The 114,677-nt window shown below is 69.5% G+C and carries 97 protein-coding genes and 10 pseudogenes (2 of these 107 cut by a window edge); 55 read left to right on the top strand and 52 right to left on the bottom strand.

Features of this window, described 5'->3' with window-relative positions; genetic code table 11:
- On the top strand, nt 1-712 hold the 3' portion of the coding sequence (locus tag ACQEV8_RS26115) for a transglycosylase SLT domain-containing protein (protein ID WP_432964667.1). The gene continues 23 nt to the left of window position 1, outside the view; 712 of the gene's 735 nt are visible here — the last part of the coding sequence; its start codon lies beyond the left edge, outside the window; its stop codon occupies nt 710-712.
- On the opposite strand, the gene ACQEV8_RS26110 is transcribed toward ACQEV8_RS26115, so the two are convergent.
- A complete protein-coding gene (locus tag ACQEV8_RS26110; protein WP_432964664.1) occupies nt 676-1,524 on the bottom strand; it encodes an HAD family hydrolase in 849 nt (282 codons plus the stop codon). The genes ACQEV8_RS26115 and ACQEV8_RS26110 overlap by 37 nt on opposite strands.
- A gap of 186 nt (nt 1,525-1,710) precedes the next feature.
- On the opposite strand from ACQEV8_RS26110, the gene ACQEV8_RS26105 reads away from it, so the two are divergent.
- The 3 genes from ACQEV8_RS26105 (at nt 1,711) to ACQEV8_RS26095 (ending at nt 5,032) form a co-directional block, all read left to right on the top strand.
- Nucleotides 1,711-2,781, top strand: a complete 1,071-nt coding sequence (locus tag ACQEV8_RS26105; RefSeq protein WP_432972995.1) for a GNAT family N-acetyltransferase — start codon at nt 1,711-1,713, stop codon at nt 2,779-2,781.
- A 41-nt stretch (nt 2,782-2,822) separates the two neighbouring features.
- Complete coding sequence (locus tag ACQEV8_RS26100; protein ID WP_432964661.1) at nt 2,823-4,193, top strand: glycosyltransferase; 1,371 nt, start codon at nt 2,823-2,825, stop codon at nt 4,191-4,193.
- 83 nt (nt 4,194-4,276) lie between these two features.
- Nucleotides 4,277-5,032, top strand: a complete 756-nt coding sequence (locus tag ACQEV8_RS26095; protein ID WP_432964658.1) for a polysaccharide deacetylase family protein — start codon at nt 4,277-4,279, stop codon at nt 5,030-5,032.
- Nucleotides 5,033-5,048: 16 nt separating this feature from the next.
- Here the strand turns inward: ACQEV8_RS26095 and ACQEV8_RS26090 are convergent, their stop codons facing one another.
- The 5 genes and pseudogenes from ACQEV8_RS26090 to ACQEV8_RS26070 form a co-directional block, all read right to left on the bottom strand.
- Complete coding sequence (locus ACQEV8_RS26090) at nt 5,049-5,915, bottom strand: glycosyl hydrolase (RefSeq protein WP_432964655.1); 867 nt, start codon at nt 5,913-5,915, stop codon at nt 5,049-5,051.
- A 341-nt stretch (nt 5,916-6,256) separates the two neighbouring features.
- Nucleotides 6,257-6,697 (bottom strand): hypothetical protein, encoded by a 441-nt coding sequence (locus ACQEV8_RS26085; protein WP_432964652.1) that lies wholly within the window; start codon nt 6,695-6,697, stop codon nt 6,257-6,259.
- The gene (locus tag ACQEV8_RS26080) at nt 6,694-8,508 is read right to left on the bottom strand and encodes a glycosyltransferase (protein ID WP_432964649.1); all 1,815 of its coding nucleotides are present in this window, start codon (nt 8,506-8,508) and stop codon (nt 6,694-6,696) included. Before ACQEV8_RS26080 ends, ACQEV8_RS26085 begins: the two co-directional genes overlap by 4 nt.
- Nucleotides 8,509-8,736: 228 nt before the next feature.
- On the bottom strand, nt 8,737-10,878 hold the full coding sequence (locus ACQEV8_RS26075; RefSeq protein ID WP_432972992.1) for a lipopolysaccharide biosynthesis protein: 2,142 nt from the start codon (nt 10,876-10,878) through the stop codon (nt 8,737-8,739).
- Between the two features lie 106 nt (nt 10,879-10,984).
- Nucleotides 10,985-12,174 (bottom strand): annotated as a pseudogene (locus tag ACQEV8_RS26070) (DegT/DnrJ/EryC1/StrS family aminotransferase).
- Between the two features lie 323 nt (nt 12,175-12,497).
- On the opposite strand from ACQEV8_RS26070, the gene fahA reads away from it, so the two are divergent.
- The 8 genes from fahA to ACQEV8_RS26030 all read left to right on the top strand — a co-directional run bounded on the left by fahA (nt 12,498) and on the right by ACQEV8_RS26030 (nt 22,132).
- Nucleotides 12,498-13,769: a fumarylacetoacetase gene (fahA, locus tag ACQEV8_RS26065; RefSeq protein ID WP_432964646.1), complete on the top strand. Its 1,272-nt coding sequence runs from the start codon at nt 12,498-12,500 to the stop codon at nt 13,767-13,769.
- 241 nt (nt 13,770-14,010) lie between these two features.
- Complete coding sequence (locus tag ACQEV8_RS26060) at nt 14,011-14,949, top strand: M56 family metallopeptidase (RefSeq protein WP_432972989.1); 939 nt, start codon at nt 14,011-14,013, stop codon at nt 14,947-14,949.
- Nucleotides 14,950-15,119: 170 nt separating this feature from the next.
- Complete coding sequence (locus tag ACQEV8_RS26055; protein ID WP_432964643.1) at nt 15,120-15,920, top strand: GntR family transcriptional regulator; 801 nt, start codon at nt 15,120-15,122, stop codon at nt 15,918-15,920.
- Nucleotides 15,921-15,953: 33 nt separating this feature from the next.
- Nucleotides 15,954-16,181 (top strand): 4Fe-4S dicluster domain-containing protein, encoded by a 228-nt coding sequence (locus ACQEV8_RS26050; RefSeq protein WP_432964640.1) that lies wholly within the window; start codon nt 15,954-15,956, stop codon nt 16,179-16,181.
- 15 nt (nt 16,182-16,196) lie between these two features.
- The gene (locus tag ACQEV8_RS26045; protein WP_432964637.1) at nt 16,197-17,573 is read left to right on the top strand and encodes an ABC transporter substrate-binding protein; all 1,377 of its coding nucleotides are present in this window, start codon (nt 16,197-16,199) and stop codon (nt 17,571-17,573) included.
- A complete protein-coding gene (locus tag ACQEV8_RS26040; protein WP_432964634.1) occupies nt 17,570-18,463 on the top strand; it encodes an ABC transporter permease in 894 nt (297 codons plus the stop codon). Before ACQEV8_RS26045 ends, ACQEV8_RS26040 begins: the two co-directional genes overlap by 4 nt.
- Nucleotides 18,447-19,289 (top strand): ABC transporter ATP-binding protein, encoded by an 843-nt coding sequence (locus tag ACQEV8_RS26035; protein ID WP_432964631.1) that lies wholly within the window; start codon nt 18,447-18,449, stop codon nt 19,287-19,289. Before ACQEV8_RS26040 ends, ACQEV8_RS26035 begins: the two co-directional genes overlap by 17 nt.
- Nucleotides 19,290-19,300: 11 nt before the next feature.
- Nucleotides 19,301-22,132, top strand: a complete 2,832-nt coding sequence (locus tag ACQEV8_RS26030) for a fumarate reductase/succinate dehydrogenase flavoprotein subunit (RefSeq protein ID WP_432964628.1) — start codon at nt 19,301-19,303, stop codon at nt 22,130-22,132.
- 44 nt (nt 22,133-22,176) lie between these two features.
- Here the strand turns inward: ACQEV8_RS26030 and recQ are convergent, their stop codons facing one another.
- The 15 genes and pseudogenes from recQ to ACQEV8_RS25955 all read right to left on the bottom strand — a co-directional run bounded on the left by recQ (nt 22,177) and on the right by ACQEV8_RS25955 (nt 40,350).
- A complete protein-coding gene (gene recQ / locus ACQEV8_RS26025; RefSeq protein WP_432964625.1) occupies nt 22,177-24,180 on the bottom strand; it encodes a DNA helicase RecQ in 2,004 nt (667 codons plus the stop codon).
- Nucleotides 24,181-24,360: 180 nt separating this feature from the next.
- Nucleotides 24,361-26,010 (bottom strand): NADH-quinone oxidoreductase subunit NuoN, encoded by a 1,650-nt coding sequence (nuoN, locus tag ACQEV8_RS26020; protein ID WP_432964622.1) that lies wholly within the window; start codon nt 26,008-26,010, stop codon nt 24,361-24,363.
- Nucleotides 26,007-27,578, bottom strand: a complete 1,572-nt coding sequence (locus ACQEV8_RS26015; RefSeq protein ID WP_432964619.1) for an NADH-quinone oxidoreductase subunit M — start codon at nt 27,576-27,578, stop codon at nt 26,007-26,009. Before ACQEV8_RS26015 ends, nuoN begins: the two co-directional genes overlap by 4 nt.
- A 5-nt stretch (nt 27,579-27,583) precedes the next feature.
- The gene (gene nuoL, locus ACQEV8_RS26010) at nt 27,584-29,497 is read right to left on the bottom strand and encodes an NADH-quinone oxidoreductase subunit L (RefSeq protein WP_432964616.1); all 1,914 of its coding nucleotides are present in this window, start codon (nt 29,495-29,497) and stop codon (nt 27,584-27,586) included.
- Between the two features lie 15 nt (nt 29,498-29,512).
- Nucleotides 29,513-29,812: an NADH-quinone oxidoreductase subunit NuoK gene (gene nuoK, locus ACQEV8_RS26005; protein WP_003992252.1), complete on the bottom strand. Its 300-nt coding sequence runs from the start codon at nt 29,810-29,812 to the stop codon at nt 29,513-29,515.
- The gene (locus tag ACQEV8_RS26000; protein WP_432964612.1) at nt 29,809-30,651 is read right to left on the bottom strand and encodes an NADH-quinone oxidoreductase subunit J; all 843 of its coding nucleotides are present in this window, start codon (nt 30,649-30,651) and stop codon (nt 29,809-29,811) included. The genes nuoK and ACQEV8_RS26000 overlap by 4 nt, the downstream gene beginning before the upstream one ends.
- Entirely contained in the window at nt 30,648-31,289 is a 642-nt protein-coding gene (nuoI, locus tag ACQEV8_RS25995) for an NADH-quinone oxidoreductase subunit NuoI (RefSeq protein WP_432964609.1), read from the bottom strand. Before nuoI ends, ACQEV8_RS26000 begins: the two co-directional genes overlap by 4 nt.
- Nucleotides 31,282-32,664 (bottom strand): NADH-quinone oxidoreductase subunit NuoH, encoded by a 1,383-nt coding sequence (gene nuoH / locus ACQEV8_RS25990; protein WP_432964606.1) that lies wholly within the window; start codon nt 32,662-32,664, stop codon nt 31,282-31,284. The genes nuoI and nuoH overlap by 8 nt, the downstream gene beginning before the upstream one ends.
- Nucleotides 32,661-35,165, bottom strand: a complete 2,505-nt coding sequence (locus ACQEV8_RS25985) for an NADH-quinone oxidoreductase subunit G (RefSeq protein WP_432964603.1) — start codon at nt 35,163-35,165, stop codon at nt 32,661-32,663. Before ACQEV8_RS25985 ends, nuoH begins: the two co-directional genes overlap by 4 nt.
- Nucleotides 35,162-36,507 (bottom strand): annotated as a pseudogene (gene nuoF, locus ACQEV8_RS25980) (NADH-quinone oxidoreductase subunit NuoF). The gene ACQEV8_RS25985 and the pseudogene nuoF overlap by 4 nt, the downstream one beginning before the upstream one ends.
- Nucleotides 36,507-37,367 (bottom strand): NADH-quinone oxidoreductase subunit NuoE, encoded by an 861-nt coding sequence (gene nuoE / locus ACQEV8_RS25975; protein WP_432964600.1) that lies wholly within the window; start codon nt 37,365-37,367, stop codon nt 36,507-36,509. The pseudogene nuoF and the gene nuoE overlap by 1 nt, the downstream one beginning before the upstream one ends.
- Complete coding sequence (locus tag ACQEV8_RS25970; protein WP_432964597.1) at nt 37,364-38,686, bottom strand: NADH-quinone oxidoreductase subunit D; 1,323 nt, start codon at nt 38,684-38,686, stop codon at nt 37,364-37,366. Before ACQEV8_RS25970 ends, nuoE begins: the two co-directional genes overlap by 4 nt.
- Nucleotides 38,683-39,426: an NADH-quinone oxidoreductase subunit C gene (locus tag ACQEV8_RS25965; RefSeq protein WP_432964594.1), complete on the bottom strand. Its 744-nt coding sequence runs from the start codon at nt 39,424-39,426 to the stop codon at nt 38,683-38,685. The genes ACQEV8_RS25970 and ACQEV8_RS25965 overlap by 4 nt, the downstream gene beginning before the upstream one ends.
- Complete coding sequence (locus ACQEV8_RS25960) at nt 39,423-39,977, bottom strand: NuoB/complex I 20 kDa subunit family protein (protein WP_432964591.1); 555 nt, start codon at nt 39,975-39,977, stop codon at nt 39,423-39,425. Before ACQEV8_RS25960 ends, ACQEV8_RS25965 begins: the two co-directional genes overlap by 4 nt.
- 13 nt (nt 39,978-39,990) lie before the next feature.
- Nucleotides 39,991-40,350, bottom strand: coding sequence for an NADH-quinone oxidoreductase subunit A (locus ACQEV8_RS25955; protein ID WP_003974383.1), 360 nt, complete (start codon nt 40,348-40,350; stop codon nt 39,991-39,993).
- A 724-nt stretch (nt 40,351-41,074) separates the two neighbouring features.
- Here ACQEV8_RS25955 and ACQEV8_RS25950 point away from each other — a divergent pair.
- Complete coding sequence (locus tag ACQEV8_RS25950; protein WP_432964588.1) at nt 41,075-41,914, top strand: C40 family peptidase; 840 nt, start codon at nt 41,075-41,077, stop codon at nt 41,912-41,914.
- A gap of 281 nt (nt 41,915-42,195) precedes the next feature.
- On the top strand, nt 42,196-42,822 hold the full coding sequence (def, locus tag ACQEV8_RS25945) for a peptide deformylase (protein WP_432964585.1): 627 nt from the start codon (nt 42,196-42,198) through the stop codon (nt 42,820-42,822).
- A 23-nt stretch (nt 42,823-42,845) separates the two neighbouring features.
- On the opposite strand, the pseudogene ACQEV8_RS25940 reads toward def, so the two are convergent.
- Nucleotides 42,846-44,140: pseudogene (locus ACQEV8_RS25940) on the bottom strand (geranylgeranyl reductase family protein).
- Between the two features lie 49 nt (nt 44,141-44,189).
- On the opposite strand from ACQEV8_RS25940, the pseudogene ACQEV8_RS25935 reads away from it, so the two are divergent.
- A pseudogene (locus ACQEV8_RS25935) lies at nt 44,190-44,549 on the top strand (GNAT family N-acetyltransferase); the annotation flags it as partial.
- 140 nt (nt 44,550-44,689) lie between these two features.
- Nucleotides 44,690-45,001 (top strand): PASTA domain-containing protein, encoded by a 312-nt coding sequence (locus ACQEV8_RS25930; RefSeq protein ID WP_189728562.1) that lies wholly within the window; start codon nt 44,690-44,692, stop codon nt 44,999-45,001.
- Between the two features lie 29 nt (nt 45,002-45,030).
- Here the strand turns inward: ACQEV8_RS25930 and ACQEV8_RS25925 are convergent, their stop codons facing one another.
- The 4 genes from ACQEV8_RS25925 to ACQEV8_RS25910 form a co-directional block, all read right to left on the bottom strand.
- Nucleotides 45,031-45,726 (bottom strand): demethylmenaquinone methyltransferase, encoded by a 696-nt coding sequence (locus tag ACQEV8_RS25925; protein WP_184591590.1) that lies wholly within the window; start codon nt 45,724-45,726, stop codon nt 45,031-45,033.
- Between the two features lie 63 nt (nt 45,727-45,789).
- Nucleotides 45,790-46,875: an acyltransferase family protein gene (locus tag ACQEV8_RS25920; protein WP_432964580.1), complete on the bottom strand. Its 1,086-nt coding sequence runs from the start codon at nt 46,873-46,875 to the stop codon at nt 45,790-45,792.
- Nucleotides 46,875-49,103: a bifunctional polysaccharide deacetylase/glycosyltransferase family 2 protein gene (locus ACQEV8_RS25915; protein WP_432964577.1), complete on the bottom strand. Its 2,229-nt coding sequence runs from the start codon at nt 49,101-49,103 to the stop codon at nt 46,875-46,877. The genes ACQEV8_RS25920 and ACQEV8_RS25915 overlap by 1 nt, the downstream gene beginning before the upstream one ends.
- A 60-nt stretch (nt 49,104-49,163) precedes the next feature.
- Nucleotides 49,164-49,589: a hypothetical protein gene (locus ACQEV8_RS25910; RefSeq protein WP_432964574.1), complete on the bottom strand. Its 426-nt coding sequence runs from the start codon at nt 49,587-49,589 to the stop codon at nt 49,164-49,166.
- A gap of 210 nt (nt 49,590-49,799) precedes the next feature.
- Here ACQEV8_RS25910 and ACQEV8_RS25905 point away from each other — a divergent pair, with 210 nt between their 5' ends.
- A complete protein-coding gene (locus tag ACQEV8_RS25905; protein ID WP_432964571.1) occupies nt 49,800-50,834 on the top strand; it encodes a chitinase in 1,035 nt (344 codons plus the stop codon).
- Between the two features lie 81 nt (nt 50,835-50,915).
- Here ACQEV8_RS25905 and ACQEV8_RS25900 read toward each other — a convergent pair whose 3' ends face one another.
- From ACQEV8_RS25900 to ACQEV8_RS25885, 4 genes are all read right to left on the bottom strand, one after another.
- Nucleotides 50,916-51,362 (bottom strand): hypothetical protein, encoded by a 447-nt coding sequence (locus tag ACQEV8_RS25900; RefSeq protein WP_432964568.1) that lies wholly within the window; start codon nt 51,360-51,362, stop codon nt 50,916-50,918.
- Nucleotides 51,363-51,379: 17 nt separating this feature from the next.
- A complete protein-coding gene (mqnC, locus tag ACQEV8_RS25895; RefSeq protein ID WP_382489173.1) occupies nt 51,380-52,579 on the bottom strand; it encodes a cyclic dehypoxanthinyl futalosine synthase in 1,200 nt (399 codons plus the stop codon).
- Nucleotides 52,580-52,649: 70 nt separating this feature from the next.
- Nucleotides 52,650-53,378: a prepilin peptidase gene (locus ACQEV8_RS25890; protein ID WP_432964563.1), complete on the bottom strand. Its 729-nt coding sequence runs from the start codon at nt 53,376-53,378 to the stop codon at nt 52,650-52,652.
- The gene (locus tag ACQEV8_RS25885; RefSeq protein ID WP_432964560.1) at nt 53,375-56,380 is read right to left on the bottom strand and encodes a BTAD domain-containing putative transcriptional regulator; all 3,006 of its coding nucleotides are present in this window, start codon (nt 56,378-56,380) and stop codon (nt 53,375-53,377) included. The genes ACQEV8_RS25890 and ACQEV8_RS25885 overlap by 4 nt, the downstream gene beginning before the upstream one ends.
- Nucleotides 56,381-56,698: 318 nt before the next feature.
- Between ACQEV8_RS25885 and ACQEV8_RS25880 the strand changes: the two genes are divergently transcribed.
- The 12 genes and pseudogenes from ACQEV8_RS25880 to ACQEV8_RS25825 all read left to right on the top strand — a co-directional run.
- A complete protein-coding gene (locus tag ACQEV8_RS25880) occupies nt 56,699-57,361 on the top strand; it encodes a hypothetical protein (RefSeq protein WP_432964557.1) in 663 nt (220 codons plus the stop codon).
- Nucleotides 57,358-58,428 (top strand): hypothetical protein, encoded by a 1,071-nt coding sequence (locus tag ACQEV8_RS25875; RefSeq protein ID WP_432964553.1) that lies wholly within the window; start codon nt 57,358-57,360, stop codon nt 58,426-58,428. The genes ACQEV8_RS25880 and ACQEV8_RS25875 overlap by 4 nt, the downstream gene beginning before the upstream one ends.
- A 145-nt stretch (nt 58,429-58,573) precedes the next feature.
- Nucleotides 58,574-59,224 carry a hypothetical protein gene (locus ACQEV8_RS25870; protein WP_432964550.1) on the top strand — a complete coding sequence of 217 codons (651 nt, stop codon included), beginning with the start codon at nt 58,574-58,576 and terminating at the stop codon, nt 59,222-59,224.
- Entirely contained in the window at nt 59,221-60,306 is a 1,086-nt protein-coding gene (locus ACQEV8_RS25865) for a hypothetical protein (RefSeq protein ID WP_432964547.1), read from the top strand. The genes ACQEV8_RS25870 and ACQEV8_RS25865 overlap by 4 nt, the downstream gene beginning before the upstream one ends.
- A 71-nt stretch (nt 60,307-60,377) precedes the next feature.
- Nucleotides 60,378-61,025 carry a hypothetical protein gene (locus ACQEV8_RS25860; RefSeq protein ID WP_432964544.1) on the top strand — a complete coding sequence of 216 codons (648 nt, stop codon included), beginning with the start codon at nt 60,378-60,380 and terminating at the stop codon, nt 61,023-61,025.
- A 166-nt stretch (nt 61,026-61,191) separates the two neighbouring features.
- The gene (locus ACQEV8_RS25855) at nt 61,192-61,854 is read left to right on the top strand and encodes a hypothetical protein (protein WP_432964541.1); all 663 of its coding nucleotides are present in this window, start codon (nt 61,192-61,194) and stop codon (nt 61,852-61,854) included.
- A 110-nt stretch (nt 61,855-61,964) separates the two neighbouring features.
- Complete coding sequence (locus tag ACQEV8_RS25850) at nt 61,965-62,627, top strand: hypothetical protein (RefSeq protein WP_432964538.1); 663 nt, start codon at nt 61,965-61,967, stop codon at nt 62,625-62,627.
- Nucleotides 62,628-62,706: 79 nt separating this feature from the next.
- Nucleotides 62,707-63,360 carry a hypothetical protein gene (locus tag ACQEV8_RS25845; RefSeq protein ID WP_432964535.1) on the top strand — a complete coding sequence of 218 codons (654 nt, stop codon included), beginning with the start codon at nt 62,707-62,709 and terminating at the stop codon, nt 63,358-63,360.
- Complete coding sequence (locus tag ACQEV8_RS25840) at nt 63,348-63,515, top strand: hypothetical protein (protein ID WP_432964532.1); 168 nt, start codon at nt 63,348-63,350, stop codon at nt 63,513-63,515. Before ACQEV8_RS25845 ends, ACQEV8_RS25840 begins: the two co-directional genes overlap by 13 nt.
- 26 nt (nt 63,516-63,541) lie before the next feature.
- On the top strand, nt 63,542-63,940 hold the full coding sequence (locus ACQEV8_RS25835; protein WP_432964529.1) for a hypothetical protein: 399 nt from the start codon (nt 63,542-63,544) through the stop codon (nt 63,938-63,940).
- 140 nt (nt 63,941-64,080) lie between these two features.
- Nucleotides 64,081-64,257 (top strand): hypothetical protein, encoded by a 177-nt coding sequence (locus tag ACQEV8_RS25830; protein WP_432964526.1) that lies wholly within the window; start codon nt 64,081-64,083, stop codon nt 64,255-64,257.
- Nucleotides 64,258-64,820, top strand: a pseudogene (locus tag ACQEV8_RS25825) (hypothetical protein); the annotation flags it as partial.
- A gap of 22 nt (nt 64,821-64,842) precedes the next feature.
- On the opposite strand, the gene ACQEV8_RS25820 reads toward ACQEV8_RS25825, so the two are convergent.
- On the bottom strand, nt 64,843-65,571 hold the full coding sequence (locus ACQEV8_RS25820; protein WP_432964523.1) for a hypothetical protein: 729 nt from the start codon (nt 65,569-65,571) through the stop codon (nt 64,843-64,845).
- A gap of 45 nt (nt 65,572-65,616) precedes the next feature.
- Nucleotides 65,617-70,271, bottom strand: a pseudogene (locus ACQEV8_RS25815) (RHS repeat-associated core domain-containing protein).
- A gap of 140 nt (nt 70,272-70,411) precedes the next feature.
- On the opposite strand from ACQEV8_RS25815, the gene ACQEV8_RS25810 reads away from it, so the two are divergent.
- Complete coding sequence (locus ACQEV8_RS25810) at nt 70,412-70,765, top strand: hypothetical protein (protein WP_432964520.1); 354 nt, start codon at nt 70,412-70,414, stop codon at nt 70,763-70,765.
- 65 nt (nt 70,766-70,830) lie between these two features.
- Here ACQEV8_RS25810 and ACQEV8_RS25805 read toward each other — a convergent pair whose 3' ends face one another.
- The 10 genes and pseudogenes from ACQEV8_RS25805 to ACQEV8_RS25760 form a co-directional block, all read right to left on the bottom strand.
- Nucleotides 70,831-71,058, bottom strand: coding sequence for a hypothetical protein (locus ACQEV8_RS25805; protein WP_432964517.1), 228 nt, complete (start codon nt 71,056-71,058; stop codon nt 70,831-70,833).
- A gap of 397 nt (nt 71,059-71,455) precedes the next feature.
- Nucleotides 71,456-71,923 (bottom strand): pilus assembly protein TadG-related protein, encoded by a 468-nt coding sequence (locus ACQEV8_RS25800; RefSeq protein ID WP_432964514.1) that lies wholly within the window; start codon nt 71,921-71,923, stop codon nt 71,456-71,458.
- A gap of 11 nt (nt 71,924-71,934) precedes the next feature.
- Nucleotides 71,935-72,378, bottom strand: a complete 444-nt coding sequence (locus tag ACQEV8_RS25795; protein WP_432964511.1) for a TadE/TadG family type IV pilus assembly protein — start codon at nt 72,376-72,378, stop codon at nt 71,935-71,937.
- The gene (locus ACQEV8_RS25790; RefSeq protein WP_432972987.1) at nt 72,379-72,759 is read right to left on the bottom strand and encodes a TadE family protein; all 381 of its coding nucleotides are present in this window, start codon (nt 72,757-72,759) and stop codon (nt 72,379-72,381) included. It lies immediately after the preceding gene.
- A gap of 119 nt (nt 72,760-72,878) precedes the next feature.
- Nucleotides 72,879-73,130 (bottom strand): hypothetical protein, encoded by a 252-nt coding sequence (locus tag ACQEV8_RS25785; protein WP_432964508.1) that lies wholly within the window; start codon nt 73,128-73,130, stop codon nt 72,879-72,881.
- A gap of 58 nt (nt 73,131-73,188) precedes the next feature.
- Complete coding sequence (locus ACQEV8_RS25780; RefSeq protein WP_432964505.1) at nt 73,189-74,112, bottom strand: type II secretion system F family protein; 924 nt, start codon at nt 74,110-74,112, stop codon at nt 73,189-73,191.
- Nucleotides 74,109-75,089, bottom strand: coding sequence for a type II secretion system F family protein (locus ACQEV8_RS25775; RefSeq protein ID WP_432964502.1), 981 nt, complete (start codon nt 75,087-75,089; stop codon nt 74,109-74,111). The genes ACQEV8_RS25780 and ACQEV8_RS25775 overlap by 4 nt, the downstream gene beginning before the upstream one ends.
- A gap of 5 nt (nt 75,090-75,094) precedes the next feature.
- Nucleotides 75,095-76,401 (bottom strand): annotated as a pseudogene (locus ACQEV8_RS25770) (CpaF family protein).
- A complete protein-coding gene (locus ACQEV8_RS25765; protein ID WP_432964499.1) occupies nt 76,398-77,285 on the bottom strand; it encodes a hypothetical protein in 888 nt (295 codons plus the stop codon). The pseudogene ACQEV8_RS25770 and the gene ACQEV8_RS25765 overlap by 4 nt, the downstream one beginning before the upstream one ends.
- A gap of 17 nt (nt 77,286-77,302) precedes the next feature.
- A complete protein-coding gene (locus tag ACQEV8_RS25760; RefSeq protein ID WP_432964497.1) occupies nt 77,303-78,046 on the bottom strand; it encodes a hypothetical protein in 744 nt (247 codons plus the stop codon).
- Between the two features lie 455 nt (nt 78,047-78,501).
- Here ACQEV8_RS25760 and ACQEV8_RS25755 point away from each other — a divergent pair, with 455 nt between their 5' ends.
- Entirely contained in the window at nt 78,502-79,221 is a 720-nt protein-coding gene (locus tag ACQEV8_RS25755; RefSeq protein WP_432964494.1) for a hypothetical protein, read from the top strand.
- Between the two features lie 14 nt (nt 79,222-79,235).
- Here ACQEV8_RS25755 and ACQEV8_RS25750 read toward each other — a convergent pair whose 3' ends face one another.
- Entirely contained in the window at nt 79,236-79,667 is a 432-nt protein-coding gene (locus ACQEV8_RS25750; protein WP_432964491.1) for an SMI1/KNR4 family protein, read from the bottom strand.
- Nucleotides 79,668-79,940: 273 nt separating this feature from the next.
- On the opposite strand from ACQEV8_RS25750, the gene ACQEV8_RS25745 reads away from it, so the two are divergent.
- Genes ACQEV8_RS25745 through ACQEV8_RS25735 form a run of 3 tightly spaced genes read left to right on the top strand, consistent with a single transcriptional unit; the run spans nt 79,941 to nt 84,415 of the window.
- Complete coding sequence (locus tag ACQEV8_RS25745; protein WP_432964488.1) at nt 79,941-81,935, top strand: hypothetical protein; 1,995 nt, start codon at nt 79,941-79,943, stop codon at nt 81,933-81,935.
- On the top strand, nt 81,925-83,187 hold the full coding sequence (locus tag ACQEV8_RS25740) for a hypothetical protein (protein ID WP_432964485.1): 1,263 nt from the start codon (nt 81,925-81,927) through the stop codon (nt 83,185-83,187). The genes ACQEV8_RS25745 and ACQEV8_RS25740 overlap by 11 nt, the downstream gene beginning before the upstream one ends.
- Before the next feature lie 31 nt (nt 83,188-83,218).
- Entirely contained in the window at nt 83,219-84,415 is a 1,197-nt protein-coding gene (locus ACQEV8_RS25735; RefSeq protein ID WP_432964482.1) for an acyl-CoA dehydrogenase family protein, read from the top strand.
- Here ACQEV8_RS25735 and ACQEV8_RS25730 read toward each other — a convergent pair.
- The 3 genes and pseudogenes from ACQEV8_RS25730 to ACQEV8_RS25720 all read right to left on the bottom strand — a co-directional run bounded on the left by ACQEV8_RS25730 (nt 84,412) and on the right by ACQEV8_RS25720 (nt 88,203).
- Nucleotides 84,412-85,638, bottom strand: a complete 1,227-nt coding sequence (locus ACQEV8_RS25730; RefSeq protein WP_432964479.1) for an LCP family protein — start codon at nt 85,636-85,638, stop codon at nt 84,412-84,414. The two genes, ACQEV8_RS25735 and ACQEV8_RS25730, sit on opposite strands and share 4 nt — an antisense overlap.
- A 42-nt stretch (nt 85,639-85,680) precedes the next feature.
- Nucleotides 85,681-87,770: pseudogene (locus ACQEV8_RS25725) on the bottom strand (glycosyltransferase).
- 157 nt (nt 87,771-87,927) lie between these two features.
- On the bottom strand, nt 87,928-88,203 hold the full coding sequence (locus ACQEV8_RS25720) for a GntR family transcriptional regulator (RefSeq protein WP_432964476.1): 276 nt from the start codon (nt 88,201-88,203) through the stop codon (nt 87,928-87,930).
- Between the two features lie 161 nt (nt 88,204-88,364).
- On the opposite strand from ACQEV8_RS25720, the gene ACQEV8_RS25715 reads away from it, so the two are divergent.
- From ACQEV8_RS25715 to ACQEV8_RS25695, 5 genes and pseudogenes are all read left to right on the top strand, one after another.
- Nucleotides 88,365-88,667 carry a hypothetical protein gene (locus ACQEV8_RS25715; RefSeq protein WP_432964473.1) on the top strand — a complete coding sequence of 101 codons (303 nt, stop codon included), beginning with the start codon at nt 88,365-88,367 and terminating at the stop codon, nt 88,665-88,667.
- Nucleotides 88,664-89,017, top strand: a complete 354-nt coding sequence (locus ACQEV8_RS25710) for a hypothetical protein (protein ID WP_432964470.1) — start codon at nt 88,664-88,666, stop codon at nt 89,015-89,017. The genes ACQEV8_RS25715 and ACQEV8_RS25710 overlap by 4 nt, the downstream gene beginning before the upstream one ends.
- Before the next feature lie 216 nt (nt 89,018-89,233).
- Nucleotides 89,234-89,904: pseudogene (locus tag ACQEV8_RS25705) on the top strand (hypothetical protein).
- Between the two features lie 59 nt (nt 89,905-89,963).
- Nucleotides 89,964-90,986: a hypothetical protein gene (locus ACQEV8_RS25700; protein WP_432964467.1), complete on the top strand. Its 1,023-nt coding sequence runs from the start codon at nt 89,964-89,966 to the stop codon at nt 90,984-90,986.
- 108 nt (nt 90,987-91,094) lie between these two features.
- Nucleotides 91,095-92,066: a hypothetical protein gene (locus ACQEV8_RS25695; protein ID WP_432964464.1), complete on the top strand. Its 972-nt coding sequence runs from the start codon at nt 91,095-91,097 to the stop codon at nt 92,064-92,066.
- Here the strand turns inward: ACQEV8_RS25695 and ACQEV8_RS25690 are convergent.
- Nucleotides 92,042-92,374 carry a hypothetical protein gene (locus tag ACQEV8_RS25690; protein WP_432964461.1) on the bottom strand — a complete coding sequence of 111 codons (333 nt, stop codon included), beginning with the start codon at nt 92,372-92,374 and terminating at the stop codon, nt 92,042-92,044. The genes ACQEV8_RS25695 and ACQEV8_RS25690 overlap by 25 nt on opposite strands.
- 1,086 nt (nt 92,375-93,460) lie before the next feature.
- On the opposite strand from ACQEV8_RS25690, the gene ACQEV8_RS25685 reads away from it, so the two are divergent.
- From ACQEV8_RS25685 to ACQEV8_RS25630, 12 genes are all read left to right on the top strand, one after another.
- A complete protein-coding gene (locus ACQEV8_RS25685; protein WP_391103271.1) occupies nt 93,461-93,760 on the top strand; it encodes a hypothetical protein in 300 nt (99 codons plus the stop codon).
- Nucleotides 93,761-93,818: 58 nt separating this feature from the next.
- Nucleotides 93,819-94,997 carry an enoyl-CoA hydratase/isomerase family protein gene (locus tag ACQEV8_RS25680; RefSeq protein WP_432964458.1) on the top strand — a complete coding sequence of 393 codons (1,179 nt, stop codon included), beginning with the start codon at nt 93,819-93,821 and terminating at the stop codon, nt 94,995-94,997.
- A gap of 131 nt (nt 94,998-95,128) precedes the next feature.
- Nucleotides 95,129-95,956 (top strand): hypothetical protein, encoded by an 828-nt coding sequence (locus ACQEV8_RS25675; RefSeq protein ID WP_432964455.1) that lies wholly within the window; start codon nt 95,129-95,131, stop codon nt 95,954-95,956.
- Between the two features lie 270 nt (nt 95,957-96,226).
- Nucleotides 96,227-96,733 carry a hypothetical protein gene (locus ACQEV8_RS25670; protein ID WP_432964452.1) on the top strand — a complete coding sequence of 169 codons (507 nt, stop codon included), beginning with the start codon at nt 96,227-96,229 and terminating at the stop codon, nt 96,731-96,733.
- A gap of 459 nt (nt 96,734-97,192) precedes the next feature.
- On the top strand, nt 97,193-97,864 hold the full coding sequence (locus ACQEV8_RS25665; RefSeq protein ID WP_432964449.1) for a hypothetical protein: 672 nt from the start codon (nt 97,193-97,195) through the stop codon (nt 97,862-97,864).
- Nucleotides 97,855-98,943 (top strand): hypothetical protein, encoded by a 1,089-nt coding sequence (locus ACQEV8_RS25660; RefSeq protein WP_432964446.1) that lies wholly within the window; start codon nt 97,855-97,857, stop codon nt 98,941-98,943. The genes ACQEV8_RS25665 and ACQEV8_RS25660 overlap by 10 nt, the downstream gene beginning before the upstream one ends.
- 414 nt (nt 98,944-99,357) lie before the next feature.
- Nucleotides 99,358-99,672 carry a hypothetical protein gene (locus ACQEV8_RS25655; protein WP_432964443.1) on the top strand — a complete coding sequence of 105 codons (315 nt, stop codon included), beginning with the start codon at nt 99,358-99,360 and terminating at the stop codon, nt 99,670-99,672.
- 3 nt (nt 99,673-99,675) lie between these two features.
- Nucleotides 99,676-100,977 carry a putative T7SS-secreted protein gene (locus tag ACQEV8_RS25650; protein WP_432964440.1) on the top strand — a complete coding sequence of 434 codons (1,302 nt, stop codon included), beginning with the start codon at nt 99,676-99,678 and terminating at the stop codon, nt 100,975-100,977.
- Nucleotides 100,955-101,443 (top strand): hypothetical protein, encoded by a 489-nt coding sequence (locus ACQEV8_RS25645; RefSeq protein WP_432964437.1) that lies wholly within the window; start codon nt 100,955-100,957, stop codon nt 101,441-101,443. The genes ACQEV8_RS25650 and ACQEV8_RS25645 overlap by 23 nt, the downstream gene beginning before the upstream one ends.
- Nucleotides 101,440-102,123 carry a hypothetical protein gene (locus tag ACQEV8_RS25640; protein WP_432964434.1) on the top strand — a complete coding sequence of 228 codons (684 nt, stop codon included), beginning with the start codon at nt 101,440-101,442 and terminating at the stop codon, nt 102,121-102,123. Before ACQEV8_RS25645 ends, ACQEV8_RS25640 begins: the two co-directional genes overlap by 4 nt.
- Entirely contained in the window at nt 102,120-102,473 is a 354-nt protein-coding gene (locus tag ACQEV8_RS25635) for a hypothetical protein (RefSeq protein WP_432964431.1), read from the top strand. Before ACQEV8_RS25640 ends, ACQEV8_RS25635 begins: the two co-directional genes overlap by 4 nt.
- On the top strand, nt 102,425-102,772 hold the full coding sequence (locus tag ACQEV8_RS25630; protein ID WP_432964428.1) for a hypothetical protein: 348 nt from the start codon (nt 102,425-102,427) through the stop codon (nt 102,770-102,772). Before ACQEV8_RS25635 ends, ACQEV8_RS25630 begins: the two co-directional genes overlap by 49 nt.
- 302 nt (nt 102,773-103,074) lie before the next feature.
- Here ACQEV8_RS25630 and ACQEV8_RS25625 read toward each other — a convergent pair whose 3' ends face one another.
- Nucleotides 103,075-103,548, bottom strand: coding sequence for a hypothetical protein (locus tag ACQEV8_RS25625; RefSeq protein WP_432964425.1), 474 nt, complete (start codon nt 103,546-103,548; stop codon nt 103,075-103,077).
- A 550-nt stretch (nt 103,549-104,098) separates the two neighbouring features.
- Nucleotides 104,099-104,398, bottom strand: a complete 300-nt coding sequence (locus ACQEV8_RS25620; RefSeq protein WP_432964422.1) for a WXG100 family type VII secretion target — start codon at nt 104,396-104,398, stop codon at nt 104,099-104,101.
- Nucleotides 104,399-104,772: 374 nt separating this feature from the next.
- Here ACQEV8_RS25620 and ACQEV8_RS25615 point away from each other — a divergent pair.
- Nucleotides 104,773-109,433, top strand: a pseudogene (locus tag ACQEV8_RS25615) (FtsK/SpoIIIE domain-containing protein).
- 76 nt (nt 109,434-109,509) lie between these two features.
- Here the strand turns inward: ACQEV8_RS25615 and ACQEV8_RS25610 are convergent.
- Nucleotides 109,510-111,276, bottom strand: a complete 1,767-nt coding sequence (locus ACQEV8_RS25610) for a serine/threonine-protein kinase (RefSeq protein ID WP_432964419.1) — start codon at nt 111,274-111,276, stop codon at nt 109,510-109,512.
- Between the two features lie 91 nt (nt 111,277-111,367).
- Nucleotides 111,368-112,216: a menaquinone biosynthetic enzyme MqnA/MqnD family protein gene (locus ACQEV8_RS25605; protein WP_432964416.1), complete on the bottom strand. Its 849-nt coding sequence runs from the start codon at nt 112,214-112,216 to the stop codon at nt 111,368-111,370.
- 319 nt (nt 112,217-112,535) lie between these two features.
- Here ACQEV8_RS25605 and ACQEV8_RS25600 point away from each other — a divergent pair, with 319 nt between their 5' ends.
- From ACQEV8_RS25600 to ACQEV8_RS25590, 3 genes are all read left to right on the top strand, one after another.
- Nucleotides 112,536-112,739 (top strand): cold-shock protein, encoded by a 204-nt coding sequence (locus ACQEV8_RS25600; protein WP_003992177.1) that lies wholly within the window; start codon nt 112,536-112,538, stop codon nt 112,737-112,739.
- A 106-nt stretch (nt 112,740-112,845) separates the two neighbouring features.
- Nucleotides 112,846-113,163, top strand: coding sequence for a hypothetical protein (locus ACQEV8_RS25595; protein ID WP_432964413.1), 318 nt, complete (start codon nt 112,846-112,848; stop codon nt 113,161-113,163).
- Nucleotides 113,164-113,202: 39 nt separating this feature from the next.
- Nucleotides 113,203-113,862: a methyltransferase domain-containing protein gene (locus ACQEV8_RS25590; protein WP_432964410.1), complete on the top strand. Its 660-nt coding sequence runs from the start codon at nt 113,203-113,205 to the stop codon at nt 113,860-113,862.
- A 5-nt stretch (nt 113,863-113,867) separates the two neighbouring features.
- Here ACQEV8_RS25590 and kstD read toward each other — a convergent pair whose 3' ends face one another.
- Nucleotides 113,868-114,677, bottom strand: partial view of a 3-oxosteroid 1-dehydrogenase gene (gene kstD / locus ACQEV8_RS25585; protein ID WP_432964407.1) — the 3' end only. It continues 987 nt past the right edge of the window; 810 of the gene's 1,797 nt are visible here — the last part of the coding sequence; the start codon falls outside the window, past its right edge — the gene reads right to left on this strand; the stop codon is at nt 113,868-113,870.

Genomic DNA, 114,677 nt, shown 5'->3' with positions numbered 1-114,677 from the left:
TCGCCCCAGAACCAACCCGCTCACCCGAGGTATCGCCATCGCCGGCACCGGCGGAGCGGCACTCACCCTCCCGCTCCTCGGCGCGACCCACGCGAGCGCCGTAGAGCCCCAGGCGGTCAAGCCCGCCAAGTCCCTCACGTACACCGTGACCAAGGGCGACTCGCTCTACCGCATCGCGGACAAGTACGACGTCTCGGGCGGCTGGAAGAAGCTCTACAAGGACAACCGCTCCGCCATCGGCGACAACCCGAAGCTGATCCACCCGGGCCTGAAGCTGAAGGTGTCGACGACCAAGGCGGCCGCCGCCCCGAAGAAGGCGACCAAGTCGTCCGCCCCGGCCAAGCCGGCCGGCGGCGTCGCCAAGGCCACCCAGGCCTCCGCGAAGACCTACGCGAACAACCTCGACGGGTGGATCCGCGAGGCGCTGGACGTCATGGCCCAGAAGGGCATTCCGGGGTCGTACGACGGCATCTACCGCAACGTCATGCGCGAGTCGTCCGGCAACCCGCAGGCGATCAACAACTGGGACTCGAACGCCGTCGCGGGCACCCCGTCCAAGGGCCTGCTCCAGACCATCGACCCGACCTTCCAGGCCTACCACGTGGACGGCACGTCGTGGGACCCGTACGACCCGGTCGCCAACATCACCGCGGCCTGCAACTACGCGGCCGACCGCTACGGCTCGATCGACAACGTCAACGGCCCGTACTGAGCCGTCCCGCCCAGGAGTCGCTCGAGGACGACGGCGATGCCGTCGTCCTCGTTCGACAGGGTGATCTCGTCGGCCACGGCCTTGAGTTCGGGATGGGCGTTCGCCATCGCGACGCCGTGGGCGGCCCAGTCGAACATCGGGATGTCGTTGGGCATGTCACCGAAGGCGATGGTGTCCGCCGGCCTCAGCCCCAGGTGCTCGGCGGCCAGCGCCAGGCCTGTCGCCTTGGTGACGCCGCACGGCTGGAGCTCGACCGTGCCGGGCCCCGACATCGTCACCGTCGCCAGTGAGCCGACCACCGAACGGGCCGTCGCCGCCAGCTCGTCGTCCGTCAGGCAGGGATGGCGCAGCAGCACCTTGCTGATCGGCTCGCCCCACAGGTCGTCGCGCCGCTCGACCCGTACGGCCGGCAGGGTCGGGTGCGGCATGAGATAGCCCGGCTCGATGAGCGTGAGCCCGTCGACCCCGTCCTGGTCGACCGCCGCGTACACCTGCCCCACCTCGGCCTCGATCTTGCCGAGCGCGGTCTCCGCCAGTTCCCGGTCCAGGGTGATGGACCACAGCAGCCGGTCCGCGCCGGCGTCGTACACCTGCGCGCCCTGCCCGCACACCGCGAGCCCCGTGCAGCGGAGGTCGTCGAGGAGCGGTCGCACACGCGGCGCCGGCCGGCCCGTCACCACGAGGTGCTGAGCACCGGTGTCCGCCACCCGCGCGAGTGCGGCGAGCGACCGGTCGGAGAGGGTGTCGTCGCCGCGCAGCAGCGTTCCGTCCAGGTCGGTGGCGATGAGTGAATATGCGATGGGTGCGGCCATGATCTGAGAATACGGACAGCGCGCCCCTTCGTTTCATCGCACAGTGGACACCGATTGCCCGGTTGAAGGCCTCTGCACCGGTTGGCAACAACATGGTCCGCTACCTACCGTCGAGGCCGTCTCGGGCGGTACCTTCCAAGTGTCCAGGGGGGACTTGATCGGGGGGTCAGGTTGAGCAGTGGGCGCATTCGCGTGGCTGGGCCCGGGGAGCTCGGCGAAGGGGAAAGGGAGCGCTGGCGCGCACTGCGCGCTGCCTCCGAGGCACCACGCAACCCCTTCATGGAACCGGAGTTCACCGAAGCCGTCGGTCTGGTGAGGCCGCGGGCACGGGTCGCGGTGGTGTACGAAGGGCGGGAGCCGGCCGGTTTCCTGCCGTACGAGCGAGGGCCGTTGGGGCAGGGCCGGGCGATCGGGCTCGGTGTCTCGGACGCGCAGGGGGCGATCCTCCTGCCGGGGCTGGACCTGGACACGGGCCGGCTCCTGAGGGCCTGCTCGATGTCGAGCTTCGCCTTCGACAACCTGGAGGCCGAGCAGCGGCTGTTCGTCCGGTACGCGGCCGAGGAGCACGCCACCTACGTCATCGACGTGGAGAAGGGCTACGACACCTACGAGTCGGTGCTGCGCGCCCAGTCGCCGAAGTTCCTGAAGACCACCCTGGCCAAGGAACGCAAGCTGGGCCGGCAGGCCGGCGAGACGCGGTTCGTGTTCGACGAACGCGACCCGGCCGCGCTGCGCACCCTCATGGAGTGGAAGTCGGCGCAGTACCGCAGGACGGGCCGGCAGGACCGCTTCGCACGGGAGTGGATCACCCGGCTCGTGGGACGGCTGGCCCGGACCCGGGCACCGGAGTGCGCCGGGACGCTGTCCGTGCTGTACGCCGGAGAGCGGCCCGTCGCCGCGCATTTCGGACTGCGCTCGGCATCCGTCCTGGCCTGCTGGTTCCCGGCCTACGACCCGGAGTTCGCGAAGTACTCGCCCGGTCTGGCGCTGCATCTGCGCATGGCCGAGGCGGCGGCCGCCGAGGGCATCGGCATGCTCGACCTCGGGCGGGGCGCGGCGGAGTACAAGGACGCGCTGAGAACGGGCGAACTGCCCGTGTACGAGGGCGCGGTGACGCGGCCGGGGGCGGGCGCGGCACTGCACTGGCTGAGCCGCGAGCCGGCGCGCCGCGCGCACAGTTTCGTCCGGGGCAGGCCGCGGCTGGCGGCGCTGGCCGCACGGACCCTGAAGGGCGCGGCTCGGCTGCGCCGTACCTGAGCACGAGTTCGTACCTGACACGAGTGGGGGGTGAGGGGCGCATGGCTCGTTCGGCGCGTGCGCGGGAGGAGATACGTCGGTTCCTGGACATCGGGGCGGTGCAGGTCGCCGAGTTGGACCTCGACGGACTCGACGGACTCGACGGACTCGACGGTGAGGAGGCGGTGCTCAGACCCGGTCCGGGGAGCCCGCCGGTGACGCACGGCGAGGTGTTCGTGCTGGTCCGCAGGGGTGGGCGGCCCGTGGGCACGCTGCTCGGGCGGGTGCCGGAGGGGGCGGACGCGCGGGTCGTGCTGGAGGAGCGGGCGCGGGCGGAGTGTGCGGCCGGGGACGTCCAGGATGCCGGGGAGCCCGGGGCCGCCGGGGAGCCCGGGGCCGCCGGGGCCGCCGGGGCCGCCGGGGAGCGTCCGTACGCCAGTGTCGTCGTCGCGACCCGGGAGCGGGCCGGGCAGCTGGCCCGGGCGCTGGACTCGCTGCTGGCGCAGGACCATCCACGGTTCGAGATCGTCGTCGTCGACAACGCGCCCGTGACGGACGAGACGCGGGAGCTGGTGGAGCGGAAGTACGCCGAGCGGGTGCGGTACGTGTGCGAGCGGGTGCCCGGCCTCGCGGTCGCGCACAACACGGGCCTCGCGGCCGTGCGGGGCGAGGTGGTCGCCTTCACCGACGACGACGTCGTCGCCGACCCCCGCTGGCTGACCGAACTGACCGCGCCCTTCGCCGCCGACCCCGGGCTCGGCTGCGCCACCGGGCTGATCCTGCCCGCGCGCCTGACGACCCCGGCCCAGGTGCTGCTGGAGAGCCACGGCGGCTTCGCGAAGGGCTTCACTCCAAGGACGTACGACCCGGCGCGTCCCCCGGGCGACGAACCGCTGTTCCCGTTCACGGCGGGGCGGTTCGGCTCCGGCGCCAACATGGCGTTCCGTACGGCGGTGCTGCGTTCCGTCGGCGGTTTCGACCCGGCCACCGGTGCCGGTACGGCCGCCCGGGGCGGTGACGACCTCTATGGCTTCGTCCGTGTCCTGGCCCAGGGCCACCGGCTGCGCTACACGCCGTCCGCACTGGTGTGGCACCACCACCGGGAGACCTGGCAGGACCTGGAGACCCAGGCGTACGGCTACGGCGCCGGGCTCACCGCCTATCTGACCGCGGTGCTGGTGAACCGTCCCGCGCTGCTGCCGGCGTTCCTCGCGCGGCTGCCCCGCGGCCTCGCCCACGCCCGCACGCTGACGGCCGTACGCGAGACGGACGGGGGCGGGGCTCCGGGTGACCACGACGTGCGGACGCATCCCTGGCCGCGACGGCTGTCGCGGTTGCAGCGCAGGGGCATGCTGTACGGGCCCGTCGGCTATGTGCGGGCGCGGCGGGCGCTGCGCGCCACGGTTCGCGCGACGGAGCGGGGGGCGAGATGAGGACGTCGGCACGTACGCGTGGAGAGGGGCCGGTATCGCCCTCGGGGGCCCCGGCCATCCCCGTCTTCCTGTATCACGCCGTGATGGACGACCCGCCCGACTGGATCGCCGAGTTCACGGTCACGCCACGGCAGTTCGCGGCCCACCTCGACGCCCTCGCCGACAGCGGCCGTACACCCGTCACGATCAGTACGATCGCCGACCATCTGGCCGGACGGGCGCCCTTGCCGCCCCGGCCCGTGCTGCTCACCTTCGACGACGGCTTCGCCGATCTGCCCGGCCCGACCGCCGAGACACTGGCCGGACGCGGGCTGCCCGCCACCGCCTATCTCACCACCGGCGCCATCGCTCCGGGCGGCCGCAGTCTGCTGCCGCCCGCCCCGATGATGACCCTGGACCGGGCGGCGGAGCTGGAACGTTCCGGCATGGAGATCGGCAGTCACACCGTCACCCACGCGCAGCTCGACACCCTGTCCGGCAAGGACCTGGCGTACGAACTGCGCACGTCGAAGGCCGTGCTGGAGGACGCCCTCGGGCACGAGGTCCGCCATCTCGCCTATCCGCACGGCTACAACAGCCCGCGGGTGCGGACCATGTCGGCCCGGGCCGGTTACGAGACGGCGACCGCCGTACGGCACGCGCTCAGCTCCGACCACGACGAGCGGTACCGCGTCGCCCGGCTCATCGTGCGGCGTACCCACACCGTCGCCGACGTCGAGGGCTGGCTGGCGGGGACGGGCGCGCGGGTCGCGCCGTACCGCGACGGGCCGAAGACGATCGGGTGGCGGTGGTACCGGCGGGCCCGTGCCATCGTGCGCGGGCCCGAGTTCGCGGGCTGACCGCCGCGTTCGTCCGTTACTTGAGCGGCTGGTTGAGGTACGGATCGGCGGCCGCCTCGCGCAGGCTGTCCCAGGCCGCGTCGTTCGCCAGTGCCAGGTCGCAGTGCGGTCCGGGGTCTCGGTAGTTCCACTGGAGGGCGGCCTTGACGCCCTTGAGGCCCTTCAGCACCCCGGGCACCTGGGCGTACCACTCGGCCTGCCGCTGCGGGCGGGCCGAGTCCTCGGCGGTGCCGAACTCGGAGAGCATCAGCGGCTTGTCGTCGGAGATGTTCTCGCGGATCCAGTCGTGTGCGGCGTCCTGGGTCTGCGCGAAGGTCATCCAGCCCGCCTTGTGGCAGCGGAAGTAGTTGTACTGGTTGTAGCCGATCCAGTCGACGTACTCGTCGCCGGGATACATCCGCTTCATCTCGTCGGCGTGGTCGAGATAGCCGGTGGTGATCCACGTCCACACCACGTTGTCGACGCCCAGCTCGCGGAACCGGTCGTGGATGTGCCGGTACGCCTTCACGTACTCGGCGGGCGTGCCGTTGTCCGGGGTACGGGTGTCCATCTCCAGGTCGAAGGAGAGGAAGACCTTCTTGCCGTAGTCCTTGATGCGCCGGGCCTGGACGTCGATGACCTTGTCGTCCAGCTCGCCGGCCGCGATCTGCTTCCAGGTCGGCTGCTGCTTCTTCGTGCCGCCCCACCACTTGCTCTCCCAGGACAGCAGCAGCAGGTGGTCCTCGCCGACGCGCCGTTCCTCCGGGGTGAGCAGCTGGCCCTCGCGGCGGGTGCCCTCGGGCAGGGACATGTCGTGGTACGTGTACACGATGTCCAGCTCGCGGCCCACGCGTTTCTCGTAGGCGCGCACCTTCTCCGGCAGGTCGCCGCGCTCGTGCGGCACGAACGCGCCGAACCAGGCGCCGCAGGGCGGTTCCAGGAGTGCGGTGGGCCGGCAATCCGCCCCGGAACCGGTGCCTTGGGAATCCGGTCCGGAGGCGTCCCGGAGGGCGAGTGCGCCGACCAGGACCGCGCTGACGATCGTGGCGGACGTGATCAGCAGTCGGCGCCGGCCCGATACGAACGGGCCGGCGACCGGCCGCTCCTCGGTCGCGTTCGAGTCGCGGCGAAAGGGACGGTGGGGCCAGTGGGAGCGACGAGAACCGTCGGATCGGTGGGGACCGTCGGATCGGTGGGAACGGTCGGATCGGTGGGAACGGTCGGATCGGTGGGGACGGTTGAACCTCACTGAGCGGAACCCTTCGGTGTACTCGGCGTCGTCCTCGGCCGCGGGGAGGCGCGCAGCGGCGGACAGAACGCGGCGAGCGTGGTCAGCAGGGTCAGCGTCAGCAGCACCCGCTGCGCGCTGAAGGTGTGCGTGGCGATCAGGACGGTCGCGACGAGCATCACGGCACCGATGCTCATGAACAGCACCAGCATCAGCCGCTCCAGCAGGTCGGAGTGGCGTGCGAAGTCCGGGTCCCGGCGCTCGACGGGCCCTTCGGCGGGCCGCGCCCCCAGTGCGGGGGCGCAGATTCTGACCATCGCCGCGCCCGGGCCCGCGGCCAGGAAGAGGACGACAGCGGCGCCCCGCAGCGGCGATCCGCCGGGCAGGGCGAGCGCGGCGAGCGCGAGCCAGCCGCCGAACGGCGGCAGCATCCGGACCACGAGTTCCTGCGGTGTCATCGCTCCGCTCCCTCGGACTGCTTCAGTACGTAGAGCCATCCGGCGCTGTTCTGCGCCACGAGCCGGAACCGCGGTGAGGCGGCGACGGACTTCCGGATGCGGTCCAGCTGCGCCTCGGTGAGCTGGCCGTTCATCTCGGAGTTGGCCAACTGCCCCTGGGTGAGCAGGAAGTAGGCCCGGGCCGGCCGCTCCACCCCGGCCATGTCACTGGCGAGGGTGGCCGCCGGCTTCTGGACGATCCGGTCGACGTGACTGCGGGCGTCGTCCAGGAACCAGTAGTGGTCGACGCTCCAGTAGGAGTCGTACGCGAGCGGGTAGTTGCGGTTGGCGGCGACGACGAGCGAGCCGTCGGGCGCCTGGTCGAACAGCTGCCGTACGAGGGCCACTTCCTGCGGCGGGAAGTAGTTGATCCGGTCCTTGCCGGAGTAGGCCGGGACGAACGCCAGGGTTCCGCCGAGCAGCGCGGCCAGCGGCAGCCAGACGCCGAGCCACCGTCGCCCGCGCTCGGCGGGGGCGGCCTGCTTGCTGACGACTTCCCGCGCCGCGGCGTCGGCGGCCAGCGTGCGGACCTTGGGCAGCAGCGCGGCGGCGGCGAAGAACGCGGCGCCGGGCAGCATGAAGAGCAGCACCCGGAAAATCATCTCGCTGCCGTAGCTGCTGGCCGCGAACATCGGCAGCGGGGCAGCCGCGATCAGCAGCAGCGGCCGGGCCCGGTGCCGCAGCACCCGTTGGCGCAGCACTCCGAGGGCCGCGAGCAGCAGGACGGAGCCGGACAGCAGCCGGGCCGCCCAGGAGGTCGCGATCGCTCCGGTGCCGGTCGGGGTGGCGCCGTACCCCGTCTCGACGTTGGCACCCACATCGCCGATGGAGCGGATCATGTCCGGCATCGCGGCGGACAGGAAGGGCAGCGCCGCCGTGAGGCACCAGGCCAGGAAGATCACGACGGTCGTGACCACCGGGACCCAGTCGCGGTAGCGGCGGCTGAGGCACAGAGCGAGCAGGCAGACGACGAGCATGCCCGGGGTGAGCTGGTGGGAGATGACGATCGCCACGAGCAGGACGGTGATCACCACCGTCCACACGGCCTGCCGGGGCTGCCCGCGCCGCACGGCGGACCGGCCGAAGCGGCGCAGGACCACGGCCAGGACGCCGACGTGCAGCGCGTAGGCCACGGACTGGGGCGAGAAGTAGTCCTGCCCGACCCAGTTGGCGACGTAGAAGAGCCAGACGGCGGTCCAGATCAGCCGCCGGTCCTCGGTGAAGGTGCGGTAGATCAGCAGCAGCGGGAGCAGCAGCATCAGACTGGAGGCCAGGGGCCACCAGGCCATGAACATCGCGGCCGAGTCCACGCCCAGCAGCCGCACCAGGGCGGCCTGCGCCGCGAAGAAGCCCGGCCACTGGTCGTACACCGCCATGTCGCCGACCTGGTCGGCCGTTTGCAGACCGCCGGCCGTCAGCAGATGGTCGATGACCGCCTCGTGCTTCCACGCCCAGGCGTACAGCGGGGTCGGATAGACCACGGCCTGGGTCGCCCGCTCCATCACCAGCAGCCCGAGGACGTACGCCGCTGCCCAGCCGCCCCGCCGGCGCGGATCGCGGACGGTGAACCAGAAGCCGGTGGTGAGCACCGCGAGACCGGCCCAGAAGGTGGGGTGCAGCGCGGTGACCAGGCCGTAGTCGTCGAGCCGCGAGACATCGGTGTGCCGCACGGCGTACACCCAGAGGGCGAGCGCGGCGAACAGCGGAACGCCGGGCCAGGCGAGGGCGCGGCGCCCAGGCCAGACGGGAGGCAGATCGGACAGGTCCGTCACAGGCTCATGGGCGGGGCTCGACGACTCCGAGGAAGAGGGGCTGGAGGACTGGCTGGAGGTCTCGGGGTGAGGAGCCGACGAGTCCGCTTCGTCCCGGGCGGGTGTGGGTTCTGGCGTGGATCTCTCCCGTGGAGTTGCTGGCGGACGCACGGTGGTTCCCCCCTGGCGAATCGGCTCTGTTCGACTCTGTTCGGCGCCGGATCGTGTCGGTTCGGCACTGGATCGTGATCAGTCGCTGGGCCGGCGGCGGCTCGGTGGTCCGTCGGCCGGTCGGTTGGCTATGGAGCGGGAGCGCGTCCACGCCGACGCGGCGCGGCGGAGCAGCAGAAGCAGGACGAGGACGGCGAGCAGGGGCGGCGCGACGGGTGCGAGCGCGTCGCGCCACACCCAGCCGCCGACCGCGACGAGATACAGAACCCCCCAGCGCCCCGGCCACGTCAGCCGCCCGCCCGCGCTCGCGAGCAGCAGCCACAGCGGCACGAGGCACAGCAGCTGGCAGACCGGCGGAGCCCAGCGCAGCAGCGGCTCGGGCCCGTCGAGCCCCAGCGTGTCCACGAGGAAGCCGGCCGTCTTCTCGTACAACGCCCCGTCCACCGGCCGCGGTTCCCGCCCGAGGGCGACCGGTGCGGTGTACAGGGCGAGCAGGGCCACGTAGAGCGCCGTGCCGGGCAGCCACGGGTCGCGCCGGGTGCACAGCGTGAGGGCGGCGACGAACACCACGAGCAGCAGGCCCCCCGCCGTGAGCGAGGGCAACGGCAGCCCCTCCAGCAGCTGTCGCCCGGTCAGTGCCGCTTCGGAGGCGTCGTCGAGCCAGGGCAGGTCGCGCAGCGGTGCCAGGAAGAAGACGGCGGCGACACCGAGCAGGCTCCAGAGGGCGCCTCTGAGCCGCCGCTCCTGTGGCTCCTCGTCCGGGAGCGGTTCTGCGGGCTCTTGTGGTGGTTCCCGGGCCGGCACCTCCGGCCGCACGATCAGTGCCAGTGTGTCCGCCTGCAACGCCTCGCGCTCGTACCCCGGCCGGCCGATGAACAGCGTGACCGTGTCCTGGTCACCGTCCTTGGGCTGGTACGCGGCCCGGCGCGCCCAGGTCGTGCCGTATCCGGCGGTGGCGTTGAGTTTCGCCCAGTGGGTGCCGTAGGAGGGCTCCGCGGACATACGTACAGCGGGCGGACCGTCGTCGTGGCGCAGTGCCGCCCGGAGCCCGACCGTCGAGACGACGGCGATCAGCGTCATGCTCAGCAGCACCGCCCAGCCGGCGCCCGCGATCCCGGCCGGGGTGAACAGCACCGCCGCGCTGCCCAGCACCAGGGCGCACATGGCGCCTTGGAGCGCGGCCAGCACACCCGTGCGCCCCTGGACGCGCAGCACGCCGATGTACAGCTCCACCACGACCCGCGGCAGCGCCCCGAGGGCGAGCAGCCGCAGCACGGTCGAGCCGTGCTCGGCGTAGTCCGGGCTGAACGGCGTGAGGATGTACGGGGCGAAGAGGACCAGCACCGCCACGACCGGGACCAGCAGCAGTGTCATGCGCCGCAGTGCTCCCCGGACGCCGTCGGCGAGCTGGCGCGGGTCGTGCGAGGCGTGCGCGGTGAGGGACGAGGCCATGTTGATGGCCATGAACTCCATCGTGCCGCCGACGGTGTACGCCACGTAGAAGTAGCCGTTCTCCGCGGCGCTGAAGCGGACCGCGACCATCACGGGCAACAGGTTGATCATGGCGAGGCTGAACAGCGCGCCCAGTGAGTCCCCGGCCAGGAAGCGGCCCATGTCGCGGAGTTTCGGAGGCTCCTTCCCGCGGTCGTGGTCCGCCTGGCGCGGGATGAGCCTGCGGAAGATCAGCCAGCCCAGCGGCAGGGTGGAGAAGGCGATCGCCACGGCCCAGGAGACGAAGATGCCGAGGACGGGCAGCGTGCCGGCGAAGACGGCCAGCAGGGCCAGTTTCCCGACCGAGAACACCGCGTTCCCGGCCGGTACCCACTCCGCCTTGCGCAGTCCGGTGAGCACGCCGTCCTGGAGGGTGAGCAACGCCCAGGCCACGCACGCCGCGACGAACACCGCCCCCGCCATGGGTGTGCCGAGGGGGGCGTACGAGGCTCCCCAGGCGTCGAGCGTGAGCAGGAAGACGGCGGCGGCGAGCGCCACGATCAGCGAGCTGGCCACGTAGGTGCCCCACACCAGGCGCCCGGTCTCCCGTCCCGCGCGCGGGACGAAGCGCACCACGGCCCCGATCATGGTCGTCGCCGTGATGCTGGCGAGCAGCCGCATCGCGGCGATCGCGGCGGAGCCCTGGCCGACGGCCTCCTCGGAGTAGTAGCGGGCGGCCACCAGCCAGAATCCCAGGCCCAGCACTGCGGACACGCCGGTGCTGAGCATGAGGAAGTAGGCGTTCTTGAACAGCGAGTCGTGCGTGTGGTCGTTGTCGGCAGGCTCGAGCTCGCCCCCTCCGGCGCGCGTGGGGGCGGGCTCGTGCACCTGGATCTCAGCCACGGGACTGACCCAGCCCTCCCGGTGTCGGCCTGCTACCGGGCAGCTCCCCCGGTGCTTCGACCGGCCGTGCCCCGGACCGCTCCAGCACCTCGACGACCGTCCGCGCCCGCAGCGGGTCCACGGGCAGCGTGTGCCGCGCGAACCAGCGGGCCGCCTCGGGGGCCGGTGAGGGGTCGGTGAACTCCGCACCGGCGTAGTCGTCCAGGGGTGGGTCGTAGAGGTAGCCGACGACGATGCGCTGCCGTGCCAGTGCCGCGATCGCCGCGTCCCGGTCCGCCACGAACAGCGGGACGCGGAACAGCGGCTGTGTGCCGTACGCATCGCGCGGCTTGGCCCAGGGCGTGGACAGCAGCAGCTCCGTGCCCGCCCGGCACGCGTCCAGCACGTCGTCGAGCCGGTCGAGCTTGCGCCCGATGCGCCGCAGCCGCAGCAGGCCGGACTCCTGGCGGTAGTCATGCATGTCGACCCGTACCCAGGGGTGGTGCGCCTCGAGCCCGGGCGCCCGGCGCTCGGCCCGGGCGAGTTCGTCCGGGCGCAGCGGCATCCGGATCTCCTCGCGGTCCGCGAGACCCAGCAGCCGGATCGCGGCCCAGGCGGCGCGCCGCAGCCGCAGCCCGCGCACCGTCGCCTCCGCGAACGGCCTGATCGCGTAAGACAGTTCGGAGCTCATCCGGCGCGGGACGAGCAGTCCCGCGCAGGTCTCCTCCACCGCCTCCCGCAGCCCCGGATCGGCGAGCGAGAGCATGCCTCCGGCCTTGGCGCCCACATGCTTGGACAGGCTGAACGCGGATGCCTCCCCCACGCCCCGACCGGCCTGTCCCCCACCCTGCTGCCGATGGCGTGCGCCGCGTCCTCGAACAGCGGGATCCCGAGCGCGTCGCACTTCCGCCTCAGGCGCGGCGCCGGGTCCGGGTTCCCGTACAGGTTCGTCGTGAGCACGGCCGACACCGAGCGCCAGGTCTCCTCGGGCACGGCATCGAGGTCGATGGACGCGTCGAGCGGGTTCAACGGCGCCTGCACCGGACGCAGTCCGGCCGCGAGCACGACGAAGAAGATGACGTCGTCGTTGACCGGCGACATCAGCACCCGTCCGCCGGGCGGGCACCAGTGGCGCAGCGCCACGTACAGCCCGAAACGGCACGACGGTACATACACACATTCCCGGCCGAGCCGGACGCGCATGGTCTCTTCCAGCCGCTTCGGCTGTGGACCACGCCGTACCGAGCCCGGACCGGCCTCCCCTACGGCCATCCGCCCCCTGGTGTGCCGTGGGAACGCCCCCTCCCCGAGGCCTTCCGGCACCCGCCCAGAGTCGCCCCGTTCGCACCGCTCCGTCAAGATTGCGTCGCGTCCTGTGGATAACTTCCGCCACGTACGAAAGTGGCGTCTCGTCCGTCGCGCCGGAGTCGCGCCGTCCGGTCACCCCGACACCCACCTGCCCCGTTCGCCCGGGTCCGCCTCCTCGGACTCGGCCCACGACCGGCGTGCCACCCGTAACGTGTGGCATGACCACGAACACGTGGCGACGACATGGCACACCCGAAAGCGAGGCAGCACCCGATGCCCCCTTCGATGTCCCCGAGGGCGACCCCTTCGGCCCGCACAATCTGCCGTACGGCGTGTTCTCCCTCCCCGGCTCGTCCCACCGGTCCGTTGGCGTCCGGCTCGGCGACCATGTACTGGACGCCGGTGCCGCGGCCCACGCGCTCGGCTCCCCGTACGCCGCCCTGCTGGCCCGGCCGACCCTCAACCCGCTGCTGGCGGCGGGGCGCACGGCCTGGTCGGACGTGCGCCGGGCGCTGACCGCCTGGGTGACCGTGCCGTCCCACCGCGAGACCGTCGAACCACTGTTCCACCCCCTGTCCTCGGTGACCCTGCACCTCCCCTTCGAGGTCGCGGACTACGTCGACTTCTACGCCTCCGAGAATCACGCCCGGAACGTCGGCCAGATCTTCCGCCCCGACGCCGAGGACTCCCTGACCCCCAACTGGAAGCATCTGCCGATCGGCTACCACGGCCGCTCCGGCACGGTCGTCGTCTCCGGCACGGACGTCGTGCGCCCCGCCGGCCAGCGCAAGGCGCCCACCGACGCCGCTCCCTTGTTCGGCCCGTCCGTCCGCCTGGACATCGAGGCCGAGGTCGGCTTCGTGGTCGGCGCACCGTCCCGGATGGGCGAGCCGGTGTCCCTCGACGGCTTCCGCGAGCACGTCTTCGGCCTCTGTCTCCTCAACGACTGGTCCGCACGCGACATCCAGGCCTGGGAGTACGTCCCCCTCGGCCCGTTCCTCGGCAAGTCCTTCGCCACGTCGGTGTCGGCGTGGATCACCCCGCTGGACGCCCTGGAGGACGCCCGGGTGGCCCCGCCGGCCCGTACGCACCAGCTGCTGCCGTACCTGGACGACAGCGACGAGGAACCGAGCGGCTACGACCTGCGGATCACCGTCGCCGTCAACGGCCACGTCGTCTCCGAGCCGCCCTTCTCCACCATGTACTGGACGGCCGCCCAGCAGCTGGCCCACATGACCGTGAACGGCGCCTCCCTGCGCACCGGCGACCTGTACGGCTCGGGCACGGTGAGCGGCCCGGCGGACCGGGAGCGCGGCTCCCTGCTGGAGCTGACCTGGAACGGCCGCGAGCCCCTCGAACTCCCGGACGGCAAGCGGGCGTTCCTGGAGGACGGCGACGTGGTGACCCTCTCGGCCTGGGCTCCGGGGCCGGACGGCGTGCGGGTGGGGCTCGGCGAGGTGACCGGCCGGGTGACACCGGGATCGGAATGAGCCCTCCCGGGAGGGCCGAGTCTGGCCGACAGTCGCCCCTCCCGGCTCTTCCGATGGCGTTCGGCTCCTGACTCACACCGCCCGGCCCGTCATACTGGGCGTCGGGCGGTGTGTCCGCCCGCGCGCCGTACACGGCCCGTTCGGCGAGCACCTCGGCCGTGGCACCGGTGCGCACAGCAGTCGCTCTCCTCGCACCACCCGTAGCCGCCCCTCTTCCGACCAGGAACCGGAGCCCGTGGCAATGACCGTCTGCCTGCTCCTGCTGAGTGTTGTCGCCGTGACGGCCGCCGTGCCCGCGCCCCGGGCGCTGACCCGGTCCGCCTGGCCGGAGCGGGAACCGGTGGTCGCGCTGTGGGTGTGGCAGTGCCTGGTCGCCACCGTCCTGCTGTGCTGCGTGTCGGCTCTCGCCCTGGGCGCCGCCGCCGTCTTCGGCACGGTCCGCGCCCAGCTCTTCGCTCCGGCGCCGCCCGCGGTGACCGCGGCGTACGACCTCTCCACCGCCCCGCCGTGGGCCGCCGCCCTCACCCTGCTGCTGGCCTGCGGCGCCGCCTGGACGACCGCGATGCTCGCGCGCGAACTCGTCGAGGCGCGCCGGCGCCGCGCCCGGGCCCGCGCCCATCTGCGCGAACGCGCTCCCGACCTGCCGGCCGGCCTGCCCGCCGCCCGCGGTCCCCTGCTGGTCCTGGAGGACGAGTACCCCGACGCCTGGTGGATGCCCGGCAGTCCCTCCCAGCTGATCGTCACCACGGGCGCCCTGCACCGTCTCACCGGCCACCAGCTCGACGCCGTCCTCACCCATGAGCGCGGCCACGCCCGCGCCCGCCACGACTGGCTGCTGCACCTGTCCACGGCCCTCGCCACCGGCTTCCCCCGCATCCCGCTGTTCGCCCACTTCTGCGACCAGACCCACCGCCTGGTCGAACTGGCCGCCGACGACACCGCCTCCCGCCGCTGCGGCCATCTGACCACCGCCCTGGCCCTGATCGAGCTCAACCAGCACCGCGGCGTCCTGTCCTGCGCCTCCAGCCACCGGCTGCTGGGCGAACGGGTCGACAGGCTCCTGGAACCGCCGCCCCGGCTGGGCCGCAGGCACCGGGCCATGACGACCACCACGGCCGCGCTCGTACCGCTGCTGCCCCTGCTGATCGCCTTCGCCCCGGGCCTGACGGCGCTCTCGTAGTCGTACCGGCCGGGAACCGGAGCCACGGGGGCGGGTCCGGCCGCGGAACGGCCGCGGCCGTGGTGGCAGATCTCCCCACGGGCCCGCCGAAACCGCAGCTCAACAGTCGAACCGGTCACATCCCCGGTGGCGCAACACTCCCGCAACACTACTTTTCCTATCGGATAGGTATGGTCCGAGCCATGCCCATCGACCGCAGCCGAGACCACGCCGGACAGGGAGCCGCGACCACCGTCGCCGCCCACCGCGCGCGGCGACGGCTGCGCGCCGACCGGGCCAGGCAACTGGCGGACCTGCTCCGCCAGCAGACGCTCACCGGCGCCTTCCCCGACGGCACCCTCCCCCACGAGTCGACCCTCGCCGCCGACTACGGCGCCGGCCGCAACACGGTCCGCGAGGCCCTCGACCTGCTGCGGGCCGAGGGCCTGGTGGAACGCCGGCCCGGCGTCGGCACCGTGGTCGTGGCCCACAAGTACCCCCATGGCCTCGACCGCCTGATGGGCCTCGCGGAAACCCTCCGCGAACACGGCCGGGTCACCAACGAGGTCCGCACCATGGGCCCCGCCCCGGCACCCGCGCCGGTCGCCGAACGCCTCCACCTCGCGCCCGGCACCGACGTCCTCTACATCGAACGCCTGCGCCGTCTGAACGGCCTCCCCCTGTCCCTCGACCTCACCTACATCCCGCTCGACATCGGCACCGAACTGCTCGGCGCCGACCTGGAGAACACCGACGTCTTCCGCCTCCTGGAAGCCGTCACCGGCCAGCCCCTCGGCCACGCCGAGATCACCCTGGAAGCGGTCAGCGCGGACACCCACTCGGCCGCCGTGCTCGAGGCCCCGCGCGGCACCGCCGTCCTCATGCTGGAACGCCTCACCCACCTCGCGGACGGCCGCCCGGTCGACCTGGAGTTCATCCGCTTCCGCGGCGACCGCATCACCATGAGCGGCCTGCTGCACCGGTCCCAGTAGCCACCCCGCTCGCGCAGATCCCTGGAGACAGCCATGCCCTTGGTGCCCCAGCGGGCCGACGTGCCCGTGACCATCGACGAGTCGAAGTGCATCGACGGCTGCACGCTCTGCGTGGACATGTGCCCGCTGGACTCCCTCGCCATCAACGAGAGCAACGGCAAGGCGTACATGCACGTCGACGAGTGCTGGTACTGCGGCCCGTGCGCGGCCCGATGCCCCACCGGAGCCGTCACGGTCAACATGCCCTATCTGCTCCGGTGAGAGGCCCGAACCGTCATGTCCCGAACCAGCACGTCCCGAACCACCCTCAAACGCACGGCGGTCGCGGTGTCCGCCGTCGTCCTCCTGCTCCCGCTCAGCGCCTGCGGCGGTGACGCCGAGGCCGGCAGCGGCTCCACGGTCACCGTCACCGTCGGCTACCAGTCCAGGACGATCAACACCGTCACGGCGGGCACCCTGCTCCGCTCCCTCGGCTACTTCGAGAAACAGCTCAACGCCCGCCACGACGGCATCACCTACAAGGTCGACTGGCAGGACTACGCCACCGGCGCCCCCATCACCGCCCAGATGACCGCCGGGAAGATCGACATCGGCTCGATGGGCGACTTCCCCCTGCTCATCAATGCCGCCCGCGGCAAGCAGCTGAACAGCCCCACCCGCCTGGTCTCGGTCACCGGCTACAACCTCCGCGGCGGCCTCAACACCATCGTCACCGCGCCCGGCTCCAAGCTCGCCACCCTGAAGGACCTGAAGGGCAAGAAGGTCTCCACGAGCGTCGGCTCGGCCGCCGACGGCACCCTCGTGCGGGCTCTGCAGCGCGCCGGCATCGACCCGAACAGTGGCATCGAGAAGCTCAACCAGCAGCCCTCCGTCGGCGCCTCCGCCCTCACCGCGGGCAGCGCGGACGCCCTGTCCCAGTTCGTCGCCTGGCCGGGCCTGCTCGCCTACCAGGGCAAGGCCAAGCCCCTGTACGACGGGGCCCGGCTCAACCTGCCCACCTTCCACGGCGTCACCGCCCGCGAGGACTTCGCCAAGGAGCGGCCCGCCGTGCTGGACGCCTTCCTGAAGGCGCAGGCGGAGGCGACGGACTATCTGAACGACCATCCGGTGGACGCGGCCGAGAAGGTAGCGAAGGCGACCGGCCTGCCCGCCGAGGTCGTCTACCTCTACAACGGCGCTCACGGCATCGCCACCTTCGACCCGGCGATCAAGCCCCAGCTCGTCTCCGCCCTGAAGAAGGACGTCTCGATCCTCAAGTCGGCGAAGCTCACGGGCGACGTGGACGTCGATTCCTTCGTCGACGACCAGTACGTGAAGAAGGCCCTCGGTTCGACGGCGTACGCCAGGCAGCTCGCCACGAAGCCCGCACCGGCCGCGAGCGAGGCCTGGCCCAAGGGCGCCTCGAAGACCGTCACCTTCACCTCCCCCACTCAGCTGCTGAAATACGTGGCCGGACACCGCGACGATCTCCGCGCCGCCTACGTCCCCGACACCACCACCGGCACCGCGTGGTTCGCCGACAAGGCCGTGTGGGTGGCCGACGGCTCCAAGCTGCTGCCCTTCGTCGCACCCGAGACCGCGCGGGCTTACGTCGCCGGGCACGGCGGAGCGCGGGTCGTCTCCTACGCCGACGCTCTGGAGCGGGCATCGTGAGGCGCTATGCGCTCCGTGTGGCCTCCCTGGCCGTCGCCCTCGGCCTGTGGCAGACGCTGACCAGCCTGAACGTCGACCTGTGGCTGCGTTTCTCGCAGTTCCCGACGGTCACCGACGTGGCCCGGGCCTTCGCCGCCCGGCTGTCCGGGCCGGACTACTGGACCGACCTGACCGACAGCCTCACCCGGATCCTCACGGGCTTCCTGCTGGCCGCCGTCCTGGGCGTGGCCACGGGCGTGCTCGTGGCGCGCTCGCGGCTCGCCGAGGACCTGCTCGGCCCGGTGCTGGAGGTGATCCGCCCGATCCCGGCCATCGCGCTCGTGCCCGTGGCGATCCTGCTCTTCCCCTCCAACGAACAGGGCATCGTCTTCATCACCTGCACCGCCGCGTTCTTCCCGGTCCTGGTCTCCACCCGGCACGCGGTGCGCGCCCTGACCCCCATGTGGGAGGAGGCGGTGCGCACCATGGGCGGCGGCCGGTGGCGGATCCTCGGCTCCGTCGTCCTGCCGGGCGCGCTGCCCGGCGTGTTCGGCGGCCTGTCCGTCGGCATCGGCGTGTCCTGGATCTGCGTGATCTCCGCCGAGATGATCTCCGGCCAGTACGGAGTGGGCTACCGCACCTGGCAGGACTACACCGTCGTCGACTACCCGGGCGTGTTCGTCGGCATGGTCACCATCGGCGTGCTCGGCTGGCTCACCTCCACCGCCGTGGAACTGCTGGGCCGGCGCCTCACCCGCTGGCTGCCGCGCACCGCCTACGTCCCGGGCGCCCGGGCACCCAGGCCCGCCCGGTCCGTGAAGCCCGCGCCGGCCGCACCCGCCCCCGCATCCGGCGGCTCCGTGTCCGGCGGCCCCGCATCCGAGGAGGCACGCGATGAGCACCTCGTCTGACACCGTCCCGAACACCTCGTCCGAGGCCGTCCGGGGTACCTCGCCCGAGACCGATGACACCTCGCCCGAGACCGATGGCACCGCGCCACCGGTGCGCGGCACCCGGCTCACTCTGTCGGGCGCCTCCCTCGGCCGCCCCGGCGCACCCGCCCTGGACGACGTCGACCTGGACATCGCCCCCGGCGAGATCCTCACCGTCGTCGGCCCGTCCGGCTGCGGCAAGTCGACCCTCCTGCGCACCCTGGCCGGCCTGCTGTCGCCGCTCTCCGGGGAGATCGCCCAGGACGGGCGGCCGCTGACCGGTCCCGGTGCCGACCGCGCCCTGGTCTTCCAGGAGGACGCACTGCTCCCCTGGCGCACCCTGCGCGCCAACGTCGAACTGCCCCTCGCCATCAGCGGCGTGTCCCGCGCCGAGCGCCGGGAACAGGCCCAGGCGTGGCTGGAGCGGGTCGGACTCGGCGCGCAGGCACGGCAGTTGCCACACCGGGTCTCCGGCGGGCAGCGCCAGCGCGTCCAGCTGGCCCGCGCCCTGGCCGCACGCCCGCGCGCCGTCCTGATGGACGAGCCGTTCGGCGCGCTCGACGCCCAGACCCGCGCGGGCATGCAGGACCTCCTGGTGGAGGTGCTGCACGGCACGGGCGCGACCGTCGTCTTCGTCACCCACGACGTGGACGAGGCCCTGTTCCTCGGCGACCGTGTCGCCCTGCTCGGCGCGGGCGGCCTCGTCGCCGTACGGGACGTGCCCCGCCCGCGCGAGCGGGACGCGCACGACGACCCGGCGCGCGTGGCCCTGCGGCGCGACGTCCTCACCTCGCTCGGTACGTGAAAGGCACCCCGGTGACCACCTCCGTGAACCCCCCTGCGGACACCTCCCTGGCCGTCCCGTCCCTCGCCGACGCCGAGGAACTGACCTGCGACGTCCTCGTCATCGGCGGTGGCACCGCCGGCACCATGGCGGCACTGACCGCCGCCGAGCACGGCGCGAACGTGCTGCTGCTGGAGAAGGCCCACGTCCGCCACTCCGGCGCGCTCGCCATGGGCATGGACGGCGTCAACAACGCGGTCATCCCGGGCCGCGCCGAACCCGACGACTACGTCGCCGAGATCACCCGCGCCAATGACGGCATCGTCGACCAGTCCACCGTCCGCCAGACCGCCACCCGCGGCTTCGGCATGGTGCAGCGGCTGGAGTCGTACGGTGTGAAGTTCGAGAAGGACGAGCACGGCGACTACGCGGTCCGCCAGGTCCACCGCTCCGGCTCCTACGTGCTGCCGATGCCGGAGGGCAAGGACGTCAAGAAGGTCCTGTACCGGCAGCTGCGGCGGCGCGAGATGCGGGAGAAGATCCGCATCGAGAACCGGGTGATGCCGGTGCGTGTTCTCACGGCCGAGGGTCGCGCCGTCGGGGCAGCTTGCTTCAACACCCGTACCGGGCAGTTCGTCCAGGTCCGCGCGGGCGCGGTGATCCTCGCGACCGGCGCGTGCGGCCGCCTCGGCCTGCCCGCCTCTGGCTACCTGTACGGCACCTACGAGAACCCCACCAACGCGGGCGACGGCTACGCCATGGCCTACCACGCGGGCGCCGAGCTCACCGGCATCGAATGCTTCCAGATCAATCCGCTGATCAAGGACTACAACGGCCCGGCCTGCGCCTATGTCGCCAACCCCTTCGGCGGCTACCAGGTCAACCGGCACGGCGAACGCTTCGTCGACTCCGACTACTGGTCGGGCCAGATGATGGCCGAGTTCGCCGCGGAGGTCGCCTCCGACCGGGGTCCGGTCTACCTGAAGCTGAGCCACCTCCCCGAGGAGTCGGTCTCGGCCCTGGAGACGATCCTCCACTCGACCGAACGCCCGACCCGCGGCACCTTCCACTCCGGCCGCGGCCACGACTACCGCACCCACGACATCGAGATGCACATCTCCGAGATCGGCCTGTGCGGCGGCCACTCCGCCTCCGGCGTCCGGGTGGACGACCACGCCCGTACGACCGTGCCCCGGCTGTACGCGGCCGGCGACCTGGCCTGTGTGCCGCACAACTACATGATCGGCGCGTTCGTCTACGGCGACCTCGCGGGCGCGGACGCGTCCCAGTACACGCCCTACGAGGGGGAGTTGCCTGCCGAGCAGCTCCGGGAGGCGCACGAGCTGATCTACCGCCCGCTGCGCAACCCCGGCGGCCCGCCGCAGCCCCAGGTCGAGTACAAGCTGCGCCGCTTCGTCAACGACTACGTGGCTCCGCCGAAGTCCGGCGCCCGGCTGTCGCTCGCCCTGGAGGCGTTCGAGCGGATGCATGCCGACATCGCCGAGATGGGCGCGCACACCGCGCACGAACTGATGCGCTGCGCGGAAGTCACCTTCATCCGCGACTGCGCGGAGATGGCCGCCCGGTCCTCCCTGGCCCGCACGGAGTCCCGCTGGGGCCTCTACCACGACCGACTCGACCACCCGCAGCGCGACGACGCGTCCTGGTTCCACCACCTCGATCTGCACAAGTCCCCCTCTGGTGCGATGGGGTTCACGGCCCGTCCCGTGGCTCCCTATCTCGTTCCGGTCGACGGCTTCAGCCCCGTCGGAGGCCAGTCCCGGCTCATCGGCGAGGTCCACGCCGAGGACGTGGCGATGGCGGGGCCGCGGGATGTGGCACCGGTGGCTGGCCAGGCGGGAGGAGCCGGGGCTGAGGCTGACGCTGAGCAGCCCCAGCGGACCGCGCCGTCCTCGTCCCCCGCTCCCACCCCCGAGCAGTCCTCGGCCCGCCTCCTCGAACTGGTCGCCCTGGCCGATGAGGAGCCCGAACTCGACGCCCTTCAGCCCTACCTGACCGATCCCGCGCCCGCCGTCCGGCGCGAGGCGGTCGCCGTACTCACCGAGACGCTGCCGCCCGGAACGGGCCGCGCCCTCGCCTCCGCCCTGCGCGACACCGCCGCCGAGGTGCGGGCCGCCGCCGCCGCGTCACTGCGGGAACTCGTCGAGACGCTCCCGCCCGAGCCCGACCTGCGCGACGGCCTGGCCGCCGCCCTGACCGAGCCCGACCCGGTGGTCCGCGCCGCCGCGCTGGACGTCCTGCGTGCCCTGCGCCTCGGGGACGCCGTCCTGTTCGCGGACTCCGTGACCGACACCGACATCGCCGTCCGTATCGAGGCCGTACGCGCTCTGGTGTCGGTCGACGCCGCCGAGGAACTGGCCCGCGCGGCGGTCGCCGATCCGTCCCGCGAAGTCCGGGTGGCGATCGCCAAGGGACTGGCCACAGTGGGTGCCGAGCGGCTGTCCGGTGGCCTTCCGGCCGGCTCCGATTCCGCCGCCGGCTCGATCGAAGCGGCCCTCACCGGCCTACTCGACGACCCCGACGCCCTGGTGCGCGCTGCGGCCTACGGGGCACTGGGCACCACCGGCTGCCCGGCGCCCCTCACCGCGCGTGCCGTGGCCGCCCTGTCCGAGTCGGCCTGGCAGGTACGGGGCGGGGCCGCCACGGCCCTGTCCGTCGCCGACCCGGAGGTGGCAGTCCCCGCCCTGGCCAAGGCCCTCGCGGACGCCAACGCCGATGTCCGCAAGGCCGCCGTCCTGGCCCTGACCCGGCACCGCGCCTCCGAGGAGGCCCACGCGGCTCTCGCCACGGCGACGACGGACTCCGACGCTGATGTCAGGGCGTACGCGGCACGGGCGCTGTGACCGGGCCGTATCCCGGAGTCGCGTGACCTGGCCGGAGCCCGGCCTCATATCCAGTCGGGTTCCGGCTCCGTCATCTCGGGCCAGTCGTCCGGCCCGCCCAGCTGCGGGCCGGACGACTGGGCCGGAGCCCGGTCGGGCGCCTGGGCCGGAGCCGGGCCGGGCTGCCCGCCCAGTGAAGCAAGCACCTCCAGCACGCCCTCCCCGTACGTCGCGAGCTTCTTCTCGCCCACGCCGCCGATCCCGCCGAGCTCGGCCACCGACGTTGGCCAGAGCGTGGCGATCTCCCGCAGCGTGGCGTCGTGGAAGATGACGTAGGCCGGTACGCCCTGTTCGCGCGCCTGCTCGGCCCGCCAGGCGCGCAGTGCCTCGAAGGCCGGCATCAGTGCCTCGGGCAGCTCGGCGGCGGCCGCCTTGCTCTTGCCCCGTCCGGAGCCCGAGGCCGACGAGGAGCCCGACCGGGAGGTCACCGGCTTCTTCGGCTCCTTGCGCAGCGGCACCTCCTGCTCCCGCCGCAGCACCGTCCCGCTGCCCTCGGTCAGCACCAGCGTGCCGTACTCGCCCTCCACGGCGAGCAGCCCCTGGGCCAGCAGCTGACGGATGACGCCCCGCCACTCGGCCTCGGTCAGCTCCTCGCCGATGCCGAACACCGACAGCTGGTCGTGATCGAACTGGATGACCTTGCCGGTCCGCTTCCCCAGCAGGATGTCGACGATCTGCACCGCGCCGAACTTCTGGCCGCGCTCGCGCTGCAGCCGCACCACTGTCGACAGCACCTTCTGTGCCGCGACCGTGCCGTCCCAGGTCTCCGGCGGGGTCAGGCAGGTGTCGCAGTTGCCGCAGCCGGCCGGGTCCGGGTCCTGGCCGAAGTAGGCGAGGAGCTGGCCCCGGCGGCACTGGACGGTCTCGCACAGCGCCAGCATCGAGTCCAGGTGGGACTGGGCCCGCCTTCGGAAGGCCTCGTCGCCCTCGCCGGACTGGATCAGCTTGCGCTGCTGTATGACGTCGTTGAGCCCGTAGGCCATCCAGGCCGTGGAGGGCAGCCCGTCACGGCCGGCCCGGCCCGTCTCCTGGTAGTAGCCCTCGACCGACTTGGGCAGATCGAGGTGGGCGACGAAGCGGACGTCCGGCTTGTCGATGCCCATGCCGAAGGCGATGGTCGCCACCACGACCAGGCCGTCCTCCCGCAGGAAGCGGGACTGGTGGGCCGCGCGCGTGCCCGCGTCCAGGCCCGCGTGGTACGGCACCGCCTCGACGCCGTTACGGCTCAGGAACTCGGCGGTCTTGTCGACCGAGTTGCGCGACAGGCAGTAGACGATGCCCGCGTCGCCCGCGTGCTCCTCGCGCAGGAAGCTCAGCAGCTGCTTCTTCGGGTCCGCCTTGGGCACGACCCGGTACTGGATGTTGGGCCGGTCGAAGCTCGCCACGAAGTGGCGGGCCGCCGGCATGTTCAGCCGCTCGGTGATCTCCTGGTGCGTGGCGCGCGTGGCCGTCGCGGTGAGCGCGATCCGCGGCACGTCCGGCCAGCGCTCGCCGAGCAGCGACAGCGTCAGGTAGTCGGGCCGGAAGTCGTGGCCCCACTGGGAGACGCAGTGCGCCTCGTCGATCGCGAACACGGAGATCTTGCCGCGCGAGAGGAGATCGAGCGTGTTCTCCAGCCGCAGCCGCTCCGGCGCCAGGTACAGCAGGTCCAGCTCGCCCGCGAGGAACTCGGCCTCCACCACCCGACGCTCGTCGAAGTCCTGCGTGGAGTTGACGAACCCGGCGCGCACGCCCAGCGCCCGCAGTGCGTCGACCTGGTCCTGCATCAGGGCGATCAGAGGGGAGACGACGACACCCGTGCCCGGCCTGACCAGGGCCGGGACCTGGTAGCACAGGGACTTGCCGGCGCCGGTCGGCATGAGCACGACGGAGTCACCGCCCGCGACCACGTGCTCGATGACCGCTTCCTGCTCGCCCCGGAAGGCCTCGTACCCGAAGACCCGGTGCAGCGTGGCCAGCGCCTCGCTCTGCGTCACTGACATCTCAGCGATACCGCCCGTCCCACCCATCGTCCTGTCCCCCGTACGTCGTCCCTCGACCACTGCTTCCACGATAGGGGTCCGCACCGACAGCCCCGAAGTTATCCACAGGCTGGACGAGCACCTCCTTCACCGCCGGCCCTCAAGGCCGACGGCCCGGCACCCCGAGTAGGGACGCCGGGCCGCAGCCTCGTCACGGCAAGCGCCGCGTCAGCGCACGAACACCCCTGCCTGACCCGCCAGATCCAGGAAGTACTGCGGCGCCACACCGAGCACCAGCGTGACCGCCACGCCCACCCCGATCGCCGTCATCGTCAGCGGCGACGGCACGGCCACCGTCGGGCCCTCCGGCCGCGGCTCGCTGAAGAACATCAGCACGATGACGCGGATGTAGAAGAACGCCGCGATCGCCGAGGAGATCACACCGACCACGACCAGCGGGGCGGCCCCGCCCTCCGCCGCCGCCTTGAACACGGCGAACTTCCCGGCGAACCCGGAGGTCAGCGGGATGCCCGCGAAGGCCAGCAGGAACACCGCGAACACGGCCGCCACCAGCGGAGACCTGCGCCCGAGCCCCGCCCACTTGGACAGGTGCGTCGCCTCGCCGCCCGCGTCCCTCACGAGGGTGACCACGGCGAAGGCGCCGATCGTCACGAACGAGTAAGCCGCCAGGTAGAACAGCACCGACGACACACCGTCCGGCGTGGTCGCGATGACACCCGCGAGGATGAACCCGGCGTGCGCGATCGACGAGTACGCCAGCAGTCGCTTGATGTCGGTCTGCGTGATCGCGACGATCGCACCGCCCAGCATGGTGATGATCGCCACGGCCCACATCACCGGCCGCCAGTCCCAGCGCAGGCCGGGCAGGACGACGTACAGCAGGCGCAGCAGCGCGCCGAACGCCGCCACCTTCGTCGCCGCCGCCATGAAGCCGGTCACCGGCGTCGGCGCGCCCTGGTACACGTCCGGCGTCCACATGTGGAACGGCACCGCGCCCACCTTGAACAGCAGGCCCATCACGACCAGCGCGGCACCGATCAGCAGCAGCGCGTCGTTGCCCATGGTGCCGGCGAGCGCCGGGTTGACGTCCTGCACGGTGCCGTCGACGACCTGCGCGATCGTCGCGTACGACATCGAGCCCGCGTAGCCGTAGAGCAGCGCGATGCCGAACAGGGTGAACGCCGAGGCGAAGGCGCCGAGCAGGAAGTACTTGACCGCCGCCTCCTGCGACATCAGCCGCTTGCGGCGGGCCAGCGCGCACAGCAGGTACAGCGGGAGGGAGAGGACCTCAAGGGCCACGAACAGCGTCAGCAGGTCGTTGGCCGCCGGGAAAACCAGCATGCCGGCGACGGCGAACAGCAGCAGCGGGAACACCTCGGTGGTGGTGAACCCGGCCTTGACCGCGGCCTTCTCGCTCTCGCTGCCCGGCACGGACGCGGCCTGCGCGGCGAAGGAGTCGACGCGGTTGCCGTGCGCCTCCGGGTCGAGCCGCCGCTCGGCGAAGGTGAACAGGCCGACCAGGGCCGCCAGCAGGATCGTGCCCTGAAGGAAGAGGGCCGGCCCGTCGACGGCGATGGCGCCCATCGCCGCGATACGCGCCTTGGTCGTGCCGTACCCGTCGGCCGCGAGCGCCACGACCGCCGCGAAGGCGGCGGCGATCGCTACGACGGACACGAACATCTGGACGTAGTAACGGGACTTGCGCGGTACGAACGCCTCGACCAGGATCCCGACGATCGCCGCGCCGACGATGATCAGGGTGGGGGCGAGCTGCCCGTATTCGATCTTCGGCGCGTCGATCTTCGAGATCGGGTCGGCCGCAGTTGTCCACAGGCTGTGGACGGCTGTTGCGCTCACTTGGCCGCCTCCACCTCGGGCTTGGGGTCCTTCTGATGAACGTCGGACATGGTCTGTTTGACCGCCGGGTCGATGATCTGCGTGATGGGCTTCGGGTAGACGCCGAGGAAGATCAGCAGGACGACCAGCGGGGCGACGACCACGAGTTCACGCACCCTGAGGTCCGGCATCTTCGCGAGCTCGGGTTTCACCGGGCCCGTCATCGTCCGCTGGTAGAGGACGAGGGTGTAGAGCGCGGCCAGGACGATGCCGAAGGTGGCGATGATGCCGACCACCGGGTACCGCGTGAACGTGCCCACCAGGACCAGGAACTCGCTGACGAACGGTGCGAGGCCCGGCAGCGACAGGGTCGCGAGGCCGCCGATCAGGAACGTGCCGGCGAGCACCGGCGCGACCTTCTGCACTCCGCCGTAGTCGGCGATGAGCCGCGAGCCGCGCCGGGAGATCAGGAAGCCCGCCACCAGCATCAGCGCGGCGGTCGAGATGCCGTGGTTGACCATGTAGAGCGTCGCCCCGGACTGACCCTGGCTGGTCATCGCGAAGATGCCCATGATGATGAAGCCGAAGTGGGAGATCGACGCGTACGCCACCAGCCGCTTGATGTCGCGCTGGCCGACCGCGAGCAGGGCGCCGTAGATGATGCTGATGAGCGCCAGCACGAGGATCGCGGGCGTCGCCCACTTGCTCGCCTCCGGGAAGAGCTGGAGGCAGAAGCGGAGCATCGCGAAGGTGCCGACCTTGTCGACGACGGCCGTGATGAGCACGGCGACCGGGGCGGTGGACTCCTGCATCGCGTTGGGCAGCCAGGTGTGCAGCGGCCACAGCGGCGCCTTCACCGCGAAGGCGAAGAAGAAGCCCAGGAACAGCCACCGTTCGGTGTGGGTCGCCATGTCGAGCGAGCCGTTGGCCCGGGCCTCGGCGATCTCCGTGAGCGAGAAGTTCCCGGCGACCACGTACAGGCCGATCACCGCGGCCAGCATGATCAGGCCGCCGACCAGGTTGTAGAGCAGGAACTTCACCGCCGCGTACGAACGTTGCGTCGCCGCCACCTTCTCACCGTGCTCGTGGGCACGGTCCCCGAAGCCGCCGATGAGGAAGTACATCGGGATCAGCATGGCTTCGAAGAAGATGTAGAAGAGGAAGACGTCGGTGGCCTCGAAGGAGATGATCACCATCGCCTCGACGGCCAGGATCAGGGCGAAGAAGCCCTGCGTCGGCCGCCACCGGCTGCTGCCGGTCTCCAGCGGGTCGGCGTCGTGCCAGCCCGCGAGGATGATGAACGGGATCAGCAGTGCCGTGAGCGCGATCAGCGCCACCGCGATGCCGTCCACGCCCAGTTCGTAGCGGACGCCGAAGTCGGCGATCCAGGAGTGTGACTCGGTGAGCTGGTAGCGGTCGCCGTCCGGGTCGAAGCGCACCAGGACGGCGATCGCCAGGACGAGTGTGGCGAGCGAGAAGAGCAGCGCCAGCCATTTGGCGACGGTGCGCCGCGCGGCCGGTACGGCGGCCGTGGCGATCGCCCCGACGGCCGGGAGCGCCGCTGTCACTGTCAGCAGAGGAAAGGACATCGGTATCAGACCGCCCTCATCAGCAGGGTCACGGCGACCAGGACCGCCGCACCCCCGAACATCGAGACCGCGTAGGAGCGGGCGAAGCCGTTCTGCAGCTTGCGCATCCGCCCGGAGAGGCCGCCGACCGAGGCCGCCGTGCCGTTGACGACGCCGTCGACCAGGGTGTGGTCGACGTAGACCAGGGACCGCGTGAGGTGTTCGCCGCCGCGGACCAGGACGACGTGGTTGAAGTCGTCCTGGAGGAGGTCACGCCGGGCGGCCCGGGTGAGCAGCGACCCGCGCGGGGCGACGGCCGGGACCGGGCGCCGTCCGTACTGCGCCCAGGCGAGGGCGACGCCGATGACCATGCAGGTGACGGTCGCGCCGGTGACCGCGGCGGCGCTGAGCGGCGAGTCGCCGTGGCTGTGCCCGGTGATCGGCTCCAGCCAGTGCACGAAGCGGTCGCCGATGCTGAAGAACCCACCGGCGGCCACCGACCCGACGGCCAGCACGATCATCGGGATCGTCATGACCTTGGGCGACTCGTGCGGATGCGGTTCGTTGCCCTTCTCGTCGGGCTGCCAGCGCTTCTCGCCGAAGAAGGTCATCAGCATCACGCGCGTCATGTAGAACGCCGTGATGGCCGCGCCCAGCAGGGCCACCCCGCCGAGGATCCAGCCCTCGGTGCCGCCCTTGGCGAACGCCGACTCGATGATCATGTCCTTGGAGAAGAAGCCGGACAGGCCCGGGAAGCCGATGATCGCCAGATAGCCGAGGCCGAAGGTGACGAAGGTGACCGGCATGTACTTCCTGAGACCGCCGTACTTCCTCATGTCCACCTCGTCGTTCATGCCGTGCATGACCGAACCGGCGCCGAGGAACAGCCCCGCCTTGAAGAAGCCGTGCGTCACCAGGTGCATGATCGCGAAGACGTAGCCGATGGGGCCGAGGCCCGCGGCGAGCACCATGTAGCCGATCTGCGACATGGTCGAGCCGGCCAGTGCCTTCTTGATGTCGTCCTTCGCGCAACCGACGATCGCACCGAAGAGGAGCGTGACGGCACCGACGACGGTGACGACCAACTGGGCGTCCGGGGCGCCGTTGAAGACGGCCGCGGAGCGGACGATCAGGTACACGCCTGCCGTCACCATCGTCGCGGCGTGGATGAGGGCCGAGACCGGGGTCGGGCCCTCCATCGCGTCCCCGAGCCAGGACTGCAGCGGCACCTGGGCGGACTTGCCGCAGGCCGCGAGCAGCAGCATCAGGGCGATGACGGTCAGCTTGTCCTCACCGGCGGCACCGGCGAGCCCGGCCTCCTCGTGGCTGCCGAGCACCGGCCCGAAGGCGAAGGTGCCGAACCACAGGAACATCAGCATGATCGCGATGGACAGGCCCATGTCGCCGACGCGGTTGACCAGGAAGGCCTTCTTCGCGGCCGTGGCGGCGCTGGGCTTGTGCTGCCAGAAGCCGATCAGCAGGTAGGAGGCGAGACCGACGCCCTCCCAGCCGACGTACAGCAGCAGGTAGTTGTCGGCGAGGACGAGCAGCAGCATCGCCGCGAGGAACAGGTTCAGATAGCCGAAGAAGCGGCGGCGCCGCTCGTCGTGCTCCATGTACCCGACGGAGTAGAGGTGGATCAGCGAGCCGACGCCCGAGATCAGCAGGACGAACGTCATCGACAGCTGGTCGAGCTGGAAGGCGACGTCCGCCTGGAAGCCCTCGACCGGGATCCAGCTGAACAGGTGCTGGCCCATCTCCCGGTGGTCCGGGTCCTTGCCCAGCATGTCGGCGAACAGCACCAGGCCGAGCACGAACGAGGAAGCGGCGAGGGCTGTGCCGATCCAGTGGCCGACGGCGTCCAGCCGCCGCCCGCCGCACAGCAGGACCGCCGCTCCGAGCAGGGGCGCCGCCACCAGCAGCGCAATCAGGTTCTCCACGATTCTTCCGACCCCTTACAGCTTCATCAGGCTGGCGTCGTCGACCGAGGCCGAGTGGCGGGCACGGAACAGGGACACGATGATCGCGAGCCCGACCACGACCTCGGCGGCGGCGACGACCATCGTGAAGAAGGCGATGATCTGGCCGTCGAGGTTGCCGTGCATCCGGGAGAAGGCGACGAACGCGAGGTTGCAGGCGTTGAGCATGAGCTCGATGCACATGAACACGACGATCGCGTTGCGCCTGATCAGCACGCCGGTGGCGCCGATCGTGAACAACAGGGCCGCGAGATAGAGGTAGTTGACGGGGTTCACTTCGACGCCTCCTCGGACCGCTTGGACTTCGCCGGCCCGATCGCCCCGCGCTCCAGACGGTCCTCGGCCCGCTGTTCCAGGGCCTTCAGGTCATTGAGCGCCTCCTGCGACACGTCGCGGATCTGGCCGCGCTCGCGCAGTGTCTTGCTGACGGTGAGGTCGGAGGGTGTGCCGTCGGGGAGCAGGCCCGCGATGTCGACCGCGTTGTGCCGGGCGTAGACACCGGGGGCCGGCAGGGGCGGAAGCTGATTGCCTGCGCGGACCCGCTCCTCGGAGAGCTCCCGCTGCGTCTTGGCACGCTCGGTGCGCTCGCGGTGGGTGAGCACCATGGCGCCGACGGCGGCCGTGATGAGCAGGGCGCCGGTGATCTCGAACGCGAAGACGTACTTGGTGAAGATGAGGGCGGCGATGCCCTCCACATTGCCCCCGGCGTTCGCCTGGCCGATGCCGTTGAACTCCGTGAGGGAGGCGTTGCCGATGCCGCCGATCAGCAGGACACCGAAGCCGAGACCGCACAGCAGGGCCAGCCAGCGCTGGCCCTTGATGGTCTCCTTCAGGGAGTCCGCCGCGGTCACGCCGACGAGCATCACCACGAACAGGAACAGCATCATGATCGCGCCGGTGTAGACGACGATCTGCACGACGCCCAGGAAGTAGGCACCGTTGGCGAGGTAGAACACCGCCAGGATGATCATGGTCCCGGCGAGGCAGAGGGCGCTGTGCACGGCCCTCTTCATGAGGATGGTGCACAGGGCGCCGATCACCGCGATCGTGCCGAGGATCCAGAATTGGACTGCCTCTCCGGTGGAGGTGGAGTAGGCGGCGAGCTGGGCGGTCATCGGTCGATCACCTTCTCCGACGCCGGCTCGGTCCCGCCGAAGGTCGAGTCGGCCTCCTGCACGACCTCGCCCTTGGAGTGGGCGACCTGCTGCTCCGTGCCGGGCGCGGCCTCGGTGACCAGGCCCCGGTAGTAGTCCTGCTCGTCCGTCCCCGGGTAGATGGCGTGGGGCGAGTCGACCATGCCGTCCTCGAGACCCGCGAGCAACTGCTCCTTGGTGTAGATGAGGTTGGCCCGGCTGGAGTCGGCCAGCTCGAACTCGTTCGTCATCGTCAACGCGCGCGTGGGGCACGCCTCGATGCACAGGCCGCACAGGATGCAGCGGGCGTAGTTGATCTGGTAGACGCGGCCGTACCGCTCGCCCGGCGAGTAGCGCTCCTCGTCGGTGTTGTCCGCGCCCTCCACATAGATGGCGTCGGCGGGGCAGGCCCATGCGCACAGTTCGCAGCCGACGCACTTCTCCAGGCCGTCCGGATGGCGGTTGAGCTGGTGCCGTCCGTGGAAGCGCGGAGCCGTGGTCTTCTGCTGCTCCGGGTACTGCTCGGTCAGCCGCTTCTTGAACATGGCCTTGAAGGTCACGCCGAAGCCGGCCACCGGGTTCTGAAAACCGGGCTTGGTGTCCTTCGGTTCCTCAGCCATCGGACGCCTCCTTTCCATCCGTAGATCCGCCCACAGATTCGTCACTCTGAGTATCGGGTCCACCACTGACAATCAGCTCCCGCTCACGGCGCGAGCGGCGCCTGGGAGCCGGTGGAAGCTCCTGTCCGGGCAGCGGCGGCACGGGGAATCCGCCCGCCATCGGGTCGAAGGCCGCCGGGGCTGCCTCGGCCGGCCGCTCGGCCTGCTTGGACTTCTCGCGGAACATGTCGACGACGAAGGAGAGCACCAGCAGGGCCAGCACGCCGCCGCCGACGTAGAGCACGATGTCGGCGAAGTCGTAGTTCTCGTTGCGCAGGGCGCGCACGGTGGCGACGAGCATCAGCCACACCAGCGAGACCGGGATGAGGACCTTCCAGCCGAGCTTCATCAGCTGGTCGTAGCGGACGCGCGGGAGCGTGCCGCGGATCCAGATGAACATGAACAGCAGCAACTGGACCTTGACCGTGAACCAGAGCATCGGCCACCAGCCGTGGTTCGCGCCCTCCCAGAAGGTGCTGATCGGCCACGGGGCCCGCCAGCCGCCGAGGAACAGCGTGGCGGCGACGGCCGAGACCGTCACCATGTTGACGTACTCGGCGAGCATGAACATCGCGAACTTGATCGACGAGTACTCGGTGTTGAAGCCGCCGACCAGGTCGCCCTCGGACTCCGGCATGTCGAAGGGGGCGCGGTTGGTCTCGCCGACCATCGTGACGATGTAGAGGATGAAGGAGAGCGGCAGCAGCAGGATGTACCAGCGGTCGGCCTGCTGCTCGACGATCGTCGACGTCGACATCGACCCCGAGTAGAGGAACACGGAGGCGAAGGCGGCGCCCATCGCGATCTCGTAGGAGATCATCTGCGCGCAGGAGCGCAAGCCTCCCAGCAGCGGGTACGTCGAGCCGGAGCTCCAGCCCGCGAGGACGATGCCGTAGATGCCGACCGAGGCGACCGCGAGGATGTAGAGCATCGCGATCGGCAGATCGGTGAGCTGCATCGTGGTGCGCTGGCCGAAGATCGAGATCTCGTTGCCGGCCGGCCCGAAGGGGATCACCGCGATCGCCATGAAGGCCGGGATGGCCGCGATGACCGGCGCGAGGACGTACACCGCCTTGTCCGCGCGTTTGACGATGACGTCTTCCTTGAGCATCAGCTTGATGCCGTCGGCGAGCGACTGGAGCATGCCCCAGGGGCCGTGCCGGTTGGGGCCGACGCGCAGCTGCATCCAGGCGACGACCTTGCGCTCCATCACGATGGAGATCAGCACGGTCACCATCAGGAAGGCGAAGCAGAACACCGCCTTGATGACGACCAGCCACCACGGGTCGCGGCCGAACATCGAGAGGTCTTCAGCGGCGAGGAGGTACGGGCTCATGCCTCCACCTCCTTGGGGGCCTCGCCGGCGAGCGTCGCCGGGCCGATGCGGACGAGGGAGCCGGGCCGCGCCCCGGTGTCGGAGGCGACGCCGCCGCCGCTGGAGTTCAGCGGGAGCCACACCACCCGGTCGGGCATCTCACTGATCTGGAGCGGGAGTTCCGCGACGCCCCGGGGGCCGGTCACCGCGAGGAGGTCGCCGTCCTTGACGCCCGCCTCGGCGGCTGTCGCGGCCGACAGGCGCGCGCGTGCGGCGTGCCGGGTTCCGGCGAGCGCCTCGTCGCCCTGCTGGAGGAGTCCCTGGTCCAGCAGCAGCCGGTGCCCGGCGAGGACGGCCTCGCCGACGGCCGGGCGGGGCAGCGCGGCCGCGGTCTCCAAGGGTTCGCCGGCCCGCGGGCCGTCCCAGGCGCCGAGCCGGTCGATCTCCGCGCGCACGGTGCGCAGATCCGGCAGTCCGAGGTGGACGTCCATGGCGTCGGCGAGCATCTGCAGCACGCGGGCGTCGGTGGGCGCGAGGCGGCGAGTCATCTGGTCGGGCTTGAGCGCGGCCTCGAAGAAGCGGACCCGGCCTTCCCAGTTGAGGAAGGCGCCGGCCTTCTCGGCGACCGCGCCGACGGGCAGGACGACATCCGCCTCGCGGCTGATCTCGCTGGGCCGCAGTTCGAGGGAGACCAGGAAGCCGACCTCGTCGAGCGCCTCACGCGCGCGTGCCGGGTCGGGCAGATCGGCGATCTCCACGCCCGCCACCAGCAGCGCCTGCAGCTCGCCGGTCGCGGCGGCCTCGACGATCTCGCCGGTGTCGCGGCCGTAGCGGTGCGGGAGGCCGGCCACGCCCCAGACGCCGGCGACCTCGTCGCGCGCGCGTGGGTCGGTGGCCGGGCGTCCGCCCGGCAGCAGCGACGGCAGCGCGCCCGCCTCGATCGCGCCGCGTTCCCCGGCCCGGCGCGGGATCCACACCAGCCGGGCGCCGGTCGCAGAAGCGGTGCGCATGGCGGCGGTGAGTCCGCCCGCCACCGCGGCCAGCCGCTCTCCGACGACGATCACGGCGCCCTCGGCGCGCAGCGCCTCGGAAGCCGTCGCGCCCTCGTCCTCCAGGCCGACGCCGCTGCCGAGCGCGTCCAGCCACTCGGTCTCGGTGCCGGGAGCCGCGGGCAGCAGCGTGCCGCCGGCCTTCTCCAGGCCGCGGGTGGCGTGCGTGGCCAGCGAGAAGACCCGCTGCCCGTGCCCCCGCCAGGCCTTGCGCAGCCGCAGGAAGACGCCGGGCGCCTCCTCCTCCGCCTCGAACCCGACCAGCAGGACGGCGGGCGCCTTCTCCAGCGCGGTGTACGTGACGCCCGTACCGTCGAGGTCCCGGCCGCGGCCCGCTACCTGGGCGGCGAGGAAGTCGGCCTCCTCGCCGCTGTGCACGCGCGCGCGGAAGTCGATGTCGTTGGTGTCGAGCGCCACGCGCGCGAACTTGCTGTACGCGTAGGCGTCCTCGATGGTGAGCCGGCCTCCGGTCAGGACACCGGTGCGGCCCCGGGAGGCCAGCAGCCCCTGGGCCGCGATCTGCAGCGCCTCGGGCCAGGAGGCCGCTTCCAGCTCGCCCTCGGCGTTGCGCACGAGCGGTGTCTCGATCCGGTCCCGCTGCTGCGCGTACCTGAACCCGAACCGCCCCTTGTCGCAGATCCACTCCTCGTTGACCTCGGGGTCGTCGGCGGCGAGCCGCCGCATGACCTTGCCGCGCCGGTGGTCGGTGCGCGTCGCGCAGCCGCCCGAGCAGTGCTCGCAGACCGACGGGGAGGAGACCAGGTCGAAGGGGCGGGAGCGGAATCGGTACGCCGCCGAGGTCAGCGCGCCGACCGGGCAGATCTGGATGGTGTTGCCGGAGAAGTACGACTCGAACGGGTCGCCCTCGCCGGTGCCGACCTGCTGCAGCGCGCCCCGCTCGACCAGCTCGATCATCGGGTCGCCCGCGATCTGGTTGGAGAAGCGGGTGCAGCGGGCACACAGCACGCAGCGCTCACGGTCGAGCAGCACCTGCGTGGAGATCGGCACGGGCTTCTCGTAGGTGCGCTTGCGGCCCTCGAAGCGGGAGTCGGCCTCGCCGTGCGACATGGCCTGGTTCTGCAGCGGGCACTCGCCGCCCTTGTCGCAGACCGGGCAGTCCAGCGGGTGGTTGATGAGCAGGAGCTCCATCACACCCTTCTGCGCCTTCTCCGCGACCGGCGAGGTGAGGTGGGTCTTCACCACCATCCCGTCGGTGCAGGTGATGGTGCAGGACGCCATGGGCTTGCGCTGGCCCTCGACCTCGACGATGCACTGGCGGCAGGCGCCGGCCGGATCGAGGAGCGGGTGGTCGCAGAACCGGGGGATCTCGATGCCGAGCTGTTCGGCGGCCCGGATGACCAGGGTGCCCTTGGGCACGCTGATCTCGGCGCCGTCGATCGTCAGCGACACGAGGTCCTCCGGCGGGACCGCCGCTTCTCCCCCGCCGGAGGGAGAGCTGGTGGTCACGGTCATGCGTTCACCTCCGTGCGGTCGGCCCAGGCCGTCGACTTCGCCGGGTCGAAGGGGCAGCCCCGGCCCGTGATGTGCTGCTCGTACTCCTCGCGGAAGTACTTGAGCGAGGAGAAGATCGGCGAGGCGGCGCCGTCGCCGAGGGCGCAGAAGGACTTGCCGTTGATGTTGTCGGCGATGTCGTTCAGCTTGTCGAGGTCGGACATCTGTCCCTTGCCGGCCTCGATGTCGCGCAGCAACTGCACGAGCCAGTAGGTGCCTTCGCGGCAGGGCGTGCACTTGCCGCAGGACTCGTGGGCGTAGAACTCGGTCCAGCGCGTGACGGCCCGCACCACACAGGTCGTCTCGTCGAAGCACTGGAGAGCTTTTGTGCCGAGCATGGAACCCGCGGCGCCCACTCCTTCGTAATCAAGAGGGACGTCGAGATGCTCGTCGGTGAACATCGGGGTCGAGGAGCCCCCGGCGTCCAGAACTTGAGGCGGTGCCCGGGGCGCATGCCGCCGCTCATGTCGAGGAGCTGGCGGAGCGTGATCCCGAGCGGCGCCTCGTACTGGCCGGGGCCCGCGACATGGCCGGACAGGGAGTAGAGCGTGAAGCCTGGCGACTTCTCACTTCCCATCGACCGGAACCAGTCCTTGCCCCGACTCATGATCGCGGGAACCGACGCGATCGACTCGACGTTGTTCACCACAGTCGGGCACGCGTAGAGGCCCGCGACAGCGGGGAAGGGGGGACGAAGCCGCGGTTGGCCCCGGCGGCCTTCGAGCGAGTCGAGCAGCGCGGTCTCCTCACCGCAGATGTACGCGCCCGCGCCCGCGTGCACGGTGATGTCGAGGTCGAGTCCGCTGCCCTGGATGTTCTCGCCCAGGAAGCCCGCCTCGTACGCCTCGCGCACAGCGGAGTGCAACCGCCGCAGCACCGGGACGACTTCACCACGCAGATAGATGAAGGCATGCGAAGACCTGATGGCGTAGCACGCGATGATCATGCCCTCGATGAGGCTGTGCGGGTTCGCGAAGAGGAGCGGGATGTCCTTGCACGTCCCGGGCTCCGACTCGTCGGCGTTGACAACCAGATAGTGCGGCTTTCCGTCCCCCTGCGGAATGAACTGCCACTTCATCCCGGTGGGGAAGCCCGCGCCGCCGCGCCCGCGCAGACCGGACTCCTTGACGTACGCGATCACGTCGTCCGGCGACATGGCGAGCGCCTTGCGAAGCCCTTCGTAGCCGTCGTGCCTTCGGTACACGTCCAGCGTCCAGGACTTGTCCTCGTCCCAGAAGGCCGACAGCACCGGTGCGAGCAGCTTCTCGGGGCTCATGTCTTTCAGCTCGGGTGCCAAGGTCATCACTCCCCCTCCTCGGCGGCGGGCCCGGCCGGGTGGGCCGGGTCGGAGGCCGATGTGTCCTGCGGCGCGTCGTGCGAGCTCAGGTGCTCGGTCGGTGACGGCTCGTGCGGTGCCTCGGTCCGGGCCGCCTCACCGCGCGGGTGCACCACGCGGGCGGGAGAGGTCTCCCCCTTGGCGAGCTTCAGACCGATCAGGGAGGCGGGTCCCGCGCTTCCGCCGGACTCCACGGCACCGTCCCGCTCGTCGGGGAAGCCGGCCAGGATCCGGGCGGTCTCCTTGAAGGTGCACATACGGGCGCCGCGGGTGGGCGTGACCGGCCGTCCCGCGCGCAGGTCGTCGACGAGGCCCTTGGCGCTGGCCGGGGTCTGGTTGTCGAAGAACTCCCAGTTGACCATCACGACCGGCGCGAAGTCGCAGGCCGCGTTGCACTCGATGTGCTCCAGGGTGACCTTGCCGTCGCCGGTGGTCTCGCCGTTGCCGACGCCGAGATGCTCCTGGAGCTCCTCGAAGATCGCGTCTCCGCCCATGACCGCGCACAGGGTGTTGGTGCACACCCCGACCTGGTAGTCACCGCTCGGCCGGCGCCGGTACATGGAGTAGAAGGTGGCGACCGCGGTGACCTCGGCCGTGGTCAGGCCGAGGATGTCCGCGCAGAACCGCATGCCCGTGCGCGTGACGTGTCCCTCCTCCGACTGCACGAGGTGCAGCAACGGCAGGAGGGCGGACCGGGAGTCCGGGTAGCGGGCGATGACCTCGCGCGCGTCCGTCTCCAGACGGGCCCGGACGTCGTCCGGGTAGGCGGGCGCGGGCAGTTCGGGCATGCCCAGGCTGACGCCCCGCTCGGAAGATGAGGTGGTCACCGGTCGACGCCTCCCATCACGGGGTCGATGGACGCGACGGCGACGATGACGTCGGCGACCTGGCCGCCCTCGCACATCGCCGCCATGGCCTGCAGGTTGGTGAAGGACGGGTCGCGGAAGTGGACCCGGTAGGGGCGGGTGCCGCCGTCGGACACGACGTGCACCCCGAGTTCGCCCTTGGGTGACTCGACCGCCGCGTACGCCTGTCCCGGCGGCACGCGGAAGCCCTCGGTGACCAGCTTGAAGTGGTGGATCAGGGCTTCCATGGACGTGCCCATGATCTTCTTGATGTGGTCGAGGGAGTTGCCGAGGCCGTCGGGCCCGAGGGCGAGCTGAGCGGGCCAGGCGATCTTCTTGTCGGCGACCATGACCGGGCCGGGCTGCAGCCGGTCCAGGCACTGTTCGACGATCCGCAGGGACTGGCGCATCTCTTCGAGGCGGATCAGGAAGCGGCCGTAGGAGTCGCAGGTGTCGGCGGTCGGGACGTCGAAGTCGTACGTCTCGTAGCCGCAGTAGGGCTGCGTCTTGCGCAGGTCGTGCGGCAGGCCGGTGGAGCGCAGGATCGGGCCCGTCGCGCCGAGGGCCATGCAGCCGGCCAGGTCCAGATAGCCGACGTCCTGCATGCGGGCCTTGAAGATGGGGTTCCCGGTGGCGAGCTTGTCGTACTCCGGGAGGTTCTTCTTCATCTTCTTCACGAACTCGCGGATCTGGTCCACCGCGCCGGGCGGCAGGTCCTGGGCGAGTCCCCCGGGGCGGATGTACGCGTGGTTCATCCGCAGGCCGGTGATCAGCTCGTAGATATCGAGAATGAGTTCACGATCACGGAATCCGTAGATCATGACCGTGGTGGCGCCCAGCTCCATGCCACCGGTGGCGATGCACACCAGGTGCGAGGAGAGCCGGTTCAGCTCCATCAGGAGCACGCGGATGATCGAGGCCCGGTCCGGGATCTGGTCCTCGATGCCGAGGAGCTTCTCGACGCCGAGGCAGTACGCCGTCTCGTTGAAGAACGGCGTCAGGTAGTCCATGCGCGTCACGAACGTCGTGCCCTGCGTCCACGTCCGGTACTCGAGGTTCTTCTCGATGCCGGTGTGCAGGTAGCCGATGCCGCAGCGGGCCTCGGTGACGGTCTCGCCGTCGATCTCCAGGATCAGGCGGAGCACACCGTGCGTGGACGGGTGCTGCGGGCCCATGTTGACGACGATGCGCTCGTCGTCGGCGCGGGCCGCCGACTCGACGACCTCGTCCCAGTCGCCGCCGGTGACGGTGTAGACGGTGCCCTCGGTGGTCTCGCGAGGGGAGGCGTGCGAAGTGCTCATGAGTACGACCTCCGCTGGTCCGGAGCCGGGATCTGGGCGCCCTTGTACTCGACGGGGATGCCGCCGAGGGAGTAGTCCTTGCGCTGCGGGAAGCCCTGCCAGTCGTCCGGCATCATGATCCGCGTCAGGGCCGGGTGACCGTCGAAGACGATGCCGAAGAAGTCGTACGTCTCGCGCTCGTGCCAGTCGTTCGTCGGATAGACGGAGAACAGCGACGGGATGTGCGGGTCGCTGTCGGGGGCGCTGACCTCCAGGCGGATCAGCCTGTTGTGGGTGATCGAGCGCAGGTGGTAGACGGCGTGCAGCTCGCGGCCCTTGTCGTTCGGGTAGTGGACGCCGCTGACGCCGGTGCACAGCTCGAAGCGCAGGGCCGGGTCGTCGCGCAGGGTGCGGGCGACGCGGACCAGGTGCTCGCGCTCGATGTGGAAGGTCAGCTCGTCGCGGTCGACGACCGTCTTCTCGATGACGTTCTCGGGGAGCAGGTCCTGTTCCTCCAGGGCTCCCTCCAGCTCGTCCGCCACCTCGTCGAACCAGCCTCCGTAAGGGCGGGTCGCCGGCCCGGGGAGCCGGACCGAGCGGACCAGGCCGCCGTAGCCGGAGGTGTCGCCGCCGTTGTTCGCGCCGAACATGCCGCGCTGGACGCGGATCTCCTCGCCGCCCTGGCCGCGCTGGCCGGGGAGGTTGGAGGCCGACAGGTCCTTCTCGGGGTTGGCGCCGCCCGTGCTGTTCGCGTCGCTCATCGCAGCAGCCCCTTCATCTCGATCGTGGGCAGGGCCTTGAGCGCCGCCTCCTCCGCCTCGCGGGCCGCCTCCTCGGCGTTCACGCCGAGCTTGGAGGTCTGGATCTTCTGGTGGAGCTTGAGGATGGCGTCCAGCAGCATCTCCGGCCGTGGCGGGCAGCCGGGGAGGTAGATGTCGACCGGCACGATGTGGTCGACGCCCTGGACGATGGCGTAGTTGTTGAACATGCCGCCCGAGGAGGCGCAGACCCCCATGGAGATCACCCACTTGGGGTCCGGCATCTGGTCGTAGACCTGCCTGAGCACCGGCGCCATCTTCTGGCTGACCCGGCCGGCGACGATCATCAGGTCCGCCTGCCGCGGCGAGCCCCGGAAGACCTCCATGCCGAAGCGCGCCAGGTCGTAGCGGCCGGCGCCGGTGGTCATCATCTCGATGGCACAGCAGGCGAGGCCGAACGTGGCAGGGAAGACGGACGACTTGCGCACCCAGCCCGCGGCCTGCTCGACGGTGGTCAGCAGGAATCCGCTCGGCAGCTTTTCTTCGAGTCCCATGACTAAAGGCCCCTCAGTCCCATTCCAGGCCGCCGCGCCGCCATACGTACGCGTACGCGACGAAGACGGTGAGCACGAAGAGCAGCATCTCCACGAGCCCGAAGATCCCCAGGGCGTCGAAGGTGACGGCCCAGGGGTAGAGGAAGACGATCTCGATATCGAAAATGATGAAGAGCATCGCCGTCAGGTAGTACTTGATGGGGAAGCGCCCGCCGCCGGCCGGCGTGGGGGTCGGCTCGATGCCGCACTCGTAGGCCTCGAGCTTGGCCCGGTTGTACCGCTTCGGCCCGATCAACGTGGCCATGACCACGGAGAAGATCGCAAAGCCTGCCCCGAGGGCTCCCAGTACGAGGATGGGCGCATACGCGTTCACCGCTCCTCGCTCCTCTCAGTCGGCACTGACTGCTGGCGGTTTGCATCGGGCTCACTTCCGCCCCGTCCGTCCCGCGAACCCCGCCCGCCCCGGCGAAGATCGGGAACATGTGAAGCAGGTCACAAGCCCAACCGCGTGCATCTTATGCCTGTCGCTCTGTGATCTGCGACACGGGGTATTACTCAACCTTTGTGATCTCCACCACCTGACGATCGATCATGAAGTCGGATGAGCGGTGATCTTCACACGCGAAGCGTCCGAGTGATCACGAGAGGTGACATATTGGCTCGTCAGTGCAGGCCGGAGGGGTCGTCTCAATATCAAGAGAGTTCTCGTGCATGCAAATTGGCGATGGACTTGATCTCTTGGTAGTGGCGCGTTCACACATCAGGGGGCATGAGGAACGGGGTGTGGACGCGTGCACGCGTTCACGATCTTCGCGAGGCTGTGACCGGGTCGTGATCTTCCGCGCGCGACGCGACCACCGGGACTATCGTTCCGTGACCTCCGTCACATCGATGAGAGATCCATGAGAACGGGGCTTGGCCAATCAAACCAACCGGTGGTAGGCGCGGGGCAATTCGGGCGTATTGATCAAAGACCGTGATCACAGGCCGGTCACGGTGCGCCCGCAATGTCCGTTACGGCGTCAATAAAGGGCCTCGAACGGGGGTTTTGAGGGGCTGATTGAACAACTGTGGCGCAGCACACGTTTCTTGAAGATATGAAGGAGCCCCTGGTACCGGTTGTTCCCATGTCCCACACCGCTCACATACGCAGCCACCGGAAACCCCGCCGCAGTGCGACCTCGACGATCGCCGTGCGTGCCGGAGTCACCGGTGGCATTCTCAGCATGGCAGCGGCGGGTGCGTCGGCCTCGGCGAACGCCGCCGAGCCGGTGACGCAGACCATCGAACTGCCCACTCTGACGGCCGACATGTCCACTCAGGTCGCCCAGTCCGCGGCCGCCACCCAGCAGGCGGCCGCGAACTACGAGCTGCGCGCCGAGCGTGACGCCGCCGCCGCCAAGGCCGCCACCGAGGCCAAGAAGGACCTCGCCGAGGCCAAGAAGAAGGCGGAGGCCAAGAAGAAGGCCGCCGAGGAAGCCCGCAAGGCCGCCGCCGAGCGAGCCACGCGCAGCGCAGAGCGAGCCACCCTCACCGCCTCCGCCTCCGCGTCCGCCTCCACGTCGGTGTCGGCGCCGTCCAGCGGCAGCGTCGCGACCGTCATCGCCTTCCTCAAGGCGCAGGTGGGCGACGCCTACGTCATGGGTGCCACCGGTCCCAGCGCCTGGGACTGCTCTTCCCTCGTGCAGGCCGCGTACAAGCAGGTTGGTGTGGATCTGCCGCGCGTCTCGCAGGACCAGTCGATGTCCGGCACCGACGTGCCGCTGTCCAGCGTCCAGGTCGGCGACATCCTCTACTGGGGCGGCAAGGGTTCCGCGTACCACGTGGGTGTCTACATCGGAGACGGCCAGTACCTGGACGCGGCCAACCCGTCCAAGGGCGTCGTCATCCAGGACCTTTCGGGCTACCCGGCGTCGGGCGCGGTCCGCGTCCTCTGAGTCCTCTGATCTCACGCGCACGGGCTTGAGGGCCGCTGCCTCTCGGAGGCGGCGGCCCTCCCCCGTACTGTGCGCGCCCTCTCCTGCCGCCCTGACGGCGTTCTCCCGGCTTGTGCGGGCTCGGAGGTCTCCCGCCCCCTGAAACCGGCCGAGCCGGCCGCAGGGGTGCCCCGAGTGGCTTCTGAGGCCTTCTTCCGCGTGGCCGGACTGCGCCTGGAACGGTCGCGGGCCGTCTGCTGTCATGAGTGCCCTCAGCAGGAACGGCATTCGAGGAGAGACAGATGCCCAGCGTCTTCGTGCAAGGACGGCCCGTCGACTCGTACCCGCGGCTCGCGCCCGAGGCCCGGCGCGGGAAGGTCCGGCGCATCACCGAGGCCGGCGAGGAGGTCCTGCGCAAACCGTGCCGGGACGTCACCGAGTTCGGGCCGGACCTCGCCGCACTCATCGACGACATGTTCCTGACGATGTACATCGCGGACGGGGCCGGACTCGCGGCGAACCAGGTCGGTGTCGACCTGCGACTGTTCGTGTACGACTGCCCGGACGACGACGGGGTGCGGCACGTCGGGCACATCGTCAACCCGGTCCTCGATCCGCTCGACGCCGCTCAACGGAGGCTGCTCGACGAGGGCGAGGGGTGCCTGTCGGTGCCGGGCGCGACCATGGTCGTACCGCGGCCGGACCGGGCCGTCGTGCGCGGGTTCGACAGGGACGGCGAGCCGGTCGTGGTCGAGGGCACGGGGTACTTCGCGCGCTGCCTCGCCCACGAGGCCGACCACTGCGCCGGGCGGCTCTATCTGGACCGGCTCTCCGAGCGGGAGCGGAAGGACGCGCTGCGGCAGGTGGCGGACCGGCGGGACGAGGTGCTCGCGCGCCGGGCCGCCAACGTCGAGGCGCTGAGTGCCTGATCCTGGCGGAGCACCGCGCGTGATCAGGCCTTCGGGGCCACCTTGCTCAGCCCGTTGATGATGCGGTCCATCGCGTCGCCCCCGGTCGGGTCCGTGAGGTTCGCGAGGAGCTTCAGCGTGAACTTCATCAGCATCGGGTGCGTGAGACCGCGCTGCGTGGCGATCTGCATGACCTTCGGATTGCCGATGAGCTTCACGAAGGCGCGGCCGAGCGTGTAGTAGCCGCCGTAGGTGTCCTTGAGCACGCGCGGGTAGCGCTGGAGCGCCAGTTCGCGCCGGGCCGGGGTGGAGCGGGCGTGGGCCTGGACGATGACGTCGGCGGCGATCTGGCCGGACTCCATGGCGTAGGCGATGCCCTCGCCGTTGAAGGGGTTCACCAGGCCGCCGGCGTCGCCGACGAGCAGCAGGCCCTTGGTGTAGTGCGGCTGGCGGTTGAAGGCCATGGGCAGGGCGGCGCCGCGGATCGGTCCTGTCATGTTGTCGGGGGTGTAGCCCCAGTCCTCCGGCATGGACGCGCACCAGGCCTTCAGGACCTCGCGCCAGTCCAGCTCCTTGAAGGAGTCGGAGGTGTTGAGCACGCCCAGGCCGACGTTCGAGGTGCCGTCGCCCATGCCGAAGATCCAGCCGTAGCCGGGCAGGAGCCGGTCCTCCCCGGACCTCGGCGGTCCCAGAGCTCCAGCCAGGACTCCAGGTAGTCGTCCTCGTGCCGGGGGCTCTCGAAGTACGTCCTTACGGCCACGCCCATCGGGCGGTCCTCGCGGCGGTGCAATCCCATCGCGAGGGACAGGCGGGTGGAGTTGCCGTCGGCCGCCACGACGAGCGGCGCGTGGAAGGTGACCTCGCGCTTGTCCTCACCGAGCTTGGCGTGCACGCCGGTGATCCGGCCCGTGCGGTCGTCGATGATCGGGGCGCCGACGTTGCAGCGCTCGAACAGCCGGGCGCCCGCCTTCTGGGCCTGCCGGGCGAGCTGGTCGTCGAAGTCGTCGCGCTTGCGGACGAGGCCGTAGTCGGGGAAGGAGGCGAGATCCGGCCAGTCGAGCTGGAGCCGCACTCCGCCGCCGATGATCCGCAGGCCCTTGTTGCGCAGCCAGCCCGCCTCCTCCGAGATGTCGATGCCCATCGCCACGAGCTGTTTGACGGCGCGCGGGGTGAGGCCGTCGCCGCAGACCTTCTCGCGCGGGAACGCGGTCTTCTCCAGCAGGAGGACGTCGAGTCCCGCCTTGGCGAGGTGGTAGGCGGTCGTGGAGCCGGCCGGCCCCGCGCCCACGACGACCACATCGGCGGTGTTCTCGGAGAGAGGCTCGGTCACGACGGTCACGGCGGGATCTCCCCAAGCTTCGGAATCTGTGTGCCGGCCGGCACAGGACATGGGCAGTCTATGCAGCGGCATTCATCACCGGCTGAAGGGATGCCCCGTAAACCGAGCCCTCCCCGCTGTGCGGCTTCGCTTGCCCACTGACGAGGGCGCGTTCGCCTGGCACCGGATCTTCGACGACCCGGATGTCATGGAGCTCCACGGCGGAAAGGCCGCCGAACCGTCGGTCCACGAGGAGCTCACCACCCGCCGGCGCCGGCAGGACGCCGAGCGCGGCTACTGCCTGTGGACCAGGCTCGACGAGGCCGGTCGGGTCGTCGGCTTCACCGGCGGCCGGCCCTGGGAGCGGGACTGGGGGCCGAAGGGCGAGATCGAGAAGTCGACGCGGGCGGGGCACTGCTGGCGGCTCGGCCCCGTGAGACGACTCCGTCACCCCGCGTAGTCGACTGTCACAGAAAGACATCCGTCGCTTCCGGCCGATGCGGGACCGGAGTTACCCTTCCTGTACCGCTGGGGGTGACATCTGTGCAGATATCCCGCAAAGCACCCGAAGTGCGCGTACCGCGTCTGGTCGGTCTGATGGCCGTGGACGCGCGCGAGACGGCCCGGGCGCGGGGCCTGTTCCTCAACGCGCCGGACCGGCCCGACTTCCATCTCGCCGTGGTCGACTACGTCGTACGCCAGTACCCGCAGCCCGAGGCCGAGGTGCCGCGGGACTCGATGGTCTACGTCTGGTTCGACTTCGGCCCCGGCGAGGGCGGCGGAGGCGTGCACGAGCCGCGGATCCCGAGACCGCCCAGGGGCGGACTCCAACGGGAACTGGACGAGCCGGGCGACCCGTACATGGTCCTCAGCTCCCCGTAGCGGCCGGCTGCCCGTACGGGGCCGGGGGCTCAGCTCTCCTTGAAGCCCCGGTGCAGGGCCACGATCCCGCCGCTCAGGTTGCGCCAGGCCACCCGCGACCAGCCGGCCTTGCCCAGCCGCTCCGCCAGCGCGGGCTGGTCGGGCCAGGCCCGGATGGACTCGGCGAGGTAGACGTAGGCGTCGGGGTTGGAGGACACGGCCCGGGCGACCGGCGGCAGGGCGCGCATCAGGTACTCGGTGTAGACCGTGCGGAACGGCGCCCACGTCGGGTGCGAGAACTCGCAGATCACGATCCGCCCGCCGGGCCGGGTCACGCGCTGCATCTCCCGCAGGGCCGCGTCCGTGTCCTGCACGTTGCGCAGCCCGAAGGAGATGGTGACGGCGTCGAAGGTGTCGTCCTTGAAGGGGAGCCGCGTCGCGTCGCCGGCGGTGTAGGGCAGCCAGGGGCGGCGCTGCTTGCCGACCTGGAGCATGCCCTGGGAGAAGTCGCACGGGACGACGTAGGCACCGGTCTGCGCGAAGGGCAGCGAGGAGGTGCCCGTGCCCGCCGCCAGGTCGAGGACCTTCTGCGCGGGGCGCGCGTCGACCGCCTTGGCGACCTCCTTGCGCCAGCGCCGGTCCTGGCCGAGGGACAGCACGTCGTTGGTCAGGTCGTACCGTTCCGCCACGTCGTCGAACATCGAGGCGACTTCGTGCGGCTGCTTGTCCAGGGATGCGCGGGTCACGGGCCCATTCTTGCAGCACCCCCTCAAGAGGCCTTGCAGGGTCCGCGAAGGGCCCCCGCGTCCTCATGGCAGGAGCCTGGGCTTCTTCCGCGCCGCCACGTCCTCCACCCACCCGCACAGCACCACGAACACCGCGATCAGCACCCAGCCGACACCGAACATGAACCACTGGTTGTCCAGCGGCAGGTACGCCTCGAAGGCGGGCACGTCCCAGAACCGGTCGATCAGCGGTACGGCGAGGATCAGGGCGATCTCGTGCCAGAGGTAGAGCGTCACGGCCCGCGCGTTGAACACCGTGACGAGCCGGTCCAGCAGCCGGAACCGGGCGAGCCCCGCGAAGTCGGTCCGGAAGCGGGCCTTGGCGTACATCAGGAACGTCACGAACCCGGCCGACCAGAAGGCCTGCGCGAGCGGGTTCTCGTCGAGGTCGTACGTGCCGTACCCGGCCTGGTGCGCGAGGGCGTACCAGCCGCCGAACGCGAGAGCCGCCGACGCGAGCGGGAGCAGCGCGGCGGGCTTCAGCCGGGCCAGTACGCCGTCGTGGTGCGCGAAGCCGAGGAGCCAGCAGAACAGGAACGTCGCCAGGTCCCACAGCGCGGCGCCGAGCCGGTCGTCCGGCGGCTGCCACACGAACTGGAAGGCCAGGATCGGCAGGAGGGACGCGAGCAGGACCGGGACGGGGGCGAGCCGGAAGAGCCTCAGCAGGAGCGGGGAGAGGAACACGAACCACAGATACGTCCGCAGGTACCAGAGGATCTCCCAGGCCTGCTCGCCCCAGGCGCTGCCCGGCGGGTCGCCGAGCGGCACCACCCAGTAGACGATCTGCCAGCCCGGCATCCAGCCGTGCACCAGCATCGCGCCCACCACGAACACGCCCCAGAACCAGAAGGGCGGCAGCAGTCTGCGGACGCGGCTCCTGATCACCGTGAGCGCGGGGCACTGGAGCGACCTCGCCATGAGGGTGCCGGCGAGGGCGAACATGACCCCCATGGAGGGGAAGACCAGCCCGGCCCAGGCCCAGCCGAAGGTGTGGTACGTGACGACGCGGACCAGGGCGACGGCCCGCAGCGTGTCGAAGTAGCGGTCCCGCACCGGGCGGGCGACGGCTTCCGGGAGCGCCCGCTCGGCCGTCCTGCTGTGCGCCCCCATCAGCCCGCCCCCGCCGGGGTGCCGACCTCGCCGGTCCGCTTCAGCTTCTGCCAGCGCAGCCGGCCGCCGGTGAGAGCGGTGACGCAGGAGTGGATGAGGACGAGGTACATCATCTGCCGGTAGGCCAGTTGCTGGAGCGGCATCATCAGCAGGTAGCGGTACTTCTCGCGGTCCAGGCGGAAGGCGTACGCCGCGCACACCAGCTGGACCCCGAGCACCGCGAGCCAGGCCAGCAGCGCCGCCTTGAAGTCGATGAAGATCATCGAGTAGGCCGTGAACACGTCGATCAGCGGCGCGAAGACCGGCGTGACGATCTGGAACAGCACCACCAGCGGCATGCCGACCCGCCCGAAACGCCCCGAAGGCCCCTTGTCCGTGAGCGACTTGCGGTGCTTCCACAGCGCCTGCATCGTGCCGTACGACCAGCGGTAGCGCTGGGACCACAGCTGCTTGAGCGAGCCCGGCGCCTCGGTCCAGGCGCGTGCGTGCTCCTGGTAGACGACCCGCCGGCCGGCGCGGTGCATCGCGATGGTGATGTCGGTGTCCTCGGCGAGGGTGTCCTCGCTCATGCCCCCGGCCTGGAGCACCGCCTCGCGGCGGAACGCGCCGATCGCGCCGGGGATGGTCGGCATGCAGCGCAGCAGGTCGTACATGCGCCGGTCGAGGTTGAAGCCCATCACGTACTCGATGTGCTGCCAGGCGCCGATGACGGTGGTGCGGTTGCCGACCTTGGCGTTGCCCGCGACCGCGCCGACCTCCGGGTCGGCGAAGGGCTGGACGAGCTGCCGTACGGTGTCCGGCTCGAAGACGGTGTCGCCGTCCATCATCACGACGATGTCGTGAGCCGCGTTCCGTACGCCGTTGTTGAGGGCGGCCGGCTTGCCCGCGTTGGCCTGGCGGACGACGCGCACGTTGGGCATGCCGAGGGACTCGGCGATCTCGGCCGTGCCGTCCGTGGAGCCGTCGTCCACGACGATGACCTCGATCGGGTGCGTGCTCCGCGCAAGCGAGGCGAGGGTGTTGGCGATGCACTCCTTCTCGTTGTACGCCGGGACGATCACGCTCACCGGCCGGGTGACCGTCGGCCCCCAGCTGAAGCGGCGTCTGTTGCGCAGGCGGTAGTGGCGGCGGGCGAGGACGAGCATCATCCCGAAGCGGCCCATGACCGCCACGCCGACCACCATCAGGCCGACGGACAGCGTCGGCACGGCCCACTCGGCGACGGCCACGGCCGCGACCAGGGCCTTGCCCTCGTAGAGGATCGCGCCGGTGGCCTCGCGGTGGGCGGCCTGGAGGGTGCTCGCGGTTCCCTGAGGACCGTTCGCGGTTCCCTGAGAACCGTCCGCCGCGCTCTGGGGTCCTCCGGCTCCGGGCTGCTGCCCTTGTCCGCCGCCGCGCCCCTGCTCCTTGACCCCGCTGATGGTGGTGAAGGTGTACCCCTTCGCCCGCATCTTCTCGATGTACCGCGGCAGCGCCTTGATCGTCTGCGAGCGCTCGCCGCCCGCGTCGTGGAAGAGGACCGACGCGCCCATGTTCTTCTTCGGCGTGGCCCACTGGACGATCTTCGAGACGCCCGGCCGCTTCCAGTCGTCGCTGTCGGTGTCGACGAAGACGCTGGTGTAGCCGTCCTGGCCGAGCTTCTTGTAGACGGGCCAGCTGTAGTTGTCGATGGCATCCGTCTCCGAGGAGTACGGCGCCCGGAACAGGGTGGTCGTGATGCCGGCGGCGCCCGCCAGCGCGAGCTGGGTCTGCTCCATCTCGCGCCGGACCCGGGCGTCGCTCTGGTACGACAGGTCGACGTGCGTGAAGGTGTGGATCCCCACCTCGTGGCCCTGCCCGACCATGTCCGACACGATGCCCGGGTAGCGCGACACCATCGAGCCGACCAGGAAGAACGTGGCGGGCACGTCGTACTTCTCGAGGATCGCCAGCACCTGGGGCGTCCAGGTCGGGTTGGGGCCGTCGTCGAAGGTGAGCGCGATCGTCTTGTCCGGGACGGAGACGGTCTTGGCCTGCCCGCCGCGCAAGGTGACGATGGGCCCGCCGTCCAGGACGTCGTCCGGGACGTCGCTCGAACTGGCCCCGGTGCGCACGCGCTGGTCGCCGCCGACCTCGGCGCGCAGATAGCCGTCGAGGAGCATCACGCAGATCAGCGCGAGCAGGAGCAGCAGGGCGAGGATGACGCGCGGCTTCTGCAGCGCGGCGGCCTTGCCGGCGGCCCGCTCCATCCGGGTGGGGGCGCGGCGGCGGCCGCGGGAGGGGTGGTCGTGGTCATACGGCGGCCCCGGTCAGTCGGAGCCCGCGCCGGCGGCAGCGGAGGCCGAGGCGGACGGGGACGTGGCGGACGGGGATGTACGGGGACCGGCGGCGGCGCCGTCTTCGGTGACCCGGGGCGGCGCCGACGGGGCACCGCTCGGCGGGGCGGCGCCCGGGCCGCCGGGCCCGCCGCCCTGCGCCCCGCCTCCGCCGGGCCCGCCGCCCGCGAACGGCAGCAGCTGCGACGGTGTCAGCGAGGTGCCCCAGCCCATGAAGGCCGCGCCGAGCACGCCCGCGTACCCGAGGCAGACGACCCCCAGGAGGAGACCGATCCGGCGCAGCAGCCGGGCCCGGCGTCCGGAGTTGTCAACGAACACGGGCCCTTCGGCGGACTCGCTGCCGCGTTTGCGGCGGCGACCGCGGGTGACGCGGCTTTCAATGGCAGGCTCGGAATGCATTCCCCGGACGTTAGGCAGCACTTATGTGCCCTAAACTCGATTCTTATGTGAGGAGCCCGTGAGAAACGGCTGAAGCTGTCCTTTCCCTGAGAGTTCTCGGGAGCGCCTGCGAAAACCTCTCCGGGCACTCACCCTCGTGAGACGTTTGCGGCCGGGAAACGTACTGGGCGTTTGGACCGTTACGACCTCACGAGAACGGGAGCGTGCGCTATGAGGAGTCACCGGCAGCGGGCGGCGGTCGGACTGGGCTGTCTGCTCGCCCTGGCCACCGCGGCCTGCTCCGAGCAGGGCGAGGCGGCCCGCCCGGCACCCTCGGGATCAGCCGCGCCCAGTACGTCGTCGCCCTCCGCCGGTTCCGGCACCTCGCGTACGACCTCGTACGCCCCCTACGTCAGCGCCACCGACGCGGCCGCCACCGACTCCGCGGGCTCCCCGACGACGTACAACCTGGCCTTCGTGCTGGCCGGCGGCAGCGGCTGCACCCCGCGCTGGGACGGCAAGGACGCCCTCGGCGACTCGGCGGTGAAGTCCCGTATCGCGAAGCTCAAGGAGGACGGCGGTCAGGTCCGGGTCTCCTTCGGCGGCGCCTCCGGCAAGGAACTCGCGGCGGCCTGCGACAGCGCGCCGGAGCTGGCGGCGGCGTACGGCGAGGCCCTCGACGCGGCCGGTGCCACCCGGGCCGACTTCGACATCGAGGGCGACGAACTGGCCGACTCCGCTTCCATAGAGGTGCGTTCGAAGGCGATCGCGCTGCTGCAGAAGGAGCGTACGGATCTGGAGGTCTCCTTCACGCTGCCCGTCATGCCCTCCGGCCTGGGCAAGGACAGCCTGACGCTCCTCGCCTCCGCCAACGACAACGGCGTACAGGTCGCCACGGTCAATCTGATGACGATGAACTACGGCTCATCGTTCGACGGCGACATGGGCGGCTACGCCCTCGCGGCCGCCAAGGCCTCGCACACCCAGTTGAAGAAGGTCTTCGGCACGTCGGACGCGGCCGCCTGGCGGGGCATGGCGCTCACCTCGATGATCGGTGTCAACGACGTCGCCGGCGAGACCTTCACGCTCGCCGACGCCGCCGAAGTCCGTTCCTTCGCCGAGGACAAGGGCATCGGGTGGGTGTCGATGTGGTCGGCGGCCCGGGACCGGCAGTGCGCGGACGGGGCGAAGACCGACAAGCCGGCGACCGACTGCAGTGGGGTGAAGCAGAGTTCGGGGGCGTTCGCGGAGAAGTTCTCGGGCTGACGCCGTATCAGCGGTATCAAGGGCCGTCGGCTCAGCGGCCGTCGGCCCACGGCAGCTCAGCGGCCGTCGGCCCACGGCAGCTCAGCGCCGCCGGTGCACCAGCCGCCCCGCGCACACCGTCGCGACGCACTCCCCCGCCTCGTCGAAGACGGCGAGGTCGGCGCGGCCGGTCGGGACGAGGACGGTGTTGCGTGTCCGCGGCAGGACGACGACGTCGTTGCGCTCGGCGGCGGCCCGGAGTTCCGCCGAGTCGACGTACTCCTCCAGGACCGCCACCGCGCCGAGCTTCAGCACCGCGTGGACACGCTCGCGCGGGCTCGGGGCGTCCGGGAGCGGGCCCTCGTGGACGTGGGCGGGGCCGAGGGTCCCGGGCCAGCTGCGCACCCGGGCCTTCGGGAACGCCTCGCGCACGTCGTCGAGTTTCCCGACGGCACCGATCCGGTCCCGTCCGACGACCACGGCGCCGTTCTTGACGGCATCGGAGTCCCAGGTGACACGGACCGCTTCCGCCGTGTGAATCGTCTCCAACTCTTCCCCGCCGCAGGCTAGTTGGGGGCGAGCAGCTTGAGCTCGGGGTGAGCCGTGCCGCCTTCGATGGCCGTGGACGAGATGTGCGAGGCCACGCGGTCGTCGGCGGGGTCGTTCGCCGGGTCGTCGTGCACGACGAGGTGCTCGTACGTGGTAGCCCGCTGGGCGGGCACCCGCCCGGCCTTGCGGATCAGGTCGATGATCTCCAGCCGGTTGGAGCGGTGCTTGGCGCCGGCCGACGACACCACGTTCTCCTCCAGCATGATCGAGCCGAGGTCGTCGGCGCCGTAGTGCAGGGAGAGCTGGCCGACCTCCTTGCCCGTGGTCAGCCAGGAGCCCTGGATGTGGGCGATGTTGTCCATGAACAGCCGGGCGATCGCGATCATCCGCAGGTACTCGAAGAGCGTGGCCTGCGTGCGGCCCTTCAGGTGGTTGTTCTCGGGCTGGTAGGTGTACGGGATGAAGGCGCGGAAGCCGCCCGTGCGGTCCTGTACGTCACGGATCATCCGCAGGTGCTCGATGCGCTCGGCGTTGGTCTCGCCGGTGCCCATCAGCATGGTGGACGTCGACTCCACGCCCAGCCCGTGCGCGATCTCCATGATCTCCAGCCAGCGCTCGCCGGACTCCTTCAGCGGGGCGATGGCCTTGCGGGGCCGCTCGGGCAGCAGCTCGGCACCCGCACCGGCGAACGAGTCGAGCCCGGCGGCGTGGATGCGCTGGATGGCTTCCTCGACCGACACCTTCGAAATCCTGGCCATGTGCTCGACCTCGGACGCCCCCAGGCTGTGGATGACCAGCTGCGGGAAGGCCTGCTTGATGGCGGAGAAGTGCTTCTCGTAGTACTCGACGCCGTAGTCCGGGTGGTGTCCGCCCTGGAACATGATCTGCGTGCCGCCCAGCTCGACGGTCTCGGCGCACCGGCGCAGGATGTCGTCGAGGTCGCGCGTCCAGCCCTTGGCGGTGTCCTTGGGAGCGGCGTAGAAGGCGCAGAAGCGGCACGCCGTCACGCAGACGTTCGTGTAGTTGATGTTGCGCTCGATGATGTACGTCGCGATGTGCTCGGTGCCGGCGTACCGGCGGCGGCGTACAGCGTCGGCGGCGGCGCCCAGCGCGTGCAACGGGGCGTCCCGGTACAACACGAGCGCCTCGTCCGGGGTGATCCGCCCACCGGCGGCTGCGCGGTCGAGGATGGGCTGAAGGTCGGCCTTCTCGGTCACCGGGCGTCCCTTTCGTAAGGGTTGTGGACGGACCAGCCCAGCGTACGCCAGAGGCCGGAAGAGCAGGACGTCAGGCCGTGTACGCCCCCACGAGCAGCCCCAGCAGGGCGCCCGTGACCAGGAACGGCCCGAACGCGATCGCCGTCTTGCGCGAGGCTCGCCGCGCGACCACGAGGGCGCCGCCGTACAGTGCGCCCAGCAGGAACCCGGCGAAGGTGCCGAGCATCACGGTCGGCCAGCCGTACCAGCCGAGGACCGCCCCCGCGCCCAGGGCGAGTTTGACGTCCCCGAAGCCCATCCCGGCGGGGTTGATGAGGAACAGTACGAAGTAGCCGCCGCCGAGCGCGAGCGAGCCGAGCAGGGCGGTCGTCCACTCCCCCGCGTGCTCGGGCACGAGCGCGGTGAGGCCGAGCAGGGCCAGCGCGGCCCCGGCGAACGGGAGCGTGAGGGGGTCGGGCAGCCGCCGCACCCGGAAGTCGACGGCCGTCAGCAGGACCCCGACGGGGGCGAGCAGCAGCCAGACGCCGAGCTCGGGACGGGTGCCGGTGGCTGCGGCGAGGGCGGCGCAGACGAGGGCGGTGGCGATCATCAGGGGTGCCGTGCGCGGCCCGTAGCCGCCTGCCTCGCACCGGGGGCACGAAGCACGCCCCAGCCAGCCCTTGAGTGGATGCTCCCCGGGGCAGCTGTCCCGCCACGGCTCGCCCGCGGGGGCCGAGAAACGATAGGCCGCGCGCGGCAGGAACGACCCCGCCGCCGCGCCCCAGAGCGCGGCGGCGATGATCAGCAGCCCGGTGTTCATCCCACCGCGGCGATCGCGTCGCGCCAGGCCGGCAGCAGCTCGTCGAGCAGTGCCTCGGTGCGCGGCGGCAGGCCGCGGGCCCCGCTGCGACCGATGAGATCGGTGGCGAGCGCGGTGAGCTGGGACGTGTCCCCGGTGGCGTGGGTGGCGCGCAGCAGCTCGTGCCACAGGCGCTCGTCGGCCGGGGCGGTGCGCAACGCCGCGTTCAGGGCCTCGATGGCCTTCTCCGCGCGGTTCTTCTCCATGTGGAACTCGCACAGCGCGAGCCCGGTGTCCGCGACCAGCAGCGGCAGCTGGGCGTCGACGATCTCGTGGGTGAGCCACCGGTAGCGGCCCTCGGGCCGGTCGGCGAGCAGCGGCCCGCGCACCAACACGAGCGCGTCGGTGAGCAGCCGCCCGCGCACGGCCCGGCTGTCGACGCCCTTGCCCTGCGTGGCCTCGTGGTAGAGCGAGCGCAGCACGTCCAGGTCGGAGACGACGGACTTGGCGAGCATGAGCCGCCCCGTCCGGTCCCGGCCGAGGCGGGGTGTGCCGTCCGGGTCGGCGCCGAGCCACACCCGCAGCCGGTCCAGGAGCGCGTCCCGTACGTCGTCGGTGACGCCGCGCGGCCACAGCGCGGAGGCCAGCACGCGCGGGTGCACGCCCTCGCGGTGCAGGAGCAGCAGGGCGAGCGCCTCGTGCAGCAGCGGGCTGCGCTCCCCGTCCGGGGTGTCCAGGCCGATGATCTCGTACGGCCCGACGAGACGGGCGTAGACGGCCGGCCGCCCGTGCTCGCTGATGTCGACGAGGAACGGCGGGGCGGTGACGGGCCCGTTCGTCTCGCGCTCGGGGTCGGCGTCGGTGAACAGCTCGACCACGGCGCGCTGTTGGGCGGCGGGCAGCAGCTGGGCGTCGAGTTCGAGCCCGAGCAGGGGCGCGAGCAGCTTGCCCTGACCGGTGATCTCCATCTCCCAGGCGGCGCCCGGCAGATCGCCGGTCTCGGTGCCGACGAGGTAACCGATGCCGAGGCGCCCGGCGTCGGCGGCGAGTTCGGCGAGCTTGACGGCGTCCTCGGCGGACGGGTGGGCGGCGAGGAGGACGAGGTGCGGGGCCCAGCGGGTGTGCTGGGCGGGCCCGGTGCGGCCGGTGAGCACGGAGTCGTGCCCGGCCGCGCCCAGGGCACCGCGCCGCTGCCGCGTCTCGGCCTCCATGGTCTCGACGAGCGCCTCGATGTCCTCGAGGTGCCGGATCCGGTTCGGGGCGAGCGGCGTCAGGTCCTCCCCGAAGCCGACGAGCGTGATGGTCATGCGGTCGGACCACCCGTTGGTCGCCAACTCGGCGGCGACGGAAGCGAAGACGGCGGCCCGGTCGGCCTCCCGGCCGCTCAGCGAGACGATGCCGGGCACCGCCTCCAGGTTGAGCAGCAGCCGCGAGTCGTCCATGGTGCCGAGGCTGACGAGCCCCGGGTACGGAGCGGCCGTGTCGGTGTCCTCGTAGCGCTCGGCGTCGGTCCTGGCCAGCATCCAGAAGGTCTGGTCCTGCCCCTGCTGCCAGGGAGCGGGCGGTTTCCCGGCGGGCTGGGCGAGCTGGAGGTGCAGGTCGCCGTTGCTCAGCCAGGCCGCGTAGACGACCGGCAGCGCGCGCGACTCCTCGGCGAGGGAGGCGGCGAGCCCCCGCAGGCTCCGGTCGAGCAGCCGTACGCCCTCGGGGTCGGCGCCGACGAGCAGCGCGTCCTGGACGTCCTGGGCGTCCCCGTCCGGCGTCGGCGGTTCCATGCCGCGCCGCCCGCCGACGGCCCCGAACGCCGACTGCCACAGCGCCTGCCGGCGCCGCCGCCCCAGGGCGCCGAGGAGACCGGCGGCGAGAAGGGGCGCGGTGAGCAGGGCCTCGGGAAGACCGAAGGAGCTGTCGGACTCGGCGCCGACGCCGGTGGCCTGCTGGTGCCCGGTGTCCGGGGCGGGCCGCTGCTCGGGAAGGGACACCTGGGCGGCACCACCGCCGCCGGCACCACCGGCGTGCTCGTGACCGCCGCCCTGGGCCCCGGAGCCCCCTCCGCCCTGGGCGTGATCGCCGCTCTGGGCGTAGTCGCTGATCTGCTGCTGCACATCGGGCGACACGTTGGGAGCCTCGTCGGGCATCTCGACGAGGTCGCCGCCGCGCGCGTCGCCCGGCATCTCCATGATCCAGCCGGGCCGGATGAGACTGGCTTCGGAGAGCTTGGAACCGTCCGGCTGGACGCGGTCCTTGTTGAGCTCGAAGATCTCCTTGTAGCGACGCCCGTCACCGAGGTGCCGGTCCGCTATCTCCCACAGGGAGTCGTGGTGACGACCCTCGGGCGGCTGGATCCGGTAGTACTTCGTGTCGCCCTGCTTGGCGGTGCTGCCGCCGGCCTCCGCGTGCGAGGCGGCGTGCGAGGCCTGCTCGGCGAGGGCGGACGCGGTGTCGGCGGCCTGCTCCTGCTGCTGGGCGAAGAGACCGCCCGGGGTCTGCTGGGCCGAGGCGACGGTGGGCTTCTGGTTGGCGTCGTAGGTCTGCCCGAGCTGCGACAGCCCGGGCGCGAAGCTGGCGGCCGTGGCGCCGACGAGCAGCAGCGCGGCGACGAGCTGCCGCGCGAGCAACTGACTGGGCCCGGCGCCCGGTACGCGTCCCGGCACACCGACACCGGACAGCGCGGCCTTCATCTCGACGAGCACGCAGGCGGTGAACTGCGCCCACGCCAGCCACACCACGACGGTGAGGATGTGCAGGAACGTCTGAACGGTGATCTCTTGCTGCAGCCAGTCGAGGCTCGGCACCCCGTTCGGCAGCGGCCACCCGATCTGTGTGGCCAGCGCGCCCGGCACGCCCACGAGCAGCACGGCCAGGGCGACGAAGGCGAAGAACGCCTTGACGAAGTCCCCGAACGACCGCCGCCGGATCCTCACCGGCTGCGGTGTCCGGTTCCTCGGGGCCGTGGTCGGGGCCGTCGCTCCCGTAGTACTTCCCGTCGAGCTTGACGAGCTTGAGGTGCGGCGTCGCGGCATGGCGGGTGTCCTGGGGTCGTGTGTGGAGTGCCGTGAGGCAGAGCTGTGAAGTAAGGGGTGTGCTGAGCCTACAGAGATCTTATGGACTCGTATGGAGGTCGTCGAAGGGCGCAGGGAAGGAACCAAGTTGGCGTCCGATTTGCCCCTGTAGCGGGTTGCGCTCACGCGGGTGGCCGGACCACCGGAACGACCTCCTTCGCAACTGCCACGCATTCCCCTCACGCACCCCACACAATCCACCATGGTCATTCAAGGGGGAACACACAGCCCCTGATAGCTTCGTTCCCTGTCGCACACGCCAACCTCGGGGGAGAAATCGTGGCCCGCCGCGCTCTGACCACCACAGCCGCAGTGTTCGCCACCACGGCGGCACTTCTGCTCACCGCATGCGGCGGGGGCAGCGATGACACGTCGTCGGACGACATCGAGGGGGCGGCGGAAGGGAGTTCGAAGAGCCCGTCGGCCTCCGCGTCCGACTCTGCCGCCGGGGCCGGCCGTCCGGACGTCAGCGTGCCGAAGGACCTGAAGCTGGTCTTCGACTTCGACAAGCCGTCCGACCCGGAGCAGGCGGCGGCGCTTTCCGACGCCGAGAACTACATGCGCGCGCTGAAGCACGGCATCGCCGAGCAGGATGTGGATGATCCGGCGTATCGGTTCTATTCCGGCGCACAGGCCTCGCAGTACGCCAAGTCGCAGATCGAGACCTGGGTCAAGGGCGGGTGGACCGTCACGGGGACGGACAAGTACTACGACGCAGACGTCACCCCCATGAAGGACCGCAAGACCGTCCTCGTCTCGTTCTGCCGGAACCAGGCCAAGTTCTACGGCAGGGAGATCAAGTCCAAGAAGGTCCTCTACACCAAGGAGAGCCTGGACAGTTACCAGTCGTGGAAGCTGCTCATGATCCCGCCGTCCGGCTCCTCGCAGGTCTGGAAGACCGGAAACGTCGAGGTCATCGGCAAGGCGAAGCAGTGCCGATGACGACACATTCACGGCGGACAGTGAGGTGGGGTGCCGCCCTGGGCGCGGCCGCGATGCTGTGGCCCGGCGGAGTCGCCCATGCCGACGCGCCTACGGAAGACACCACCACCCCCTCGACTCCCCCTGCTTCGGGCAACGCGAACGACCAGGAAGTCTCCGCTGCCGTCTCCAGGATCAGGGTCACTCAGAAGAGCGGCCCCACCGGCGGCAAGCAGGGATCCCTCTCCTCGACGGACGTGAGCTGGGAACCCCCGCCCTGCTGGTACGAACCCGTGATGACGCCGGAGCAGCTCAAGAAGTTCTCGGAGACGGGCGTCGCCCTGGGGCATGTCAGCCCCCACACCTCCTGGGGCGGCCAGAAGCTGTGGACGGACCACTACCGGGACGGCAAGGACGCCTACAACTACGAGGACGACTCCCTCATCACCCGCAAGGGCTACGACGACTACAACCTCGGCAAGGACGGCTACTTCTGGCGCGGCGTGGCCCGCGACCCGGACTCGTTCGACTGCGAGCGCGTCATGTTCTGGCAGGACGCCGGCAAGATCCCCGACATACCGAACGCCCCCACGCCCGAGACCCTCGCCGACTACGCCTACGACAAGGTCAAGGTCCCGGACACGAAGGTCGAGCTCAAGCCGCAGGCCAAGTCCACGGTCAACCTGCCCACTTGGGCATGGCTGGACAAGGGCACCTTCCAGGACGTCAAGGTCCGCGCCGAACTCCCCAACACAGACCTGTGGGCCGAGACGACCGCCAAGCCCGTCGCCCTCCACCTGGAGCCGGGCACGGACAACGCCGAAACCTTCCCCGCCTCCGGCGACTGCCAGATCAACGACGACGGCTCGATCGGCACCCCGTACACCAAGGGCAGAGCGGAGACGACCCCACCGTGCGGCGTCCGCTACCTCCACGCCACGAACGGCACGCCCTACCGACTCTCCGCCAGCATCACCTGGCAGATCAGCTGGGAAGGCTCGGGCGGCACCGGCGGCGACCTCCCCGACGGCACCTTCGAGACCACTCAGGACATGAACGTCCAGGAGATCCAGTCGATCAACCGCTGACCACCGAACGCGACGTCGTTCGCAGTGGCCACGCCACACTCCTCACCTTCCCCACACGATCCACCACTACCTCTCAAGAAGCCGCTACGCACCCCTGATAGCTTCGTTCCCTGCCGCACACGCCGAACACCGGGGGAGACGAACCGTGGCACGCCGCGCTCTGACCACCACCGCCGCCACGCTGACCGCGGCAGCGGCACTGCTGCTCACCGCCTGTGGTGGGGGTGACGACACATCGTCAGAGGACATCAAGGGTGCGGGCAGCGGAGCGAACAGCCCCTCGGCTTCCCCGTCTGCCGTCTCCGGTCAACCGGATGTCGGTCTGCCGAGTGACCTCAAGGTCGAGTTCGACATCCCGAAGCCGTCGGACGCGCGCCACGCGACGGCCCTCGACAGCGCGGAGAAGTACATCCTGGCCCTGAATCACGGCATCACGGCCCAGGACCCCGAGGATCCGGCATACCGTTTCTACTCGCTGGGAAACGCCGCCAAGTACGCCAAGTCGCAGATTCAGGCATGGGTCGACGACGGCTGGACGGCCACGGGAACGGACAGCTACTACCAGGGCAGGACCGATGACGTCGGCACGTCCGACGGCGTCCTCGTCACGATGTGCCGAGACCAGGGCAAGTTCTACGGCAAGAACGTAGAGACGAAGAAGATCCGGTACACGAAGGAAAGCCTCACCGACTTCCAGGAGTTCCGCCTTCTGATGAAGCCGCCCCAGGGGTCCCAGAAAGTCTGGAAGGTTCTCCAGATCGAGGTGCAGGGGCGGGTCGCGGACTGCCGGCGATGAACTGCACACGACGCGCTTTGGCCTGGTCCGCCGCATTGACCGTGGCAGCCGTACTGGGATCGGGCAGCACCGCGAACGCCGCAGGGCCAGGAGACAACACGAACGTGCCACCGGCCGACGAGCAGGGCGGCGGCACGGACGGCAAGGGCGGCCTGTCGGCCTCCGTCTCCAACATCAAGCTCTCGTACCCGAGTGGTGGAGGTGGCGGCGGCGAGGAGGGCAACCTCGGTACGGTCGACCCCGACTGGAAGCCCCCGGCCTGCTGGTACGAGCCGACCTTCAGCCCGGCGCAGCTGAAGAGGTTCGTGGACTCGGATGGCAGTGGAGACGTCGGCATTCACGAGTCCTGGATCGGCAAGGGACTGTGGACCGATCACTACCGGGACGGCAAGCCCGCGGACAACTTCGACATGCACGCGCCGACGAACAGCTCGGCCGAGGGCTACAAGGATTACAACCTCGGCAAGGACGGGTACTTCTGGCGCGGCGTTGCCCCCGACCCGAGCGACCCGGATTCCTGGGACTGCGGCCGCATCATGTTCTGGGTCGAGGCCGGTGGGATGCCGGACGACCCGAACGCGCCCACTCCCAAGACGCTCGCCGAGTACGCCTACAACAAGGTCAAGGTCCCGGACACCAAGGTCGAACTGAAGCCGGAAGGCAAGTCCACGGTCAACCTGCCCACGTGGGTGTGGCTGGACAAGGGCACCTTCAAGGACGTCAAGGTCCGCGCCGAACTCCCGAACACGGGCCTGTGGGCCGAGACGACAGCCAAGCCGGTCGCCCTGCACCTGGAGCCGGGCACCGAGGACGCCGAGGTCTTCCCGGCTTCCGGCGACTGCGAGATCAACGACGACGGCAGCATCGGCGCCCCCTATACCAAGGGCGATGCTGACAAGACGCCGCCGTGCGGCATCCGCTACCAGCGGGCGACCGACGGCACCCCGTACCAGCTCTCGGCCAGTGTCACGTGGCAGATCACCTGGGAGGGCTCCGACGGTTCTGGCGGCGACCTGCCCGACGGCACGTTCGAGACCACGCAGGACATGAACGTCCAGGAGATTCAGTCGATCAACCGCTGACCACGGATCTGACACCGTTCACAACTGCTTCGTTCCTTGCCGCACACACCGAACACCCGGGGAGACGACCCGTGGCACGCCGCGCCCTGACCACCACCGCCGCCGCGCTGGCCGTGACCGCCGCATTGCTCCTCACCGCCTGCGGTGGGGGTGGCGAAGAGTCGCCGGACGACTCCAAGGGCGCGGACACGAAGTCGAGCCCGTCGGCAACGGCATCGACATCGGCGCCGTCCGGCCCCGAGCGCCCCGAGATCACCATCCCGAGCAGCTTCCAGCTGACCTTCGAGAGCTGGACGAGCAGCGACCCCGTCCGGCAGGCGGTACTCGACGACGCCAAGGAGGAGGTACGGGCCGGATACGCGGCGATCATCGCGAACGACCCTGACAGCGAGGCCGTCGCCTTCTACGACACCGAAGGTGTTCGCGGGCTGACCAAGCAGTGGATCAAGTCCTACACGGACAAGAACCTCACCGTCATCGGCCGGCTTCCCGCCTTCGACCCCAAGATCACCCTGGCCGAAACCGGCGAGGGGGCCTCGCTCACCTATTGCACGGACGAGAGCGAAGCGAAGACCCGGGATCGCGAGACCGGCAAGGTCGAAGGGAACCCGGCAGGCACCAGTCCTTACGTCGTCTACTCGGTCTCCCTGGTGAAGAACGAGCAGGGCGTGTGGCAGAACTCGTCGGTGCACTCCGAACGGGGCGGATGCTCCAAGTGAGGGCGCCCCATGCCGGGCGACACCCGTGAGTGCGGCACCGGACTTCCGGCTCCACTTCCCATCTCACAGGGCGGTAGGCCGTTGTATCGCCGACAGCTCGGCTCCCGGGGTTCGCAACCGCCACGCCATACCCAGGACGACGATCGAACATCGAGGGAGAACGCCAGTGGCCCGCCGCACGCTTGAAGCGACAGCCGCCACGCTCACCGCGGCAGCTGCCCTGCTGCTCACCGCCTGTGGCAGCGGAGCCGAACCGCCGGAAGAACCCAAGGGAGCGCGGGAAACGGGCACTCGTTCCGCTTCGCCCACAGGAACGAAACGGACCCATGCCGAACGCCCCGACGTCAGCCTCCCGAAGGACCTTGACCTCGTCTTTGACTTCGACAGGCCGTCGGATCAGGACAGCGCGACAGCCCTTGACGACGCCGCGAACTACATCCGGGCGCTGAACCACGGCATCACCAAGCAGGATCCAGAGGATCCCGCCTTCCAGTTCTATTCGTCCGGCCAGGCTGCCCAGTACGCGCACTCGCAGATCAAGGAGTACGCGGACGGCGGCTGGACCCTCACAGGCCAGGACCGGTACTACCAGGCCGAAGCGAAACCATTCGACGAATCGCAGAAGGTCAAGACAATCAGCGTCACCTTCTGTGAAGACCAGTCCAAGGTTTACGGCAAAGAAGTCAAGTCCGAGAAGATTCACCGCACGCGGGAAAGCCTCGCCAGCTACCAGAGGTTCACAGTCCTCCTGGCATTCGTAAAGGGCAAGCCCGGGTGGCGCGCCCAGCAGGTCACCGTCGAGGAAGAGGCGGAGGAATGCCGAAGCTGACCGCTTCCAGGCGCTCGAGTTCCTCTGCGACCTTGGAGACGGACCCCTCTTCTGTACCGTCAGCCCCGCCACGCCGACAAGCCGTCCCTAGTGAAGAGGGGTACCACGATATGGCACTACCAGAGCGCTACCGGGTCGAGTTCGCGAGTGGCACCGCCGCCTCAGTGGCGAAGCGCCGTTCCTTTCGTGACCTCGAACGCAACGATATTGAACCCGCTTTGCCCGGCTGGCCGCCTCAACGGGCTTTCGCAGTGCGAGGGTTCTTCGGCAAGCTCGGCCGCCACGCGCTGACCGCCGTGAGCGGGCTCTTGATGCTGCCGCTTTACATCATCGCCGATGCCCTTGGCAGTCCCGCATCGCCCGATAGGCGGGGAAAGCTGGAGGAGCGTGCGAACGAAGTCGACGACTTCCCCGTCATGTGGGCGGGCGTGGGCGAGACAGCTCGTAGGCTGCCCTGGCAGCTCGACCCCTCCCGGCGATCCTGGCGCACCGTGACCGAGATCGAACCGGCAGGGGCGGACGGAGTGGTGCGCATTCTGTCGTACGAGGCCACGGTGCGAGGCAATCGGTTTGTTTCATGGGGCGATGGCGAGAGGGTTCCGGGGTCCGAGACCGTCCTGTGGACTTCGCCTCGGACAGACATCGCCGGTGCGGAGATCAAGCGATTCAGCGTGGCCGAGTCCGACTTCAAGGTCTCCTTCCGGGATGGTTCGTGGGCTCGGCTGACGAGTTCGCCGTCCGGGGCTCAGAGAATCGTCGCTCTGCTCAGCTGAGGGAAGCCCGAGGGAGAGTGAGCAACGCCGTTCACAACCGCCACGCCTCACTCCTCCCTCCCCAACAGAAAGGTCAACCGTGACCTGCCGCCCTCTGACCACGACTGCCACAGCGTTCGCCACGGCGGCGGCGCTGCTTCTGACCGCGTGCGGCGGGGGCGACGATCCGGCGTCGGGCGACACCGACAGGGCCAGCAGCGGTTCGATCAGCCCGCCGCCCGCCGTTTCGGAGTCGTCCACGGCACCCGGCGTCGAGCGCCCGGTGATCAAGCTCCCCAGCAGCTTCCAGCTCTCTTTCGAGGACTGGACGAGCAGCGACCCTGTGAAGCAGGCCGTACTCAACGACGGGAAGGAACAGCTCCGGGCCGGGTACGAGGCGATCATCGAGAACGACCCCGAGAGCAAGAACCGCGCCTTCTACGACACGAAGAACGGCTTCCTGCAGAGCCGGCAGTGGATAAGGATCTACACGGACAAGAACCTCACCGTCATCGGCAAGTTGCCCGTGTTCGACTCCAAGGTCACCCTCGCCAAGGACAAAGCAGCGGCGTCCCTCTCCTACTGCACCGACGAGAGCAAAGCCTCCACGAAGAACCGCAAGACCGGCGAGGTAAAGGGGAACCCGGCGGGCACGGACCCCGAGGTCCTCTATGTGATCTCCATGGGCAAGAGCGCCCAGGGTGTGTGGCAGGCGGTGTCCGCCCGCTCGGAGCGGGGTGGATGCGCACGGTGAGGTATGGCATCTGCGGATTCCTCCTGCCGCGTCAACTGGGCGAGGGGGCGCCGAACGACTGGACGCCGCGTCCCGCCAGTTGGTACGGCGAGGGCCCCTTCACACCGCGCATCCTGGACTCCAGAGTGTGGCTCACTTTCCTCCCCCTGGCCTGAGGACCGCATCGCTACAAGGAGCCTCGATGATTCGCCCCGTTGGATTCTTTTCTGAACTCTCCCCCGGTTGGGGGATGACCGAGACCGGCTCGATCAAGGATGCCGTCAGGGCCTCGGGCGAGCCGGACGAGAACAGAATTCTCGAGTACCTAAGAAGGGGAACTGGAATCTGGAGTGAGATGAGTGCGGGACCGGACGTCCTTGACCACGGCGCACCGCTCCTGCCGGGAATCGGATCACTCTTCACTGATGGCACATGGATCTGGCGCGAGGATCTCCCCTACTATGTGACCAAGTACCACCTTTCACTACCTGACGATTTCGTAGAACACATCAGGGCCCTGAGCTACGAGGCCCCGCCAGTATCCGAGAGCAGGTTGATCGAAATTGCGACACAGGACCTCGGAATCGGCATAGGGAGATAGGTTCACGGATCGGAAAGACACGTTGCAATGATGCCTAGATCCTCACTGACACTTCCAGAATCTTGACGGAAGTTACCGATATCGGCGTTGCTGAGTCCCTGTGCCAGCCCCAGCTGCTCTGTTTCCCTCATGCCGTCGGCGTGGGAAGCGACAAGAAGCCTGCCAACGGCGACACCGCGGGGAACACCGGTAGCGACGGAACCCTCTCGGCGTCCGTCTCCGACATCCAGGTCTCCTACCCGGAAGGGGGAGACGGCGGCGGCGAGAAGGGGAACCTCGGCACCGTCGACCCCAACTGGGAACCACCCGTCTCCTGAGACTGCGGCCGCATCATGTTCTGGGGCGACGCCGGCGAGATGCCGGACGACCCGAACGCGCCCTCCCCGCAGACGCTCGCCGAGTACTCCTACGACAAGGTCAAGGCCCCGGAAACGATGGTCGACCTGAAGCGGGAGGGCAAGTCCACGGTCAACCTGCCCACCTGGGTGTGGCTGGACAAGGGCACCTTCGAGGACGTCAGGGTCCGCGCCGAACTCCCCAACACGGGCCTCTGGGCGGAGACCATCGCCAAGCCCGTCGAACATCCACCTGGATCCAGGCACCAAGGACGCCGAGGTCTACCCCGCCTCCGGCGACTGCCAGATCAACGACGACGACTCCATCGGCACCCCTTTACACCAAGGGCGACGCCGAGAAGACCCCGCCGTGCGGCATCCGCTACCTCCGCGCCTCGAACGACACACCGTACGAACTCTCCGCCAGCGTCACCTGGCAGATCACCTGGGAGGGCTCCGACGGCTCCCGCGGCGACCTCCCCGACGGCACCTTCGAGACCACTCAGGACATGGACGTCCAGGAAATCCAGTCGATCAACCGCTGAGGCGAACAGCGAAGGAACCGCTTCAGCGCAGGCTGGCCTCGGTGAAGGAGAGCAGCTCTTCGAGGCTCATCTCGCGCCGTCCCGACTCCCCTGAGAGCACCCAGGTGCCGGACCACTCGATGTGATGGACCGCGCCCTCCCTGTTCTCGTACTCCACGAAGCCGCCCGGAGAGTCCTCTAGCTGGGGGATCTCCTGGAGGAGGATCTTCGGGTAGGTCAGGGCGCGCCCGGGGTTGGTGCTGCCGCCTCCCGTACGGGGGTTGTCGAAGCGCATCTTCACGAACGGCACGGCATCGCGGCCGATCTCCGCGGGCCGGAGCATCTTCGTGTACCGGGCTTCGGCCTCGGCGAGCGTCTCCTTTCCTGAGAACTCGCACGCGTAGGCGGGGAAGACGATGTGCGTCACGGCCGTGAGCTCGGGGTTCTGCGCCTTGTGATGACCGTGAACGGCCGGTACGGCGGCCGCGACCGCGTCGAACGCGTAGCCGGGAAAGCCGAAGGCGTCCGCGTGACCGATGAAGCGGCCCTCGCCGATGAGCTGCTTTTCGTGGTCACGGGCGAAGGTCAGCACCGCCTGGGCAAGGGACTCGTCATGCTTGCCGCGCTGATTGGTCTGAAGAAGGCGCGTTCCGTCACTGGTCAGGGCTCCCGCGAAGTGCAGCACCGGGTTCAGGCTCCACTTCCACGCCCGGTCCAGGCCTTCGAGCGGAGCGACGTTGGGGAAAGCCTCGATGGTGGACAGCAGATCCATGGTTCCTTCCAGGTTGGTCTAGGTGACGCGCGCCGGGCGCGGACGTCAACTGCAGGAGTAGTTCGGGCCGGTTTCCTGGCTGTATCGGGCCTCCATCATTGCCCCTCCACGCGAGTTCTTGCTCTTCTCCATGGCCTCCATGTTGTCCGGGTCGTTGTAGAAGTCGTTCCGGGTCGCACGGTCGGTCAGCCTTCCCTCCCGGTTCCAGTGGTCGACGACGGCTTCCCGGTGCTCGTACGTGACGGTCTCATGGAAGGGTTTCGACCCAGGGTTCGTCGGGTCCCAGATGACGTCACCGTTAGAGTCGAACCAGGTCAGCTGGTCGCGAGGGATCTTCTTGCCGTTCGCGTCCAGCGGTCGCTCACCCTGCTGGACTCCTTCCATGGTCCAGTTCTTGGCCATTTCGTCGTGTGTGGACTCGCGATAGCCGGACGGGTACTCCGACTTGCGGTTGTGCGCCGTGTCAGGGGCGTCGGGATCCCTCGCGTACTCGCCGTTCTCGGGGTTGCGATACAGGCCGAGCGGGTCGATCCAGCGATAGGGGTTGGGTACGTAGGCGGTGTCGTTGGGGGCCGGACCCAGGCCCAGCGGATCCGGCGTCGCGTAGTGCCCGGTCTCGGGGTCGTAGTACCGGTGGTGGTTGTAGTACCAACCCGTCTCGGAGTCTGCGTACTGGCCCGGGAAACGCAAGGGACAGTCGACCCGACCGGCCCTTTCGTCCTCTTCCTCCCCAGCCACGGCCCCCATGGGCAGTGGAAGACCCCAGAGAGTCCTGCGCCGCTGCCGGGACAGCTCGCCGTCCGCGGAGACGAGCTCGGCCGGGGCACCGGAGAGATCGTTGATCACCGCGTGAAAGCGGGCCTCGCCCTCAGGGACACCCGCCCGACTCGCCAACGCGCGTTCGATCTGTGTCAGCGCCAGGTGGGTTCCGGGTGCGTAGTCCCATGTGGTGCTGTGCCCCGTGGAGGTGACCTGCTCTGCCAGCCGCGGCCCGTCCCATGTGAAGCGGGTCTCCTCGGCGATCGCGTCGTCCGCGGCGAGGCGTTGCTTCGCGACGCGACGGCCCGCCGGGTCGTAGAGATAGCGCCACCGAGCTCCGTCCGGCGTGACCGTGCCGACGAGCTGACTCTGGCTGTTCCAGGTGTAGGTCCGTACCCGCTTCTGGCCGTTGAGCAGCCGCCGGACGGACCTGACGATGCGTCCTTCCCCATCGCGTTCGTACCGGGTCCTGCCGCAGCGCCGGATGAGGGTTCCGGTGAACTCCCTGGGCACGTCGTCGTTCCCGGTGGCCGGGGTCGAGGCGGCACTGAGGTTGCCGGCGCCGTCGTAGGCATAGGTCTCCGTCCAGTCTCGCGCGTGGACGGTGGTGACTCGCCCTCCCGGGTCGAGGTCGAATCGACGGGTGCCGGTCGTGAGTTCCTCGAGTTCGGTGAGATGCCCGTCGGCCCGGTAGGTGTAGGCGCGGTGCTGGAGGAGGGTGTCCGCGCCCTCCGAGTGCCGGGAGAGACTCTGGCCTGTGAGCCGGTTGGCGTCGTCCCACGACTGTCCGAGTGTCACCTGGTGCGGCAGATCGCGGGCCATCTCCCGTCCGACGGCGTCGAAGTGGAAGCTCATCCGGTGGCCGGCCGACTCCAGCACGTCCGGGTGCCCGGCTGCGTCGTACGACCAGGTCGAGACGATGCCGGACGGAGTCTGCCGTTCGATGCGACGGCCGAGGGCGTCGTAACGGTACGTTGTCGTCCGCCCGTTGATGCTCTCGGCGAGCAGCCGTCCCGCGGCGTCGTGCCTGCGTTCGACCCCCACCTCGGGTCCGGCCTGCTCGACCAGACGGCCGACAGCGTCATAGCGCAAGAGGGTCGTCTGACCGTCGTGCCGGACCGAGGTGGTGCGGCCGAGTGCGTCCCTTCCGAACGAGATCGTCTGGCCGGCGCCGTTGGTGAGACCCACCAGCTCGCCCATGGCGTTCACGTCGTACGTGAGGGTGCGGCCGTTGAAGTCCGTCTCGGCGACGACGCGGTTGGCCTCGTCGTACGCGTAATCCCAGGTGTTGCCTTGGGAGTTGCTCACCTGCACGAGGTTCAGCTCGGTGTCGTAGGTGAAGGTGTAGCGCGAGCCGTCGGGACGGGTACGGACCGAGGCCAGGTGGAAGTGCGTGGGCGTGTAGCTGCTCGTGTTGCCCGCCTGGTCGGTGTACGTCACGAGGTTCCCGGCGGCATCCCACTCGAACCGCTCGTCAGGGCCGTCCCCGGTGCCGCGCCGGGCCAGCCTGCCCTCGACCGTCCAGCCGAGCCTCGTCTCCCGGCCCAGGGCGTCGGTGATGGAGGTGACCCGGCCGAACGCATCGTGCTCGACAAGGGTGGTGCTGCCGACGGGATTGGTGAGACTCACAGGAAGCCCCACGCCGCTGCCCACGGCGCGGCGCCGGTGTCCCAAGGCGTCCTCGACTCCGACGAGGAAGCCGGAGGCGTCGTACTCGTAGTGGGTCTCGGCACCGAGCGGGTTGCGGGTGGCGGTCCGGTTGCCACGTTCGTCGTAGGTGTGGTGCCACACGACGCCTTCCGCCTCGGTGACCTTGACCGGCAGCCGAAGGTCGTTGTAGACCGCTTGCGTCGCGGAACCGTCCGGCCGTGTGATGCCGGTCAGGTTGCCGGCTCCATCGTATGCGTAGCGGAAGGTGTGGCCGAGCGCGTCGGTACGGGCTGTGAGTCGTTCCGCCAGGTCCCATTCATTGCGGACGGTCTCGCCCCTCGCGTTGGTGACCGACACCAGTTGGAGGCGTTCGTTGTGACGGTAGGCGGTGGTCCGGCCGAGCGAGTCGGTGTAGTGGGTGGCCCGGTCCTCGACGTCGTACGCGATGGTGCAGGCGAGGACACCGTCGGCGCCCTCGCCCCGTATCACACGGTCCTGGTCGTCGTAGGCGTACCGGTACCAGGAGCCGATTCTGTCGGTCCAGGACTCGATACGTCCGGCTATGTCGTAGCCGAACTTGTAGGGGAGCCCTGAGGAGTCGAAGATCTCCGTCAGGTCGCCGGCCTCGTCGTAGCCGTAGCGGAGAATGGTGGTGCCCTCGGGCCCCTCATCCGGATTCCGCAGCCGCAGCCGGACGATGCGGCCGTCCTGGGTGTCGACGTGGACGTGATAGCCGCCGGAATGGCGCACGGCGACCGGAGCGCCGTCGCGGGTCCGGTCGAAGTGAACACGGTTGCCGTTGCGGTCCGATATAGCGGTCAGCGGAAGAGTGAACGCCGGACCGCTCGTGCCGCGTGGGTGGAGCGGGGCGAAGTGCCTGGTGATGCCTGTCCTCGGATCGGACACCCGCAGCGCACCCGGTTGGTCCTCGTCCCAGGTCAAGGGCAGCTGTGGCCCTGAGACGGGCATCACGGGGCCCTCGGGCGCCGGAGCCGGATAGCAGAGGATCATCCCGTCCTCGCTGGCGAACAACACTCCGTCCTCGTCGAGCTCCAGCCGCTCGTCGAATGTCGAAGCCCAGGACTCGCCGAACCACTTCCCCAGTGGTACGTGGACAGGTGGGTGCGGCTGAGGATGACGGGGAGGGTGCCGGGCAGTCCCACATCGGTCTGCTCGATGAGCATCTCGCCCGAGACCATGTCGATGGGATCGCCGTTCTTGCAGCGCCCCTCGGCCGGCTTGCTCTTGCCAACCGTGTCATCGGCCCCCTTGCGGAGGCCCCTCCCCAACCCCTTGGCCATGGCTTTCAGGCCGCCTTTACCGAGCGCCTTCATGCCCTTGGCCAGCCCACCGAGAGTGGTGAGGCCTTTCATGCCGGGTATGCAGTCCAGGGCCGCGAGTCCCACGTCCCATAGGGACGCTTGTCCCTTGGAGTATTTGTAGAGCGTGTCTGCGAGGACGACCGCGGCCGCGATCAGCACGATCGCGCCCAGGATCGGCCCTCCGATGATCATCGCGACGATGCCGACGACCGCGACGACGACTTTGCAGACCGCGACGATGGTGTCCCAGTTGTCGGTGAACCAGTCGCCGACCTCCTCCCACCACGACCGGTTCTGGATACCGGCGTCCGAGGCCTCGTCGATCTTCGACTTCGCCTCACGGGCCGCCTCATCACGCATCGTGCGCGCGTCCACCGCCATCTTCTTCGCCGCGGCGAGAGCGTCCTGCGCGTCGGAGACGTCCGACTGCGCCTTGGACTGGGCCGACTTGGCGTGCTGCACATCACGGGTGGCGGCGCGGACCTTCGCCTCGTCCGGCTTGTCCGCATCCGACTTACTGCCCGTCGGGTCGTCCTTGTACTTGTCCGCCTCCTTACCGGCCCGCGTCACCCACGAGTCGGCCGAGGTCAGCTTCGACTGAGCCGAGGAGAGGCTGTCGCGCGCCTCACGGCCCTTGACCAGCGCCTTGTCCGCCAGCGACTGCGCACGCTCCAGCTTCGGCCAGAAGTCCGCCAGCGCGTCACCGCACATCTCGTACGACTTCTTCAGCTTCTTCAGGTTCTTCGGGACATCCGCGAAGTCCTCCTTGAAGACGTCCGCCGACTTGCCCGCCCACTCCAGGAGCGTGCCCTCCCCCGCCATGCCCTTGACCAGACGCAGCGCATCGGAGACATCGTCGGCGAAGTCGTGCAGATGCTTCGCAAGCGAACGCACCCGCTGCGGATCACCAGGGGTCGGGTCCTTGTCCAAGTCCAGAACATGCCAGTCCGTCGGCCTGTGCCCCGCCATACCGCAACCCCCGTCACGCGCACATCAACGTCAACAACCGTATGCACACGTGAACTTACAAGGCACAACCGTTCGACGGAAAGATCGGCTCGCGGTACGGTTCAGGTGGGATCAGAGTGTCGGACGTTGGGGACTGCCGTATGGGCAAAGGCAAGAGCGACCTCGCGCTCCCGCTGACCGAGCTGGAGGGCTACGGGCGCCGGCTCCGTTCCATCAAGACCCGTCTGAATCACACCAAGAAGCTCTTCGAGTCCTACAAGGACGACATCGGCGACGGCAGTGTCAATGACGCGCTCGATGATTTCGAGTCCAACTGGGAAGACGGACGCGAGGACATCACGCAGCAGCTCGATGCGCTGGCGAGTATGTCCGATGCCGTGGTTCGCGAGTTCAAGAAGCTTGATGACGAGCTCGCCAAGAAGGCGAACGACGCCATGAAGACCGAGGACAAGCGCGGCGGTAAAGGCGGTAAGGGGGACAGCGGGGAGAAGTAGACCGCTGTCCGAGAGACATGGAAAGGCCCCGGATCCGGAGATCCGGGGCCTTTCGCGCGCCTGCGTCAGGAAGCGACCGCGGCGTTGAGGTGCAGGTCCGCCGCGATGCCCTGGGGCGAGACGGAGAGGCCCGCGCCGCCGCCGAGGCCGGCGTTGACGCCGACGGCCGAGGTCTCGAGGTAGAGACCGGCCGCGGCGCCCGCACCCGCGGCGGCACCCGCCTGGCCGCCGGCGATGGTGTCCAGCTCTGCGTCGGACATCTGGGCGGTCTCGATCTGCGGGGTGAAGGCCATGGGGGGCGGTTCCCTTCGTTCAATAATTCGAAGTGCTCGAGCGCAACCGATCAAAGCACGTCGGGAGAAGGGGCGGCCAGTCAGTGCTCAGGCGTGCGCGGTGGTTTTCGGAAGCCGAATTCACCGGTGTGACCATGCGGTCACCGAGCACCCCTCCCCCTTCACATCTTCCGCCACTTCGCGGTACACAGATGTATTGCGCTGCGGGGGATATGAGTCGAGTTCGGTCCCTGCCCGAGATCGCCACGACCTCACAGTGAACGGTGTGCAGATTCGTCGAATGTTCCAGATCAGCGGTTCACCGACTGGATCCCCTGCACCGTCACGTCCTGTGTCGCACCGAATGTGCCGTCGGGGAGGGGTGGGGGGATCGGTGCTCAGTGAGAACGTGAGGGCCTCACCCGACCTCGTTCTCCGCCACCGCCTGCCCGTGGACGACCACATCGCCGGAGTAGAACATCCCAGTGAAGACCGGGGCATAGGTGAGCTGAACCTCGACCTGCACCTGCTCGGCGTCCGCCGCCACGCAATGGGTCGCTGCGATGTCCGGGCCCGTCATGTCCATCTCGCGGGCGAATGCCTTCACGCGGGCATCGCAGTTCCCGAAGTTGATCGGGGCGGGGCCCTCGTTCTCGTAGAGGGCGTCGCGGTCGATGTCCTGGGCGGCGTAGCGGGCGGCCTGTTCGGCGATGTCGGCGGCGCGCTCCCGCTTGGAGATGGACAGGCCACCGTCGATGACGAAGGCCGAGAGCGAGATGAAGACGAGCGCGAAGATGATGACCGCGCCGGCGCCGGAGCCCTGGTCGTCCAGCCGTTCGCGGCGGGACGACAGCCAACGGCGGAGGGCGCCGCTTCTGAAGGACATGCTCAACTCCCTCAGCCCGCCTTCCTCTTGAACGGGTCCAGCGGTGCCGTGAAGGAGCCGGACATACTCGTCTTGATGTCCAGGCCGACCAGCGCCAGGCCGCGGACCTGGCAGCTCACCTCGACGGAGAACAGATCGGCGTCGGCGAAGCCCGCGCTGGTCTTGGTCACGTTCACCGGGCCCGTGCAGACGTCCGTGAGGTTGGCCTCGGCCGCCTTGTGCGCTTCCGCCATGGCGCTGCCGACGTCCCCCTGGAGCGATCCGGCCCGGGCCGCGTCACGCGCGGCACCGTCGATCGCTCCCCGCCCCTCGACCATCTGGCCGAAGGCCACCAGGACCAGGATGAAGAGGATCATCACCGGAGCGAGGATCACGACCTCGACCGTGGAGAGGCCCCGGTCGTCCCGCTGTGCCTCGACCGCGGACCAACGGTCCTGCGGGGAAGAGACGTTCACCTAGTTCCCCTCATCCCGCACGAACCGCTCCACTGGTCCCACCGACTGGGCGTGCACGGTCAGATCCAGCCCGGGGAACACTGTCGGGACCCGTGCCGTGATCTCCACACCCACCGTGGTCTGCTCCGGCTGGAGCATCGCCACGTCGGGTGACAGCACCAGTTTGGGGCCCAACTGCCTGATGTAGCTGTCCACCACGTCCCGGGCCTCGCCCCGCCAGGCGCCCGGTTGTTCGTCGGCCGTGGCGCGGGCCTTGCGGGCTCCGGCCTGGGCCGCGGCCTGGGCCACGTGGTCGGCGAAGAAGTACAGCGCGAACTGCACCGTGGCGAAGATCATGAAGAAGAGGACCGGGGTGAGCAGCACGAACTCGATCGCGGTCATGCCGGAGTCGCCGCGGGCGGCCGCCGACTTCCGTACGGCCTCCACTCTGCGGCGTACCCATCTGCCCACGCTCACGCGCAATCCCGTCAACCCCGTCAACCCCGTTGTCCGTACGACGCTCAGCAGGTGCCGCTCTGGTTGGCGCCGTTGATGCAGTTCTCGACCTTCTCGGCACCACCCTCCAGCGCGCGGTTGATGATCGCGGCGACGACGCCGACGATCGCCACCACGACGGCGGAGATGATGACCCATTCGACAGCGGAGGCCCCGCGGTCGAGTTCGCCGGACCGGGCACGGTCCACGCGGCCCTGGAGGAAGACGACCAGGAAGTCCACGGCCGGGATGCCCGTGTGGAAGTTGCGTCCGTTCATGGGAGGTGGTCCTCTCAATTCAGCTGATTCTGTAGGCAGTCGGTTGGGCAAGCAGCTGTCACACCTGGAACACCCGCATCGCCGCCGGGTAGATCAGGAACACCAGGAAGCCGGCGCACAGCAGCAGCTGGGCCACAAGCATCGACTGGGACTTCTCACCGGCGCTGCCCTCGATGTCGGCGAGCTCGCGGTGCCGCATGGTCTCGGCACGGGAAGCGAGGGACTCTCGCACCTTGGCACCGTCGTCCGCGACGAGGGCCAGGGAGGCGGAGAGGTCCTTGAGCTCCTCGACGCCCAGGTGCTCGCCGAGCTGGCCGAGCGCCTGCCACTGGCTGATGCCGGTGATACGGGCGTCGGAGAGGGCGTTGCGGATGCGCTGGTTGGCCCAGCCGTCGGAGATCTCGGCCGCCGCCATCAAGGCCTCGGGGAGGCCTCGGCCGCCGGCCAGGCTCATCGACACCAGGTCCAGGTAGGCGCCGATCACCCGCCGCAGGTCGCGCCGCTTCTCGGCCGCGTCCCGCCGGACCTCCAGGTCGGGCAGGAAGAAGAAGACCGCCGCGAACAGCAGTGCCAGCCACACCGGGATGATCGGGCTGTCCGCGATGGCCAGCGTCCAGACGATCGCGAAGAGGAACGGGCCGAAGAACAGACCCGCCACACCCAGCAGCACCTTCGTCGCCAGGAACTTCTCCCAGCTGCGGTCCAGGACCGCCAGGTCCGCGCGCAGCGAGCGCTGCTCCCAGCCCTGCTGCAGGTAGAACTCGGCGACGCGCTCGCCGACTTCGCCCCGCAGCGAGCCCAGGCGGCTCTCGTCCGCCTGCGTCCGCGCGGACTCGTATGCCGAGCCGCGCGCCCGCATCGCGTCGATCCGCGCGACCTGTGAGATCGCGCTGCGCTTCGACGGCATCAGGGCGCGTACCAGGACGTAGATCCCGAGGCCGATGACCGCGCCGACCGCGATCGGCATCGTCAGGTCGTTCATCGCCGTACCCCCTCTTCCGGCTGGAGCGACTGCTGCCCGGGCGGGCGGGGCCGGACGAACTGGACCGACGCCTCGTCCCGGACGAGGAAGCGCTCGGGCGTCTCGATGGTGGACAGCTTGCGCAGCCACCAGAAGCCCAGTGCGAACAGGGCGCAGACGCCGGCGAGGACGACCTGGCCGAGCGGGGAGCCGTACGGCTCGACGAACTCACGGTTGAAGATCGACAGGCCGAGGACGAAGGCCACCGAGACGGCGACCACGATCTGCACCGACCGCCGCGTGGACGACCGCTGCGCCATCACGCGCTGCCGCATGTCGACCTCCTCGCGCGCCGACTTCGCCAGCGCGCCGAGCACCTGGCGCAGGCCGGGGCCGCGCAGGCGGGCGTTGAGGATCAGGGCCGCGACGATGATGTCGGCGGAGGCGTCGTCGATCTCGTCGGCGAGGTGCTGGAGCGCCTCGGGCAGCGGGGTGCGGGAACGCAGGCGGTCGACGAGGGCGTCGAGGTGGGGGCGCAGGACAGGGGCCGCGGCGCGGGCGGAGGCCGGGATGGCCTGTTCGAGGCCCACCGCGCCCGCGATGGTGTCGCGCAGCGACTCCGTCCAGGAGGCGAGGGCCTCCACACGGCGCATGGCGGCCCGCTCCTCGCCGGCGCCGCCGAACAGGCGGTCCCAGAAGAAGACGAGGACACCGGCCGCGATGCCCGCGACCGCCCAGCGGGTGAGGAGGAGGACGACGAGACCGACGATGGCGGCGAGCGAGCCGCGCTGTCCGGCGAAGCGGATGAGTTCGCTCGCCCGCTCGGCGGCCTTCTGCTTCTCGTGGTCGGGCTTGGCGGGCAGGCCGCGTACGGCGACGAGCAGCAGCGCGATGCCGCCGCCGACGGCGACGCCGCTGCCTATCGAGTACAGGACGGTGGTGGAGAACAGGCCGCCCATGGAGCCGAGCGAGCCGAGTGCCGCGAGAGTCGTGTTCATTCCTGTCACCCCCAGGTCCCGGTCGGCCGGTAGCCGTGTGCCATCAGTTCCTCCACGCAGGCTATGGGGGCGTGCGGCACGACGCGGCCGTCGGGAGCCTCCGCGAACACCTCACTGGACAGGACGCGTCCGTCGACGCCGTTGACCTCGCGGACGGAGGTGACCATGCGCTGGAGGCGGCCGCCGTTGCCGAAGTTGTTGCGCCGCTGGATGAAGACGACGAAGTTCACCGCGCCCGCGATCAGCATCTGGCTGGCCTCGATGGGCAGCCGCTCGGAGGCCTGCAACGCGTAGGTGGAAATACGGTTGAAGACCTCGTGGGAGCTGTTGGCGTGGATCGTGGACAGCGAGCCGTCGTTGCCCTGTGACATCGCGTTGAGCATGGTGACGATCTCGTCGCCGAGGACCTCACCGACGATGACGCGGGAGGGGTTCATGCGCAGCGAGCGTCGCACCAGCTCCGCCATCGAGATCATGCCCTGGCCCTCGGAGTTGGGCAGGCGTTCCTCGAAGGCGACGACGTTGGGGTGCAGGTCGGCGAAGGTGTCGAGGCCGAGCTCCAGGGCCCGCTCGACGGTGATGAGGCGCTCGTTCGGGGGATCTCGTTGGCGAGGGCCCGGAGGAGCGTCGTCTTGCCGGCGTTGGTGGCGCCCGCGATCATGATGTTCTTGCGGGCACGGACCGCGCAGGCCATGAAGTGGGCGACCTCGGGCGTCACCGTGCCGTTGCCGACGAGGTCGGAGATGAACACCTTGCCCATGCGCGCGCGGCGGATGGACAGGGCGGGGCGCCGGGTGACGTCCATGACGGCCGACAGACGTGAACCGTCGGGGAGCCTCAGGTCGAGCTGCGGGTTGGCCGAGTCGAAGGGGCGGGAGGACAGACCCGAGTACGCGCCGAGCACCTGGATGAGCTCGATGAGCTCCTCGTCGGTCTCGGCGACGGGGTCGGCCGTCACCTCGCGGCCGTCGGCGTACCCGACGAAGACCTGGTCGTAGCCGTTGATGTCGATGTTCTCGACGTCGGGGTTGTCCAGCAGCGGCTGGAGCCGGCCGACGCCGAACAGCGCGGCGTGCACGGCGGCCGCGTACTGCTCCTCGGTCTCGGCGTCCAGCGGTGTACGGCCCGCGTTGATCTCGGCGCGGGCGTACTCCTCCAGTATCTGGGCTATGACGGCACGCGCGTAGTGCCGCTCGTCCTCCGTGGACATCGGAGTGACGCCCGCGACCTGGTCCTGTCGGCGTTGTTCGGCGATCCTGTCGCCGGCGTCCTGGCGGAACCGCTTGACCAACTGGTGGTCGACAGCGGTCATGCGCCGGCCCCCGCGTGGCCCTGCATCTGGCCCGGGTGCTGGGGCTGGTGAGGCTGGGGGGCCTGGTTCGCCTGGGCGGAGGCGGCCCAGGCGGCGCCGTACTGCTGGTAGATGTCGGCCGCGACCTTGCGGGCGGTGCGGATCAGCAGCGACTTGTCGAGCCGGCCGCGCCTGCGGCCTGCCAGCTGGTCGGCGCCGGCCGGGTCGTCGGCGATGGTGCCGACCACGCGGGCGCCGGTCTGGGCGTGCACGAGCATGTCGTTGACCTGCGAGGCGAGCTTGGGCGCCGTGCCCGTGTCGGCGATCAGGACGACGCCGATCATCGGGGTGCCGAGGCTCGCGGCGCCGCGCGTTCCGCCGTGCAGCTTGCCGGCGAGGGCGGCGGCGCGGTCACGGACCCGGGCGATGGCCTCCGGCTCGGTGCGCGAGATGAGCAGCACGAGCGCGGCGTGCGGGAACAGTTCGACGGCGGGGGTGTCCCCGCTGACGCGTCCGCAGTCGGCGATGACGTCGGCGGCGGCGTTCGGGGAGTCGGCGAGGGAGGCGAAGGCGTGCCCGAGGGTCGGCCACAGTCCCGCGAGGCCGGCCGCCTGCTCGGCGATTCCGAGACCGACGAGCACTTCGAGGCCGCCGCTCAAGGGCTGTACGTGGTCCCAGAGCTGGTCCGGCGCGAGTCCGCGGCGCGCGGTGGCGGCGATGGACAGCATGCCGGTGTTGGGGTTCAGCGGTCCGCCGTGTGCTGCGGCACTGCGGTAGACGAGGTCACCGCCCGCCGGGTCCGCCTCGGCGAGCAGGACACGGCGCGGCCAGACCGCCGAGAGAGCGACGGCCGCGGTGGTGACGCCGGGGGAACCCTTGTCGGCGGCGAGAGCGATGAGCGCCATGGGGTGGGTGCCGCCTTCTAGTTGCCGGAGTTACCGGAGACGAGAACGAGAGCGACCTCACTGTTGGAGGCAGCCTGGGCCAGATCGGCGGCCTTGTCGCTGTCGACGGTCAGGGTGACCGCCAGGTTGGTGCTGCTGACGATCTCGTCGCCGGAGCCCTTCGCGTCCGGGACGGACGTGACTCGGGCCTGGTCGACGATGACGGAGTTGCCGGCCGTCGACGAGGACGAGTCACTGCTGCCGCTGTTGCGGGAACCGGCTCCGGCGTCGGCGGAGACGCGGTAGGCGGCGACGGTGTCGCCCTGCTTGATGCCGGTCGGGTACTGGCCCGCCTTGAGGGACAGGCCGACCGTGGCCTTGCCCGCCTCGACACCGGCCTTGTCACCGAACATCTCGCCGACCGCGACGACTCCGCCGGGGATGGTGCTGACAGCCTTCAGCTTCTCGAGACCCTTGCGCTGGCTCCACAGGACGTAGTTGATGTCGGCGTCCTCGGCGACCATCACGGAGGTCGTGTTCGACGAGTCGGCCGAGCCGCCCGCGGGGATCGGCTTGGTAACCTTCACGACCTCGATCCGGTCACCGGCCTGCAGCACGAGCATCGTCGCGCCCAGCGCACCCACCAGGATGAGCAGCACCGCGAGCGCGGCCAGTGCCGGTTTGCGCTCGCGAGGCGGTGCGGGAAGGCGGTCGCCGACCGACGGCTGAGCAGGAGCGGCGGAACGACCTGCGCCCGCCCCCGTACGCTCTTGGATCTTCACGCAACCGCTCCCCGTACACCCAAGATGATGTATGTCAATTTGCCTTCAAAAGTGGACACTTCACCCGCGCCTGTCTCGCCCGGAAACTGCGGGACGGGCCGGACGTACCCGCCCTACCTGGGCGAATAGCCAGCACTGGGGGTGAGTGTCAAGCCATCGCACCGTATCAGCCGCGCATAAGCCCCTCAAGGCACGTCCTGCGTCCTGAACCTCACGACGCGCACCGTTATCCATCTGCAACTTCGGGCCTGGACAAACCCGTTGATGGCGGCGCGCCGTCAGGTCGTTCACGGGGCGGCTCCCTGTGCGGCAGCGAATCCGCCCCGGAGCGACGGACGCACGGCAACAGGCCCTTTCGTCACGCGTCGACCATGAGGCCCACACGATTCACTCACGTGGGCCGGGATTTCACCGTGCCATGATCTTCGGTCTGCCTACCCCCACAAGGAGCCTTTATGAAGCGGGCCGCGCTCGCCGCCTCCACCCTGTCCCTGCTCTCCCTCGCCACGCTCACGGCGTGCGGCGGAGGCGCCGAGTCGGATTCGGCGACCGGTGAGCCGAGGCCCACCGCGTCCCGGGCGAAGCAGGTGACTCCGGCCGAGCGGCTGGCGAAGCTCATGGTCACGAAGAAGGACGTGCCGGGGCTCTCCGTGAGGCCCGCCTCCAAGAAGGACGACGAGTACGCCTTCGCCCAGTCCCCGGACGACGTCACGGTCGACAAGCCCGCCTGCGCACCCCTGGTCTACGCGATGAACCAGCTGCCCCTCGGCGAGTCTCAGGGCGACCTGACCCACACCATCCTGGAGGAGAGCCAGTTCACGTACATCACACTCACGACGTACGCGCCGGGCAAGGCCGAGTCCGCCTTCGCGGGGCTGGCCAAGGGCGTCGGCTCGTGCGGCGGTGGTTTCACGGCGAAGGCGAAGAACACGGCCACATACGACTCCGCCACCAGCGAGAAGCCGGTGGCCGAGGGTGGTGACGAGTCACTGGCCTTCCGCTCCACGATGACCGTCAAGGGCATCACCCACACCATCCACGCCCAGGCCGTCCGCGAGGGCGACGTCCTCGCCGTCTACTTCTCCGTCGACGGCATGGCCATGGTCCAGGACAGGCCGGGCGACGCGAAGCTCCCGGCGACGGTGGTGAAGGCCCAGAACGCGAAGCTGGGCTGAAGGGCCGGGTTCCGCTACCGGTACCAGTTTGCTCCGTCGCTCCCCAACGCCTTGCGCAGATAGCTGCCCAGGTCGGGCGCCACGAGGCTGCGTTCATCCGTCTCGTGGTCCCAGACGTGGACGCTGCCGTCGCCGAGGTCCTGGACGAAGGCGAACTGGTCTCCCCCGCCGTTGTCGCCGAAGAACAGCAGCGGGTCGAAGGGGCGGTGGAGGAGACGGAATTCGGGCCGGGTCCGGAAGGCGAGGTCGTCGTTCAGGATGCGGTCGGCCGCCCAGACGATGTCCTCTCCGTAGGGGCCCTCCAGCCCGTCGGTCTCCAGGAGGAGGAAGCGGAGGGTTGGTGGCAGGGGGCTGCCCAGGGACGTCTCGATGGCGTGGAGGGCGGCGTAGGGCGCGGGAGGACGCCAGGGGCCCGTCACGAGGTCCTCCAGCGACTCGCGCCACATGCCGACCCTCACTCCCTCCCGTGCCGAGCCCGGCAGACACCATCCATCCTTCCACCAGCCGGTGTTCACCGATCCTGATCACTCCCGCCCCGGCAGCCCGCAACGTGTAGCACTCGCGAAGCCCGCGGGTAGAGTGCCGCCCGGACAGCGATCGGACCACGGGGGGCCACACCGGTGAGAGCAGTCACGGCAAGCGGGGCATACGCAGTACACATACGGTCATCGAGCAGCGACCGGCTCCGTTTCCCCCGGCTGTTGCTCGCGCTCTGCGCCATGGCGGCTGTCTTCGCAACCGCCACCCCGGCCCGAGCGGTGGAGGCCGCGCCCGCCACCCCGGCCCGAGCGGCGGAGGCTGACACCCCGGCGCCCGTCACCCAGGCCGCCTACCTCGCCGACCGCCTCCGCGAGAACCCGGTCCACGTCACCGACCAGCTGCCCCGCGAGATCCCCCGTTCCACCGCCCCCGACTTCGCGAGACTCGCGAAGAAGACCGGTGTCCCGACCTACGTCCTGGTCCTGCCGTCACAGAGCAGCACGGACGCCAGGCAGTTGCTCGGCGTGGTGCACGACCGGCTCGGGCGGGACGGGCTGTTCGTCCTGGTGGACGAGAACGGGGTCGTGGAGGCGACGGCCTACGGCGTGCGCGTACCGGCCGACGCCGCCTCGACCGTCACGATGTACGAACTGCCCTATGACGCGGGCCCGTTGCTCAGCCTCGAGAAGTTCGTCGAGGTCATCGCCCAGGGCGGCGAGAAGGCCACGGCACGGGCCGAGGCGGCGCGTGAGACGTACCGGGACGACGAGCCCGCCGAGATGTACATCGGCCCGTCCGACCGCCGGAACCAGTCGTTCGTCACGGGCATCCTGCTCACCGGCGTGCCCTTGACGATCCTCCTGGTGGCCGGTTACGCGAGGCGCCGCCGCCGTCGCTCCGGGGCGGCCCGGCGCGTCCCCCGGTGGGTCGTCCCCGGCGCCGCCGTCCTCAGCGCCGCGGCGATCGCCCTCACCGCCCCCGTCGTCTTCGACCAGAGCAGGTCGAGCGCGTCGGAGCCACCCTCCCCGGCCGACCTGTCCGCCCGGGTCGACCGCGTAGCGGCGGGCCTGAGGAAGGACCCGGTCTACGCGGACCCGGAGAGCCGGAGGGTCCTCGACTCCCGCCGACTGGCCCGGCTGCACGACCGGATCCGCGACTTCCGGCGTTCCGACGGCGGGGGCCCGGTGTACGTCGCCCTCGTGCCGCAGACGCCCGCGAGCGAGTCGGCCGGCGACTCGTGGCTGTTCGCCGCCGCCGTGCACGCGAAGGCACGCCAGGACGGGCTGTACGTCGTGGCCGACCCGGACGACGGCACGATCGACGTCTACAACTACGGCCTGCGCATCGACTCCGACAGCCTGTCCTTCGACCTGCCGGACGCGGTCACGTTCGGCGACAGCAGGGCGGACGAGGCCGGCGACCATCTCCTCGGCGAGCGCCTCGACACGCTCATGACCTTCGTCGACAAGGCCCCGCGCACGGACCGTCCGGACTTCGAGTCCGCGCCGGCCCCCGCTCCGAGGGCCGAGGACGAGGACGCCCTCCCGCCCCTGTTCGCCACCGACTTCACGCCCGGCCTCTTCGTGGGCGCCTTTGCGGCCCTGTTGCTGTCCGGTGTCGCGGCGGGCGTGATGTGGACCGCCGGCCGTCTGCTGCGGCGCCGCGATCCCGCGCCCGAGGCCACCGACCGCCTGCCCTTCACGGCCCCGACCGAACCCTCGGCCTCCTACCTCCGGCGTACCGCGTACACCGAACTCATCGCACTCACCGGCGAGTTCAGCGATCCGGACGACCGCACCCGCGCCTGGGACCACCTCGACGCGGCGATGCTCCTGGTCGACGGCGACCCCGACCGCGCCAGGAGGTCCGGGGCGGACCCCGCGACCCTGGTCGCCGTCATCGTGTTGGCGCGGGCGGGCCGTGCCGCACTCACCGGCGACGAGACCGACCTGTGCTGTGGCGTCAACCCCCTGCACGGCCCCGGTGTGCGCCTCTCCCACGTGCGGGTCTCCGCCGAAGGCACAGGCCGGCGCCTGCTTCCCGTCTGCGCGCTGTGCCGCGACGCGGCCATCGCCGATCCGGTCGGGATGCCGGACCGGTTGATGAGACTGCCCGCCCCCGCAGGCAGCGGCCGCGTGCCGTACTACGACGCGACCGACGGCCCGCTGACCGCCGTACCCAAGGGAATCACCCGGCTCATCGAGAAGGTGAGGGAGACCGCAGGTGTCCACTGACGTCAAGCGCCTGATCACCGTCCTCGCGGCCCTGCTGCTGGCCGCGCTCACCACCACCGCCGCCCGGGCGGCGGACGGCGACAAACCGAGCGCCGGGCAGCGCATCGCGAGCGCCCTGCGCGGCTCCCCCGTCTACGTCGACGAGGCGTACGCCGATGCCGTACCGCCCTCCCGGCAGAGGCAGCTGGAGCGGCAGATCCGCCGGACGGGCCTGCCGATCAAGGTCGTGCTCACGCCCCTCACCAAGGGCGACGCCTTCGACGGCGACTCCGATGTTCTGGCGGGCACGGTCCGTGACCGTTTCCCGGATCAGCGCGAGCTCGTCCTCATCACGACGGACGGCGACTTCGCGGACTCCCTGGACGGCTACGAGTGGCCCGCCGACACCCACCAGGCCCGGGACGCCGTGGCCGCCGCCGGGTTCCTGGACGAGACGCGGGACGCGGGACTCGCCGACCTGACCGGCAAGGCCGTCGAGCTGGTGGCCGAGGGCAAGGGCTCGCAGCGGTACGAGGAGGCGATCAAGGACCTGGACGGCTCGGCGACGCCCTCCGCTTCGCCGGACGGCCCGGGCGACTCGGCGGCTTCCTCGGCCGCGTCGGACTCGGGCGGATCCGCCTGGTGGCTGCTCATCGGCGTACCGGCCCTGGCCCTGGCCGCCCTCGCGGCCCGGGGCGGCATCCGTGCCCGCAAGGCGGCTCCGGCCGTGCCGCAGCTGGTGTTCGCGACGGCCCGCGCGGCCGACGAGGCGGAGCTGCGGCGCCGGGCGGAGGCGGAGGTCCTGGCGCTCGGCGAGGCCACCCAGGCCGCCGACCTCTCCACGACACCAGGGCTCCAGCACGCCCTCGACGCGTACGCCGCCGCCGGCAAGGTACTGGACGAGGCCCGTGGCCTGCCCGACCTGGCGGGCGTCCTCGCCCTGGTCCAGGAGGGCGAGGACGCCCTGACCGGCACCGCCGACACGGCCCTCCCCCGCTGCTTCTTCCACCCCCTGCACGGCCGCGCCGCCCTGCGCACCGGCTGGCGTCCGCTCGGCCGCCGGGACCGGCTGGACGTGGCGGTGTGCCAGGGGTGCGCGGACGCCCTGCGGGACCGCCGCGCCCCGGAGGTGCTCACCGACACGGACGAGGACGGCCGTACCGTCCCCTACTTCGAGCTGCCGGCCGAGCGGAGCGTATGGGCCGCGACGGGGTACGGCTCGCTGAAGGCGCCGCTGGCCGGGATCAACTCCCGGAGGATCAGGGCCCGTTGACACCGGGCCCGGGGCAGGTCACGGTGCAGCCATGACTTCGGGCACGCGAGACGCCGTACTGCCTGTACCTCCCACCGACACCGGCCTGGTCGAGCGGGTCCGCGGGCTCGCGCCCCTCGTCCGCGGGCACGCCCTGCGCACCGAACGGGAGCGGCGGGTGACGCGGGAGGTCGTGGAGGCACTGACCGGGACCGGGATCCAGCGGATGAACGTGCCCCGGCGGTACGGCGGTTACCAGAGCAGCCTGCGGACCCAGGTCGACGCGCTGGCGGAGCTGTCGGCGGCGTGCGGTTCGGCCGGTTTCATGACGCTGATCCAGGCCGGCTGCGCGTACGTCGCCGCGCTCTTCCCGGACGAGGCGCAGGACGAGATCTTCACCAGCCCCGACGTGCGCGTCGGCGGCAGCCTGATCCCGAGCGCGACGGCGGTCCCGACGGGCGACGGCGGCTATGTGGTCAACGGGACCTCGCCCTTCGCCACCGGCTGCCGGGACGCCGACTGGCATCTGCTGACGGCCCGGATCGAGGGGCGGCCGGAGACGGTGTGGACGGCCGTGCCCGTGGCCGACCTGGAGATCCTCGACGACTGGCGGGTGTCGGGTCTCGCGGGCAGCGGCAGCAACAGTGTCGTGGCACGCGATGTCGTCGTACCGGCCCACCGCGTGCTGCCGGTGGCCCCGCTGCTCGGCGGCGAGTTCGCGTCGAAGGCCAACGCGGACGACCCGTTCTACCGGGTGCCGGTGCTGCTGATGTTCTGCGTCTGGGCGACGCCGAACGCCCTCGGCCTCGCCCGCTCGGCGCTGGCGGAGTTCCGCGAGCGGATCCACCGTCGGGGCATCACGTACACCTTCTACGAGCGGCAGAACGAGGCGCCCGTCACGCATCTGCAGACGGCCGAGGCGGCGTTGAAGATCTCCTGCGCCGAGCATCTGACCGACGAGATCGTCACGCTGCTCCAGACGCGGGCGGCGAGCGGGGAGCCGTACACGACCGAGGAACGGGCCGGGGTCCGGGCGCGCAGCGGCTATGTGGCGCGGCTCTGCCTGGAGGCCGCCGATCTGCTCGGCTCGGCCTCGGGCGCCTCCTCCCTCCACGAGGAGGTGCCGATCCAGCGGGCCGTGCGCGATCTGCGGGCGCTGAACCTGCACGCGTTCGTCCATCCGGCGACCAACCTGGAGCTGTACGGCAGGGTGCTGGCGGGGCTGGAGCCGGGGACGCCGTTCCTCTAGCCGCCGCTGCCCGATGTGCCGGGCGGCCGGTCCTCCCGTATCGCCGCGAACAGGGCGCGGGCCCGCCGGTCGTCCCACTTCACCGCGCTGCCCTTGGAGGTCCGCAGGTCCGGGTCGGCCACGGGCACGTTGAGCTGGCTGCCTTTGCCGGCCGTGGCCTTCTTCATGGCCTCGAACAGCTTCATGAGGTCGGGCAGTTCCGTGCCCTCGTCGACGATGAGCGTGTCGAGGCCGGCGTTCAGGGTCGGGAAGGACTTGGACGGGTCGGCGAGAGTGGACGGGGTGGCCGCCTTGTCGGCCAGGGCCGCGAGGAACTTCTGCTGGTTGCGGGTACGGCCCAGATCCCCCTGGGCCTCCTGCTTGCGCTGCCGCACGAAGGCCAGTGCCTCGGAGCCGTCGAGGGTCTGGCAGCCGGCCTGCAGATCGGCGCCGGAGTCCTTGTCCCGTACGGCCTTGTCCAGGCACATGTCGACGCCGCCGACCGCGTCCACCACCCCCACGAAGCCGGCGAAGCCGATCTCCGCGTAGTGGTCGATGTGCACGCCGGTGTTGCGTTCCACGGTCTGCACGAGCAGGTCGGGGCCGCCCAGCGAGAACGCCGCGTTCAGCTTGTCGGGCGTGGCCCGGTAGCTCCTGCCGGTGTCGGGATCGACGTAGGGCGGGAGGGTCACCCAGGAGTCGCGCGGCAGGCTGAGCATCGTGGTGCCGTTCGCCCCGGTGTGCAGCAGGATCACCGAGTCGGTGCGGCGGCCGTCGGTCGAGCCGGTATTGAGGTCCTTCTTGTCCTGCTCCGAGAGGCCGTCGCGGCTGTCGGAGCCCACGACCAGGTAGTTGGTGCCCTCGCCGGGCGCCACCCGGCCGCTGAGTGTGCCGAGGTCGACGTCCTGGTTGAGCCGGGTGTCGGCCCAGACGTACGTACCGGCGCCGGCGAGGGCCAGGACGGTGGACAGGACGGCGGCCGTGCGCACGAGGCGGCGGCTGCGTCCGGCCCGGCGGCGCGGGTTCCTGCTGCCAGGGTTCGTGCCTCCAGGGGCCCCGCTGCCGCCTCTTCGTCCACGCTCCTGGACGCCACTGTCGTAGCGTCCGGGCGCGGCCGACGAGGACATGCCGGGCAGGGGTGCGGTCCGGGTCGACGGCGGGGGCACCATCGGGGACGAGGACGGGACCCTTCTCGGGTCCTGCCCCGCCCGGTGGTCTCCCGGATGGTCGGTCCAGTCGCTCATCGGCCCGTCCTGCTGTGAGGTCAACGCATCGGCACACCCTTATTACGGAACCGGCCCACCGATCTGTTCAGCGGCCGTGCCGGAGCGCTGCATCCGCTGCCACCTGAGCCGGCTGCCGACCAGCAGCGCGACCAGCGACTGGATGACGACGAGGTACATCAACTGCCGGTAGACGACGATCTGGAACGGCATCGACCACAGGGCCCGTACCGGCTCGCCGTCGAGTCTGAGCGCGTAGCCGGAGCAGACGATCTGCACGCCGAAGAAGGCGAACCACACCCCGGCCGACTCCACCGGATCGCGGAACAGCACGCCGTACAGGGCGTAGACGTCGATGACGGGCGCGAGCAGTGGCAGCGCGACCTGGAAGAGTGCCAGGTAGGTCAGCCCGCGCCGCCCGAACCGCCCGGCGGGCCCCCGGCCGAAGAGCGCCCCGCGGTGCTTCCACATGGCCTGCAGAGTCCCGTAGCACCACCGGTACCGCTGCCGCCACAACTGCCTGACGCTGGTGGGAACTTCGGTCCAGGCGACGGCGGACTCCTCGTACAGCACCCGCCAGCCGGCCCGCCACAGGGCCATCGTCAGGTCGGTGTCCTCGGCGAGGGTGTCCTCGCTGACCCCGCCGACGCCGATCACCGCGTCCCGGCGGAACGCCCCGATGGCGCCCGGGACGGTCGGCATGCACTCCAGCACCTCGAACATGCGCCGGTCGAGGTTGAAGCCGAAGACGTACTCGAGGTGCTGCCATCTGCCCAGCAGGGTGCGCCGGTTGCCGACCTTGGTGTTGCCGCTGACGGCGCCGACGGCGGGATGCGCGAGCGGCTGGACGATCCGCTCGATGGCGTCGGGCTCGAAGACGGTGTCGGCGTCGACCATCACGACGATGTCGTACCGGGCGTACGCGAGGCCGGTGTTGAGGGCGGCGGCCTTCCCGGAGTTGGGCTGCCGCACCACCTCCACCCTCGGGTCCCCCATGTTCTCGGCGATGTCGGCGGTACGGTCGCTGGACCCGTCGTCGATGACGATGATCTGCAGCTCCCGCTGACTGGAGTCGAGCAGCGACCGCAGGGTCGACCCGATCCCGGCCTCCTCGTTGTACGCCGGGACGAGCACGGTCACCGGCCCGGACGTGTCGCGCATCCAGGGCGCCCCGGTCCGGAACCGCTCCAGCCGGCGCACATGCGCCCGCGCGAACAGGGCCAGCAGCAACAGCCGCAGCACACCGAGCCCACCGGCGACGCCGAGGATCCAGATCATGGCGGTGGAGAAGACCTGCCCGATCCGCGTGACCCAGATCAGCCCCTCCCCCGACCACCGCTCCACGAAGGAGGCGGACTTGTACGGGACGAGCCCGAGCCCGTCGGACACGGTGGTGAACCGGTCGACTCCCCGGTTCCTCAGCAGCCTGCGCACCTCGGCATAGGCGCTCTCCGTCTGGCTCAGCTGCCGGACGATCCCCTGCGCCGGCTTCCGCGCGCCCTTGTCGGCGGAGACGAGCACGTACCCGTACCCGGTGGCCCGCCGCGCCGCGTCCCACTCGCGACCGCAGAGTGTGTCGGGGGTCGTCGTCCGCGGCATCCGCAGCAGGTTGGTCCGCTGTCCGGTGGTCCCGGCCAGAGCACTCTGGGTCAGCTCCAGCTCGGCCTCGAAACGGGGCCCGGACGACTCCCCCAGCACGGCCCCGGTGTACGTGTTGGACCCGATCTCATGTCCCTCGGCGCGGATCCGCCGCACGAGATCCGGATGCCGGGCGGCTTGGGCGCCATGCACGAAGAAGGTGGCCCGCGCGTTGTTCCTGCGGAGCAGATCCAGCAGCCGCGGGGTCCACACGGGGTCCGGCCCCCCGTCGAAGGTGAGCGCGACGGTCCGGGCGGGCATCCCCCGGTCCGTATCCCGTCCCGGTTGATCCCGATCACGGGCCCGCCCTTGGCCACGGCATCGGGCACCGGCGAGGCACAGGGGGTCCGCGTCTTGGCGGCGTCGACCTCGTGCTGGGTCCAGCCCTCGAAGATCAGGAAGGCGAAGACGAGGGGGAGGGTGAGGGCGAGGAGGAGCCAGTGGGCTCGGGGGTCGCGGGATTGTTTGTGGCGGGCGCGGGCGCGGGCCCCGGGTTTCGACTCGGCGGGGGTCAGGGGGCGTCACCGCCCCCGGGCCCTCCCTCACGGCCTCCTCGGGAGACGCCGCCTCTTCTCGGCTTCGGATGCTTGGTGTGGTGGGGGGTGCGCATGGGGCGGGAGTGTAGTTACGGGATGGCGGTTGAATGGCCGTAACAGCAAACTCGGGCGGAACCTAGGCCTGCGACTCGTGCTCAACGGTCGGCGGTGACACGTAGGTCCCTCGCTGCGGAACGGTGAAGACCAGTCCTTCCTCCACGAGCACTGCGATCGCACGGCGCACAGTCGTACGTGCCAGTCCGTATTGCTGAACCAGCTGCGACTCGCTGGCGATCGGCCGATTGGGCTGCCAGTCCCCCCGCTTGATCCGCGCCCGCAGGATCTCGGCGAGCTGACGGTACGGGGTCACGGGGCCCTCGTGATCAATTTCGGCATCAGGCTGAAAGTTCATGATCGGGAAGCTACTCGTACAGCCAACAGCTCTGTCATTGAGATACGTCTGCATACGTAGCGATACAAGTCGAGCTAAGTTGGGAACCAGACAGCAAGAAACCCCGGCGACGGAGGCAAGCCGTCCCGGGGCACGGCCAACGCTGAAATGGAGCGCTGACAATGCTGGACCCTATCGTCCGCACCCTCGCGTGGATGCTGAGCCGGTGCACCCCACGCCCCCGAGGTCGCCACCGCCTCGGCGCGGTGCCACCTCTACGCGTCACCGGCACCCCACCGCCGCCTCCTCGCTTCACCGAACAGCTCGACGACAACGCATGCCACGCCGTACGCGCCTGGGCCCTGGACCCCACGGAAGACCGCCGCCAACGCGAACGCCGCCGAGCCGCCCGCCTGGCCACCTACGGCATCGACGTGGGCACGAAACACATCCACGGCGCACGAGTCCCGGCGGCCACCCGATGACGCGCCCGGCGGTGCGCATGTGCACCCACTGCGAGCGCTCCACGTATGAACCGATCCCGGTCCGGATCCCGCTCGGCAGCTCCCCCGCCCCAACAGGCCCCGGCCTCACCATCTACGCCTGCCAGGAGTGCGTCACCCACTACCCGCCCCTGCAAGAGGCAGCCGAACTCCTGGAATCCCCCCACCCCCACTCACGCATGACCCTCCACGTCTACAAGGTCGACGCGAAGGGCACCGTGACCGAGGACCACGGCAAGGTCGAGATCCTGGCCGGCGGCCCCCACGAGCCTGTGCCGCAAACCTCCACATACCCGCCATGCGCCTGCCCTCGATGCGGGGCGACGCGATAGCAAAACACCCAGCCATACCGAACGCCCCGGACGCAGCACGACCAAGCGTCCGGGGCGTTCACCGGTGAGGCACGATCAGGACACGCCCCGCTCCGCTGCACCCCCATACGCCCTAAATGCCCCGGCAATCGGCCAAGTTCGCTCTGGCGAAAGCGAGAACCCCACCGATAGCGTCTGTCCCCTGAACTCACATCTGTCTCACGGGGAGAATCCACTGTGAAGCGCCGCCCTTTGCCCGTTGCCGCCGCGCTGGCCGCGACGGCAGCACTGCTGTTGTCGGCCTGCGGTAGCGGGGACGACAAGCCCAGCGACAACGACAAGATCGCCGGAGCAAACCAGGAAGCGGAGACGCCGAAGGGGTCGGCATCCCCTCAGGAGCACCGGCGGAAGACAAGCCGGACGGCGTGGACGTGTCCCTGCCCAAGGACATAAACCTGGTCTTCGACTGGGACAAGCCGAAGGACAAGAACGAGGCGGCTGCGATGCAGGACGCGGCGAACTTCGTCCGGGCCATCTACCGAGGCGTCGACAAGCGCACGACCAAGGACGCTGCCTTGGTCGCCTACTCGACCGGCGATGGGACGAGGTACGCGAAGACGCAAATCAACGCCCGGCTAGAGGGTGGTTGGACGGCACACGGCACACGGCGCCACTATCAGGCCACTACCCGGTCCGCGCCGAACGGCAACTCGGTGGAGGTTGCATTCTGTGTGGATTCGAGCAAGTTCTACTCTAAAGAAGTCAAGACTGGAAAGATCCTTAAGAGCGCCCCCAGTATCACGTCCTTCGACTACTTCAAGATCGTCATGATCAAGCTCCCCACCGGAGATGGCCTGTGGCAGGCCTCCAAGGTTTACGTCGAGGCCAAGGCGGCGAAGTGCCAGTGAATAGGTCACGGCATCTAGCCCTCCGCACAGGCGCAGCTGCCCTGGGGCTGACCCTGGGGATGCTCGCTATCACGGAACCGGCCTACGCGGACGAAGAGCCGGCCAACGCTCAGGGCGCCAACACAGAACAGTCAGGTGGCGGCGACGGCAAAGGCGTCTACGCCGCCGCCCGCATCCAGTACTCCGGCTCCGTCGCCAAGGGCGGCGGCACCGGAAACGTGACGTCCACGGACGTCAACTGGACACCCCCTCCCTGCTGGTATGCCCCCTACCTCGGCGCCAAGGACTTCAAGAAGGAGATGTCCAAGCACATCGACAGCCAGCTGAACACGCCCGGAATGAGCGGGACCGCGGGCTCGGCGCTCGGCGAGACCAAGCGCCACTACGAGGACGAGTTCGACATCCCCGGGAAACCCGGCTACAAGGACTACAACGTCGAGAACGACGGCAAGGGAATGTTCTGGGCCGGCGTCGAGAACCCCAACGAGCCGGACTACCTCAAGCGAACCTCGTGCACGGACCTCCCGTTCTGGGTCGAGAACGGCGATGCCCCGCCGCCCCAGTACGAAGAGGCCATCACCCCGGAGATTCTCGCCGCTCTCGCCTACCAGCACATGGAACTCCCCGACACCAAGGTCACCCTCGCCCCCGAGACCAACACCAAGGTGAACCTGCCGACCTGGGCCTGGCTCGACAAGGCCGTCTTCGACGAGGTCCAGGCCACAGCCGCCCTCAACGTCCCCGGCTTCAACATCCAGGCCACCACCACCGCCAAGCCGGTATCCCTCAAACTGGAGCCGGGCACCGAGGACGCCGAGACCTACCCCGCCTCCGGCGAGTGCACCATCAACGCCGACGACTCCATCGGCGAGCCCTACGCCAAGGGCAAGGCCAACCAGACACCGCCGTGCGGCATCAAGTACCTCCGCTCCTCCGGCGACGGCACGTACAAGCTCCAGGCCACCATCACCTGGGAAATCACCTGGACCGGCACCGGCGGCGCCGGCGACGACCTCCCGAACGGCACCTTCGGCAACGACCAGGACATCACCGTCCAGGAAATCCAGTCCGTCAACAGGTGACAACCCTGGATCCTTCGTCCTGCTCGGCCGCGGAGAGTGGACCCCTGCCCGGACCAACTCGTCGCGGCCGATCACGCTTCGGCGCTGATCATCGTATGGTTACGCCGCATGTGGCCAGGAAAGCAGCCGCCCGAGGGCGGGCACGAACCTCAGCAGCCGCCCGCCGGGCAGCCATCGAATCCGTACCTGCAGCCCGGATACCACCAGACGAACCCATTCCAGCAGCCGCACGCGACGAACGCGCCCTCGCAACAGCCCGGTGTGCCGGTGCCTCCGTCGTCGAGCGGCGGCCGGAGCCGCAGCACGATCATCGCCGTCACCGTGGCGACAGCCGTCGTAGCAGCCGCGACCGCAACCGGCTTCCTCCTGCTCGGCAGCCGCGAGAACGACCAGGCGGGCAACGACCCCTCCCAGGCATCCTCGCCCCAGGCGAATCCGAGCAACCCCCGGGACACGGGTACAGGCACCGACGCCGAGACCCCCACCGTCAAGGGCTGGAAGGTGGTGACGAACCCCGACCAGGGAATCGCGTTCGACGTTCCGCCGCAGTGGGCGCTCCAGTCCCCTGACTGGGTCACGTATGTCTCCGAGAACGACGACCCGGACGACACCCCACTGATCGGGATGCGCGCCCCCGCGTACTTGAAGGAACAGTGGTGCGCCTCGGACGAGGACAAGAACGGCAGCGTGGAGCACACGCCGCTCGCCGTCACGGGATCCAGGGGCAACAACGGCGCGCGGAGTACCGAGGAGATCGCCGGCTCCGACCCCGAGACCTGGGTGTACGGGCAGTTCACCCAACCCGACAAGGCCAAGGTGAGACCGGCCACGGTGGAGCCGTTCACCACGAACTCCGGCATCAGGGGGAGCCTGGGAGCCGCCTGGTCCGTAGGCGTGAAGAAGACCCAGAAGTGTTCGACGGACGGCAAGGCATGGACATTCGCCTTCAAGAACACCCAAGGCGACCTGGCCTCTTGGTCGTTCTACGGCGCCAAGGGCGTGTCCGACGAAGTACCTGAAGCGACGGTACGGAAGATCGCCGCCACCGTACGGCTCTACCAGGATCCGTCGGGCTCCTGACAGCGAGCACCACCAGGAGCGGATACGACGGAGAGCAGGAGCGAGGCGTAGGCCGAGATGATGCACAACTCGACCTTGTTCTTCTTCGCCCAGCGGCGGATGGCCAGGCCCTTGTGAGCGGACAGGTTGTCCATGATCACGTAGATGGACGCGCCGCCGGGCCGGGCGGCTCGGCTCGACTTCAGCGCGGCCAACGAGTGGGCGGCGCCCTTCCTGCGGCGATTGACATCCGCAGCCGGTCCTCGCTCGACCGAGTACCAGCCGTGAAAACAGCGCGCCTCGTAAGTGCGGTGGAACGTGGCCGGCACCCGGTCGGGGTGTTTCTTCCTTCTTCGTCGTCACGACTGAGCAGGCAGGGACGGCCTCCCGCCCACTGAGGGTCCAGACAGTCCAGTCCGGTCTCGTTGAACCGTGGATCACATCCCGGACGGCGTCCTCGTCGACCTGCACCACCTGGAAGATCACCGGCGCCCGGTTCCCACCGGCCGAGCCAGCGGCATCATCACGCGCCGTCAGCGCACCTAGTCGGTACTGCCACGGCGCACGAGCTGCTGCAGCTCTGCCTCTCCTGATCGGTCAGTCTGCGCACACGGACAGGCCCAGCCAACGCGCCTCCGGCGGTCGGATCGGACATCACCAGCACATCCATCCGTAACGACGGCCAACCGGCGCACCTATGCGATCAGACCACTAACGGGTCATGGCCTGGGGCTCCTTCACCGTCACGTCCCACTCGAACGTGGACAACCCGTCCGGCAGCCCAGGTTGTGCGGCGGACCGTCCGGGTCGGTCAAGTCGGTCCAGGTCACCTTCCAGGTGATGGACGCTTTGAAGGGGTAGGTGCCGCTGCTGGACACGCGGAGGTACGTGACGTTGCAGCCGGCATCCCTGTCGCTGTCGGTCGGCGTGACAACGGATGCTCCCATGCGGAGAAGTCGCCGCCCCCGAGGCCCATGAAGGCCGACGCGATCGTGTGACCTTTGTGCAGATCTCTTCACGATGGCGATTGCCTACGTGGACACACTTTCACCAGGCGCGCTCCTAGGGAAAGACGCGCCGATGCACGAACATCTCCATCCCCACCCTCTTCCGCCCGAATCACCCAGCTCCAGCGGGAAGTTCGCACTGGTGAACCGCAGAACCGAGCAGATACCGTCGTAGTACTTGGCAGACCGATACTGCTTCTCGGGGGATTCACTTGAAGCGCCGCCTACCGCCCTGCTCACTGCCGCGCCCGCCTCGCGCCTCCCGTCGGGGCCCACGCGACGGGCCCTTCGGCCGCTCCCCGGACATCGCTGCCCAGGCGCTCACAGCCGCCACCCGCTGATCCGGCACAGACGGGGTCCGCCACTCCGCGAGGCCGCCACCAAACCGACAGAGACTGAAATTCCCAGATGAGCGATCTGCGCCTCGAAGACACCATTTTCGAGCACTTGAAGAAGACTTTCTCCTCGATCAGCGACCGCATGGAGGACGCCCGTCGCGACCTTCGAGGCACAGACTCCTCGGCGGTCGGCGAGAGCCAACTCATCGAGGATGTTCAGGACTTCGCCGATGACTGGGGCTATGGCATCAAGCAGCTCGGCAAGCACACCCACGGCGCGGTGAAGATGATCAACAAGATCGGCGAGACGTTCGACGGCCTTGACCTTGAGCTGGCCCAATCGCTCAAGGCCAAGAAGAAGGGCAAGTAGCGTGGCTGGTCAGCGCACCGTCCCTCCCAACATCGGCTGGGACCCCACTCCCGGAAGCGTGGAGGACACCCGGGAACTCGCCAAACGGCTGGGCAAGCTGGCGGGCGAACTGGGCACGGCAGTACGAGAGCTGGAGCGAATAGAGTGCGGCGCCTGGAAGGGCAAGACCGCTGTCGCCTTCACCGAGTACATAGGCGAGGACGTCACTCCGCTCATCCGCAAGAGCCACGAGTCCTTCGACAAGGTATCCCGCGCGCTGCACCGCTGGGCCAACGACCTCCAGGACTTCCAGGACGAGACGGACCGGCTGGAGAAGAAGGCCGGGGAGAAACTCGACGCCAAGGCTGAGGCCAAGGAAGGCACTGACGAGTACGGCAAGGCCTCCGGCGATGTCACCGGCCTCATCCAGAAGGTCCATGAGCTCGAGGACCGCTACAAGCAGGCCGCCGCGAAGATCAGCAAGGAGCTGGACAAGGCCGCGGACATCGCTCCCGACGAGCCCGGCTTCTGGGAGAAGCTGGGCAACGGCATCGCGGACGCCTGGGGCGCCACCGGCGACTGGCTCAAGGAGCACGCCGACCTGATCAAGGCGATCGGTGACGTACTGGGCGACATCACCGCGGTCCTCGGTTTTCTGGCCATCGTCACCCTCCCGTTCCCGCCGCTCGCGGCCATCTTCGGCACCGCCGCACTCATCGGAGCGGGCCTGACGCTGGCGACTCACGGCGTGGCCAAGGCCGCCGGCGCGGATGTGAGCTGGGCAACGCTCGGACTGGACGCGCTGGGCCTGATGCCGGGCATCGGCATGTTCGGCAAGGGTGTCAAGGTGGTCGGTAAGACCGCGGATGAGGCCCTGGGCGCGGCCAAGGCCACGTCGAAGCTGCTCGGGGAGGGGTTCAAGTACAAGGACATCGGCCGCTCCAAGGTCCTGCTTTCCTTTGGGAAGGCCTCAGAAGGCCTCACCGAGGGATTCGGGAAAGCCGGCCTGATAAAGATCGGAGGCGTGTCCGAGCATGCCTATCAGGTCTCACACGCAAGCAGTAATTTGATGTCACGTGCGGGCGGACTCGTGAGTGCCGGATACCAACAAGGACAGTGGTTGGGCACAAAGGGGATCAATACGCTGCTCAAGGGAAACATGGATCCCATCAGTGGCCTTGGCAGGGCGATCGACGGTGGTTTCAAGATCGCACCGAAGGTCGGTACACACATAGGCCAGGCGCTGTCCGGTGATTAGTCGCAGAACCGAGTGCTCCACGTGAGAAAGGCCGCACCACAATGAACATCTGGCAGCCCGGCCCCGGGGAGACCCTGCTCGCCCGCGCTCCGGTCACGTTCGCCACCGGCGCGGCCGCACCGGTCCGGGGCATGCGCTGGTTCCGTGACCTTGAGCGCAAGGACATCCAGCACGAGCTGCCGGGCTGGCCAGAAGGGCCCTCCTACACACCCCGCTCCACGAGCGGGGCGGTCGCCCACAAGTCGCTGAGAGGCGCCGCCACGGCGGCGGGCGTCGCGGTCATGGCTTTTCTCAGCGCAGCCGGCGGCAACCTCAGTGGCGGCGGCACATCCGGTGACGAGGGCTCCGACACTCCGGACGACCCGGCGGACGAGGTCGAGGACTTCCCGGTCTTGTGGGCCGGGCCAGGGACGATCGCCCGCACTCTGCCATGGCAGTTGGATCCTGGCCGAGCGGATGAGAAGCACCATTTCACACATCTGATCGTCACCGACCGCAGGATCGTCATCGTCCACCTGCCCTTCGTCAAGAAGGACATGGAGTTCATCGACGACAACGTGATCTGGGAGTGCCCTCGCTCCGACATCGGCAGCGTGGAACTCAAGGATTTCAAGGACGGCGAAGACTTCAAGGTCACTTTCGTGGACGGCTCGTGGTGCAGACTGCGCTGCAGGGCGCGCCGAAAGCTCACTCGCTATCTGACTCCCCCACGCGAGCTGATTGCTCCTGACTCCCTGACGCCGCAACAGCGAGCCACCGTATTGGACTTCGCCGACGAGAAGGAGACGCCGGCGTCCGTGTCTCCCATCATCACGCGAAACCCAACCGGTCGCATTCGGGTCGAGATTCTGCTCCCGAGCAGGTACACATCCGTATTCGGAGCCTCGGAGGTGAACATCACCATGGAACCCGACGGAACAAGGGTCGACATCGGCGACTACCTCCCCGATGACTTCTGACCTCATCTCCTCATCTCATCCGGAACGGCCTGCGACCCAATGACACCCGCTTCTGATTCCACGGCACCGCTCCTGCCACCGGCCCCGCCGAGCGACCCACCCCCCGTCTGGTTCCTCACCCCCGAGGGCTTCTTCACCCTCCCGCTCGCTGCCACCCCTGAAGAACGGGCACAGCGCGCCGACTCCTTCGTACGTGATCTGTACTCGCGGGGGGACGAAACCATCTGGAGTCCAGCCTCCCCCTACTACGCGGGAGTCGCGGAGCTCCTGTTGGACACCGGGGTGTCCTACGCGGCACTGGGCTTGTTCTCCACCTCCGAGGAGGAGCACACTCCGGAGGGCGACGTGATCAGGCACGATCTCTCCGAGGGTGCTGCCCAGTGCGCCTTCACCCTGGCCGCTGTCCCGACGGACCATGTCGAAGCGGACACGGATGTCGTGGCTCAGGGCATCCTCGCGACCCTCTCCAAGGACCATTACAACGACGTCCACTGGCTCGACCTGCCCTGCGGGCCGGCGGTGGCCTGCGCCACTTGGCGCCAGTTCCAGATCAAGCCCGAAATGACGGCGAACGGTGACGCGAAGGATCTCGTCACCGCTCAGCTTCAGGTGCATGTCCCATTCCCCACCGGGCCGTTCACAGCAGTCTTCACGCTCTTGACGGCATACGTCGACCACTGGCAGAAATTCTGCGAATTGATGGGGGCAGTACTTCAGACGGTGTCCTTCGTCGACCCGGTCGATGCGGTGCCCGAAGCGACGTCCGCCGGTTCGTGACGGGGCCTGGTGGCTGGCTCCTGACAAGGAAACGGTCCTGCGGACTGCCGCCCGGCGCGACGCCGTCGCCTGCGCTCTGGCCCCAGCAGCCCACCGCCTTCCGTGGGCCACGGCCCATGGATGTCCGCAGGACGCTTCCTCTGCCCAGCCGTGTGGCGTCTTGGCGGTAGCCGTACTCGCGCAAGCGGCGTCCTTGACTCTCTCGCGCTGGTGTTTCTAGCGGCGAAGGTCAGGACAAGCCCTTAGCGAAACGGAATCCCTCAGCACCACGGCGCCGACGCCTGGCACCGCAGCGTCCGAGCATCACCTGTTTGGGCACGATCAGAACACGGCCACTCCAGGGGGCTCGATACGCACCGTTTGCCCCTGTTCTCACGGAAGTTCGCTCTGGTGAAACCGGAAACCTCACCGGTAGCGTCAGTGCCCATACTGAACTTCTGTCTCTCACGGGGAGCCACTGTGAAGCGCCGCCCATTGCCCGTTGCTGTCGCGTTGACGGCAACGGCAGCACTGCTGTTGACGGCCTGCGGTAGCGGGGACGACAAGTCCAGCGACAACGACAAGATCGCCGGCGCCGACCAGGGAGCGGGGACGCCGAAGGAGTCGGCATCCCCCTCGGGAGCACCGGCAGGGGAAAATCCGGACGGCGTGGACGTGTCACTGCCCAAGGACATGAACCTGGTCTTCGACTGGGCCAAGCCGAAGGACAAAAACGAGGCGGCTGCGATGGATGACGCCGCGAACTTCCTCCGCGCCATCTATCGCGGCGTCGACAAGCGCACCACGAAGGACGCGGCGGTGACGGCCTACAGCACCGGTGGTGGCTTGCACTACGCGCAGGTGCAGATCAACGAATGGATCAAGGGTGGCTGGACGGCTTACGGAACCCGCCGTCACTTCGATGCCACCACACGGTCTGCCCCGAACGGCAAATCCGTAGAGGTCGCGTTCTGCGCCGACACCAGCAAGTTCTACGGCAAAGAGGTCAAGACGGGGAAAGTCTTGAAGACTGACCCGAGCCCCAAGGACTTCGGCTACTACAGGATCGTCATGGTCAAGTTCCCTACGGGCAACGGCCTGTGGCAGGCATCCAAGGTGTTCGTCGAGACAGCTGCGGAGAAGTGCCAGTGAACAGGTCACGGCCCACAGGCTTCGGCACCACCACTGCCGCACTGGCCCTTGCGGTCAGCACGCTCGTCATCACCGCACCGAACGCCGTGGCGGAACCGGTGGACTACGACAAGGGACGCGAGGCGCAGGAGGGCGGTACGGACGAAACTGGCGTCTACGCCGCCGCCCGCATCCAGTACTCCGGCTCCGTCGCCAAGGGCGGCGGCACCGGAAACGTGACGTCCACGGACGTCAACTGGACACCCCCTCCCTGCTGGTACGCCCCCTACCTCGGCGCCAAGGACTTCAAGAAGGAGATGTCCAAGCACATCGACAGCCAGCTGAACACGCCCGGAATGAGCGGGACCGCGGGCTCGGCGCTCGGCGAGACCAAGCGCCACTACGAGGACGAGTTCGACATCCCCGGGAAACCCGGCTACAAGGACTACAACGTCGAGAACGACGGCAAAGGAATGTTCTGGGCCGGCGTCGAGAACCCCAACGAGCCGGACTACCTCAAGCGAACCTCCTGCACGGACCTCCCCTTCTGGGTCGAGAACGGCGATGCCCCACCGCCCCAGTACGAAGAGGCCATCACCCCAAAGATCCTCGCCGCTCTCGCCTACCAGCACATGGAACTCCCCGACACCAAGGTCACCCTCGCCCCCGAGACCAACACCAAGGTGAACCTGCCGACCTGGGCCTGGCTCGACAAGGCCGTCTTCGACGAGGTCCAGGCCACAGCCGCCCTCAACGTCCCCGGCTTCAACATCCAGGCCACCACCACCGCCAAGCCGGTATCCCTCAAACTGGAGCCGGGCACCGAGGACGCCGAGACCTACCCCGCCTCCGGCGAGTGCACCATCAACGCCGACGACTCCATCGGCGAGCCCTACGCCAAGGGCAAGGCCAACCAGACACCGCCGTGCGGCATCAAGTACCTCCGCTCCTCCGGCGACGGCACGTACAAGCTCCAGGCCACCATCACCTGGGAAATCACCTGGACCGGCACCGGCGGCGCCGGCGACGACCTCCCGAACGGCACCTTCGGCAACGACCAGGACATCACCGTCCAGGAGATCCAAGCCGTCAACAGGTGAAGACACTGAGCGTGAGGCAGAAGTACCGGCTGGCCCGGCGATTCCTCGACACCGTAAAACAACTGCTTCACCCGCGTGATCACTCGTGCTCGCCCGGCGCTGCGCAAGACGGCACTACCTCCGCACCGGCGCCACTCAACCGCCGCTCACAGATGTGAAGACCCCGTGGCCAGGCCGCGGCCACCAGCAGCCACGTCCGTACGATGGGACATCGATTCGGCAAGCTTCAACCGACTGGCCCCGGGGTGCACATTCCCACGAGTTGGACATGAGCATGCGGCACCAGAGGTTCGGGCTCTTATGGCACGACCGGCGCGGCGCCGTCAATCGTGACAACCAGCCTTTGTGCGGCTGTGGCAGTGAGGTGAGCCCAACCGGAGCATCCTGACCACGCAATTGTTAACGGAGGGGCCCATGGGGGAGCACGAACGCCTGGTAGTCGACTACAAACTTCTGGAGTCTTCGAAGACAAATCTGAGGAACATCAAGAAAGCCCTCGATGGCATCGACAAGCACCGCGCCGACGTCCATGACATCTGGGGCCATGACAGCATCGCCGGCAAGATGGACGAGTTCGTCAGCAACTGGGACAACTATCGGCGTGAACTCCTCGAAAACGTCGAGGACTTGAGTAAGCAAGTAGAGACCTCGCTCAAGAGCTTCGAGAAGCTGGACCTCGATCTCAAGAACGCGAGCGAGAAAAAGCGCGGAAAAAAAGGGGGAAATTAACCGATGGGTGCAGGTAAGGGCAGGCGCCGGCCGGTCGACTGGCATCCGCTGGCGGAGAAGGATCCGATTCCCGGCGATCCGGAGGACATTCGCGACGAGGTCCGCAGGATGAAGGACCTCGCCTCGACCCTCCGTGACCAGGCCGGCATCCTACGCAAGGCAGCGGACGGCGAAGCGCTGCAGGGCAAGTACGCCGACAAGATCCGCGAGAAGTCCGGCGACCTCGAAAAGCGCTTCCGCGAGACGGCGGGCCGCTACGAACGCGTGGTCGGCGACCTCGGCAGTTGGGCCAACGAACTGGAGGGCTTCCAGGAACGGGCCGACGGCGTCCTCCGAGCCGCGAAGAAGGCGGATGAGGAACATGCTGCCGAGGTGAAGAAGAAGGAAGCTGAGGCCAAGGACGGCAAGGACGGCGACAAGAAAGCGTCGGAGGAGTCCAACCCCAACAGCCACTTGGCGACGTACCACAAGCAACTCAACCAGGTTATCTCCGACCGCAACTCCCGCGCTCAACATTACGCCGAGAAAATCGACAAAGACATCTCGGACATCATTAAGGACAGCAAGTGGGAGGACTTCAAGGACTGGGTGCACGAGCACGCGGATACGATCAAAACCGTCGTTGAAATCCTGAGCTGGGCAGCGACCATCATCGGGGTTATTGCCCTCCTCTTCACGCCGGTCGGATGGCTGGCGACCCTCATCACGGTGACCACTCTCAGTCTCACGGCGCTCGTCGGCGTCGGGCACACGCTGCTGGCCCTCTCCGGTGACGGAAGCTGGGCGGACGTCGCCATGGACGTCTTCGCACTGGCGACACTGGGATTCGGCAGCATCGCGATGAAGGGCGTGAAGGCCGCATCGACAACGCTCAAAACCGCCAGCCGGGCGGGACGGTTCCAGCGATACTCGAATCTGCGCAAGTTGCTCGACAAGAACATCATGCGATACGGCACCGACTCTGCCCGCGGCGCGAAAGCAGTGCGCGCGAAGGATGCGCTGCGCCAGATCGGATCTAAGGAAACACGCCCCGGAACGACCCGACTGGACCGCCTGCTTAACGGCGAAGCAGAGGTCGCTAGCGCGAGCAAGTTCGCTAAGAGTATGCGCGCCGAGTTCGGCGGGAATCCAGATGTGGTGAAGGCAGTCGACGCAATGGACAAGGCCGCACTGAAGTTCAAGCTGAACTACGGAGCTGCCACCACAGTGGACGTGGGCGACAAGCTCGGAGAAAAGGGCCCCTACGGGGACCAGTACGGCGATGCCAAGGATGTCCTTACGCGTGAAGTCGGAAGCCGCTGGTAACCATTTCGGAGTGCGGATTGACCGGCAGCAACCGGGCAGAACAAAAATCAAAGCAAAATTCGAGGGAGTGGAGATAGTGGCGACAATCCCGGCAAAGAGCCCACAGGAATCGCGAGCCATGAGGCTCCTTGCTGCGTGCACACTGGTACCGATCCTCTGTTTCGCCTTCCAGGACCTCGGCAGCAAGTACGGCGGAATGGACTGGCTCACCTACGGGTACGCGGCATGGCCGTTGATGATCGCGCCTGTACTGATGCTGTTCCTGCTTGCCAGGAACCGAGACCTCATCCGTAACCCGCGGATGGGCGCCAACTTCTCCCAGACGATCAAAATCGTTGCCACTATGTACCTGATCTGGAACATCATCGGGGCCATCGGCTACAGCTGGATCGCCGTGATTTCGGTGCTCTCCTCCCTGACTATCCTGATCGCCGACCGACAGCTCAAGAAGCAGGCCCGCGCGTGAGCACGCCCGATACAGAACAACAGCCACCCGCTGTCGAGGTAACTGCGCCCCGCGGCTACGAGCTCGTCCTGCCACCCGGTTGGGTCCGCATCCCCCTGCGCGAGGGCACGAAGGAAGCGCTCGAGAACCTCCTCTTCTCACACATGGGGCGAGTCCCGGAGGGCATTCCGCGGGATGATGCGATGCGCTTCCGGCTGGACATGCGCCGCCAGTTGGAGAAGCAGGCCCGTGCAGCCAGGAGAAACGGCGGCCTTGACCTCTACCTTCCAGCGCTCCCGCGCGGAGGAATTTTCCTCATGGCCTCCTTCATCGTTGCCGAGATGCCGCTCGGTCAACACCATGCGGTTCCTCCACAGGCAGTGATCGCTCAACTGGCCGACGAGGAGGTCCCCGGCGGAACGGCGACAAAAGTTGACGTGGCAGGGGCACCAGCACTCCGCCGCGCCTACCGCTCCGCCCCTGACGAGGAAAAGCTGAATTCCGCCCCTGAGGCCGTCCAGCAAACCGCCCTGCCGACGCGGCGAGTCGAGTATGTGCTCCCCGTCGCAGGGGATCCCGGTCGCTGGATCAGCATCAACTTCTCCACACCAGGCGACGGCGATATCGAGAGTGAATTCACCGGCGTGCTGGTCGAGTTGTTTGACGCGGTGGTCGGCACGTTCAAATGGAGTTATGAGTGAGCTGGCTCAACGTCAAGCACGCCATGGAGCTGTCCCCTTGGATCCGCATCCCGCTCATGTGGCCGGAACCAGGTCTTGAGGACGTCGAGGAGGCGCAGACACCTGAGGCGTGGGCACGCTACTTCGCCGAGGGGCTCTGGGAGGATTTCGCGCCGGAGAAGCCGAAACCGGGCGAAGTCGACCTGCTGACCAACATCCTGTTGATGTACGCCATCCGGGCTCCTGCAGCCTTTCCGGACTTCGAGGTCTTCCTCCATCTCCCGCACCCCGGGAGATTCCGCTTCCTGTATATGTCGACCTGGTGGAGATCGAGGAGGGTGAAGACCGGAAAACGGCACTGCGTGAACTGACCCACGCCGATGCGAGCTACACCGTCGAGCCCCCCATCGTCGAGGACTTCGACTCCCCGCATCTGGGATCGGGCTTGCGGGTGCTGCGCTACTACCAGGACGAGGACAGCAACGAGGTGCACGTCGGCCTCCGTTACGCCTGGCGCTACGAAAAAAGTACGGAAGTCGCGGACGTACTGATCATTCTGGCCGATCCCGACGCAGGCCGGATCCTCCGGTCTCTCGACGATGTCGACGAATTCGCCCGCACGATCCGTATCAGCCCGGATGAGGAACCGGGTACCTGGAATTCCTCATGACACTGGCGGCTACATCGTGCGTGGGCGCCGAACTCGCCTTGGCTTACTGAAAGGGGAAATCTGCGGCATGACGGCTTCCGTGCTGGAATCGGAGTTCCTCGACGCACCGTCCGACGATTCGCACAGCAGACCCTCTGATGGACGCGGACGGCAATACAGTCGACCTGTGCCAGTACCACTTGGCCGCACCTCCGTCCGGTCGGGCTTCACGGCACTGAACGAAGACCACAGCCGCCAGCACCGATCCATCGTCCACGCTGTATGGAACGGCTCGGCGGCGTCATAGACGCCGCCAGGGCGTGCTACCGCAGACGCCCTGCCCGGCTCTTCCCCTTCCCCTTCTTCCGCAGCCTCCGCATCCGTTCCCGCTCCCAAGCCGCTTCTTCCTCGGCCCCTGCACTGATCCAGCGGAGGACGAGCCAGCCCACCAGGCCGGCACTGATGACGTAGGCCAGAAAGGCGCTGCCGGTACCGGGGATATAGGCACAGGCCTCCGAACGGCAGTTCTTGCCGGGCAGTCCGCTCAGCAGATAAAAGAGCGGCCCGAAGGCGGCTGCGCAGCAGGCCGCCGTACCCGCAGCGTGCAAGCCACGCGCCAGGATTGTCCGGCCTGAGGCTCCGGCCGCACACCGCAGGGCTCCGATCGCTCCGAGCACGGTGATCAGGCCCAACATGCCACCGACCGCCCAGGAACCACCGGGCAGCTCCCACAGCGTCGGTACCGTCTCACGCGCGAATCGCTTCCACAGCCCCATGACCAGCAGGAGCACTGCCATGCCGACCACCAGGCAGACAACCACCCCAGCGATCTCCAGGCCGTCTCGGGCCGCGAACCTACGGTTGGCTCCTGCGTCTTCGGCTGGCCTCCGCACCTGTCGTCCCTTCACGCTCTACTGCCCCCACGACGCCCCGCACGATCATCTACTCGTGTCACAGCACCCACCGCAGTGAGTTGCCCGCTCACGTGAGTACTGAAGAGCACCTTCCCTGCTCCCTCGTCACTCAGTTTCGACGACAGGGAAAAGAGTTGTGACCTGATGCCTACGGGCATGCGACGCGTAGCATCGAACCGCCTCGGCATCCACAACGAAGCCGGCGCCTGGCGCCGGATCGGCAAGATCCCGCAGCCATCCGCAGACGTACTGCAGGGGGCAACCCACGTCTCCGCTCTGCCACGCTGCCCCCGCTGGGCGGTTCTTGCTGCGTTGTCCTGGCGGCAACGCCGCGACGCGCCAGCCCCTCACCGACGGCTGACGAACCCCGACCGCACAGGCATCGGCCCGGTGCTCCCAGCATCCGCTGCCGCACCGGGCCGACGCCTCACGGCTACTTGCGAGCCTGCTTGGCGAGCTCCTCGTCGATCTGCTCGAACTTGTCCGCCGCCATGGTCAGGTAGTCCCCCATGCCGTCCAGACCGTCCAGCGTGGTCTTCGCGCCGTTCACGAACTCCTCGAAGTTCTCGTCGAACGCCTTGGACGAGCTCTTCGTGACGTAGCCGCCCTGCACGAGGTTGTTGATGTACTTCTTGAGGCCCTCGAGCTTCTCGTGGAGCCTTTCCTTCTCCTTCACGACATGCTTGGCAGCATCCCGCATGTCCTGATAAGTGACATCAAGGTCCTTGGCCATGAAGCCGCTCCCTCTCACAACGCCGCAGGGCCAACCCCCGTGGCTCCCTGTTCGCGGACTCATCGGCCCGTAGGCCGAGTTACTGATCGCACGTGGCAACCGGTGTGATCGTCCGCTCTTGCGTCTGCAGCTTACGGGTGTGGCCAGTGGTGCCACATCCCCCACCTGTGAACGAGACGTCATGAAGTCGTGCACGACGTTGCCATCGGGAACGTCTCGGCGCCTCCCCATTGCCTCACTGTCGTACCGAACGGATATCGTCCCTTACGACTGTGACCCGCGTGACTGAAGCGAACAGACAGCGAGCAGGCAGCGGACGCAGCGACAGAGACCACCGCGGCCACACCGGCCCAGTGGCACGGGGAGGACTAGTCGTGCGCCTGACTCTGACCGTCGTCGACCCGTACGGCGGTGGCACCGCCGACGTCGTGCTCGATGCCGATCCTGAGTCCACCGTGGGGGACATCGCGCAGGAGCTGGCAAAGCAGGTGGGGCACAGCGGGGCGCAGGTCATCCCGCTCGGGCAGCACCGGCACGCGCCGGCCAACAACGCGCCCCTCGTGTACGTGGACGGATACCCCGTCGATCCGCACGCCACCGTCGTCGGTTCGCCCCTGCGCGAGGGCGCCGTCGTCAGTCTTCAGGATCCGTCCGGGTGTCTGCCCGGTGAGCCCACCGGGCTCGTCGAGCTGCGGATCGTCGGCGGGCCTGCCGCCGGGTTCGTGCACCGGCTCGGGGTCGGGCGCTACGACATCGGCAGCGGGGCCGCCTCGTACGTCCGTATCGACGATCCCGAGGTCGACGCCCGGGCCCTCACCCTCTCCGTCGCCACCGACGGCACCTGCCAGGTCGCCGTGCACATGGACAAGGAGCACGTCGCCCTCGACGGCACCTCCCTCGCCGAGAGCGAGAAGGAAGAGCCCGGCGACAAGAAGAGCGAAAAGAAGAAGCAGAAGAAGCAGAAGGAGAAGCAGAAGGACGACAGCGGCGAGAAGAGGAAGGACGGGCCCGGCGAGTGGCCCCTCGGGGGCAGATCGCCCTCGGGAACACCCTGCTCGAACTCACCCGGTACACGCCCCCGAACGCCGCCCTCAAGTGGTCGGACGACGGAGTGGGCCTCGACTACAACCGCCCTCCGCGGCTGCGCCCGCCCGAGCGGCAGACCAACTTCCGGCTGCCGTCGCCGCCCCGCGAGTACGAGGCCCGGCCGCTGCCCTGGCTGATGGCCTTCACGCCGCTGGTCGGTGCCCTCGTCTCCGTGATGATCTTCCAGCGCTGGTACTACCTGATCATGGCGCTGCTGAGCCCGATCCTGCTCTTCGCGAACTACCACAACGACAAGAAGCACGGGCGTAAGTCCCACGCCAAGCAGGTCGAGGAGTACGAGGAGCAGAAGGAGCGGATCGAGAAGGACGCGCAGGACGCCCTCGTCGCCGAGCGGAACGACCGGCGGCATGCCATTCCCGACCCGGCGACCGTCCTTGCTCTCGGCACCGGGCCCCGGACCCGCCTCTGGGAGCGGCGGCGGACCGATCGCGATCATCTTCTCGTCCGTTTCGGGACCGGGCAGCTGCCCTCGGCCGTCGTGCTCGACGACCCCGAGCAGGACGACCACCGCCGCCAGGTGACCTGGAAGATCGAGGATGCCCCGGTCGCGCTGCGCCTGCGCACCCTCGGTGTGATCGGCATGGCCGGGCCCGGGGACTCCGCCCGGGCTCTCGGGCGGTGGGCCGTCGCGCAGACCGCGGCGCTGCACAGCCCGATGGACGTGCAGTTCTACGTGCTGAGCGAGAACGCCGCGCAGGAGTCCTGGGACTGGGTGCGCTGGCTGCCGCACGCCCGGCCGTCCGGCGGTCAGGATGTCAACGCGCTGATCGGGACCGACGCCGAGACCGTTGGTGCCCGTATCGGCGAGCTGACGCAGATCCTCGACGCGCGCAAGAAGGCCGCCGAGGAGAACAAGTCGCAGGCCGGTTCGAGCTTCAGCGATCCCGACATCGTCGTCGTGTGGGACGGGTCCCGGCGGCTGCGGTCGCTCCCCGGCGTCGTGCGGTTGCTGCGCGAGGGGCCCGCGGTGTCCATGTTCGCCATCTGCCTGGACGCCGAGGAGCGGTTCCTGCCCGGTGAGTGCCAGGCGTACGTCGTCGCCGAGCCGAAGGCCGAGGAGTACGAGCCCGCCCAGCAGGTCCAGCAGCAGTCCCAGCAGCAGGTGGCCGGTGGTTTCCCCTCCTTCCAGGCCTGGCACACCAACGATCAGCAGCCCCAGCAGGCCGGTCGCGCCGAGCAGTTGAGGCTGCGCGTCGAGGAGGCCGGTGCCGAGCGGCTGAAGGACGTACGGCCCGACTTCGTCTCCGCCGCCTGGTGTCTGCGGCTCGCCCGTTCGCTGTCGGCGCTGCGGGACATCAGCGGGGAGACCGAGGACTCGGCGCTTCCGGGTTCGAGCCGGCTGCTGGACGTGCTGCAGCTGGAGCCGCCGACGAGTGACGCGATCACGGCGCGGTGGCGGATGGGCGGGCAGTCGACGCTGGCCGTCATCGGTGAGTCGTACGACGGGGCGTTCGGGATCGACATCCGCAAGGACGGTCCGCACGGTCTCATCGCCGGTACGACGGGTTCCGGTAAGTCGGAGCTGCTGCAGACCATCGTGGCGGCGCTGGCCGTGGCGAACACGCCCGAGAACATGACCTTCGTGCTGGTCGACTACAAGGGTGGCGCGGCCTTCAAGGACTGTGTGCATCTGCCGCACACCGTCGGCATGGTGACCGACCTCGACGCGCACCTGGTGGAGCGGGCCCTGGAGTCGCTGGGTGCCGAGCTGCACCGGCGCGAGCACATCCTGGCCTCCGCCGACACCAAGGACATCGAGGACTATCAGGATCTGGTGCGCCGGGATCCCTCGAACCCGCCGGTGCCTCGCCTGCTCATCGTCATCGACGAGTTCGCGTCCATGGTGCGTGACCTGCCCGACTTCGTGACGGGGCTGGTGAACATCGCCCAGCGAGGCCGTTCGCTCGGTATCCATCTGCTGCTGGCGACCCAGCGGCCGTCCGGTGTCGTGTCGCCCGAGATCCGCGCCAACACCAACCTGCGTATCGCGCTGCGCGTGACGGACGGCGGTGAGTCGTCCGACGTCATCGACTCGCCCGAGGCCGGGCACATCTCCAAGAACACCCCGGGCCGCGCCTACGCCCGGCTCGGCCACGCCTCGCTGGTGCCCTTCCAGTCGGGACGTGTGGGTGGCCGTCGGCCCGGTGCGGCCGACCCTGCCGTGCTCATGCCCTGGGTGGGCCCGCTGACCTGGGAGGACCTGGGCCGGGCGGCGCTGGTCAAACCCAAGGCGGAGGCCCGTGAGGAAGAGGAGATCACCGACCTCAAGGTCCTCGTCGACACGATCCGGGATGCCAACAGCTCGCTCGGCATCCCGCCGCAGCACAGCCCGTGGCTGCCCGCGCTGGACGAGACGCTGCTGCTGGACGACGTCGAACTCCCCGCGTTCGCGGGCGGCCCCGGCAAGCTGCCGCCGGCCCCGTACGGCATCGAGGACCTGCCCGCCAGCCAGGCCCGGCGCCCGGTCGCCGTCGACTTCGCCTCCTTCGGCCATCTGATGATCGGCGGTGCCCCGCGCAGCGGCCGTTCCCAGGTGCTGCGCACCCTCGCGGGCTCGATCGCCCGTACACACTCGATCGCCGACGTGCACCTCTACGGCATCGACTGCGGCAACGGCGCGCTCAACGCCCTGACGCGGCTGCCGCACTGCGGCGCGGTCGTCGGCCGTAACCAGACCGAGCGGGTCGTACGGCTCGTCAACCGGCTCAAGGGCGAGATGGGCCGCCGCCAGGACCTGCTGGCGGACAAGGGCTTCGCGGACATCGGTGAGCAGCGGTCCTCGGTCGCCGAGGACGAGCGGCTGCCGCACATCGTCGTCCTGCTGGACCGCTGGGAGGGCTGGGTGCCCACGCTCGGCGAGATCGACCACGGTTCGCTCACGGACGAGTTGCAGACGATGATGCGCGAGGGCGCGAGCGTCGGCATCCACCTGGTGCTCACCGGTGACCGGACCCTGCTGGTCGGCCGTATCGCGACGCTCACCGAGGACAAGTACGGCCTGCGGCTCGCCGACCGCAGCGACTTCTCCGCGCTCGGCATCCCGGCCCGCAAGGTGCCCGAGGAGATCCCGCCGGGCCGTGCCTTCCGCAACGAGTTCGGTACGGAGACGCAGTTCGCGCTGCTCGCGGAGGACACGACCGGTCAGGGGCAGGCGGCCGCGCTGGCGGCGATCGGCGAGGCGGCCGCGGCCCGCGACGCCGAGGTGCCCCGTGCGCGCCGGCCGTTCCGCGTGGACAGCCTGCCCAGCCGTATCTCCTTCCCGGAGGCCTGGGAGATGCGCGACCCGGACGCGTCCCGCTCGCGTCTGTGGGGCCTGGTCGGCATCGGCGGCGACGAGATCGTCGGCTTCGGCCCGGACCTCGCTCAGGGCGTGCCGTCGTTCGTCGTCGCGGGTCCGGCCAAGTCGGGCCGTTCGACGGTGATGGTGAACTTCGCGCACTCGTTCCTGGCTCAGGGCACGCGTCTGGTCATCGCGGCGCCACGCCAGTCGCCGCTCCGTCAGCTCGACGGCTCGGACGGTGTGCTGAAGGTCTTCACCGGCGACGACATCGACGAGGACGAGTTCGAGGAACTCATCGACCAGGCGTCCCTGGAGGAGCCGATCGCCGTCCTCATCGACGACGGGGAGCTCCTGGAGGACTGCGACGCCGAGAGCCAGATGAAGAAGCTGGTCTCCCGCGGCGCCGAACGCGGCCTCGCCCTGGTCATCGCCGGTGACGAGGAGGACGTGTGCAGCGGCTTCTCCGGCTGGCAGGTCGACGCGAAGAAGGCCCGCCGCGGCATCCTCCTCTCCCCGCAGGAGTCCTCCAGTGGCGACCTCATCGGCGTACGCCTGAACCGCGGCATGGTCGGCGGCCAGGTCGCCCCGGGCAAGGGCATGCTGCACCTCGGGGACGGGGAGCTGCGGACCGTCGTCATCCCGGGGTGAGGTGTTGAGCGGGGTCGGCTCCCGCGTGGCCCGGCGGTGGTTACGCCGCCGGGCCCACTCAGCCGCCCCACGCCCCCTACCGCACCTTCGACATCCGAGCCCGAGGCCGCCCCGACTCCTCGCTCTCCGACTGATATTGGAGGTCGTCGCCCACCGGCCTGAGGCGGACCGTCGTGGCGGCCGGGTTGCAGCCGCTGTGGTTGGTCTTCGCGCCCACGGAGGTCGCGACGAGCTCCTTCTTCGTCACCTGCTTCAGGGTGAGTACGTCGACGCAGACGCCGCCGATCTGGTCGGTCTGGCGGAGCCGGCCCAGCTCCTGGCCTACGGAGGCCCGTGCGACCGTGATCCGGAACGTGCCGAGGGGCAGATTGCCGTCCAGGGCGGTGCCCTGGCCCTCCCAGGTGCCGAGGTAGGCGGCGGGCACCGCACCGGGGGCGCTCGCGCTCGCCGACGGCGCGGTGTCGGCGCCCGGAGCGGCCCCGTCCCTGTCGTCCTGGGCGTCGCGGCCGCCCGGCAGCAGGTCGAACACGAACACCGAGCCGATCGTCACGGCCGCCATCGCCCCGGCGACCGCGAGGGCGACCGAGCAGCTCAGCCTCCGTACCCGGCCGCCGCCCTCCGGCGTGGACGTCGCCGCCACGGAGACGGTGACCTTGCCGGGGCGGCGCCCGGTGGACGGTGGGGCCGTGTCCTGCGGTACGGCGTCACGGGGTGCGGGTACGGCGGGGAAGGGCGGTGCCGTGGCTGGTGCGGGCATGACAGGGGGCGGCCCGAACACGCCGGGCCGGGCATCCCCGTGAGCCCCGATCGGACCAGCAGCCTCAGCGGCCTCCCCTGCCTCTCTGACTCCCAGGGAAGGGCCCGCCTCCGCAGAGGGCCCCGCCGCCACAGAGGGACTGCTGAACCCCACCGGCCCCGAAGGCCCATCCGCCCCCGCCACTGCCCCCGCCGCCTCCAGGTTCAGCAGCCGCACGGCACTCCGGCTCACCTGCTCCACCAGCGCCCCGGGCAGCCACCCACCCGTCACCAGCCGGGCCGCGCCCTCGGGAGCCAGCCGTCGGGCCAGCTCCGCCGGGGCGGGCCGGGCGCCCGGGTCCTTCGTCAGGCAGGCGGCCGTGAGGGACCGCAGCTCCCCGTCGAGCAGGCCGAGTTCCGGCTCCTCGTGGACGACCTTGTAGAGCAGGGCCGCCGAGGAGTCACCGGGGAAGGGCGGTTCGCCGGTCGCCGCGTACGCCAGGACCGCGCCCAGCGAGAAGACGTCCGCCGCGCCCGTGACGCTCTTGCCCAGGATCTGCTCGGGTGACATGTAGCCGGGCGAGCCGATGGACACGCCGGTGGACGTCAGGGACGCCGTACCGTCCGTGGCCCGGGCGATGCCGAAGTCGATCAGCAGGGGGCCGTCGAGCGTGAGGAGGACGTTCGACGGTTTCACGTCCCGGTGCACCAGGCCCAGCTCGTGCACCGCCGCCAGCGCCTCGGCGAGGCCCGCTCCCAGGGCGCGTACGGTGTGGGCGGGCAGGGGGCCGAAGTCCGCCACCGCGGCGGACAGCGACGGGCCGGCCTCGTACGCCGTCGCCACCCACGGCACCCGTGCCTCCGGGTCCGCGTCCAGGACCGGCGCCGTCCAGGCGCCGCCCACCCGGCGCGCGGCGTCGACCTCGCGCCGGAACCGCGCCCGGAACTCCTCGTCCAGCGCGAAGTGCGGGTGCACGATCTTCACGGCGACCGTACGGCCTCCGGCGCTGCGGCCCAGATAGACCCGGCCCATCCCGCCGGAGCCCAGCCGGCCGAGCAGCCGGTAGGGCCCCACGACGGTGGGTTCGTCGACTTCGAGCGGCCGCATGGCGTCACCCCTCCCCCGTAGGCGTCCGGAAGCCCGGATGGGACTCCGTCCGCCTGCACTCCCAGCAGAGTAGTGCGGGAGGAGCGCCCGCTCACGGCTGAAGCAGGTCCACCTTCACGTCCGCCGGGAACCCGGTCGTCGGGCCGACGCGCCGGGCGAACTCGGCGACCGCCGCGAGCTGCGGGCCGCCGAAGCGGAAGTCGAGCGTCGTGAAGTACTGGGCGAGGGTCTCCTCGTCGAAGTCCTCCCAGCGGGCGGCCTGCTCGGCGACCTTGGCGACCTCCTCCAGGGAGAGGTTGCGGGACTCGAGGAAGGCCTCGTGCACCTTGCGGGTGAGGACCGGCTCGCGCTCCAGGTAGTCGCGGCGCGCGGCCCAGACCGCGAAGACGAACGGCAGGCCCGTCCACTCCTTCCACAGGGCGCCCAGGTCGTGCACGGCCAGGCCGAAGCGCGGCCCGTCGAGCATGTTCGCGCGCAGTGCCGCGTCACCGATGAGGACGGCCGCGTCGGCCTCCTGCATCATCAGGCTGAGGTCGGGCGGGCACGTGTAGTAGTCCGGGCGTACGCCGTAGCGCTCGGCGAGGAGCAGCTGGGCGAGCCGGACGGAGGTGCGGGAGGTCGAGCCGAGGGCGACGCGGGCGCCGTCCAGCCGGTCCAGGGGGACCTGCGAGACGATCACGCACGACATCACCGGGCCGTCGCAGCCGACGGCGATGTCGGGGAAGGCGACCAGTTGGTCCGCGTGCTTGAGGAACTCGACCAGGGTGATCGGTGCGATGTCGAGTTCGCCCTGCACCAGCTTCTCGCTGAGCTTCTCCGGGGTGTCCTTCGTCAGCTCGAAGTCGAGGAGCGTGCCCGTTCTGGCGAGCCCCCAGTAGAGGGGCAGGCAGTTCAGGAACTGGATGTGGCCGACGCGCGGCCGGGTGCGAGGATTGTCCACATCGTGAGGCTAGCCCTCTCGGCCCAACGGTCGGCGTCCGGCCCCGCCGTGGGTTCGTGTTCGCCGCCAGAGTCGCTCTCCGCCAGTCGGCGGCGGGATGTCAAACATTCGGGTGACGTGATCTTGACCCCTATTGCATTCCGGGGCCTGCGTGCTAGGCTCATCGCAAGTTGCAGTTTGGTTTCCCTTGCAGTACAGAGCCTGCGGAGCATGTGACCGCGGGCTCTCGTCATTCTCAGACGTATGCAGTTGTGCAGAATTCATCTTCACACTTGCTGGTTCTGGAGCAGGGCAACCCTTTTGGGCCCAAGGAGGGCTTATGGCTACCGGAACCGTGAAGTGGTTCAACGCCGAAAAGGGCTTTGGTTTCATCGCCCAGGAGGGCGGCGGCCCCGACGTCTTCGTCCACTACTCCGCGATCAACGCGAGCGGCTTCCGCTCCCTCGAGGAGAACCAGCAGGTGTCCTTCGACGTCACGCAGGGCCCGAAGGGTCCGCAGGCTGAGAACGTCACCCCGGTCTGATCAGTAGTACCCAAGGAGCCCCGCGCCGTCAGGCGTCGGGGCTCCTGCCTTTTCCCGCTCCCGGATACCAGTGAATTTCCGGCTAATTCTGAGAGAAGATGTCCGGATGCAAGGGCATGAGGAGAGCGGCGAGAACGGCGAGCAGGAAAGCGGAACTCCCGCGCCCAGCCATCTGGCGAGCGGCCTGTCACTCGGTACGGCACTCGGGCTGTCACTCGGTACGGCACTCGGGCTGTCACTCGGTACGGCACTCGGGCTGTCGCTGGGTATGACCGTCTTCGACAACATCGGGCTGGGACTCGCCCTGGGCCTGGGCCTGGGCACGTCGATCGGAGTGGCGGTGGGCGCCGGAGTCTCGAGGGCGGCCAAGGGGCAGGGCGACGGCCGGCCGGGCGAAGGCCGGGGAGACGAGCTGACCGGTTAGGCACCAGAACTCGGGGGAGACGCATTAGGGTCTCGCGCCATGACCGATGCCGACTTCGTGAGCCGGACCCGTACCTTCTACGACACCGTGGCCGAGGACTACGCCGCCCATTTCCATGGGTTGCTCGGGACCACGCCCCTGGACCGGGGGCTGCTGGCCGGTTTCGCCGAGCTGGTGGGTGAGGGGGGCGAGGTCGCCGACCTGGGGTGCGGGCCCGGGCGGGTGACGTCGTACCTGGCGGCCCGGGGGCTGTCGATTTTCGGCCTCGACCTGTCGGAGTCGATGCTCGCGATCGCCCGCCGCGAGAACCCCGCCCTGCGGTTCGAGCAGGGCTCGATCCTGGAGCTGGACCTGCCCGACGGCTCGCTCGACGGGGTCGTGTCCTGGTACTCGACCATCCACACCCCCCTCGACCACCTGCCCGCCGTCTTCGCCGGGTTCCACCGCGTGCTGCGGCCCGGCGGGCACCTGCTGCTCGGCTTCCAGGCCGGGGACGAGCCCCGCCGCTACGAGGAGGCCTTCGGGCACCGGGTGGCCCTGGACTTCCAGCGGCGCCGGCCTGAGCAGATGATCACCCTGCTGGAAGCCGCCGGCTTCGTCCTGCGCTCCCGGACCGTACGGGAGGCCGACGAGGAGCTCGGCGAGCCGGCTGCCCAGGCGTGCCTCGTGGCCCGCAAGCCCCTGCGGGCCACCTCCTAGGGTCCTCAGAGCACCCCCGCGATGTCCCTCGCCGCGATGTACCCGAACGTCATCGCCGGGCCGATGGTCGAGCCCGCGCCCGCGTAGCTGTGGCCCATGACCGCCGCGCTCGCGTTGCCGGCGGCGTGGAGGCCCGGGATGACCGAGCCGTCCTCCCGCAGGACGCGGGCCCGGGCGTCCGTCACCAGGCCGCCCTTCGTCCCGAGGTCGCCGGGGACGATGCGGAAGGCGTGGTACGGGGGCAGCCACAGGGGCGCCAGGCAGGGGTTCGGGAGGACGGACGGGTCCGTGTAGTAGTGGTCGTAGGCGCTGTCGCCGCGGTGGAAGTCGGGGTCCTCACCGCGCCGGGCCTGGGAGTTGAAACGGTCGACCGTGGTGCGCAGGGACGCCGCCGGGACGCCGATCGAGGCCGCGAGGGCGTCCAGGGACCAGGCCTTGTGGGCTGCGCCCGAGTCGTACCAGGCGGCGGGGAGGGACAGAGTCGGCAGGACGTCTTTGAAGAGGTACCGGTTGCGGTAGTTCTGGTCGGTGATCAGCCAGGACGGGATGGCCTCGGGCGCGTCGTACATGGTGTGGACGACGTCGCTGTAGGGCGCGGCCTCGTTGACGAAGCGCCGGCCCGTGCCGTCGACCAGGAGGCCGCCGGGGAGGGTGCGTTCGGCGAGGCAGAAGTACGGCTGGCCCGGGACCGGGATCGCCGGGCCCCACCAGGCGTCGTCCATCAGGCCGAGGGCAGCACCGAGCCGCTCCCCAGCCAGGATGCCGTCGCCGGTGTTCTCCTTGGCGCCGACCGTCCAGTCCGTGCCGATGGGCCG

The organism is Streptomyces sp. CA-179760, assembly GCF_050937045.1.
In the GTDB taxonomy this organism is placed as follows: domain Bacteria; phylum Actinomycetota; class Actinomycetes; order Streptomycetales; family Streptomycetaceae; genus Streptomyces.
The sequence above is the reverse complement of the archived record's forward strand: the minus strand, read 5'-3'. Positions and strand labels throughout refer to the sequence as shown.

What these genes read in the sequence shown, in the direction of transcription:
- ACQEV8_RS25755 (WP_432964494.1), top strand. Translation starts at nt 78,502, where the DNA reads ATGAAGCGGGCCGCGCTCGCCGCCTCCACCCTGTCCCTGCTCTCCCTC.
- ACQEV8_RS25590 (WP_432964410.1), top strand. Translation starts at nt 113,203, where the DNA reads ATGACCGATGCCGACTTCGTGAGCCGGACCCGTACCTTCTACGACACC.
- ACQEV8_RS25785 (WP_432964508.1), bottom strand. Translation starts at nt 73,130, where the DNA reads ATGAACGGACGCAACTTCCACACGGGCATCCCGGCCGTGGACTTCCTG.
- nuoI (WP_432964609.1), bottom strand. Translation starts at nt 31,289, where the DNA reads ATGGCTGAGGAACCGAAGGACACCAAGCCCGGTTTTCAGAACCCGGTG.
- ACQEV8_RS25735 (WP_432964482.1), top strand. Translation starts at nt 83,219, where the DNA reads ATGACTTCGGGCACGCGAGACGCCGTACTGCCTGTACCTCCCACCGAC.
- ACQEV8_RS25675 (WP_432964455.1), top strand. Translation starts at nt 95,129, where the DNA reads ATGCGCTGGTTCCGTGACCTTGAGCGCAAGGACATCCAGCACGAGCTG.
- ACQEV8_RS25960 (WP_432964591.1), bottom strand. Translation starts at nt 39,977, where the DNA reads ATGGGACTCGAAGAAAAGCTGCCGAGCGGATTCCTGCTGACCACCGTC.
- ACQEV8_RS26035 (WP_432964631.1), top strand. Translation starts at nt 18,447, where the DNA reads ATGAGCACCTCGTCTGACACCGTCCCGAACACCTCGTCCGAGGCCGTC.
- ACQEV8_RS25745 (WP_432964488.1), top strand. Translation starts at nt 79,941, where the DNA reads ATGGCGGCTGTCTTCGCAACCGCCACCCCGGCCCGAGCGGTGGAGGCC.
- ACQEV8_RS25750 (WP_432964491.1), bottom strand. Translation starts at nt 79,667, where the DNA reads ATGTGGCGCGAGTCGCTGGAGGACCTCGTGACGGGCCCCTGGCGTCCT.
- ACQEV8_RS25625 (WP_432964425.1), bottom strand. Translation starts at nt 103,548, where the DNA reads ATGGCAGTGCTCCTGCTGGTCATGGGGCTGTGGAAGCGATTCGCGCGT.
- ACQEV8_RS25765 (WP_432964499.1), bottom strand. Translation starts at nt 77,285, where the DNA reads ATGGCGCTCATCGCTCTCGCCGCCGACAAGGGTTCCCCCGGCGTCACC.
- ACQEV8_RS25595 (WP_432964413.1), top strand. Translation starts at nt 112,846, where the DNA reads ATGCAAGGGCATGAGGAGAGCGGCGAGAACGGCGAGCAGGAAAGCGGA.
- ACQEV8_RS25685 (WP_391103271.1), top strand. Translation starts at nt 93,461, where the DNA reads ATGAGCGATCTGCGCCTCGAAGACACCATTTTCGAGCACTTGAAGAAG.
- ACQEV8_RS25775 (WP_432964502.1), bottom strand. Translation starts at nt 75,089, where the DNA reads ATGAACACGACTCTCGCGGCACTCGGCTCGCTCGGCTCCATGGGCGGC.
- ACQEV8_RS25610 (WP_432964419.1), bottom strand. Translation starts at nt 111,276, where the DNA reads ATGCGGCCGCTCGAAGTCGACGAACCCACCGTCGTGGGGCCCTACCGG.
- ACQEV8_RS25820 (WP_432964523.1), bottom strand. Translation starts at nt 65,571, where the DNA reads ATGGATCTGCTGTCCACCATCGAGGCTTTCCCCAACGTCGCTCCGCTC.
- nuoH (WP_432964606.1), bottom strand. Translation starts at nt 32,664, where the DNA reads ATGAGCCCGTACCTCCTCGCCGCTGAAGACCTCTCGATGTTCGGCCGC.
- ACQEV8_RS26050 (WP_432964640.1), top strand. Translation starts at nt 15,954, where the DNA reads ATGCCCTTGGTGCCCCAGCGGGCCGACGTGCCCGTGACCATCGACGAG.
- ACQEV8_RS26095 (WP_432964658.1), top strand. Translation starts at nt 4,277, where the DNA reads ATGGACGACCCGCCCGACTGGATCGCCGAGTTCACGGTCACGCCACGG.
- ACQEV8_RS25890 (WP_432964563.1), bottom strand. Translation starts at nt 53,378, where the DNA reads ATGAACACCGGGCTGCTGATCATCGCCGCCGCGCTCTGGGGCGCGGCG.
- ACQEV8_RS26060 (WP_432972989.1), top strand. Translation starts at nt 14,011, where the DNA reads ATGACCGTCTGCCTGCTCCTGCTGAGTGTTGTCGCCGTGACGGCCGCC.
- ACQEV8_RS25835 (WP_432964529.1), top strand. Translation starts at nt 63,542, where the DNA reads ATGATTCGCCCCGTTGGATTCTTTTCTGAACTCTCCCCCGGTTGGGGG.
- ACQEV8_RS25885 (WP_432964560.1), bottom strand. Translation starts at nt 56,380, where the DNA reads ATGCCGCGACGCCGCACCTCAAGCTCGTCAAGCTCGACGGGAAGTACT.
- ACQEV8_RS25600 (WP_003992177.1), top strand. Translation starts at nt 112,536, where the DNA reads ATGGCTACCGGAACCGTGAAGTGGTTCAACGCCGAAAAGGGCTTTGGT.
- ACQEV8_RS25875 (WP_432964553.1), top strand. Translation starts at nt 57,358, where the DNA reads ATGACGACACATTCACGGCGGACAGTGAGGTGGGGTGCCGCCCTGGGC.
- ACQEV8_RS25865 (WP_432964547.1), top strand. Translation starts at nt 59,221, where the DNA reads ATGAACTGCACACGACGCGCTTTGGCCTGGTCCGCCGCATTGACCGTG.
- ACQEV8_RS26085 (WP_432964652.1), bottom strand. Translation starts at nt 6,697, where the DNA reads ATGACACCGCAGGAACTCGTGGTCCGGATGCTGCCGCCGTTCGGCGGC.
- ACQEV8_RS25970 (WP_432964597.1), bottom strand. Translation starts at nt 38,686, where the DNA reads ATGAGCACTTCGCACGCCTCCCCTCGCGAGACCACCGAGGGCACCGTC.
- ACQEV8_RS25715 (WP_432964473.1), top strand. Translation starts at nt 88,365, where the DNA reads ATGCTGGACCCTATCGTCCGCACCCTCGCGTGGATGCTGAGCCGGTGC.
- ACQEV8_RS25800 (WP_432964514.1), bottom strand. Translation starts at nt 71,923, where the DNA reads ATGTCCTTCAGAAGCGGCGCCCTCCGCCGTTGGCTGTCGTCCCGCCGC.
- ACQEV8_RS26075 (WP_432972992.1), bottom strand. Translation starts at nt 10,878, where the DNA reads ATGCTCAGCACCGGCGTGTCCGCAGTGCTGGGCCTGGGATTCTGGCTG.
- ACQEV8_RS25905 (WP_432964571.1), top strand. Translation starts at nt 49,800, where the DNA reads ATGAGGAGTCACCGGCAGCGGGCGGCGGTCGGACTGGGCTGTCTGCTC.
- ACQEV8_RS25790 (WP_432972987.1), bottom strand. Translation starts at nt 72,759, where the DNA reads ATGACCGCGATCGAGTTCGTGCTGCTCACCCCGGTCCTCTTCTTCATG.
- ACQEV8_RS25915 (WP_432964577.1), bottom strand. Translation starts at nt 49,103, where the DNA reads ATGGAGCGGGCCGCCGGCAAGGCCGCCGCGCTGCAGAAGCCGCGCGTC.
- ACQEV8_RS25920 (WP_432964580.1), bottom strand. Translation starts at nt 46,875, where the DNA reads ATGGGGGCGCACAGCAGGACGGCCGAGCGGGCGCTCCCGGAAGCCGTC.
- ACQEV8_RS25850 (WP_432964538.1), top strand. Translation starts at nt 61,965, where the DNA reads ATGGCACTACCAGAGCGCTACCGGGTCGAGTTCGCGAGTGGCACCGCC.
- ACQEV8_RS25655 (WP_432964443.1), top strand. Translation starts at nt 99,358, where the DNA reads ATGGGGGAGCACGAACGCCTGGTAGTCGACTACAAACTTCTGGAGTCT.
- ACQEV8_RS25620 (WP_432964422.1), bottom strand. Translation starts at nt 104,398, where the DNA reads ATGGCCAAGGACCTTGATGTCACTTATCAGGACATGCGGGATGCTGCC.
- ACQEV8_RS25985 (WP_432964603.1), bottom strand. Translation starts at nt 35,165, where the DNA reads ATGACCGTGACCACCAGCTCTCCCTCCGGCGGGGGAGAAGCGGCGGTC.
- ACQEV8_RS26045 (WP_432964637.1), top strand. Translation starts at nt 16,197, where the DNA reads ATGTCCCGAACCAGCACGTCCCGAACCACCCTCAAACGCACGGCGGTC.
- ACQEV8_RS25780 (WP_432964505.1), bottom strand. Translation starts at nt 74,112, where the DNA reads ATGAACGACCTGACGATGCCGATCGCGGTCGGCGCGGTCATCGGCCTC.
- ACQEV8_RS25965 (WP_432964594.1), bottom strand. Translation starts at nt 39,426, where the DNA reads ATGAGCGACGCGAACAGCACGGGCGGCGCCAACCCCGAGAAGGACCTG.
- ACQEV8_RS26110 (WP_432964664.1), bottom strand. Translation starts at nt 1,524, where the DNA reads ATGGCCGCACCCATCGCATATTCACTCATCGCCACCGACCTGGACGGA.
- ACQEV8_RS25730 (WP_432964479.1), bottom strand. Translation starts at nt 85,638, where the DNA reads ATGAGCGACTGGACCGACCATCCGGGAGACCACCGGGCGGGGCAGGAC.
- ACQEV8_RS26000 (WP_432964612.1), bottom strand. Translation starts at nt 30,651, where the DNA reads ATGACCGCCCAGCTCGCCGCCTACTCCACCTCCACCGGAGAGGCAGTC.
- ACQEV8_RS25910 (WP_432964574.1), bottom strand. Translation starts at nt 49,589, where the DNA reads ATGCATTCCGAGCCTGCCATTGAAAGCCGCGTCACCCGCGGTCGCCGC.
- ACQEV8_RS25950 (WP_432964588.1), top strand. Translation starts at nt 41,075, where the DNA reads ATGAAGGAGCCCCTGGTACCGGTTGTTCCCATGTCCCACACCGCTCAC.
- fahA (WP_432964646.1), top strand. Translation starts at nt 12,498, where the DNA reads ATGACCACGAACACGTGGCGACGACATGGCACACCCGAAAGCGAGGCA.
- ACQEV8_RS25700 (WP_432964467.1), top strand. Translation starts at nt 89,964, where the DNA reads ATGCTCGCTATCACGGAACCGGCCTACGCGGACGAAGAGCCGGCCAAC.
- ACQEV8_RS25710 (WP_432964470.1), top strand. Translation starts at nt 88,664, where the DNA reads ATGACGCGCCCGGCGGTGCGCATGTGCACCCACTGCGAGCGCTCCACG.
- def (WP_432964585.1), top strand. Translation starts at nt 42,196, where the DNA reads ATGCCCAGCGTCTTCGTGCAAGGACGGCCCGTCGACTCGTACCCGCGG.
- ACQEV8_RS25695 (WP_432964464.1), top strand. Translation starts at nt 91,095, where the DNA reads ATGTGGCCAGGAAAGCAGCCGCCCGAGGGCGGGCACGAACCTCAGCAG.
- ACQEV8_RS25650 (WP_432964440.1), top strand. Translation starts at nt 99,676, where the DNA reads ATGGGTGCAGGTAAGGGCAGGCGCCGGCCGGTCGACTGGCATCCGCTG.
- ACQEV8_RS25840 (WP_432964532.1), top strand. Translation starts at nt 63,348, where the DNA reads ATGCGCACGGTGAGGTATGGCATCTGCGGATTCCTCCTGCCGCGTCAA.
- ACQEV8_RS25720 (WP_432964476.1), bottom strand. Translation starts at nt 88,203, where the DNA reads ATGAACTTTCAGCCTGATGCCGAAATTGATCACGAGGGCCCCGTGACC.
- ACQEV8_RS26100 (WP_432964661.1), top strand. Translation starts at nt 2,823, where the DNA reads ATGGCTCGTTCGGCGCGTGCGCGGGAGGAGATACGTCGGTTCCTGGAC.
- ACQEV8_RS25805 (WP_432964517.1), bottom strand. Translation starts at nt 71,058, where the DNA reads ATGGCCTTCACCCCGCAGATCGAGACCGCCCAGATGTCCGACGCAGAG.
- recQ (WP_432964625.1), bottom strand. Translation starts at nt 24,180, where the DNA reads ATGGGTGGGACGGGCGGTATCGCTGAGATGTCAGTGACGCAGAGCGAG.
- ACQEV8_RS26015 (WP_432964619.1), bottom strand. Translation starts at nt 27,578, where the DNA reads ATGTCCTTTCCTCTGCTGACAGTGACAGCGGCGCTCCCGGCCGTCGGG.
- ACQEV8_RS26055 (WP_432964643.1), top strand. Translation starts at nt 15,120, where the DNA reads ATGGTCCGAGCCATGCCCATCGACCGCAGCCGAGACCACGCCGGACAG.
- ACQEV8_RS25810 (WP_432964520.1), top strand. Translation starts at nt 70,412, where the DNA reads ATGGGCAAAGGCAAGAGCGACCTCGCGCTCCCGCTGACCGAGCTGGAG.